This is a genomic window from Methanoculleus chikugoensis (assembly GCF_019669965.1).
Lineage (GTDB): Archaea > Halobacteriota > Methanomicrobia > Methanomicrobiales > Methanoculleaceae > Methanoculleus > Methanoculleus chikugoensis.
This window is the reverse complement of sequence record NZ_AP019781.1, coordinates 57,672-165,062: the sequence shown is the minus strand read 5'-3', so window position 1 is coordinate 165,062 and position 107,391 is coordinate 57,672. Positions and strand designations below refer to the sequence as shown.

The following is a 107,391-nucleotide window of genomic DNA, read 5'->3' as shown; positions in this document are numbered from 1 at the left end:
CTGATGCTGACCGCGGCGGTCTGTGCATCGATGGCGTTCATGTTCCCGGTCGCCACGCCGCCGAACGCCGTCGCCTACGGGAGCGGTTACATCACTGCAAAAGACCTCCTCCGGTCCGGCTGGGGGCTTACTTTCATCGGGGTCGTGCTCTGGACGTTCTTCCTCTTCACCGTTGTCCTCTGGGCGATCGGGATCCCCCTGGATCTCCCGGCCTGGGCGCTCTGATCCCCCGGCACCTATTTTACCTCGTGCGTCTATCCCGGCCGGATGACAGGCAACCGGTATCACGACCCGGTGGTGGAGACGCTTGCGCGATCGGATCTCGATACGCTGATCGACGAGCGGATCCGCCTGACCGTCAGGTACGCGAAGGAGCATTCGCCTTTCTACCGCCGGTGGTTCGAGCGGCATAACATCCGCCCGGAGGCTATCCGGGATCATGAAGACCTCCGGGACCTCCCTATCATCTCCGGGGCGACGATCCGGCGGTACCAGCCCCCGCACGAGCAGGAGTTCTGTTTCAAGAGCGTCCCCTGGGAGGCGGTCTTCACGGTCAACGAGACCTCCGGGACGAGCGGTATCCCGAAGAGTTTCTTCCTCACCTGGGAGGACTGGGAGCGGTATGCGGAGAAGTACGCCCGGCTTTTTGTCTCGCAGGGGTTCGAGGCCGGCGACCGGGTGGTGGTCTGCGCTTCCTACGGGATGAACGTCGGTGCGAACACCATGACCCTCGCCGCCCGGGATATCGGGATGGCGATCGTCCCGGAGGGGAAGTGCACCTTCCCGGTCAGGGTGATGGAACAGTACCGCCCGACGGCGTTGATCGGGAGCATCTTCAAGCTCCTGCGGCTCGCCCGCAGGATGGAGGCGGAAGGGCACCCGCCCGAGGACTCGGGCGTGAAGCGCCTCGTCGTCGGGGGCGAGAGTTTCGCCCCGGAATCGAGGCGTTACCTGGAGGAGGTCTGGGGATGCCCGGTCTACAACTCCTACGGGAGCACCGAGGGGACGATGTGCGGCGAGTGCACCCGCCAGGCGGGGCTCCATGTCCCCGAGGATCTGGTTCACTTCGACCTCTACGATCCCGGGATGAACCGGTTCGTCCATGACGGCGAGACGGGGAGGCTGGTCTATACGACGCTCCTTGCGCCGGGCAAGAGGGCGGGGACGCTTCTCATCAACTACGATACCGAGGATACCTGCTCGGTCGTCTCCCGGGAGCGGTGCGACTGCGGGCGGACGCATATGCGGATCGCCTCCCCCCGGCGGGAGGCGGAGACGATCCGGATCGGGGATATCGCGCTCAACCGGGTGGACGTGGAGGCGGCGGTCTTTGCGCCAGAGAACATGGCCCACCTGAACGGGGAGTACGAGGCGTTCATCTACGGCGGCGACGAGGCGGGGGAGACCATACTCCGGGTGAGCATGGAGTGCTTCGATCCCGCCCGCGTCGATGCGGACGAGATCAAAGAGACGTTCCTCGCCGCCCTTTTACGCTCGGTTCCGGCTCTTTCGGGGGCATACGAGGACGGGTCGCTCCAGATTCTCTGCAGCGTCGCGCCACCGGGCGGGCTCGAACTCCACCGGGCGCCCGGCCGGCCGAAGCGGATCGTCGACCGGCGGTAGGGTGCGAAGGTGGGGGCAGCCCACTACCGCCGCCGCACCAGGTAGCCGACCAGCCCTGCCGCAAGGGCCGCCGCCGGGAGAACGGGTCCTGCCGCGGTCGGCGTGGGGGTCGCCGTCGTCGTCGGCGGCGTGGTGGCGGCCGGGGTTGCCGTCGGAGTCGGGGTCACCGGCGCCGCCTCGACGACGGTGAAGGTGGTGCTTGCGGTGGCGTCGCCCTCGACCCACTCCACGGTCACGCTGTACTCCCCGGGCTCGAACCCGGTCGTGTCCACGTCGAACGACCATGTGTTCGCGGTATCGTTCCCCTCCTTTACGACGGCCGTTCCCGACGTCCCTCCCGCCCCGGAAGGCGCGGACTTGTTCGTCGGCGCAAAGCCGACCGGCGTCACCGTGATGAGCAGGCGGTTGCCGGGGGCGAGGTTCGTCGTCCCGCCGATGGTGACCGTCTCTCCGGCGGTGACCGTCCCGATCTCGTCGATGCCCGTCTGCTGTGCGGCGGCAGTGCCGCAGACCCATGCCGCAATCACGAGCGCGGCCGCGATTCCGGCAAATCTCCTGATATTCATGCCTTTTCTCACCTCATCTCTCCTTCCTGCACGGCAGGATAAGAAGTTATCCGGGCGCGGAGAAACCAGCCTGTTTTTCTCTCCTGCAGTGCAACACTCCTCTGTTATCCTTGCAGGTACGGATATGCTCGAAGACCAGCAATGGCAACCGGTGCCGGGGACCGCCGGTGCCGGGATCTACCCCTTCCTCCGGAAACCGGATGTCACCTGCTCGAACGCTTACCTCATCCGGACGCCCGGCGAGATCCTGCTCGTCGATACGGGTGCGGATCCTGCCCAGATGGAGCGAATCCTCGAACTGGTGGACGACCTCCTCCGGGAGGCGCCGCGTCCGGTCCTCCTCTTCCTCACCCACTGCCACATCGACCACTGCTTCCAGGCCGTCCGGAACCGGCGATTCCGGTCTCTCCCGGATCTCTCTGTCGCCGCAGAGGAGACGGGCGCCCGGGCGCTCGAGGCCGGCGACGCCGTCCGGACGGTTGCGGAACTGATGGGGAGGGAGATCGAGCCGCTCCCGGTCGCCCTCTCGCTTCTTGCCGCCCGCGACTGCGAGACCCTGGAGACGGACGGCGGCATCATTCTTCACCGCCAGCAGATCCTGCTCCGCTCCGGAGATACCCTTACGGTCTACCACACTCCCGGGCACACGCCCGACAGCATCTGCATCCGGCTCGGCGGCTGCCTCTTCATCGGCGACCTCCTCTTCTCCGCGAGCCCCGGGATCGCCGGGATTGCCGGCTGGGACCAGCCGGCGCTGCTCGAGACCGTAGGACGGGCCCGGTGGATCCTCGCCCACGAACCCGTGACCCTCTGCTGTCCGGGCCACGGCAGGAGTATCCCGGTTGAGGCGATGCCGGGGCTCCTCGACCGGCTCGAGACCGATGCCGCGAGACTCTCGGCCGTCGGCGCATTCGATCGCGCACGGCTTGCCGACTCCCTGGAGCACGCCGCCGACCTGCTCCAGGAGGCCAACCGGATCTTTTCGGCGATCGCGGGACGGCTCTACGCCCTCGCCTACCGCCTCGACGATCTCGGCGAAGCCGAGGAGGCCCGGCGCTACCTGGATCTCCTGGAGACCGACCGGATCGACGGGTTCCTGGCCGATTTCTCGCAGTTTGCCGACGATTTTCATGCCGGGGAGAAACTCGAGGTCCAGTTCGTCCTCAAGGCCGTCCAGGTTATCCAGCGGATCGAGGCGCATTTCGCGGGCGACCGGCTCAACCACATCGTCGACGCCTCGCTCCTTCGCCGCGCCGACCGTCTCCTCACCGATTTTATGAACACGGTCTTCGGCTACCGGGAGACCGGCTTCCTCTCCCCCGCCGACCTCTCAGTGGTGCTCCGCGAGTTCGTCGCCGCGGTCTCGACACCCCCGTTCTCGGACGAGGCGTTCGTCGAAGCGGCGGACAACCCGGTGGCATACCGGGCGGAACTCGCCTCCCGTCTTGCCTATCTCCCGCTCCTGGAGGACATCGATCTCGTTCTCGATGCTGAAGGCTCTTTCCCGCCGGTACTGGTCGACCGGGAACGGTTCTGTGACGAGGTTGCCGGCGTCCTCGAGGATATGGCGGCCGCCGGTGCCCGGGAGATCCGGCTCGCCCTCCGGCGGGAGAGGAATGCGGTCGGTCTCCTGATCCGGGGCTCCAGCCCCCTCTCCCCCCGGAGAATCCGGTTCTACCGGCGGAAGTTCGGGCTCTCGGGAGCATCGCTTGCGATATCCGGGGACGGTGCCGGCCTCTTCCTCATCCTCGCCCCCTCCTCCTGACCTTCCCGCTCCCGGGGCAAGATACTTACCTTCGACCCCCGTAGCAGGGAGAGATGGAGGGAGTTTTCTGGTAGAGATGCAGCACGTCCCCGGCGAGAACCGCGGCAGGGTGATGCTCTACGCCCTGAGCACCTGCGGCTGGTGTGCCCGGACGAAGGAACTTCTCACCGACCTCGGCGTCGGGTTCTCGTATGTCTACGTGGATCTGCTCGCAGGGGAGGAGCGCGACCGCGTGGTCCGGGAGGTCGAACGCTGGAACCCACGGCTCTCGTTTCCGACGGTCGTCATCGATGACGCAACAGTGATCGTGGGGTTCCGGGAGGAAGAGATCCGGGAGGCGGTCGGTGCCTGATGCGGTGAACGACGGGGAGGTGGATCGGCTCATGCGCGATCTCGAAGCCGAGGCGGAGGGCGGCGGATACCACCTGAATCCCGACCGGGAGTTCACCTGTGATCTCGTCAGGGGCCTGCTTGCCAACCGGGAGCGGTACGGCTACATCTCCTGCCCCTGCAGGCTTGCCTCGGGAGACCGGGAGGACGACCTCGACATCATCTGCCCCTGCGACTATCGGGACCCTGATCTCGCCGATTACGGGGCCTGCTACTGCGCGCTCTACGTCACCGCCGACGTGGAGACCGGGAAGCGTGCCGCCGCCCCCGTCCCGGAACGGCGGCCGCCCCCGGCGGAGCGCAACCGGCAGAAGGAGGAGCGCGCCGCGGCAGGCCGCGCACCGGGAACCCTGAACTACCCGGTCTGGCGATGCCGGGTCTGCGGCTACCTCTGCGCCCGGAACGAGCCGCCCGAGACCTGCCCCATCTGCCGGGTCTCCCGCGACCGGTTCGAGCGGTTTATGTGAGCCGGAAGCCGGGCGAGGCAGGCGTAGGCGAGGAACGCGGCGACGATCCCGTTCACCGGGGGGATGCCGGGGACGGCGAGCGCAGCGAGGGAGCCTGCGGCGTAGGCCGCGAGCCCCGGCAGGTTGAACCGGGGGAGGGCTGCCTCCTCGAGCGCGGGGTAGCGTCCCCGGTAGCGGACGAAGAAGTCGGCCATGATCACCCCGCCGAGCGGGGGGATGAAGACCCCCATCATGACCATGTAGGGGATCAGCCAGTCGTACATCCCGAGCAGGGCGAGGCCCGTCCCTGCAGCGGCGCCGGCGAAGGTGACCAGCCTTCGGCGTTCCGTCCTGAAGAAGTGGCACCCGGCGACCGAGAAGTTGTAGATGGTATTGTCCTGGGTCGTCCAGATGTTTAAGAAGAGCATCAGGACGCCGGCGGAGAGAAGGCCCTGAACCGCCAGCACCTCGACGATGTCGGAGAGGCCGTAGACGGCGGCACCGACGGCCCCTGCGGCGACCATCAGCCCGTTCCCGAAGAAGAAGGCGAGGAGCGTAGAGCCGACGGCGGTCCGGGCCGATCCGGCAAACCGCGTCCAGTTGGCGACCTGGGTCCCGCCGGCGACAAAGGTGCCGACGACGATGGTGAGGGCTTCGGCGACCGTGAGCGTGCCCGCCGACCCTGTCATGAGGAGGCCGTCGATGCCGTCGGCGCTCCTGAGGGCAACCGCACCGCTTATCGCGATGAGGAGGAGCATCGCCGGGACCGCGACCTTCGAGAGCGCTGCAAGCCCCCGGCAGCCGATGTACGCCGTCAGGCAGAACCCAAGGCCGAAGACGAAGATCAGGGGTATCTCCCACCCCGCACCGAGGTTCAGGAGGCGGACAAGGATGATCGCGATCGTCGCGGTCCCCCAGGCGTACCACCCGATCTGGGTGAGCCCGAGGAGGGCGTCGGACCATCGGCTGCCCGCATCGCCGAACGCAAACCGGGCAGAGAGGGCGGTGGAGAGGCCGCTCCTGTATCCGACGTAGCCGAGACCGGTGACGTAGGCCGCGAGGATAGTACTCCCGCAGAGTATGATCAGGGCAAGGTCCGGCCAGAACCGGAACGCAACCCCGATCTCCGCGCCGCCCCACATCGTGGCGGAGAAGAAGGTGAATCCGAGCAGCACCAGGCTGATCGGCCAGAACCCCTGTCGGACGCTGCCCGGGACGGCGGAGAGCGGGTAGTCCTCCGTTTCACTGCGATCCGGCGTCTCGCCGTCTCGATATCCCCCGGTTACTGCTGTTCTCGCGATGGTTGAGTATCTCTCCCGGCAGGGAAAATTCTTTCCGGATGTGTTTGCCGTTCAATCTCCGCGCGGCGGCGCGCCATGCGATGAAAACCGATCTTATGCAATCTTCCCTCTCCCTCCCGGTATCCTCACCCGGCCGGAGGCGGAGATGAGGCGCGTTATACCGAAAAAACCACACATAGCCGCCGGCCGATCCAGAGGAGTCATATATCGGACAGGGTGATTATCCTGTATGCCGAGGGTGCGGATCAACGACGGAGACCTCCCCACCGGAACCGGCGTGGAGGGAGGACGGAAGAAGAAGCCCGACGAGGCCCCGGCCCCCGACCGCCGGGAGCCCGAACGGGAGACTGCGAAGAAGGAGGAGAGCCGCGGGAAGTCCCGGCGGGGAGAGCCCCTCTTCGGGGACGCCGACGACGCCGATATCTTCTACACGAAGAAGAAGTAGTTCATCTCAGAACCCGGATGTCCCCGGATGAGGACACCACCACCTCCCGTTTTCCGCGATAGGTCTGAACGACCCCGTACAACGTTATGTTCTCGTTTTCGTGCAGTTCGAGCCCGGCGGCCACGTTCTCCGGCAGGAAGACCGCGGTGCCGTTGACGGTGAGGATCAGGTGTCCGCCGGTCGAAGTCTTCGCGATCCCTTCGATGCTTCCCTCGAGGAGAACCAGCGCCCCGTCCGGAACCTCCGGCGAGTACGGCTCCGCCACCAGCGGCCGGCCGACGGCGTCGAAGAGAAGGTGCGCCGCGAGCACGATCCCGACGACGCATACGAGGGTGATGAGTGCTGCTTTCTCCTGCCGTTCCAGCATAGTAATCCCTATCGACTCCCGGGCTAATAACTTCCGTCAGTTTGATATGTTAACAGCGTTAACTATCCTCTATGGATGATGTGAACCTCCCCCCTTCCTCCAGGAAGATCCTCCTCCTGCTCGAGGACGGGGGTGCCCTGACCCACAAGGAGCTCGTCCGCCTCAGCAGCCTTGCTCCCCGCACCGTCCGGTATGCTTTAAAACGACTCAAAGACAACGATATGATCGTGGAGAAGTTCAACTTCAGAGATGCACGGCAGATCCTCTACGAGTACAAGGATTCCCAGATGGTGTCTGCGCAATGACCGAGCCTTCCCCCTGCGACATCATGCGGTGCGACACCCTCGTCCGGAGACTGCTTCCGCAGATGCGTGCCGAGATGGTCTATCGCCTGGTGAACGAGCGGGGGATCAGCCAGAGCGAGGCCTCGAAGCGCCTCGGGATCAGCAGGGCCGCGATATCCCAGTACATGAGCCGGAAACGCGGATTCAACCGGGAAGTTCTCCCCGACAACCTTGAATCGGTCATCGAGCGGTGGGTCTCCGCCGTCGCCTCGGGCGAGGGGACGATTACCATCTGCGACGTCTGCCGCTCCGCCGAGTTTTCCGGCAACCGGTGACGTATCAGGCGCGCCTCCGCCGGTAGAGGTAGAGTCCCGTCAGCGCGATGAGGATGCATGCCGCCGCCGCTATTTTGATCCGATCCGGCTCCCGAGCGCCGTTCGCTCCGCTCCCGTCCGAAGCGTCCCAGTCGTCTTCAAAGACGGCGGCGTAGTACGCGGCGACATCGGGGTGCTCGACGATCACGCCTGCTTCCCGGTTGAACGCCGGTGAGTTGGCGTTCCAGTTGATGCTGCTGACGAGCACCGCCCGGTCGTCGACGATGACGCCCTTGTTGTGGATCTTGTCGAGATTGTTCGCTTCGAGGTCGGCGATCCGGGCCTCGAGCGGCAGCCCCTCGGCCGCGGCGATCCGGTTGATGATCCCGACCATCTCGTCGTTGTCCGCGTCGCCCTCGGTGTTGAACCAGGCGGAATCGAGGAGCACCCGCACCGCGACGCCCCGCCGGGAGGCGTCGATAGCGGCCGCGAGGTAGGGGTTGAACTCGCAGGCCGTCTCGTTCGTGATGTAGGCCTGCTCGATCGCGATGCTCTCCTCTGCGCCCTCGATCAGGTCGAGGATGAGGACGCTGGTGTCCGGGGAGAGGACCGGGGTCACCCGCGCCCCTTCCGCGCGGCAGGGGGCGAACTCGACCGTGTAGTCGGGCGCCCAGGGCGTGTAGAGTTCGGCTGCCGTGCCCTCAAGCGGGACGATGTCGCCGCCTGCCGAGTCGAATAAGAAGACCTCCCGGAAGTAGGCTGCGAGTGCCGGATCCTCGAGGAGGATGCCCCACCCGCGGTTGCCCTGCAGCCCCGCCGACGGGTAGCCGCCGGGCTTGAAGTTCTCGCTCCCGAGGAGAACGGTGCTTCCGTCGATGACGAGATACTTGGCGTGGTCGTAGCGGTACTTCGCGTGGGCGGCATCGGTCGTCGCCATCGAGAGAACCGGGATGCCGCTCCGGTTGAGGGCGCCGGCGACCGCGCGCCCCTCCGGCGAGACCCCGCCCACCGGCCCGCCCTCGAGGAGGATGGTCACGGCAGCCCCCCGTTTGCGGGCAGAGATGAGGTCTTCTGTCATCTTCTCGTCGGTGAACTCGTAGACGTTTACGAGGATCTCGCGCTCCGCCGCCGCGACGGCCGCCGAGAAGACCTCGTACGAGCAGTCCGGGGCGGCAAACGCGGTCACCGTAACGCCCTCGAACGATTGGGGCTTAAGGCGGGACTGGCCGATAAAGAGCGGGCGCGGGTCCCAGACGCCGTCATCGAGGTAGTGGACCTGGCCTTCCCGGGCGCAGACGTCGCCGGGCCAGGCAATCTGCTGGACGAGGGTTGTTTTGTGGTAGAAGAGGAGTTCGTCCGCCCGGTTCGCCATCAGGAGGTTTCCGTTCGGGATCACGTCCGGCACGGCCGGCGTCCGTTCCTCGATCTCAAAGTCGGGGAGGTAACCGTGCGACTGCTCGAACGCGGGCCCGCTCCTCGCGACCACCAGTCGCCCGTCGATCCGCGTTCCGGGCGGGAACCGGTAGCCGCCCTCGCCGTCCGAGAGGACGTAGCCGTCAAGGATCCCCGTCCCCTCGAGCACCAGGTACTCGTCGGGGTCGCCGGGCTGGTAGGGGTCCGGGCAGAACTCGACGATCTGAATACCGCCGGCCGTGCCGGCAAGGAGGCAGAGGAGCAGGACGGCGGCGGCGATCCGGCGCATACGTAAGATTATGTCATCTCCGGTTTAATAGCGAAACGATATGAATTCGCCCGCATCCCCGCTGGTCGTCAAGGTCGGAGGGAGCCTCTTCGACCGGGTCGTCCCGCTGCTCGACCTCTTCAGGGAGGCCGGCCGCCCGGTGCTGATCGTGCCCGGGGGCGGGAAGTTCGCCGACCTCGTCCGGCGGCTCGACGTCTCCGAGGACGCCGCCCACTGGATGGCGATCGCCGGCATGGAGCAGTTTGCATGGTACATCGCCTCGCACGGCATCCCGGCAACCTCCGCCCTCGCGCTTCCCGCGGAGGCGACGGTTCTCCTCCCCTACTGCGCTCTCCGTGAAGCCGATCCCCTCTCCCACTCCTGGGACGTCACCTCCGACACCATCGCCGCCTGGGTCGCTCGCGAACTCTCGGCCGACCTCCTCCTCCTGAAATCGGTCGACGGCATCCATCACCACCGCAAGCTCATCGCCCGCGTCGGGGATCCCGATCTCGTCTCCGACGAGGTCGATCCCGCGTTCATCCGGTTCGTCTTCGATCACGATCTCCGGGCCCGGGTGGTCAACGGCAGGCACGACGAGCGTGTCCGCAGTGCCCTCCGTGGCGAGCCGGTTGTCGGGACTCTCGTCGATCCGAGATTTTAACTGCTGCGGCAGCGATATGATAGGTTAACATTCGAGGAAGTAACGATGACAGCGAGAGACCGATGTACCTCCTGCAACGCCACACTGGCCGAAGAAGGCTCCACCTGGTTCCCATGCCCGGTGTGCGCGCACGAGATCAACCGGTGCTACCGGTGCAGGGAGCAGAGTATAGGGTATACGTGCCCGAAGTGCGGGTTCCAGGGGCCATAACCATGGGAAACGTAGCCATAATCGTGAAGATCATGCCCGAGTCGCCGGATGTCGACCGTGAAGCGCTCAAAGCGGCGATCAGGGCGGCCGTCCCGGTCGACGATATTCGGGAAGAGCCGATCGGCTTCGGCCTTGTGGCGTTGAAAGCCGCCGTCGTCGTCCCCGACAGTGCCGGGGCTCCCGATAAGGTCGAAGCAGCGCTCCAGAAGATAGAAGGCGTCGCAAGCGCCGAGATCGTCGAATCCACTCTTGTATGAGTGGGACTTCGATATCCACTTTTGTTAACGGGCCTCTTCGAGCCGTTCCATCACGTCGGCAGTGACCGTGCGGATCTTCTTGACCGACTCGCGGAATCCGACGACTTCGTCCTCTTCGAGGCTGAGCGGAACCGGAAAGACGCCGTCGCGATTGATGCGGGCGGGTACCCCGATGCAGACATCGCCGATCCCGTGGATCTCGCTCTTGATGTAACTCGAGACGGTGAGAATACGGTTCTCGTCCCTGAGGATCGTCCTTACAAGCGTCGCAATCGCTTCTCCCGGTCCGTAGACGGTGGCTCCCTTGTCCCTGATGATCGCCTCGCCGCTCGTTCTGACGGTCTCGATCATCTCCTGCGCGGGCAGTCCCGAGAAGGTGGGCAGGTTACGTATCCGGATGCCGCCGATCGTCGTCGCCGACCAGAGCGGAACCATGCTGTCGCCGTGCTCGCCGATGATACGGGTATGCACCTCGCTGACGTGGACGCGGAAGTATCGCGCAATCAGGGACTTCAGGCGCATCGAGTCGAGATGCGTTCCGAGGCCGAAGATCTGTCTCGGCTGGAGCCCCGAGTATTTCAGGGCGACGGCGGTCATGACGTCGACGGGATTTGTGACGAGAAAGAGGATGGCGTCGGGCGATATCCGGCCGATCGTCTCGGCAGTTCCGGCAACGATCTTTGCGTTCTCGAAGGCGAGGTCGTTCCTGTCCTGTCCCGGCCGGCGGGGCACCCCTGCGGTGCAGATGATGATGTCCGAGTCTTTCGCATCAAGAAGACTGGTGCTGTAGGAGAGGCGGACGTCGGTGCCGCGTGCGGCAAACGAGTCGGATAGGTCACGGCAGCAGCCCGCGAGGAAATCTTCGCGCCCGGGCCTCCCGACGAGCAGCATGTCGCTGACGTAGGGGATCTCGGATACGGTGTGGGCCGCAAATACGCCGACGTTCCCTGTAGCTCCAAGAATCGTTACTTTTGCCATGAAGATCGCCGTTGGGGACACGTCTTCGGTCGACCGTGCGCGCAAGCATTCACCGCAGCATCCCTCCTCCACCCCGCAACCCCATGGGCGCCGAACGTCCACGGTAAGTCTGCTCCCTTCCGGGCCTGAACCGGTACCCGCGGCAAAAGGTCGCCGCCCCCTCCGGGACTTTGATCCCTTTCCGCCGACCTCATGGGACGAGGCTTCTCCGTCGGGACGCAGAGGTTCCTGCAGGCCGCTGCGGCCTTCCTCAGACTTCGCCCCCCGCTGACGGCGGTTTCGGGTAACAAGTGACGCCGAGCCACCCGGGCTAGTCCCCGTATATACTGGAATCTATGGGATAAAAATAGCTCCGCCCACCCGGGCATGCCAGGCTCGGGTGATCTCCTCGACCTTGCGCCCGTCGTTCTTCTCGAAGAGGTCGAGGGCGGCAAGATCGATCCCGGCTGGGAGGACGGCCGAAAGCAGCCGCAGGTCGCCCTGGTAGACCTCGATCTCCTGCGCCCCGGCGGCGCTGGCGACCCTGACGGGATCCCGCGCGACCGGCCGGCGGCGGAGGTCGTCGTAGGACCGGTGCATCGCCACCTCCCCGAGACCGAGGAACTCCCGGTTCACCGCGATGTTGCAGGCGGTCCAGAAGGCCGCGGCAAACCAGGCGTCGTTTGCGATCACGCGGGGAACTCCCGCCCGGGCGGCGGCGATGCCGAGGGTTCCGGCGCCCGAGCAGGCGTCGACGAACGTCCGGGGGCGGTGCCGGTCGATCTCGCGTTCGAGCGAGAGGATCTTCTCGTCGCGCTCACGCGGGAACTCGACGTGCAGGGCTGACTGCTGTTTGTAAATGGCGATCGGCCCCGCACGGGTTGGGAAGATGTCGGCACGGACGTCGCATCCGGCAAGGAGGGTATGCCCGGCGGGCTCGGCATCGGTATCGCTGATCCCCGGTGTTCCGGCACCCGTCCTGACGACCCCCCGGACCTCGGGAACCTCGGCAACCAGGCGGGCGGCGGCACGCTTCCCGGCCGACCGCGAGAGGAGGACGAGGGATCCGGGCGGGAGGTAAGGAGCCGAGCGCATGGCAAACCCGGGATGGACGAGCGGCGTTCCGGCCGCGGCGAGGGGTTCGGTCCCGGTGAGATCCCCTTCGGCGGCCATCACCCGGTAGATGTGGGCGAAGACCTCGTCGATGAACCGCTTCCCGCAGGAGGGGCAGGGCTCGGCCGTATCGATATCGGGCGGGGGGCTCCTCTTGTCGTAGACGAGCCCCATGCAGTCGGGGCACGGGGCGAACCGCCCGGGAAGTTCCGCGAAGATCGATCGGGCGTCCGTGACGCAGTCGTGCCCGCAGACCGGACAATGCATATCGATGCGTTGGAGCCCGCGGTATATAGGCGTTTCACGCCGCCCGCGGCGTCGCGACCACGAGCCCTTCGCGGAGCCAGCCCCATGCGTCCCGGAGACGGCTCTCCGGGAAGTAACGCACGTCGACCCCGTTAAATCCGACAAAGAGCCCCGGCAGGCGGTTCATCCATTCCCGCCACCGCTCTCCGCCGACGACGGCGATCCGGTCGACCTCCTTCAACCCGGGCCACTGCTTGAAGGCTTCCCAGCCCTCCCCCGGTCTCCAGCTGCGGAACCCCTCGATCTTCAAAAGAAGCCTGACGTTCCGGTTTTCCTCCATTGCTCGTTCGAGCTCAGGGATCAGGATGGTGGCGTAATCGCTCTCGCTCAGCTTTCCGTCGAACCTGAACCCGAGAACACTTCCTGAACTTTCCTTCATCCGGTCAAGCATGGGTGCCCCTATAACCCTCTGAAGAAAAAAAGGTATGGCTGACCGGTGGTGATCGTCCGGCAGGCACGTATATACCCCTGCGGGGAGATAGACGGGAACGCCCTGCTCCGGCTGGGGGTCTCTCGAGTGGAACTGCTGCTCTTGATAGGGGTCGTCCTGGCGCTCAACGTCGTGTTTGCCGTCACGATCGTCTTCTTCGAGCGGAGAAACCCGACGGCGACGACGGCCTGGCTGGTCGTTCTCTTCCTGCTCCCTCCTGTCGGGTTCGCCCTCTACCTGTTCTTCGGGCAGAACTATACCCGGCAGAGGATGTTCGTCGTCAAGGAGCACGAAGACCGCTGTTTTCTCCAGGAGACTTTCGAGGAGCAGCATCGGGCGCTCGCCGGCAACCATCACCGGTTCGCCACCCCGGCGGCGGAAGAGTTCCGCGACGCAATCTTCCTCCTCCTCCGGAACAACCGGGCCTACCTGACCGAGGGGAACCGGGTCGACGTCTACACCCGGGGCGAGGATATCTTCGACGCGCTCTTTGCTGCGATCCGCATGGCACGCCATAACATCCACCTGGAGTACTTCGTCATCAATAACGATGAACTCGGGCGGGCGGTCGTCCGCGCCCTTACCGAGAAGGCCCGGGAGGGCGTCGAGGTCCGGCTCCTCTTCGATGCGATGGGCTCCCGGGCCGGGGGCGGATCGCGGAAGGCGTTCTCCGAACTGGAGGATGCGGGCGGGCAGATCGCTGTCTTCTTCCCCTCGGTCTACCGGATAAACTACCGCAACCACCGCAAAATCGCCGTCATCGACGGGGAGGTCGGGTTCATCGGCGGGTACAACATCGGAAACGAGTATCTCGGGAAGGGACCGCTCGGCCGCTGGCGCGATACCACCGTTCGGATCACGGGAGAAGCCGTCCGGATGCTCCAGCTCCGGTTCTTCCTCGACTGGCACTACGTGACCGGCGAGTACCCGGGCCTTGAGACCTGCTCCTTCACCGAGGAGGACGCTCCCGGCACAACCCCCATCCAGATCGTCTCCGGCGGCCCGGATACCCGGTGGAGCCCGATAAAGGAGGGGTACCTCAAACTGATCAACTCCGCCCGGGAGTCGATCTCCATCCAGACGCCCTACTTCATACCGGATGAGAGCGTCACCGACGCCCTGCGGCTCGCGGTGCTCTCCGGGGTCGACGTCCGGATCATGATCCCCTGCAAGCCCGACCACCCGTTCGTCTACTGGGCGACGCTCTCGTTCATCGGCGACCTGCTGGATGCGGGGGTGCGGGCCTACACTTACGACGACGGGTTCCTCCACGCAAAGACGATCGTCGTCGACGGTAAGGCGGGTTCGGTCGGGAGCGCGAACTGGGACGTCCGGAGTTTCCGGCTGAACTTCGAGGCGAACGCGTTCTTCTACGACGCGGCCGTCGGTGCCGAACTCGTGCGGGCGTTTGAGGAGGATCTCGCGGTCTCGACCGAGATCACGCCGGAGGATTACCGAACACGGTCTCGGGGGATCCGGGTGAAGGAGTCGATCTCCCGCCTCTTCTCGCCGCTCGGGTGAGGCCATATCACTATCACTTCATGATATTCTCACGCGAAGAACGACTTCCCCCTGGGGAAGGAGTTTGAGAAGCCGTAGACTTCGAGCCGCGAAGAACGCGAAATTCGGTCGATTATTGATGCCAGTCTCCTGCGCACCTTGACGGTGCTCGAACTCCGACCCAAAGGGCCGTCGTCTTTCGCGCCTTCGCGCTCTCGCACCTGCAGTGCTCATGCTCCGGATGCCCCATCCGTCGCACTTCGAAGACTTTCGGTCTTCTCATGCTCCTGCCATTTTGGCAGTCGCACTTCGCGTGAGGCATTCTCCACCGTACCCCGGTAACTCACACGAAGCCTGAAGCCTCTCGCGCTCCGGCGCCCTCAAAAAACCTCCGCGAAGTACCGGCCTTCTCACCGGTTCAGCCGGCCCGCAACAAACTTCCTGATCCGGGGGAGGTCCTGCTCCCAGCGGGCCTGGAGGATGGGGACGGTGTAGGGGAGGTGGTGCGGGAGGACCGCGGTCCCCATCACCGCCTTCTCGAAGAGCGGCCGCTCGCGCCCGATGACGGCGGTCTTTTTCGCCCGGATGGCGTCCAGGAACTCTTCGACGGTATCGGCCTCGGCGCAGGTGACGACCCCCCCGAGCTCGTAGAGGAGGTGGCCGTCGGTTCCGCCGGTCCGCCCGAGACCGTGGGCGACGGCGAGCCCGGCCGCCTTCAGGTTATGGCTCCGGGCCATCCCGCCGCAGATCACTTCGAGCCCGTCCAGGCGGGAGAAGATCTCTTCGCCGATGCACCTGCTGGCGACGCAGCGCTGGACGCCCCGGTTCAGGAAGGCGTAGCCGCAGGGATGCGCCTCGGCGGCGATGCAGGCGTAGCCTTCCCGGCGGTCGAGGATCTCGGAGGTATCGAGATGTATCGCGGTGTACGGGCCGTTTCTCCGGTTCTTCTCAACGTGGCACCGGTAGAAGTCCAGGAGGTCGGATACCGAGTAGAAGTAGAGCAGGATGTGCGGGCCGTCGTTGGCGCTGACCTCGATTCCGGGGATGAGGGGGACCCGGATCCCCTGCCGCTCCGCCTCGGCCACGCCGCTGACCTGGTTGTGGTCGGTGATCGCAAGCCCGATCCCCCGCCGTGCCGCGAGTTTCAATGCATCGCGCACGCGGGTGGGGGAGTCGGAGTGCCGGGTATGGAAGTGAAGGTCCGCCGGGAGCAGCCCGAGACGCCGGATCTCTTCAGGCAGGGGTTTCAGGAAAACGATGTCTTTATAGTACAGCATGGGATGTCTGTCTGATCACCGGTAGGTCGCCCGGGATGAAAAAGGGTTGCCCGTTCTCCGGAAACAGGCGTGATCGGCACCTATATCCTCTCCGGAACAACCGGTATCGGCTCCCGCAGCCAGCCGATAGCGGTGTCCAGGTGGCCTTCGGTGAAATAACGCACGTCGATACCCGTAAAGCCCGTGAAGAGACCCGGCAGGTAGTTCATCCACTCTTCCCACTTTTCCCCGCCGACGATCGCGATCCGGTCGACCTTCTCCATCCCCGGCCGGTCCTTGAGCCTCTCCCAGTAGCCGTGCGGTTTCCAGCCGTGGAAGTTCACGATATGAAAGAGTATCCGGAGAACCGGGTGGCTCCTCTCCGCCGCCTCAAGCGCCGGGATCAGCGTCCCGGTGTAATCGTTTGCCGCCATCTCGCCGTCGAACCGGAATCCGACGACGTTTCCCGCACCGGTTGCCATCCCCTCGAGCATGGCGCCCCCTCTCCGGGGCGGATTAAAAAAAGGTTCCGGCCGTCATTCGGCCGGGGGCTCTTTCGGGATCACGAGCCTTTCGGCGATCTCCTCTTTTGAGAACCGGGAGAGGTAACGGTTCCCGGCAAGCGCGACGATGACCGACCCGATGAGGACGAAGATCATATCGAGCATGGTGTCGTCGAGCCCGTGCTGGAGGTTTGTTCCGAGGAAGGTGTCGAAGGTCCACTCGTAGATCTCCCAGAACCCCTCCATCGCCATCGCTGTGATGATGATGAACCCGACGATCATCCACCGGGTGAGGTTGAGCCTGCTGAACCGGTCGAGCAGCAGGACGATGGCGAAGGCGAGCACCGAGACGGTTATCCCGGCGATGAGGTGGGCGATCTTGTCGTAGTAGGGGTAGTAGAGCAGGTAGTATCCCTGGATCTCGCCGGCGACATGGAGGTAGAGCAAGAAGGCGATGAGAAGATTGACCTGCCAGGGGAGCGTGATGCTCCACCTGCGGGTGGCGATGGCGGGAACCAGAGTCAGGAAAAGCCCGATGACGCCGGTGAAGACCTGCGAGTATTCGCCGAGCGAGAGCGCGATGAGGATGTTTGCGGCGATGAGGAACTGGAAGAGGTAGGCGAGGTAGAGGCCGGCTGGTCTCTTCATGGAATTGTATAGGACGGCGATTCGTATACATCTTCTGCCGCATCATCACGTTTCGACCCGGATATCGATGCCCGCGAGTTTTTCGTAGATCCGGCGCTTCCGCACCTCGCGCCGGTAGTCGTAGACGAAGTATTCGTAGGTATCCCAGATCGTCACCCAGTTTAAGATGGTGACGAGGCCGGTGAGCAGAACCACGGCGGGGTCGTCGAGACGCCCGACGAAGACCAGGAGGAACAGGATCGCGATGCAAGCGTTGATGCCGGCGAGGATGACGCTGATCTTCCCTTCCCGCCGGGAGACCCTTCTGTCGTCGTCGAGGTCGGCTATGCGGAACGAGAAGTGCCGCCGTATCGTCTCCGGAAGGAGCGCGGCCTCCCCCGGGGAGAGCGACGCCCGCGGAAGGCCGACGGTGATGGCGGCGACCTTCTTGAGGTTGCACCCGTCGAGATAACCGGCGATGTACTCCTCACCAAACTCCGTGAGCTCCCGGGCGGGGAGGGGGGACGGGTCGTTCGGGTTAAGGAGTTGATCCGCCGATTTGAACCGGAACTCAATCTCTACCGCTCCGTCCCGCTCGGTTCTGGTAACCCTGACTTCCCGCATCTTCCACCCCGAGTACCACGATTACCCCCTCTGCATCCGCCTGGCCCCTGACCTCAAGTGGATCAGGCCTGCACTCCGGATATCCTGGGAATTGTGGCGGTTATCGTTCCGAACCGAGGTGCACTCCAACGATGACCGGGCCGCAAACGTCCAAAAAGTGAGGCGTTGCCGCCTTCCCGCTTATGGGGAGGGCGGCGGGACTTCCGCCCTTGCCGGCATGCCGGTGCCGAAGGCGTCGCGGAGGTTTGCCTCCTCCTTCTCCGAGAGCGACGTCCGGATGACGCGTCCGCCATACTCCTTGATGGCGTCGACCACCTTGTCCGGCGTCATCTTCTTGACGAGCACGAAGACCGCGGAGTTGCCCGGCCCGACGCTCTCGGCGACCTCTTTGATGAACCTGTCGTCGATGCCGTAGTCGGAGAAGCGTCCGGCGAGTGCGCCGGCGATCGCGCCTATGGCAAGCCCGAAGATCGGGGCGAAGAAGATCAGACCGATGAGCAGCCCCCAGAAAGCCCCCGAGAGTGCTCCCATACCGGCAAGGTTCGTAGCCTGCTTGATCTCGGTCTTGCCGTCCTGGTGGTGGACGACAACCACCAGGTCCTCCAGTTCGATGATGTGCTCCTTTGTCAGGTTGACAAGCCGGTCTCTGACACGGAACGCGGTTTCCTCGCCGTCGTAGGCGATGGCTATCAGGTCACTCATACCATCCTCCCCTGCATGAGGTACAGCCGGAATATGGTGGAATGTATATAAGGCCTGCGGTACCCGGCCCCTACTCCTGCCGCTCTCCGCTGCCCATCATCTCCCCGATCCACCGGGTCTCTTTCCAGCTCTCGAGGAAGAGTTTCACCGCGATCGTCAGCGGTATGGCGAGGAATATCCCGACCGCACCGAGGATGAATCCCCAGAAGACGACGGAGAAGAGGACGACGAACGGCGAGAGGTTGAGATCCCGCCCGGCCATCCGGGGGAGGAAGAGGTTCTCTGCGGCGGCGTCGATGAGGGCGACGGCGGCGATGACGGCAACGGCACCCGCCGGCCCGAACTCGATGAGCGCGAGGAGGGTGGGCGGGATCGCGGCCACGACGAGGCCGATGTAGGGGACGTAACTCAGGACGAAGGCGATGAACCCCCAGAGCACCGCGAAGTCGACCCCGAGGACGGCGAGGAAGAGCCCGGTTCCGGCGCCGGTGATCAGGTTCACCTTTGTCCTGACCACCACGTAGTCGATGAGGATCTTACCCGACTGCGACAGGTGCCGGTAGGGGGCGCTCTCCGCTCCCAGGTAGCGCGCGAGAACGGCCGCAAGGCGGGGCCCTTCCAGGAGAAGGAATCCGATCCCGACGAAGACGAGGAAGGCGTCGACGGCGATGCTCCCGATCTCGCGGGCAATCCCGGTCGCCTGCTGGAGGACGAACCCCTGGTCGATGTAGTCCCATATCGTGAACCTGCCGATATCGATGCCATAGTCGGCGAGGACGGCTGCCCGGGCCTCCAGACTCGCCTGGTACTGCGGAAGGGTTCGGATGAACCCGGTAAAGGCCGCACCGAGGAAGGCGATCATTCCGGCGAAGATCCCGATGAGCCCCACGACCACCGTTGCGGCGGCGAGGAGCGGGGGCACTCCCCGCCGGGTCAGCCACACCATGGCGGGGGCGGTGATCATGGCGAAGAAGACGGCGACGAGGAGCGGGCCGAGGATGGGGGTCGCCTCCCGTATCCCCGCGAGCACGATGACGACCGCGGCCCCGACGATCGCGATACGGGCGGGCGGAGGGAGGTTCCCGGCTATGTTCACAGGAACGGTATGGGTGTTCCAGAGGGAAGAGTTTTCCGGGCGGGTTCTCACGCTCCGGCCTCCGCCGCCCGGATCGCCTCCATGAGCGACTCCCAGACGACCGGTGTTGCGAAGAATATATTGTCGCGGCCGATCTCCGCCGCCGCTCCGGTCTCTACAAGCCCTGCAAGGAACCGTGGATCGACCTCGGCGAGGATGAGCCGGTTCCCCCCGGCCGTGACTCGCCGGGCGTAGCGCTCCAGCATCCGGAAAAGCCCGGTTCCGGCCTCGACCCTTCCCCGGAGAGCGAGGATCACGACGGCGCCCTCTGCTCCCTCGGGGGACGGGAGCGACCGCTCGATCGCCCTGAGGGTTGCGAAGTAGACGCTCCCGGAGATCGAGAGCACGGTGAGGGTGTCGTCCACAAGCCGTCCGGGCGCCGGTTCTTCCCGGAACATGCCTCCTCCGACCGGGACGAGGCGGACGACGGAGGCCTCCCGGGTGGAGGTGACGAGGTAGATCGCAAGCGAGAGGAGGACGCCGACGTAGATGCTGTACTGGAGCGGGAGAACCTGGGTGGAGATGAAAGTGGCGAGCATCGCCCAGCGCCCGGGACGGGAATACTTCCAGATGCAGACGATCTCGTGGGGCTGGTAGATGAGCTCTATCCCGATGAGGATCAGGATGCCGGCGAGGGCCGGGAGCGGGATCTGTTCGGCAAGCGGTCCCGCGAGGACGACGACCACCCCGACGAGGGCGCCCGAGATGAGGTTTGCCGCCCGCGTCTCTGCCCCTGCGGCGACGTTGAGCGCCGTCGCCGAGAGCGACCCGCTTGCCGGTGCGCACTGGAGGAAGCTCGCGAGGATGTTCGTCACCCCCTGCCCGGTGAAGTCCCGGTTCACGTCGGCGATGGTGCCGTCGGGCTCGGGGATCGCCTCGGTGACCCCGACGGCCATCACGAGCCCGATGATGGCGAGGGCGAGCGCCGGGACGAGGAGGCCGGGAATGAGGGCGAGATCGGGGATGACCGGGGCCGGGAGCCCGGCAGGGATGGTGCTGATGTCGCCGACGAGCGCGACGCCCGGGAATACGGCCGGAACGAGGAGGGTTGCGATGACGATCGGGAGGAGGAGGGCGACGGAACGGAGGTGCGGTACCCGCCGGAAGCCGAGGACGAGGGCGATGGTGAGGAGCCCGACGGCGAGTGCCTCGGGCTGGATATCGCCTGCGTGGCGGATGAGGTCGAGCATGGCGAGGATCTGGATTGCGTCCCTTGGGAGTTCGTAGCCGGTGAGGTTGCCGAGCTGGCCGAGGACGATAAGGAGCGCCGCTCCCGTGACGAATCCGGTGAGAACGGCGTTGGAGATGAACCGGGTCAGGCTGCCTGCCCGGAGAAGCCCGAACCCGAGCTGGAAGGCCCCGACGAGGATGGTCAGCACAAAGAGGGTGGCCGGGACGTCGGTCTCGGGGACCGGGGCGAGGACCGAGAAGATCGAGACCGCGAGGACGTTTGAGAGCATCACCTTGAGGTAGGTGGAGCCGGTGAGGAGCGACCCGATCGCCGTCGAGAACGCGGCGGTGTAGAGGCCGTAGATCGGGCTGATCCCGGCGACGAGGGCGAACCCCATCGCCTGCGGGATGCCGACGAGGGCGGTGGTCGTCCCGGCGATGATGTCGGCGCGGAGGCTCTTCCCCCAGTCCTTCTCACCCGCGGGCATACTTAAGGAGGGAACGAACCGCGGGATATAGGTTGTCCTGCCGGCCAACTATCCGGGATATCCGGATAGTTGATGGAGGGGCGGGTGAACGTCCCGGGGCTCGTGGTCTAGCTGGTTATGGCGTCGCCTTGGTAAGGTGGGGATAGGCGAGCCGGACTGCTGGACCAGGAGCCCGGCAAGATCGGCCCGGAACGGCTATTGGGCCCTGGACGTGGCTATCCTGGTGTGCGAGCGCAGTGGTCTAGTTGGTTATGACGTCGCCTAACAAGGCGGAGTTATACCACTAGACCATGGGCAGCCCTTTTCATCCGGCCGCGGCAGGTGAGTGACATTCCCTCACCGTTTTACCGCCGGTCATAACCGCCGGCCCGGAGCGAAGGCACTATCTGCACGGGAGACCGATCTCTACTCCAGGAGATCGATGGCATGAACGAGAGAGAGCCCGGCCGCCGCGGGCGGGGGCGCCCCCGGGTCCGCCGGAGGATCGGAAACCAGGAGGCGTTCCGGTGTTTCGGCCCGCTCTGCGGGGGGCCCGAAGAGTTCGTCGTCGTCCTCCCCGAGGAGGTGGAGGCGCTGCGGCTCGTCGACCTCCAGGGGCTTGAGCAGGAAGAGGCCGCCGCCGCTCTCGGCGTCTCCCGAAAGACCCTCTGGCGCGACCTCCACGAGGCGCGGGCGAAGGTCGCCGATGCCCTGGTGCACGGGAAGACGATCCGGATCGTCGGGTGCGACCGCGAGCGGGAGGAGGGGTGCCCGGAGGACGAGGACGCCCACGCCGGCCCCTCATCCAGATGATCTGTAAGGGCATTCACTTTACACAATTTTCAAAGAATGGGAGTTGACCCGGAGGGGTTCGAACCCGCGGCCGCCGTATCATGGAGACGGTTCAAACCCGATACGGCCGTGTGCGGCTAGTTCATCCCCATATCGCGCAACCGGTTAGCGTCTTCGTCAAACGACTGGTGGATGGTGGAATACTGCACCCGCCCGGCTTTGATGCACTCCCTGACGGCACGCTCCCGTTTACTCAGGTTGGCGGCTTTACCCGTCTTTATCTCGACGAACACCACCTTCTCCACCTCATCGGCGTCGGACAATCCGTCGAAGACGATGAGATCGACCGGGGTTCCTAAGAACCGTGCATCCTTCGGATTGTAGGGGAAGTCCGGGAAGTACGGGATGAGGCACTCCGTGACCTTCCCCCGGGTCACTGACTGGCTGCGCCTGACCGCATCGGTGCGGATATTCCCCTCTTCGTCAAGTCTCCACTTCTCAAAGAGGATCTTTGCCTTCTCATCCGAGAGCCGCCTGAGTTCCTGCTCTTTCCAGGTCTCGATATCCTCCCGTTCCCCCCGGCGCCAGGATTCGAATAACTCCCGTGCTTTCCGCTCGACCTGACCCTGAATCCTGGAGTACTTATAAAATAGAACTAAGAGCGCAAGAAACAGTAAAAGGATGACGGCCCATTCGATCATAGTCTCTCAGGAGAATCTCGCGTCCCGACAGATAGGCCTTTCTAACGGGTTTCCCTGCGATGTATTGGACGGACGCTCATTTGTGGAACCACCTTGCGGAGCCGGCCCTTCACGTACCGCATTTTCTCACGGATTACTCGAAGTCGTCCTAAAACAACTCGTGGTTGAAGATCCGCATGGTTTGAGCGTTCTTACGTGCGCTCTAGAAGAATTAAGCGAAATTCTGCGCAATTTTTCTGACGCGGCTTCCCACCGGGAGTTCCAGCTCCGTTCCTGCCGGAGCGTCGCAAGTCGCACCTGGCGGTGCTCGAACTCCGTTCCATAGGAACGTCGTTCCTAACGGTGCTCATGCTCCGGCCGCACCCTTCGGGACACGCATCGGCTATCACCACGCGGGGAACGACTGTCGGAACGTGCGACGGTCCGCTAGAACCGGAGCATGAGGGATTTAACCGGCGTGCGGGCGACCGTTCTCTTCGAAACGTTCGGCAAGGAGTCGTCGTCCCGGGTGCAGAGAAAAAAGAATGCGGTCAGGGAAACCGGACAACAGCCCAGTTCTCCGTGAGGTTGTTCTGCTGGGGCACCGGCTGCACGGAGAACGTGACGTAATCCCCGAATTCCGACCATAACCGGGTTACCGGGTAATCGGGCCCGGATGTTCTCTCTTCTGCAAGGGCCTGGTCGACCCCGCCGATCACGTCGAACGACCGGTACACGTGGGGATAGCCCTCGGCCCCGAGGAAGGAGGGGGTACCCGTCACGACCTGAAAGTGGAGATGCGGGAGATCGGAGTTCCCGCTGTTGCCCATCAGGCCGAGGACCTGCCCTTCCGTGATGCTGTCGCCAATCCCGACCCGGATCGAGCCGGGGACCATGTGGGCGTAGCAGGCGAATTTTTGGTTCCCGATATCGACGATGACGTAGTTGCCGGCTGCGGTTGCAACAGTCGCCGGCGGGGCGGAATAGATGCTCTCATGGTCCGGAAGGCCGTCCATGACGCCCACCACCGTCCCGTTGGCGACCGAGTAGATCTCCCTGCCGTATCCGAGGAAGTTCTTTGCCAGGGTCACGTTCCCGGCGGCCGCCTGCCCGGTGGCCGGGTCCAGGTATATCCAGTCCTGTGCGTAGCGCTGGGGAACGCGGGTCACCCCGTTCATCGTGATCTGAGTAAGGAAGTGATGGGTCACGGGAGCCGTGGTCTCGATCGCCGTCCAGCCCGGGCCGCGCACCGGCGAACCGATAACCACCGGCGCAAGATCCTTACCCACCGTGACGTTGCCGCCGGTGAGCGTAACCGGCGCGAGCCCGCTCCCGGTCAGGTTCAGGGTGAGCCGGTGGACGAGCCGGTCGGGTACGGCGTCCGGAGCAACCTTGAACCAGAGGGAAATTCGCGGGAAAGGCAGTTTACCGGTGCCGTTCTCGAGTTCCGCCGCGGTCGGCGGCGGGCTTGCGGCCGGGTGATAGAGTTTGGCCAGCAGCTCCCCATCAAGCGACCAGAGTACGTCTCCTGTGGCAGGATCGATGACTTCGACCTTTTCCGGTACGGGCGTCTCGTTTCCCGCCGGGGAGAGCTCAAGTTCGTAGGCAAGGTTGACGCCGTCCTGGCTGGAGACCGGGATGGGCGCAAACGGAACGGTCATATTCACCGGCGGAGCCGCGGGCGCCGGTTGCGGTTCCGTTATGGATTGCGTACATCCGGCGGCGAGGATCCCTGCCGTTACGACGACGAGGATGAGGATCTGGCGAATGGCCGACATGATAATGACGTTCGAGCGGTTGGCGTGCCGGATAATAAATCAGATAGATCTCGATCCTGTATTCCCTGATCTATGAGCCCGCAGGGATTCGAATCCCCGGTGGATAGCAGTTACTGCGAAAGACGGACGAAAGAACATCCTGCTGGCTTTTTGGCTCTCGCTCCTTGCGATCTTAAGTCCGGGTTCGACGGCCGCCTTCACCGGGCGCCTGCCTCTTCACGGAGCAGCGCTGCTGCATGGATCGCTCGTATCTCCGGTTTGACCATAGGAACCTCGTTCTGCACCATATCCCGGACAAGTTCCCACCGGACGCTGAACTACCCGTGGATCAATTGGTCACGCATCCTTGCCATGCCACTCCAGGGAACGCCGGGATGCCGCTCCCTGACACGGATGAGATGTTCTTCGAGGCCTCTCCGATGACCTCGAGGCTCCGGATAAGTGATCGCTGCATCATATCGTCCCCAACGATCTCCTCGAAGGCCCGGTTGGAGAAATTGGTCTCGATGAACTCCATCTCCTGCAGGATTTAGGCGAGATAGACGGAATCACGCTTCACACCAGACCACCTCATTCTCGACGTCCTGCTGGATGAGTGGATCCAGTCCTCCGACGGTGACGAGATCGACCTTCCGCCCGTACAACTCCTCCAGGAAGTCGGCGAGTGCCGTGAAGTTCCGGAATGTGAGGCGGTCCGGCGAGAGTTCGACCAGGATATCCACATCGCTGTCAAGCCGCTCCTCGCCGCGGGCAGTAGACCCGAAGGCCCCGATCTTTACCACACCGAACCGCTCCCGGAGTACCGGCAGCATCTCCTCAAGCCTGGCGACGGACGGCGTCTTCTTCATCGGTTTCGGTGCGGTGGCCACAGTGTCACCTCATTCATCTATAGTCTGCTTTCGCCCTGTGTCTTTGATAGTTACGTCCTTCTCCATCGTCGAATATCTTCTGCCGGCGATCCTGCGGTGCACAACCTCCTGGAGGCTCCGTTGTCTGGTGCGAGACCACTCAGTCTTGCTGCCCTCGAAGGCCGGAGCAGGTATCGGGGACCCGTATCCTGCAGGTGTATGGGCAGATCCGTAACTGTCATGGCGGCAGACAGGATACGAGAGAACGACGGCACGCAGTCAAAACGCAACGCTACAGGCGATGGTATCCTGGAAAACATGGGCCCGGAGGGATTCGAACCCACGACCGCCCGGTTATGAGCCGGGCGCTCTGACCGGACTAAGCTACGGGCCCGAGAATTGTTATGCAGCCGGCCTGAATTCGGAGATGATGCACGTATCTCAGACATCCGGGAGATCCCGGAATCCCACTGCATATAAATATTGTTCTTTGATCATAAAAACATTATGCGCGCTCTTGCGGGCACCCGCATCCCGGCAGGCGCAGCGCCCGGAAGTCCGCCGTGCAGACCTGCCGACGGACGTCCGGCGCCTGGTATGAAAGACCGCCTGCGGGAAGGTTTGAGACGTTCTTACCGTGAACTCTGGTGCTGCTCTTTCCATTGCATCCAGTTGTTGTAGGCGTTCATATCCTTCTGCCTGAGGGTCTCCTGGACGCTGCTGTCGATCTCGGAGGTCGTCATCCCGCTGTGCGTGCTCCCCTGGATCTGCCGGGTGATCTCGTCCGCCAGTTGCTGGCTTGCTCCGGCGTTCTGCACCGACCTCCTGATCTTGTCGGGGTTGAACTGCTCCTCCTGGTTGTTCGACTTCCGGACCATCGTCTCCTGCCAGGACAGGGACTCCATCTGCTGTGCCGCCATTCTCATCACCACATCAATTACCGGTTCTCTCTTCCCGGCTCGAGGCCCGGGTGCCCGTTGCATCCCGGCTTCTTTCCGGGGGCTCAACCCGGCCCCGCTTCGGTTGCAAGCTGCAGCCTGCCGGCCAACAGTGGGGTATCTGATACTTATAAGTTGCGGCTGCCGGCCATCGTCTTCTTCCCGCGGAAGCAATGGATTAACGGCGCCTTCTCGGGCGGCGCCGGTGCGGAGGGGAGAACGTCCGGTGAAGGGTAGGTGGATCAGCGGGGGCGACGCGATCCCGATCCGCGGCCACCCGGGGACAAACGTCCCGATCCACGGTATCCGTGAATGACAGCGCTGGTGAACCACCCCACCCCGAAGGGGGGTTTCCTGCCTATTCAGATTTCGCGCCTTCGCGCCTTCGCGTGAGTAGGCAGTTCGCACCGCCCCCCGAATCCGTGCAGATCCGGCCCTTACGCACCCTCGGCCTCCCGGATCGCCGCGAGCACCTCCCGCTCCTTCTCATCAAGGAGGCTCCGCGTATCCGCCTCGATGTTCAGCCGCACCACCGGCTCGGTGTGGGAGCGGCGGATGTTGAACCACCAGTCGGGATAGGTCGCCGTCAGCCCGTCGAGCCTGTCAAGCTCCGCGTCGCGGTAGCGTGCCGCAAGCACCGCGAACACCGCCGCGGGATCGCTCACCGACAGGTTGATCTCCCCCGTCGAGGGGTAACGGTCAAGGGGTTTGACGAGCTCAGAGAGCGTCCGGCCGCTTGCGGCAAGGATGTTTGCAACCATGACCAGCGTGAGAAGGCCGTTGTCGGTGAACCCCATATCCCGGTAGTAGTAGTGCCCGGAGAGTTCCCCGGCAAAGAGAGCGTCCTCCTCGCGCATCGCGGCCTTGATGAAGGCGTGGCCGACCCTTGAGCGCACGCCCCGGCCCCCGGCCCGCTCGATCGCCTCGCGGACCGCCCGGCTCGACCGCAGGTCGTAGAGAATCGTCGCCCCCGGGTTCTCTTCGAGCAGGTACTCCGCGATAAGCCCGGTCACCAGATCTTCCCGGACGCGCTCGCCCCGCTCGTCGATGAACCCGCACCGGTCGCCGTCGCCGTCGAATGCCACCCCCATATCCGCGCCCTCGGTCACGACCCGTTCCTGCAGTTCCCGGGTGGTCTCCGGATCGAGCGGGTTTGCGTGGTGGTGGGGGAACCGGCCGTCGGGCTCGGTATACATCGGGACAAGCCGCCATGCCGGGACCCGCTCAAAGAGCCGGGGAATCTCCGGCCCCACCATGCCGTTGCCTGCATCCACGACGACCGTGAGGCGTTTCGGCGCCCGGACGAACCCGGCCACCTTCCCGATATAGTCGCCGAGCATATCGATCCGGCGGCAGGACCCGCCGGCGCGGGCGACTGACTCCTCCCCGACCCGTGTCTCCAGGAGAGGGAGGTCCCGGTCCCCGGAGAGTGGGATGGCGTTCTCCCGGTCCAGTTTGAGCCCGTTCATATCCCCGGGGAGATGGGAGGCCGTCACCATCGCCCCGCCGTCGAACCCCCCGGCTGCAACGGCGTAGTTGAGGAGCGGCGTGCTCACCTCGCCGGCATCGGCGACCTCCGCCCCGGCCGCGACCGCCCCACGAGTGAACGCCCGGGAGAGCGATGCCGACGAAAGGCGCATGTCCCGCCCGACGACGATCCGCTCCGCCGCAAGAAGCGCGACGAAGGCGTTCCCGATCCGCTGTGCCGTCGCCTCGTCGAGTTCGTCCGGGTAGCGCCCCCGGATATCGTAGGCCCGGAAGATCCCGGCCATTCACGCCTCCCCCCGGAGCGGCGAGATCGCCCGCAGCCGCTCGATGATCCCGGGTAGCACTTCAAGGATGTAGTCGATGTCTTCCCCGGTGTTCGCGTACCCGAGGGTGAGCCGGAGCGAGCCGTGGGCGTGCTCCGGCGGGAGGCCGCACGAGGTCAGGACATGCGAGGGCTCGAGCGACGCCGAGGTGCAGGCGCTCCCCGTCGAGGCGGCTATCCCGAGCGCGTCGAGCATGAGAAGGATCGACTCCCCCTCGACGTAGCGGAACGCGACGTTGACGTTGTTTGCCAGCCGTTCGGTCGGGTGGCCGTTTAAGCGGGTGTCCGGGATCGCATCCAGGATCCCGCGGATCAACCGATCCCGCATCGTGGCAAGCCGGGGAGCGTTCCGGGGCATACCGGCGGTCGCGAGTTCGATCGCCCGCCCGATCCCCACGATCCCGGGAACATTCTCGGTTCCGGCCCGCCTGCCCCGTTCCTGCGCTCCGCCGTCCATGAACGTCCCGATCCGGGTTCCTTTCCTGACGTAGAGGGCTCCCGTCCCCTTCGGGCCGCCGAACTTGTGGGCGGAGAGGGCGAGGAGGTCGGCCCCCATCTCGTCCACGTCCACCGAGAATGCCCCGATCGCCTGGACGGCGTCGGTGTGGAACGGAACTGTGTGGTCGTGCGCGACCTCCGCGATCGCCCGGACCGGCTGGATCGTCCCGATCTCGTTGTTCGCGGCCATCACCGAGACGAGGATCGTCGCGTCCGTGATCGCCTCCTCGACCGACGCCGGGTCGACCCGGCCAAACTCGTCGACCGGGAGGTAGGTGACCCGGTAGCCCTGCTTCTCCAGGCTCCGGCAGGTATGGAGGACGGCGTGGTGCTCGATTGCGGAGGTGATGATATGGTCGCCCTTCTTTCGTCTCGCCGCCGCCGTTCCCTTGATCGCCCAGTTGTCGGCCTCCGTCCCGCCCGAGGTGAAGTAGATCTCCGCAGGTGTAGCGCCGATCGCCGCCGCCACCCGCTCCCGCGCCTCCTCGACCGCCTCCTTCGCCTCCCGGGCGAGGGAGTAGAGCGAGGAGGGGTTCCCGAATCGCTCCGAGAAGTAAGGGAGCATCGCCTCGACGACCTCCGGCCGCACCGGTGTCGTCGCCGCATGGTCCATGTAGACCGACCGTTTCCGCTCCATCGGTGTCACTTCACCGTCGTCGGCTGGAACCCGCGCATCGTCTCGGCCATCTCCCGGAGGCGCCGGTCCACCAGGTAGTTCACGGTTCCCTCCTCATAGGTGCCGTCATCCCGGCGCACGCCTGCCGGGACACCCGTGAGGATCTCGATGCCTTCGTCGATCGTCCGCACCGGGTAGATCCGGAACTTCCCCGCCTTCGCGGCCTCGACGATCTCCTCTTTCAGCATCAGGTTCTGGACGTTGCTTGCCGGGATCAGCGCCCCCTGGTTCCCGTTGAGCCTTTTCGCCTTGCAGACCTCGAAGAACCCCTCCAGTTTTTCGTTCACGCCGCCGATCGCCTGGACCTCGCCCTTCTGGTTCACCGAACCCGTGACGGCGAGGTACTGTTTCAGGGGGAGCCCCGAGAGCGCCGAGAGGAGGGCGTAGAGTTCGGTGCTCGACGCCGAGTCGCCCTCGATCCCCTCGTAGCTCTGCTCGAAGACCAGCCGGGCGGAGAGGGAGAGGGGCTTATCACGCGCGTAGTTGTTGTTGAGGTAGCCGCTGATGATCAGGACGCCTTTCGTGTGGATCGGCCCGCCGAGCGCAGCCTCCCGCTCGATGTCCACGATCCCCTCGCGGCCGACCCCGATGCTCGCGGTCACCTTCGACGGCCGGCCGAAGGCGAAGTCCCCGAGCCCGATGACCGAGAGCCCGTTCACCTGGCCGACCTTCTCGCCCTCGGTATCGATGAGGAAGATCCCCCGCCGGATGTACTCCTCGATCTTCTGCTGGATCAGGTTCGAGCGGTAGATCTTCTCCTCGATCGCCTTCGTGACGTGTTTTCTCTCGATCCGGTCAGACCCGTCGCTCACGGCGTAGAAGTTCGCCTCCCGGATGAGGTCGGCGACCGCAGAGAACTGGGTCGAGAGTTTCTCCTTGTCCGCGGCGAGTCTCGACCCGTACTCGATCACCCGGGCGATCGCCTCCCGCTCGAGGTGCCGGAGGTTCTCCTCCCGGACGAGGTTGCAGATGAAGTCGGCGTATTTGTTGGCGTTTTCGTCGTTCCGCTCCATCACGGTGTCGAAATCTGCCTTGACCTTGAAGAGCTCCTTGAAGTCGGGGTCATACTGGTAGAGGAGGTGGTAGAGCATCGGCGTCCCGATGAGGGACACCTTGATATCGAGAGGGATAGCCTCAGGCTTGATCGTCTTTGCCGTGATGAACCCCATCCGCTCTCCCGGTTCCTCGATGACGGCCTCCCCGGTCTTTAATGCCGTCTTAAGCCCATCCCAGGAGAGCGGAGCGCGCAGGATGTCTTCGATGTCGAGGACGAGGTAGCCGCCGTTGGCCTTATGCAGCGAGCCCGGCCGGATCATCGTGAAGTCGGTCGTGAAGATGCCGAACTGCACCTCCTTCTCGATCTTGCCGAGAAGGTTCTGGTAGGTGGGGTTCTGCTCGAAGACCACCGGCGCGCCTTTTACCGTAGCGTTGTCGACGACGACGTTCACCTCGTACTTCCGGAAGGGAATCTCGCGCATGAAGGCCTGGAACTGGGGCGGGACACCCTGCTCCTGCTCGGGGACGCCGAGAAATACCTGGATGTTCTCGAGGATGTCGTTCTGGACGGCGTCGATATACTCGGGGACTTCCGGGGCACCGGCATACTTCTCCTTGAGTTCGGCGACGAGGTTGCCGATCGCGTAGAGGGCGATCTCGCGGTTTAAGTTCGTGACCGCCTCGGCTCCCTGCCGCTCGATATCCTGCACCTGCCGGAGCGTGCTCCGCAGTTCGGTGTTGAGTTCCTCGCGTCGCCGCTGAACCTCCGCCCGGACCTCGTCGGGAAGGTTGATGAACTCCTCCTCGGGGACCGGCCTCCCGTTGATGACCGGGATGGTCAACAGACCGATGGGGCTCATCTGGATGACGAACCCCGCCTCCTGGGCGCGCTGGTTGATCCGGGCGATGAGATCCGTCCTGTTCCCCTGGAGCGACTGGAGCGTCTCGTCCCGCCGTTTGGCATACTCTTCGCTCTGGAACGCCCGGGGAAGCGCCTGCCGCGCCCCCTCGATGAACCGTTTCACGTCCTCCCGAAACTCTGTTCCTCTCCCGGCGGGGAGGGCGACGGCGTTGGGCTCGTACTGGTTCTCAAAGTTGTGGACGTAGACCCAGTCGCTCGCCCGGGGCTTGGCCTTCGCGAGTTCGTCGAGGAAACTCCGGACGGCTCTCACCCGCCCGGTCCCTTGAGCGCCCGCGGCGTAGACGTTGAACCCGGCCTCCCGGATCTCAAGGCCGAACCGCAGCGCCCGGAGCGCCCGTTCCTGGCCGATGATCTCCTCGAGCGGCCGCATCTCCTCGGTGCTGGCGCACTCCACCTTTCCCGCCTCGTAGACGTTCCGGTACTCTTTGATATCCAAGGGCTGAATCATCAGTCTCACCAGGTTTCTGCAACTTACACCGCAGGGTGTCCTTCGTCTTAAAAAAGGTTCCCCGGGCCGGCACCGGATGGTACGATGGGTGGTTTTACTTTCTTTCGCGCATATGTGTAGTACGGTTGTATGCGGCCGATATCGTCTACGGGGCCGCGTAAATTCGGTGATATCATGAGGATAGCAATCGCACAGGACGGAAACAGGGTATCCGAACACTTCGGGCACTGTGAGGGTTACGCAATATTCGACGTCGAAGACTCGATCATCTACAGGAGAGACGATCTCCCGAACCCCGGCCACGAACCCGGCCGCCTCCCGGTCTTTCTCGCGGGGCACGGGGTCAACCTGATCATCGCGGGCGGAATGGGGCCGCGGGCCGTTCAACTCTTTAACGGGAGCGGCATCCAGGTTCTCCTCGGCATCAGCGGGAACACCGATTACGTCGCACAGGACTATATCGCCGGCCGTCTCTCTCCGGGGAAGAGTTCCTGCAACCACGAGGAAGGCGACGAGTGCCGCGGACACCACTGAGGCGGGTGCACTATCCATAATATTATGCTCATATGAGTAAAAATACTCGGAGTGTATGATAATAGTCGGTATCACGGCACGTGCAGCAGGCACGGACGCACCGGTCGAGCAGCGGTTCGGCCGGGCACCTTACTTCGTCTTCGTCGACACGGAGACGGGGAACGCGGAATCGGTTGAAAATCCCCTCGTCGACGCTGCGGGCGGGGTCGGCCCCCGGGCGGTCCAGATCTTCTCGGAGCACGGCGCGACGGCGATCATCACCGGCCAGGTCGGCGGGAACGCTGCAAAAGCGCTCGAAGCGGGCGGGATCAAGGCCTACGCCTACCGCGGAAGCGGCAGCGTGGCCGATGCCCTCGCGGAGTATACCGCCGGGAACCTGCAGCCGCTCCCCCTTGCGTGAAGCGGGATCCGGCATGAAGATCGCGATTGCAAGCGGGAAAGGCGGCACCGGGAAGAGCACGGTGGCGGCGAATCTCGCCTGCATGCTCTCCCGCACCCGCGAGGTGGCGCTCGTCGACTGCGACGTCGAGGAGCCGAACCTCCACCTCTTCTTCCCGGGCTCTGCCGTGGACGTGCCGGTGACGACCCCGGTTCCGGAGATCGACCCGGCCCGCTGCACCCTCTGCGGGGAGTGCGGGAAGTTCTGCCGGTTCGGGGCGCTCTCGGTCTTAAAAGATCGCGTCCTCGTCTTCCCGCACCTCTGCCGCTCGTGCGGGGGCTGCTCTCTCGTTTGCCCGCAGGGAGCCGTCCGTGAGGTTTCGCGCACCATCGGCCGGGTCGCGTGCTCCTGCCCGGTCCCCCGTCTCACCCTGGTGAGCGGGATCCTGAACGAGGGGGAGGTGCAGGCACCGGCGGTCATCCGGGCGGCAAAGATGCTCGCACAAGGGCATCTCCTCATCCTCTACGACGCCTCTCCGGGGATCGCCTGCCCGGTGATCGAGACGCTGGAGGGGAGCGATGCCTGCATCCTGGTGACGGAATCGACCCCGTTCGGGCTGCACGACCTCCGCCTCGCGGCCGAGGTGGTGGACCGGATCGGCATCCCTGCCGGCGTCGTGATCAACCGCAGCGACGGCCGGGATGAGGAGACTCTCGACTTCTGCCGGGAGCGCGGGCTCCCCGTCATCATGACCATCCCGTTCTCGCGGGAGATCGCCGCCGTCCAGAACCGGGGCGGGCTCATCGCCGCGCTTCTTCCCGGGTGGGAGGAGCGGTTCGCCGGCCTCTTTGAAGCGATGGCGAAGATTGCGGGGGTGAGCCCGTGATCCGGCTTGCGGTCGTGAGCGGCAAGGGCGGCACCGGGAAGACGATGGTGGCGGCGGCGCTCGCGGATATCAGCGGAATGCCGCAGGTTCTTGCCGACTGCGACGTGGATGCCGCAAACCTGGAGTTCCTCTTCCATCCCCGGCGGCTTACGACGGAGGAGTTCCGGGGGCTCGCGGCGGCCCGGATCGACCCGGAGCGGTGCCGCGACTGCGGCATCTGCGCCGACCACTGCCGGTTCGGGGCCATCGTGCGCAACGACGCCTGGGAGGTGGACGCGCTGCACTGCGAAGGCTGCGCCGTCTGCACGTACGTCTGCCCCGTGGGAGCGGTCTCGATGAAACCCCGCCTCTGCGGTGAGATCTACACCTCGGCGACCGACCGGGGCAACCTCGCCCATGCCCGGCTCTTCCCGGGCTCCGGGAACTCGGGATTGCTCGTCACCGAGGTGAAGAAGCGGGCGATGCGTCTTGCGGACGGCGCCGACCTGCTGCTCGCCGACGGCCCGCCGGGGATAGGCTGCCCGCTGATCGCGTCGATCAGCGGTATGGACGCGGTTCTCATCGTCACGGAGCCGGGGGTCTCGGCGCTCCACGACCTCGAACGGCTCGTGACCGTCTGCCGCCGGTTCGGCGTCCGGATCTTCGCCGCGATCAACCGGTTCGACCTCGCCGGGGATATCTGCGCCCGGATCGAGGGTTACTGCGAGAGGGAAGAGATCGTGGTGGCGGGAAAGATCCCGTTCGATACGTCGGTGGTCGACGCCGTCCGGAACGGCCGCCCCGTGACCCAGGGCGACTCGGCGGCGGGGGATGCACTCCGGGCACTCAAAAATACTCTCTTCGCCGAACTCGGGCTCTCCTGAGCCCGCCGCCTTTTTCCCATGAACCGCTCTGCTCTGGATGAGTGAGATATCACCTGACGTGCGCGAAAAAAAGAGGGTTTATTGGTTTAGAACCGGGGTTTTCTGTGCTTCGGGAGGCAGTCCTGGCAATACACGGGTCTGCCTTCGGTCGGCTTGAAGGGGACTTCGCACTCTTTGCCGCAGTCCGAACAGATGGTCTTTGTCATTTCACGGGGGCCGCCGAAGTTTCTGGGACCGCCAAAATTTCTGTTTCCTCTATTATAATCCATTGGATTGCTCATGCAGATAGAACACTGCACGTAGAGATAGGGGTGTATACTATATAAGGTAATTCACACGCCGGGAAGGTGTCCCGTGCCGCGGGCTGAATCATAAAACACAGTAGTTATCCGATAGTCCGGCGGCCCGCAGAGTGCGCCCGTTTCGTCCACGCTTTATATATCTCGAACCACAGGACACTGAAAACTCCCGCCCCGAACGAAAGCCCGATATCGGCAGGATCAAGGGGGCTGAAGTGGAAGAGGTCCAACAGCGCCGGTACGGTGAGCACCAGGGTTAAGAAGAGGAGCGCTCCACCCAGGACCAGCCAGAAAGCCCGATTTGGTCTCCTTATTGTGGTGAGGAAGGTTTCGGACCAGGAACGGTTCGTCAGGATCAGGCTGAGGTTTGCGATCACGATAGAGGAGAACGCCAGAGTCCGGGCCCCCGATTCACCGATGTTTCGCATGAGGGCGCCGAAGTAAACCAGAACAACGATGGCCAACACCACGGCCCCCTGGAGAGCGCTCACCGTCACCATCTTCCGGGTGAGCAGTCCTTCTTTCGCGTTCCGTGGCGCCTTTTTCATGACGTCGGCCTCTTCGGGCTCCGATTCGAAGACCACCGAGCATGCGGGGTCGATGATAAGTTCCAGAAACACGATATGAACGGGCAGAAGAACGAGCGGCCATCCGAAGAGCACCGGGAGAAGCGACATGCCCGCGATGGGGATGTGAATGGAGAAGATGTAGGCAATGGCTTTTTTCAGGTTGTCGAAGATCCGCCGGCCCATGCGGATTGCCGCAACAATGGACGTAAAGTTGTCGTCGAGCAGGACGAGGGATGATGCCTCTCGCGCCACATCAGTGCCCCGCTCGCCCATCGCAATCCCGATATCTGCTGCCTTCAATGCGGGGGCGTCGTTCACACCGTCCCCCGTCATCGCGACGGTCTCGCCGCGGGCTTTGAGGGCCTTGACGATTCTCAGTTTCTGTTCCGGCACAACGCGTGCAAAGATATTGACGCTGGCAATGCGCCGGCTGAGTTCTTCGTCGCTCATCGCCTCAAGTTCGGGGCCGGTGATATACTCCTCCACCCCGGTCAGACCGATCTGGTCGGCAATCTTCTGCGCGGTAAGCGGGTAGTCGCCGGTGATCATGATCACGCGGACCCCGGCCAGGTAACACTCCCGGAGCGCTTCCGGGACCTTTTGCCTGACCGGATCGGCAAACCCCACGAGACCCAGAAATGTGAAGGAAAACGCATGCTGGATCTCGGGAAGGGTGGCCGGGGGCAGCGTTGCACGGGCAACGCCGAGCACGCGGAGTCCGCCCGCTGCCATCGTATTGACGTTCTCCTGCAGTTCCTCCTTTTCCCGGTCATTGAGGTGGCAGAGGTCGGCGATCGCTTCCGGCGCCCCTTTTGCGGCGACGACGTACCCGCCCCCCTCCCGCGACCGCCAGACGTTCGACATCGCCAGCAGTTCCTGCGAGAGGGGGTACTCCTGCAGGAGGTCCCAGTCTTCGTGGATGTGCTCGGTCCGGGCGAGGTCTTCGGTGAGCTGCCTGAGCGCTTTTTCCATCGGGTCAAAGGGGTCCCGTTTGCAGGCAAGGATGCCGAACTCGACCAATTCGTGGCAAAATTCGGGCATGACCGACTTCCCGGCCCGGTCATACTCACATTCCCGGCCATGGGCGAAGAGTCTCCTGACGGTCATCCTGTTCTGCGTCAGGGTCCCGGTCTTGTCGACGCAGAGCACCGTCGCCGAGCCCAGGGTCTCAATAGCCGGGGCCTGCCGGGTGAGCACATTGCGGCCCGCGATCCTCCAGGCCCCCAGGGCAAGAAAGATGGTCAGGACGACGGGCAGTTCCTCGGGAAGGATCGCCATCGCGAGCGTGATGCCGGCGAGGAATCCCCCGGTCCAGTTAAACCGCGTCAGTCCGTAGACGACAACGATGACCGCGACGAGGCCGAGGCCGAGGAGGGCGATATCCCGAACAAGGCGGTCGATCTCACCTTTTAGTCTCGTCTTGCTCCGCTCGACCGAGGTTAAAACCGTCCCGATCTTCCCCATCTCGGTCCTGGGACCGGTCGACCTGACCTCGGCCAGCCCCTGGCCCTGCACCACGAGCGTGCCCGAATAGACCATCGGCTGGTCTTCGCCGCCGGGCCGCCCTATCGTCACCCCATCGTGCCACGGTACCTTGCGGGCAGGCACCGATTCGCCGGTGAGCAGGGATTCATCGACCAGGAGGTTGTTCGCGCTGATGAGCACGGCGTCTGCCGGGACACGGTCACCCTCGGATACTACCAGTATGTCGCGTGATACGACCTCCCGACCGGGGATGCGTTTTTGCTCCCCCTCTCTGATGACGAGGGCACGTGGACTCGAAAGGTCTCTGAGTGCCTCGAGCGCCCGTTCGGTCTTCTGCTCCTGATACACGGTGATGCCGATGACCACGAAGACGAAACTCAGGAGCATCAGGGCTTCCCGGATATCTCCCAGGGCAACATAGATCAGGCCGCCCGCGACGAGGAGGATGAACATGGGTTCGCGTATGACTCCCAGTAGTATCTCCGGGAGACCCCGTTTGTCTGAGGGAGGGAGCTCATTGTAGCCTTCTTCCCTGAGCTTTGAAACCACCTGTTCGTTCGAGAGGCCTGACAATGAACCGGGGTCAACATCCGACGTAGCCTCCGCGGGTGACGGCATTCCAGTGTGCGGGTAACTTCCTGATATAATATTCTTTTTGATCGGCCGGAAATACCAGAATCAGAGATTGTTTCCGATTTGAGGTTCTATACGTGAGATATTGGGGCCGGGATCGAAGCGGCCCCGGAGGGGGCCATCACCCCTTGCCGCTCTGTATCGTAATGACTCCCCAAGGTTTATGGGCCTGCAGGCGATTCTCCGGAATGGTGAATGATGATGGACACCCTCAGACTGAAATACCGGGTCGAGGTCCCCGGCGACGACGGCAGCATCGAGCGTTACGGCCCTTTTAACGAGCAGAAGGCACGGGAATTCTTCGAGGTCGAGGAGAGTTTGGGCGGGACTGCCCGGATCGTGCGGCTGGAGGGAGGTATCCATCAAAAGTGGGAGGTTATCACCGAGTGCGGGGACTGGGACGACTACGAACGAGGCCTTCGTGAAAGAAAGAAAGTGGAGTTACAACCGCAATGACGGTTATTCACCCGGATACCGAACTGCCTCAACTTCGCGGCCTCATCCCGGCGGCCGCAAAGACTTCCTCTATCCCCACCCGCTCCATCATCTCGCCGAGCCGCTCGCCCGGCAGTGCGTTCTCCCGGAAGTAATCGAGCAACTTCGTGATGGTATCAAGGATCTCTTCTTCGGCGACCAGCCCCTCCGCCTCGGTGCCGACCCGTATGACCCGGCCCGATCTCCCGCCGAGGTAGAGGCGCAGTCCCTCCGAAGCGACACCGACCGCATCTTTTGGACAGATTGCGATACAGTCGCCGCAGCCGATGCAGGCCTCCCCTGAGAAGCGGACCTCGTCGTCGACGACCCGGACCGCTCCCTCCCGGCAGACCTTCTCGCACGCCCCGCAGCCTTCGCATTCATCGGCATAAAACCGGGGGAATCTCCTCCCCATGATCCCGATATCGTTGAGCTGGACCCTTGCGCAGTTGTTCGGGCACCCCGCAATGGAGATCTTCAGTTTCCTCGGCAGTTCGCACCCGCCGTACTGCTCCTCGATCGCCCGTGCGAGCCCCTGCGTGTCGCAGCACCCGTGCCTGCAGACCGTACCTTTGCAGGCGACGACGGACCGGAGGGTGGCCCCGGTGCTGCCGGTCTCTATCCCCGCTTCCCGGAGCCTCTCCGCGACCGCACCTGCGTCCCGCCGGTCGATGCCGGGGATCTCCACATTGAGCCGGGTCGTCATGGCGACCTCTCCTCTCCCGAACTCCTCTGCAACCCGGACAATCGCCGCCATCTGCGATGTGGTCATCACGCCGGCCGGAATCTTCCCCCGCACGGCGACTTTCCCCCTCTCCCGGAGGGGAATGACTCCTTGCCTCCTGCTCTTCTTCCTATCGGTCATGTGGTTCTGGCCTTAGGATATGGTCGGAGTTTGTGTTAAACTATCTGCACCCGGCCACGGGTGGAAGAGCAAAAACCGCATATACCCATTCCTTCACTACTGGGTGTGGACTGCCTCCTGCAGGCATCGCATGTCCTGCTCTGGGCCGGGCTCCTGAAGGGCCTCCAACTGGCGCTCTGGCCTCGCCTCCGTCCGGCACTCGGGGATTACGCCTACCCGGCGGCCTACCCGGCTTCCCTCCTCCTCTTTGCTCTCGTGACCTGGTACTGCGGCCTGCTCCGCATCCCTGTCGCCCTCGCCCTCCTCCTCTTTGTCGGCCTTGCAGCCTACAGCGTCCGGCGGGGCGAGTACCGGAACCGAGAACTCCGGGCTTTTCTGGTCTGGGACGCGGTCTTCCTCGTCGGGTTCCTCTTCGCGCTTTCCGTCAGGTTCACGAATCCGGTCATCGGCTACTTCAGCGAACAGTACATGAACCACGCCTTCATCGCGAGCATCATCCGGGAGCCCGTGGTTCCGCCGCTCGACCCCTGGTTTGCGGGCGGCCGCCTCACCGTCTACTACTACCTCGGCCACTGGCTGATGGGCTCTCTCGCCATCGTCACCGGCACACCGTCGGAGGTGGCCTTCAACCTCGTCCCGGCCACGGTCTACGGGACGGCGTTTGTCATCCTCTACGCCCTCGGCCGTCTTCTTCTCTCACGGTGGCGGTGGCTCCCCCTCGCGGTCCTCCTCCTCGTCCCGCCGTCGATCCCCTGGTTCCTTGCCACGGGCGGAGACCTGTATCAGGCATTCCAGGATACCAACTGGATCATCCCCGGGGCCCGGGTCGAGTTCCCGGTCTTCTCCCTCTTCCTCGGGAACGTCCACGCCTTCGAGATGGCCGTCTTCAACCAGGTCTTCCTCATCTTCCTCCTCGGTTTTATCTGGTGCCGGTGGCGGGGGCTCGACGCGCAGGGGCGGTTCGGCCTCACCCTCCTCCTTGCCCTCTCCGTCGGCTCGATGCCGCTCCTCTCCTCCTGGGACGCTCTCGTCTACGCCCCCGCCGTCGCGCTCTTCCTCTTCGTGCTCTTCCTCTCCAGGCGCGACCGCTCCACGCTTGTCGCCGCCGTGGCGGTCCCCATCGTCGCCTTCTCCGTCTACCTCCCCTACTACCTCGACCTCGAGCCCGCGGGTATCGGCGGGATCGGGTGTGGCCTCCCTCCCACCGACCCGCTTGCCTTCCTCGCGGTCTGGGGCGGGTTCCTCGCGCTCGTCTACGTCGCCGTCGCCCCCGATATCCGGCGGGTTCCGGTGGCGCTCGCCGTAGCCGTCCCTCCCCTCGCCGCCGGCTACACCGTACTCGCTGTCCTCCTGGTGCCGCTCGCCTACCTCCTTCTCCGCCGGGAGCGCTCGTTTGCCGACCTCCTCTGCATCGCCGGCCTTGCGGTCCTCGCCTTCTGCGAGATCTTCTACTTCGAGGAGATGCTCGGGGGCGACTACAGCCGGTTCAACACCGTCTTCAAGTTCTACTTCGACGCCTGGATCCTGCTTGGGACCGGCACACTCCTCCTCGCCGGAGGATGGCTTGCCGGGCGCCGATCGATCCTCCCGGAAACGGCACGGAAGGGCGTTGCCGTCGCCGCGGCCGTCGCTCTCGTCGCCGCCCCGGTCGCCCTCAACATCGATATCGGCCGGGGGCTCCTCGGGATCGACTACCCCCCTGCGGGCTACCACACCCTGGACGGCTTTGCCTACCTCGAGGCCACGCGGCCGGGGGAGGCTGCGGCGATCGATTACCTCCGGACGCTCGACGGCGATCACCTGATCGTCGAGGCGGAGAACGGCGATTACGGCTACTACTCGAGGGTCTCGTCCTTTACCGGCATCCCGACTATCCTCGGGCAGATCGGCCACGAACTGACCTGGCGGGGGAACGGCCCCTGGTATACCGGGCGCCCGGCGGATATCCGGGCGATCTACGAGGATCCCGAACGGACTCTTGCGTTGATGGAGAAGTACAACGCGACCCTCCTCTACGTCGGCGAGCCCGAACACGAGCGCTACAACGTCCGGCTGCCCGACCGGGGGCTCCGGCTCATCTACGCTGAGGGTGGGGTCCGGGTTTACGAGCGGATCGGGTAACATTTATGCCTCCTGCCCGACAGGGTGGGCCCATGATGCGAGCAGACACAGTCATGGAGGTGCGGGCGTGACCCCGGCGGTGGCCCGCGCCGCGGAGAGGGTGACCGTGGCGGTCATGGCCGAGGGCTTCTCCTTCAGCACGGAGACGATCACGGTCCCGGCGGGTGCGGAGGTGACGATCGAGTTCGATAACCGGGACGACGGCGTCCCGCACAACGTCGCGGTCTACACGGACAGTTCGGCAAGCGAGGCGATCTTCGTCGGCGATATCATCGCCGGCCCGCGCCGGGCGACCTACACCTTCACGGCGCCCGAGACCCCGGGGAACTACTTCTTCCGGTGCGACATCCACCCCTCGATGCACGGGGCGTTCATCGTGACGTAAGTAAACCTTCAGGTGGCCGGGGCCCCAACCTTTTTCCATACATGCCTGACGACAGAGCCGATCCTGCTACAGAGATCCTCGACCGCCTCACCCGGATCCTGAACAAAGCGGCGGCGATCGAGCGCCGGCCGGTCGATATCGGGCACGGGGTCCTGCTCTACCCCTCTGAGGTGCACCTTATCGACGCCGCCGGCCGCCACCCGGAGGAGGGTGTCTCGGACCTTGCAGCCCGGCTCGGCGTCACGAAGGGCGCCGTCTCCCAGACGGCGAAGAAGCTCGAGGGGAAGGGCTACCTTGAGCGGGTGCGGCGTGAGGGGGACGGCAAGGCCGTCCTGCTCCGGCTGACAGAACGGGGACGCGAGGCCTTCGCGTGGCACCGGGCCTACCACGCTGCGGTGAACCGCGGGATCGCGGGGGAGATAGGCCGCGACGATGCCGATCGCCTCATGGCACTCCTCGCCCGGATGGAGGAGATGCTGGACGACTGCCCCGCCGTGCAGGCGGAGACGATCCGGCGGTTCCGGATGGACTGATATAGTTTAGGTGCTAAACAATCCCCTGTGCGAGGCACCTCCCGACCAGGAGGGCACCGCAGTCGGAGGTCTATCATGCCGGAATACACCTTATCCCCGGTCGGCGAGTCCGACCGGACGGGCATCGTCGATATCTTCAACCACTACGTCGAGCACACCTTCGCCGCCTATCCGGAGGAGAAGGTGCCCTATGCTTTCTTCGACATGATCCTCGGGATCGCCCGGACCTACCCGGTCGTCACGGTGCGGGACGCCGCGGGCGAAGTCGCCGGGTTCGGGATGCTCCGCCCGCACAACCCGATGCCGGCGTTCGCCCGGACCGCCGAGATCACCTGCTTCCTGCGGCCCGACCTGTCCGGGCGGGGGATCGGGTCGGAGGTGCTCGGCTACCTGGAGACCGGGGGGAAAAAGCGCGGGATCGCCTGCATCCTTGCGAGCATCTCCTCGCGAAACGAGGGGAGCATCCGGTTCCACCGGCGGCACGGGTTCGTCGAGTGCGGAAGGTTCCGCAACGTCGGGTCCAAACACGGGGTTCTCTTCGACGTCGTCTGGATGCAGAAGTTCCTCTAAAGAGCGGCTCCTGCGATGACCGCCGTGGCGTAGACGAGCAGCGATGCGTGCATGAGCGGGAGCGCCCGCATCGCCGCCTCCGGGCTCTTCCCCCGGAGGATGAGGTGGTTTGCAGCGCCGAGGAGGACGAGTCCCACGGCGAACCCGGCGAGCGTTACCGGCCCGAGCGCGAGGCCGAAGACGAGCGCCATACCCGCGTGGACGGCCGAGAAGCCGAGAACCCAGGCGATCGCGCCCTTCATGCCGTAGAGGGCGGGGATCGTCGCCATCCCCCGGGCGCGGTCGTTTACGATATCGGCGATGTCGTTTGCCCCGAGGTGCGCGAGCGTCCAGGGGTAAAAGAAGAGGAAGAAGAGGAGAGCGGTCGCGTCCGGATTCCCGTACACCAGGTAGCCGGCGACGGGGAAGAGGGCGAAGTCCGTCCGCCCGATGACCTGGGCCAGCGGGATCTTCTGGTTGCGCTTCTTTGTCTGGTAGAAGTACTCGACCGCGTAGGAGTAGCCCATGATCCCGAGGACGTAGAGATTGTGCGGCGCGGGGAGTGTTGCGGCGAGGGCGGCCGCGAAACCGGCGAGGAGGAGAAAGACGGCGAACGCCGCGCGGGGGGAGAGTTTTCCTGTCGGGATCGGCCGCTCGCCGAACGGCCGCCAGTAACGGGTGAGCGAGCCGTCGACGTCTCTTCTGTCGTACTCCCGGTCGATGTAGTCGTTCAGGACGAGCCCGGCCGTAAAGCCGGAGAGCCCGATCAGCGCCGCCCGGCCGACGAGTTCCCACGAGAACCCCCCGTAGTTCACAAACGCGAGCGCCAGCCCCGAGCAGAAGAGCAGGGGCCAGACGAAGAAGAAGTGGGCCCGGGTCAGGTCCGCGAGTGCCACAAGGGTCTCTCTCATGATCTCTGTCATGAACTCCACGTTTTGGTTTAAAAAGCGTTGCAGATCCTGCAGCCGGTGCATCCCGCGTTCACGACGACCTGCCGTTTACACCGGTGATTGGCTACTTCCTCTTCAACGGGAAGTCCGATGGGGCGCCAAGAGGAGGGTTTCGTCCCGCTGTTTGCCGCCCATCTGTCCGGCGCCGGTACGGCATATCTCCCGGCTGCCCCGTCCGTTCGGAAGGCAGGTGGCGATGAGAAGATACCTTTCACGCTCCGGCGGTATGCACCGAGGAGAGGTTGCGGTTTCACCAAATTGGTGAAATGCTGATATGGGTTCACCCCAAAGAGATCATATACTCTTGCCGTATGAACCATAGGTGCCGTATGAGACGTCGTGGATGTGCAGGAAACCTCAGCAGGAGGGCCGAGGATTATCTTGAAGCCATCCTCAACGTCACGCTGGAGAAAGGGTACGCCCGCACCAAGGACGTGGCGTGCGAGCTGGAGATCAGCCCGTCGACAGTCGTGGAGATGTTCCAGAAACTTGACGGTATGGGCCTTGTCGAGTACCGGCGCTACGAAGGAGTGGTGCTCTCGCCTTCGGGGCGCGAGGTTGCCGAGGCCGTCAAATTCCGTCACGATACCTTGAAGGAGTTCCTGATGGCCATCAACGTCCCGGAGAAGATTGCCAACTCCGATGCCTGTTATATGGAGCACGAACTCCACCCCTCGACGATCCAGCAGATCCGGTTGTTGCTGGAAGCACTTCAATCGAATCCCGGGATCTCTGAACGTATACGGCGGAACACGCCCAGACAGGAGGAACAGTCCGCGTGACTCCTGCTCTCGCCGCAATCGCGGTCTACCTCCTTGTAAACGCCGTTGCATTCTTTGCATACTACCGCGACAAACGGTCGGCGAAACGCTCGGCGTGGAGGACGCCGGAGAAGGCGCTCCTTGTCATCGCGCTCTTCGGGCCGTTCGGCGCCTTTGCCGCGATGCGTGCCTTCCGGCACAAGACGCAGAAGCCGCTCTTCCGGCTCGTGCCCTTCTTCCTCTGCCTGCATCTCGTGCTCGCCGCCGTGCTCATCACGGGTCTCGTGTGACCCCCTGTCAATGGATGAGGATTTACCTGATGACAAAGGTATAATCAATCCATTGTCTCACCATATCGTATGGCATACGAGTACGGGCCGCTCTCCCGCCCGCTCAAGGAGACTCTTGCGGCGTTGCAGGAAGGGCTCATGCGCGAGTACCGCCTGGAGTACCTGCCTACGCACCGGCGTTCGGCCCGGCGATCGCGGCGGCTCCGGCGGATACGGGGATGGTGCAGGGCGACCGGCCGCCTGGCGGAGCAGGCCGCTCGTGTGACGGAGCGCACCCTTCCCCGCATCGAGCGGGAGACCGGGCACGCCTTCCGGAGCCCGGACGGGCTTGCCCGGGTTCTGATGGCCCCCTCCACAAAACGGCTTTTTTCGGAGATACTCGCCGGATTCCCCGAAGACGCGCTCCCGATCCGTGCAAACGACCTCTCAATGCTCGGAAACTTCGCCGACGACGCCCACGCCCTTGCACTCATCGGCGACGTCACCCTGCGGCTGAAGGTTCTCTCCGGCGAAGGCGTGGCAGGCCTCGCGGCTCTCTCCGACCGATGGGATCTTCACGAGAGCCGGATCGGTTCCGGGCTCCGTTGCCCTCCGGACGGCGAGAACCTCGAGCAGGAGAAGGAGACCCTTGCCCGGGCGGTTCTCGGCCTCATCTATGTCGAAGGGGGTACCGATGCGTTGCGGGCGGTGGTGCCGCTCCTCGCCCACGATCGGGTCGGATAGGATCGGACAAAGGCTATATACCCGGCTTCCCCATCCCGGGGCGGGAGACTCTTCCATGGATATCCGCGCCTTCCGAGATTTCATCCGGCTTGGCCGGTTCCCCCTCCTCCTCTCGGGCTTTGTCCCGTTCGCCGCCGGGGCGCTCCTCGCGTCTCTCCTCGGGGCGCGGTTCACCCCGGCCCAGTTTCTGGTCGGCTACGCGGCGATGGCCGCGGCGCACCTCTCCGTCCACTACAGCAACGACTACTTCGATGCCGACGCCGACCGGTTCGTCGAGACGACGCCGATATCCGGGGGGAGCGGCGTCCTCGCCGCCAATCCCGGCCTGAAGCCCGCGGCGTTCCGGGCAGCGGTCGCCCTGATGGCGGTCTCGATCCTGATCGGGTATCTCTTCGTGACCGTCTATGACTACCCGGTCGTCTTCCTCGTCTTCGGTGTAGCGGGGAACCTGCTCGGCTGGTTCTACACGGCGCCGCCGATTGCGCTTGCCTACCGTAACCTCGGCGAGGTCACGAACATGATCACCTTCGGCCTCCTGATGCCGGGGGCGGGCTACTTCGTCGCGATGGGAACGCTGGATGCCTCCTTCTTCGCGTTCGCCGTCCCGCTCTCCCTCTACGGGCTCATCTTCATCACGAGCGTCGAGATCCCGGACCGGGAAGGCGACATCGCCGGGGGGAAGCGGACGCTTATCGTCCGAAGAGGCCGGATCTTCGGTTTTTCGCTCATCGCCCTCGCGGCGTCCCTCGCGACCGCGGCGCTCACCTTCCTCGCCCTCGCCGGCTTCTTCGCGCCCGTGGATTTCCGGCCGGTGGTGTTCTTCTCTCTTATCCCGCTCGGGATTGCTCTCTGGGGGTTCTCGAACCGGTGCGCGGAACGAGCACCCGCCCTCCGGTATGCCACCGCGAATATCGTGGGCTACTTTCTCTTCCAGGGGCTTGTTGTCCTCTACTTCATCCTCGCGGCCCCTCGGGCCTGACCCGGCCGAACCTCCACCGTCCGGTCGAAGGGGACCTCGAAGGTTGTAATGCCGAAGTCGAGGACCCCCGACCCCGTCACCCGGAGCGTGACCTCCCCATCCGCGAGACCGCGGAGGAGCCCCTGCACCAGCCGCAGGTTATCGACGGTCACCGGGATGGAGACTGCCGTCTCGGCGTTGGGCTGGATCGCAAACCCTCCCCGCTCCCCGTGTGCGAGGAAGACCCATTGTCCGCCGTCGATAAAGTAGACATCGAACGAGACCCGGGTTAGGGTGGCACCGATGGGGTTGGGGTTGTCGATGATGAAGTGGAGCAAGAGATCGGTGCTCCCCGGGGTGATGTTCTCTATCCCGACCCCGCTGAGGGTGATGGTCGGCTCCTGGAGCGCGGGAGCCATACAGCCGGCGCTGCAGAGCAGGACGGCGATGAGGAGGGTGACGGCGGTGCGCCGTATCCCCCCTACCGGGATAGAGGTCTGCCGCGACATCCCGTTCCCCCTCTATGAACCGTCCCCGTAGGAGAGCACCGGCTCGACGGGAACGTACTTCCTGACGACGACGTTGTCGACATAGAAGTGGTGCGGGTTGCCGGAGTACCACGCGGAAGACCCGATCAGGGCGAACTCGTCAAAGATCGCATCCTCCGGCACCGGCGACCCGTCGGCAAACCGCAGGGGCGCGCTCCCCAGGTACTCGCCGTCCATCCATGCGTGCTCGGTGGCGTTCGGCGTATCCAGGACGACCCTGATGCGGTACCAGATATTGTTCTCCACCCGCTTGTCGGCGGAGAAGTTCCGGTGGTCACCGTCGTAGTGCTGCACCGACCCGTTCCTGAGGTGGAGGGCGTAGAGCCGGTTGGTCCCGTTCCAGGCCTGGATGTAGCCCGAGCCGCACCATCTCCCGAACTCGCTGACCCGGAAGTCCCCCTCGATGACGATCGGGCCCGCGGAGATATTCGCGGTACAGACCCTTCTGTCGTTGAACTCCGGGAGATCCGGTCTGGTGACGTTGATATCCCCGGCATATGCGCCGCTGCGGACGTCGTCGGACTGAACGAGGGCGCTCGAACCGCAGGACGACCACCGCGAGAGGTCGCCGCGCTCGTAGTCCTCGAAGAAGAGGAAGACCGCGTCGGGGTCGCCGGCGTCCCGGGCCTCCGGATTGCCGTAGAGCATCGTGACCGCCGTCGCGTTCGCCGGGAGGGCGAGCCGGACGCGGGCGTGGGAGCCGGCGGTCACGTTCTCGATCCAGTAGGGGAGGGCTGTTCCGTTCGCGGCGATAAAGCGGATGTCGGCGAAGTCCGGCCGCATCCCGGGGAGGTATGTGGCGTTGAACGAGACCGCAAGCCCGTCGATGGTGGAGGGGTTCTCGACCGAGACCGTCTGGCGGTGGGTGAAGACCCCGGCGGTATCGCCGCCCAACCAGTAGTGTGGGGTCACGTCGGCGTGCGGGCTCTCCGCAGCCGCCCCGGTGATGAGCAGTGCGACAATCCCTCCGAGAACGATCCAGGCAGCATGCATGGTGATCCGCCCCCGTGGGAACCCCCTCCTATATCCATCTAGCGGCCGCCGCACCCCAATACTGATGCTTCGTGGAGGCGACCGATCAGTACCGTGAACGAGACCGTCGCGATCATCGGGGGAGGGCCCGCCGGGCTCTTCTGCGCCCTGCAGGTGGCAGGCAGCGGGAGGGACGTCGTCGTCTTCGAGAAGAAGCCCGCGCCGGGCAAAAAGCTCCTCATTGCCGGGTCGGGGCAGTGCAACATCACCCACGACGGCGGGATCGCCGACTTCCTCTCCCGTTACGGCAACCACGGGGCGTTCCTCCGGCCCGCGCTCATGAACTTCACGAACCGGGACCTCGTCGCGTTCTTCGCTGACCGGGGCCTTCGCATGGAGACCGAGCCCGGGGGGAAGGTCTTCCCGGAGACCCGGAAGTCCGCCGACGTCCTCGCCGTCCTCCTCGCGGAGTGCGCCGCCCGTGGGGTGGAGATCCGGTCTAGCGACCCCGTCCTTGCGGTCGAGCGTGGTAACGGCGGATTCCTGGTCACGACGAAGACGGGTACCGTCCGGGCCGCCACCCTCGTCATCGCCACCGGCGGAGCCTCCTACCCCGCCACCGGCTCGACCGGTGACGGCTACGCCTTCGCCCGGGCCCTCGGGCAGCCGGTAACCGAGGTTGCCCCGGCGCTTGCCCCGGTCTACGTCGAGGACTACCCGTTCGCCGACCTCGCCGGGATCTCCTTTCAGAACCTCACCCTCTCCGTCTACCGCGACGGAAAGCGCGCCCGCCAGCGTACCGGCGACCTCCTCTTCACGCACGCCGGGCTCTCGGGCCCGGGCATCCTCGATCTCTCCCGCGCCGTCCTCCCCGGCGACGTGCTCCGGGTCACGTTCCTCACCGGGGCGGGCGCGGAGGAGGTGCGAAAGCGCCTCACCGATGCGGTCGCGGCGGGCGGGGCCCGGCAGGTGAAGACCGTCCTCTCCGGTCTTGCCCTCCCGGAACGGTTCGTCCGGCGGCTCCTCGACCTCGCCGGGGTTCCGGCGGATGAGACCTGCGCCCACCTCGGAAAGAAGGCCCGGAACGCGCTCGCTGCATCGCTCGCGGAGTTCCCGTTCCGGGTGGCGAGGCTCGGCGGGTTCAACGAAGCGATGGCGACGCGGGGCGGGGTCGCTCTCGAGGGAATCAACCCAAAAACGATGGCATCAAAGATCGTCCCGGACCTCTACTGCATCGGCGAGGTGCTCGATATCGACGGCGACACCGGCGGCTACAACCTCCAGGCCGCGTTCTCCACTGCAGCCCTCGCCGCACGGCACATTGCCGGCGGTAACGCCTCCCGGTGACCGCAACGACCCTGGTTCTCCCGATCCTGCACCCTGAGATCCATCTCTCGCGTGGTGCGCGCCCGGACCCCTTCTCCTGGCCGTAACCCGGCAAATCGTATATCCACCATATATATGCCCGCAAGAAAAATAGAAGTTCTGATATATCGGAGACTCTATTAAAATATATTGGGAAAATAACGTGGTTTGGGGTATTCTTAACGCGATTTTCCTTCTCTCCCTCCTCATCCCTCAGGGACACCTGATCTATGACGGCGGAGGAGGGGATAGCGGGTTTGGCACAGTCGGAGGAGCGGGGGCGAATGGGATCGCCCTCCTCTCCGAACCCCCTCCGGGAGATACCGGGGACGTGCTCATCGACCAGGTGAGCCGAACGACGTTCGCCTGCGTCGACGGTGCCCCTCGCCTCTTCCCGGCGGGTCTCAACGCGACCCTTGCCCACGGGGTGGGCGACTGCACCGATCTCGCGCTCCTCCGGGTGGAAGTCCTCCGGCGAAACGGCGTCTCCGCCCGTCCGGTTCACGGCATCATGATCTGGGATGCGGAGGCGTTCCGGACAAACGCCCTCCACGTCGAGATCCTCGGGAAGGGCATCGCCGTCCACGACTGGGTCGAACTCGGGGACGGCCGGACGATGGGCGCTTACGAAGGGGATCCTGCGGTGCGGTGCGTAAAGATCGGCGAGGGCGTCTGTTTCCAGCCCGTCTTCGAGTCGCTTGGTTACCTCTAGGAACGTTCAATACCGGGCGCGTCATATGCACGGTATGAGCTTACTCACGGGACTCCTGGCTCTGATCCTGGTGATCATCCTTGCGTTCGTCCTCTACAAGGTCGTGAAAAGCGTCACCACCCTCATCATCAACGCCGTCGTGGGCGTGATCCTGCTCTGGCTCATCAACCTCCTAGGCCTGATGAACCTCGTCGGCCGGCCGGATATCCCGATCAACATCATCACCGTCCTGATCTGCGCAATCGGCGGGGTATTCGGCGTCCTCATCACGGTGGTGCTGCACCTCCTCGGGATACCGCTGACGCTGTAAGAAGCACCTATACGGCCGGGAGGGCAATCGGTGCGATCGTCCGGGCGAACTCCTCGATCGTCGGGCCGAACCGCCCGGCATCGACCTCGCTCTCAATTGTCACGGCCGAGGAGACGAACCGCATCCCCTTCGCCTCAAGGCTTCTTCTCACGATCTCGACGGCGCTCTCCGCCCCGGAACCGCCCATCTCCACGAGCACCGAGAAGGGTTTTCCCGCGGCGCCCGTGACCTTCGAGAGATACTCGTTGACGTAGGGCGGAACCTTCCGCGACCAGACCGGGGTTGCGACGACCAGGAAATCGACGTCGGCAAGATCCGTCTTCACCGGGCGGACCTCCGCCCGCATCCCGAACATCGCCATCATGCCTTTCCGAAACATCCCCGCTTCCGTAACCGGCTCTATCCTCGCAAGCCGGCCCCCGACCTTTTCTGCAAGCGCCGTCGCCACCTTCTCCGTATGCCCCTCGCCGGAGTAGTACACGATGAGGATCATCACCATCCCTCTTGGGGGGATAGTGCGCTCATCGCATATAGAGCAGCAGGACGCGGAACCATCATAACCCTCCGGCAGTAAGATCTGGGCATGCAGGAATACGGCCTCGGCATCGTCGGCGAAGTCCGGTTTTCTCGCCGGGACGGCGGCTACTACGTAGAACTCTACGACCGGGAAGGGAACCCTGTCGGGAAGACCGGGCTCTGGGTGACGGAAGCGAAAGCAAAAGAGGCGGCCCGGAGGCTCGCCACGAACCTCGGCGGAAAGTGAGGGTCACCGGCCGTCCGGGTGCGCCTCGGCGTAGCGGACGAGGCCGGCGATGCACCGGTTGTGGGGCGTCGGGATGCCGTGGCGTTCCCCGAGGCGTGCCACGTAACCGTTGAGGAGATCGATCTCCGTCCGCCGGCCCTGCCGGAGGTCGTGGTACATCGAGGGGTAGACGGCGGCGAAGTCGGGCACCTGCACACGGAAGAGGTACGCGAGATAGTCGTCGGCGGTCATCCAGGGGAGCCGCACCCCTTCGGCACCGGCGACGGCGAAGGTCTCGCGGACGAGGCCGTCGACGATCCCGCGGATCTCTTCGTCGGCGGCCACCCCGACCGGGGCGCGGAGGAGGGCGCAGATCGGGTTCACCGCGATGTTGAGGAGGGCTTTCGCCCACTTGCCGGCGCGGATGTCGGGTTCGGGTTCGACCGCGATCCCGGCGGCCCGAACGATCCCGATCAGCCCCTCAAGAGCCCCGCCGTCGCCGCCGGACCAGATCCCGAGCCGCATCGGGGCGCTCTCGCTCAAGACCCGGACGTGGCCGGGTCCGAGGATCGAGAAGTTCGTCGTCACGGTTCCGCCGATGACGGTATCGGTGTACTCCGCGATGATCTCCTCGTTCCCGATCCCGTTCTGGAGGCTTGCCGTCGGCCTGCCCCGGATCACCCCGGCGTACTCCCGGGAGATCGTCCGGGTGCCGGTGCCCTTCGCGGTGACGATGACGAAGTCGACTGCCGGCGGGAGATCGGCCGGCCCCGTGACCGGTATAACTCCCCTGACGGTACCGTCTCCCCAGACCCCCTCCATCGTGAGGCCCCGCTCCCGGATCGCGTCGGCGTGCACCGGCCGGCAGGCCGCGTAGACCGTTGCGACCGCGGCAAGTCTTCCGGCGAGCGAGAGGCCGACCGCCCCCGCGCCGAGGATCAGGATAACCGGGCGTTGCAGTGACTCCATCGTTCTCGTAGCTGCTGTTGGATCTAAAAGACGATAACGGTGTACGTTGCAGCCCGGGGAACCGGATAGCGAACGCTTTTCATCCCGGGCGCCGAGCTACCGTACCGGATGAAGCACGTCACGAAGGCCGACGGCGGCCGGCAGCCGTTCGACCCAGAGAAGGTGCAGCGGACGCTCCGGAAGATGGGCGTCGGCGCGGAGGACGCCGAACGGATCGCCGGCGAGATAGCGGAGTCGGTGCCGGACGGGGTGAGGACCGCCGCGGTTCTCCGGATGATCCGCGCCCGGGCAAAGGCCGTCCACCCCGCCGTCAGCCACCGGACGAACCTCCGGAGAGCGCTCGGCCTTCTGCGCTCGAAACCGGACTTCGAGGAGTTCGTGCGGGTTCTCCTCCGTGAGCACGGCTACCAGGTGGAGACCGGATGTGTGCTCGCCGGCCGGTGCGGAGAGCACGAGGTGGACGCCGTCGCAGAGAAGGACGGCACGACCGTCTTCGTCGAGGTGAAGCACCACGTGAGCCACCACCGGGTGACCGGCCTCGACGAAGGCCGGATCGCCCGGGCTATCATCGAGGACCTCCAGGAGGGGTTCCGGTCGGGACGGTGCGTCGTTGCGATCGACGGCGCCCTGATCGTCTGCAACACCAAACTCTCGGAGCACGCGAAGCGTTACGCCACCTGCCGGGGGATCGGGCATATCGGGTGGGACTACCCGGAGGAGCGGAACCTCCGGACGATGATCGAGGAGACGCAGTCCTACCCGATCACGATCGTCGCCGGGGTGAGCCGGTCGGTCTCCACCAGGCTGGCCGCCGCCGGGGTCGTCACGGCAAAGCAGATCGCCTACGGCGACGCTACGACCATCGCCCACGACGCGGATATCCCTCTCAAGGAGGTGCTGCTGATCGCCGGGCGGGCTCGTGCCATCCTTGAGGCGTGAATCAGGCTATCGCCCGGAGTTGCTCCTCGGTCGGGTTTATGAGGACGATCTCGGGCTGGCAGTTGAACCGGAGTTCCACTCCCGCAAGAGTCGAGGTGCAGACCCCGCGGGAGACGTAGGTGGGCGTCCTCCCGTCGCCGCCGAAAAGACCGGCGAGTTCGACAACACCGAGATCGTTGAGCTGTTTGACAACCGGGAAGAGGAACTGGCCGCCGTGGGTGTGGCCGGAGAGGATGAGGTCGGCGTCCCAGTCCGCCCGGCACGAGGGTTCGTGGACGAGGTAGAGGGTGAACGCGTCCGTCGCCGGCACCCCGGGCGGGTCCGCCATCCCTGCCCACCCGTCGTCGATCCCGACGATGACGATCTCCTCGCCCCCGACGGCGACGCGGACATAGTCGTTTCTGAGGACGTGCACCCCGTTCTCTTCAAGCGTCGCGGCAAGTTCGTCGGCAAACGCGGTGTCGGCGGAACCGTCGTTCAGGGCCGAGACGTCGTAGGCGTCGGCGGCGACCACGGCCGACGTCGAGGTGGCGAGCAGCCTCTCGATGCCTGTCGGGCCGTCGATCCCCACCCGGTAGTCGTGGTTCCCGAGCACGGCGTAGGCCGGGGCGTCGAGCGACCTCCATACCTCCTGGGCTGTGAAGTCTTCCTCCTCGCCGGTGGCGAAGTCGCCGCCGATCAGGACGAGCGAGGGGTTCAGGCGGTTGACCTCATCGATCACCTCCCGGACGTGGTCGATGTTGGACACCCTGACGTGAGGATCGGTGATATAGACAATGCCTTCGGGTGCGCCGTCGATCTCAAGAACGGTCACCTCGACGGCCCGTGCTTCCCAGGCCATGTAGCCTGTCATGGAAGGGAGCAGAATGAGCATGAATATCGCCATATGCCGTGCGCTGGGTGTCTTCAAATTCACTGCATTTTATTCGATTTTACAAATATAAATACGATCCGCAGGATTGGATCCGGACGGGTCAGCGGGTGCGGGCCGGATCGATCGGATCGCCCATGACCTCGGTGGGCTCCGCACCGGAGGGCGGTTCGGCGAAGAACCGGTCAAATCGATCTTCTTCGCCCCTTGCGAGGACGATAGCGGCGAAGACGGCGACGATCGCTCCCCCGACCAGATCAACGACGAGATCCCACATGGTATCGGTGTTGTCGAACTGGAGGTTCGTGCCGAAGACCTGGTCGACCGCAAACTCGTAGATCTCCCAGACGGTCCCTGCCGCGAGCGTCGATGTCAGGATGAAGATGGCGATCGCCGGACCCGTCAACCGGATCTCCTCCCGGCGTTCGGCGAGGAGCGCGAGAAAGAAGACAATAAGCCCGACGGTGACCGAGGCGACGAGGTGAGCCAATTTGTCGTAGTAGGGCGCGAAGGTGACGTAGTATTCCCCGACGTGCCCCATGACATGGATATACAAGGAGACGGCGACGAGGAGGTTGATCTCCCAGGGAAGGCAGAGGCCCAGGTTTCGCGTCGCGAGGTAGGGTGCCAGCGTCAGGAGAAACGCGACGGTTGCCGAGAGCCCGAGGAAGTACTCTCCCGCCAGGATGCTCGAGGCTGCGGCGAGGAGGATGAGTCCCTGGATGGTATAGGCGAGGTAGATCCCGCGCGGGGGGTTCGGGCATGCCATGCGGACGCTGGATGGAACTCCGGGCAGATATACATAACCGTCCCGGCGGCAATCTCCTGGGGTTCCGCCCGGGCGCCGCCGCAGCCAGCCGGAGCGGGGCCGCCGCCCGTTGCGCGTGCGGGAGAATATTTGATTACCTAGCAGTTGTATAAATTGGACACACAAAGACCGGACACTCAGGAAGATGGGGTTGATGAACTGACAGATCCTACGAAGCGCAAACCCGGATCCGATGGAGGAGAGTCGGGAGATGAGGTCATCCGCGTGCGCCTGCCGAACAAGAGGAACCGGGAGATGTTCGGGAGCGCCGAACTGATGCTGGGCGCAAATCATATCAAGATCCGCTGCTTCGACGGGGTGACGCGCACCGGGCGGATCAAGGGCAAGATCAAGAAGAAGGTCTGGATCCGGGAAGGAGACGTTCTGGTGGTCGTCCCCTGGAGTTTCCAGGACGAGAAGTGCGATATCATCTACCGCTACACGAGACCCCAGGTGGAATGGCTCAGGAAGAACCGGTACCTCTGATATTTTTACATCCTGCCTCCCTGCCCGGCGAGCAGCCGGGCAGCGGCCGAAGATCGGCGGTATCGGGCTCAAAAAAGTTTAGATGTCGTGGATCCTGATCCTGTACTCTTTGATGACGAGGTTAGCGACACCGCTCCGTTCGTAGTAGTTGCTGGGCGCGGTCTTCTGCATCCCGACCGAACTGCCGGTCAGGTAGTTCTCCCACGCGACTGAGTAGTCACCCGACGAACCGCTCGTATACTCCACCGTCACATTATCTCCGGGTGCAACCGGTATCGATTGCGTATCCGAACCCTCCAGGCTCATCCTCACCGTCGTCATCCCGGACTTCGCCATCGGCGCCTCGGTGGTGATGTTCATGATGTAAATGACGAACGTATCCGTGGAGTCGTCATAGAACCACCGCGGCTCGGCAAGCATCGCCGACCCCGTCGCCCCCTCCTGGCGTATCATCACCGCACCGTTCTCCAGGGTGGTCACCCCGGTGCCCCGGTCGGACCGGTAGGTCAGTGCGCCTATGGTGTAGTTCTTCTGGAACGCAGGAGTGCCGTTCGTGACGTTGATGAAGCCGCCGTACTGGGTGGCGTTGATCACCTCGAACGTCCCGCCGCTTACCTGGAGCGACGTCTCCTTGTAGGGCACGTTCTTGAAGCAGAGGCTCTTCATGTCGTTCTGGATGACGATCATCGCCCGCTCCATGTTCTTCACGTCGGTGTTGCTCTGCTCCTTGACGAGCACCGGGTAGCCGTAGAGCGTGACGAGCCCGATGCCGCTGATGACGATCCCGAGGATCAGGACGAACCCGACCGCCTCCGATACCGCCTTCTCATTCATCTTCACGGTTATCTTCTCCTAAACCCCGCTTGAGTCATAGTGGATCATGTTCCATCCCGCGCCGGTGGTGTTGCCGGTCACACCTCTCGTCGCTCCGATGCCGGCGATAGCGATCTTGCTCTGGATGCCGCCGCCCTGCACCTGGATCACCTGGCTTGCGCCCGTCGTGCCCGTGTCCGTCACATCTGCACTCACGAAATAGCCCGCCCCGGCCACTTCGTCGGGGATGTCGAACTTCGTCGCTATAGTCCCGTTGCCGGGTGCAATCACGTAGAGGTCGACGATCCGGGTGCTGACCCCGTTCCCGATATCCACGAAGGCGTGGTAGCGGAGATTGTTCGCCGGCCCCTCCATGAAGACGGCATTGACGGTGAAGATCATGATGACCATCAGGAGGAGGAGCACGCCGCTGACGATGACGTACTCCATCAGCCTCGTGACGCCCTCTTCGTTCGGCGGCTCAGTAATACACGTTCTCATTGTACTCCGTCACCCCGTTGTAGTAGTGGATGGTTACCGGGTGCAGGTAGTGACCGGAGACCTCCACCTGCGGCTCAACCGAGAAGTCGACCACGGCGTTCTTTCGTTCGAGCGATATCGCGACGATATCCTCTTTTACTCCGGCATCTCCAGCATCGCCAAACTTATCCACATAGTCGAACACCGCCTCCCGCAGGTCCCGGATGTCGTTCTTCGGGAACTCGAGCACCCCTTCCGCGGTCGTCTGCCCGACGAGCACCGACTGGTTGATGATCAGCGCGAGGAAGAAGAGCCCCACGGCGACGAGAAGCCCCATCAGGACGATCCACTGGCCGTCTTCGTTCATGCACGCCATAACAGCACCTCCACGAGGACGGCCTGCGGTCGGGGATCAACGCCTCCTGGCGAACCCAATGGCTTTCCTGGAACCTGAACCCATCGGGTAACCCGGACAGCGTTTTCGCGCCCCGTCGTCATGTCCTCCTCATCGAGAGCGTACGATCTGACGGTATCGCTGTCCTGATCCCGATAATACACATAAGCGTTCATCTTGAGATCATCGTCTGAACCTGCCCGCATATTGCAGTAGTCGCAGAATGCCGCTCTAAAATCGGACTGGTTGGTAGTATAGACGTATGTTGCGAGATCGCTTCTTGTGGCTCCAGTTGCATCCGGCGTATCCATCATCGCCAGCACGTCGCTCCCGAGTTGTTCGAGTTGCATGTCCGGGATGTGCGTATCGCCGGGAGTGTAGATGCTCGTCGTGCTGATGACGATGTACGCGGTGAGGAGCATGATGAGCCCGGCCGCGACACCTTCCATCGTGTAGAGCTGACCTCCATCGTTCACCATATCGCCACCTCCAGGACAGCGGGCTTCAGGGGGGGGCAGGTGACGTTATCGTAGTCATACAGGTACGTGCCGTTCATGAAGGTTCTCTGTGGATCGTCGTCGAAGGTGAACCGGATATCCAGGATGCTGTTCTGGTCCAGGGTGAAGATTGAGGTGGCTGCCGGTTTCAGCACCAGGGAGATGTTGTCGGAGACGTTGGTCCCCGGCACGAGATCGTTTGGAGTCCCGTCGAGGAAGAGGGTGTAGAGGTCAGGATCCATTGTGTTATAGGAGAATGGAATCTTGGTGAACCGCGGCATCGGCATCGTCGGATCCATCTTCCAGAACGTCACGTCCTTGAGCGTTGCGTTCTCGCCCGGGTTATCCGTCCTGTTCAGGTACGCGCCGAATTCGGTGATGGTGATGTTCACCGGCTCGGTTCTCGGGTCGATCCGGTAGGCCGGACCGACGGATGGGTCCAGCAGCTGGCTGAAGTTGAGCCGGACGGTGAAGACCCGTGGTTTCGAAGCGTCGAGCGTGGTCTCGTTGAAACTGCTGTTGTAACCGATATTCGCCACCCCCGGCTCCTTGATCTTCACCGCCCGGCGGATGTAGCCGTAGCCGGAAGGGGGAGTGTCGCCGACCTGTTTGATCCCGGTATCGCTCTGGAGCGAGAAGTTGTACGAGTAGGGGACATCGCCGAAGATCGCCTTGCTGCGGTAGTCGTCCTCGGTGAAGAAGGTGTAGTTGAAGAAGGCATCGACCTTCGTCGAGAGGAGGATGTTCGGCGTATCCTTCGAAGCCGCGAGCCCCATCCGCTCGATCTCGTCCTTATACGCCTCGGTCTTCATCTCCCACGGCGGGTAGACCGGCCACCCCGGATCCTCGGCGAGGATCACCCCGGTGCGGTAGGCAACCGCGTCGTAGTCGATGCCGCTGCTCTGGAGACCCGCAAGCAGCCCCGGAACCATGCTCACCACCATGATCAGCGCGAGCATGAAGATCGTGAACCCCGCGAGGAAGTCAAGCGACATCACGCCGTCGTCGGTCGTCCTTATACGATCACCTCCCCGGTATCCGCCCGGAACGCGAGGCTCTCCATCCTCGCGTCCGAACGGATGTTGATGGTGTAGACCCCCTCCGCGAGCACGATATCGACCGTGCTCGCGTCGAGGCGCTCCATCGCCGGCCGGATCACGTCTCCCTGCGCCGCGAGGAGGTCCTCCGGGGAGAGGATCCCGGTCATATTCACCTCGTCATCGGGCAGGGGAGCAGGAAGCGAGGTCTCTCTCCAGCCCGTGATGCCGGAGGTCAGCCAGCGCACCTCTTTGCCGTCCTTAAGGCCGATGGCCCAGGCGGCTGCCCGGCCGTCGAGGGTTACGCGGTTCCCGAGCACCTGGTGCATCGAGGTGCCGGTGATGTTCAGGCCACCTTCGACGCTGAGGATATCGAGTTCCGCGAGAGCCTCGGTGAGGGTGTAGCCCTCCGGCTCCGGCAGATCGATGGGTGTGATGCCGCCGCTCGACTGCGGCGGCGAGGATGTGTCGAGACAGCCACACGCGGTGCAGAGGATACAGGCTGCGGCAAGCAGGGCTAGAACTCCCCCGGGAACTCTCATGTAAAGCAGTCATTATACCCGAGGGCATATAAATAACCACCACTCTTATACTTTCAATGATTTGCCCCTGAAATGGGATATTGGAAACGTACAGACGGGCTAATGCAAAATTATTTCATCCTTCACATCGATCCGTCCGACGGGGTGGTTCAACCCGTATATCAGCGGCGATCCGGGCCACGGGCTCCGGCGCGCCATCGTAACATATATCCGGAAGTTCGTAACAACATCTCAGGCAGGGTAAGCATATGTGTAGCACCATTCCCCCCGGCACGCCGGGAGAAGCACATGACCGGTTCGCCGAAGCGGCCGCCTTCCACGGCCACATCTGCCCCGGTCTCGCGACGGGCTACCGGGCGGCGGAAGTCGCCCTCGCACGGCTCCGTTCCGGGCGGTCGGAGGACGAGGAACTCGTCACCATCGCCGAGACCGATGCCTGCGGCGTCGATGCCATCCAGGTTCTCACCGGCTGCACCGCCGGAAAAGGAAACCTCCTCTTCAAGGATCACGGGAAGCATGCATTTACGTTCATCAACCGTAAAACCGGGGCCGCGATCCGCGTGGTCTCGAACCCGTCGTTCAACGTCGACTCGCTCGACCCCGACCTTGCGCCGCTCAGGGCGCGGGTGATGCAGGGGCTGGCGACCGATGCGGAGCACGCCGAGTTTCACGAGCGGACGGAGAAGATCGTTGACGCCATCCTTGAGGCGCCCGCCGAGCACCTCTTCATCATCCACGAGGTCGATGTCGAGATCCCCGAACGGGCCCGGATCTTTCGGTCGGTAGCGTGCGCAAAATGCGGTGAGATGACCGCCGAGTCCCGCGTCAGGGTCGAAGACGGGAAGTTCGTCTGCTACGCCTGCTCGCGGGAGTATTCCCGGCGTGGGTGAGGGCTCACCGCACTATTTTTGTTATCGGGATCTCGAGGATATCTTCGGCGCCCGCGGCCTTGAGCGGCGGGATGAGGCCGTTGACGAGCCCTTTCTGTACCACCGTCTGGATGCTGAAGTAGTCGATGCCGTGCAGCCTGCCGACGGTGGGCTTCTTCATCGCGGGGAGGACTTCGATGACGCGGTCGAGCGCGGCCGCCGGCACGTTCATCGTCAGGAGCACCTGGTGGCGCGCCTCGATCACCCCGAGGAGGAGGGTCGTGATCTCGTCGATCTCCCGGCGCTTCTCCGGGTCGCGGAGTGAGTCGCGGTTCGCGAGGAGCGCGGTGTGCGACTCCATGATCTGCCCGACGATCTTGAGCCCGTTCTTCTTGAGCGTGCTCCCGGTCTCGGTGAGGTCGACGACGACGTCCATCAGGTCGGGGACCTTTGCCTCGGATGCCCCGTAGGAGGGAAAGAGGCTGACCGGCACCCCGAGTTCCGCGAAGAACTGTTCCGTGATCCGCGGGTATTCGGTCGTCACCCGGCTGCCCGGGCGGATGGCGGTGACGTCCTCTATCGGTTCGTCGCGGTGGACCGCGACCACGATCTTGACGTTCCCGTCGCCCGTCTTGCTGTAGGAGAGGTTTGCAACCTCGACGACGTCGGCACCGCTCTCCTGCACCCAGTCGAGCCCCGATATCCCGAGATCGAAGTAGCCCATCTGGACGTAGAGCGGGATCTCCTGCGGGCGAAGGATCTTCACCTTCCCGATCCGGGGATCGTTGATCCGGGGATTGTAGTCGCGGTCGGTCCGCCTGACCTCGAGGTCCGCCTCCTTGAAGAGCTGGAGCGTCTGCGCCTCAAGGCTCCCCTTCGGGAGCGCAATCGTGATCATAAGAGATGATCGGGGCAAAAAAGAGTTAAAGGTGGTGATATGGTTTTCTCAGTCGATGGTGTGGATGACAAGCCCCGAGAGGAGTTTCGGCTCGAACCAGGTGGACTTCGGGGGCATGACACCGTCCGCGTCGGCGATCGCGAGCACCGTCTCGACCGGCACCGGCTGCATCGCTACCGCGAAGGCGTATTTTTTGGTGTCCACGAGCCGTTCGAGTTCACGGAGGGGTTTTGCTCCGCCCATGTAGTGGAGCCGGGGATCGCCCCGGGGGTCGGAGATCCCGAGCATCCCTTCGAGGACGTCTTTCTGGAGGACCGAGACGTCGAGCGACCCGATCAGGTCGCCGGGGTCCGCGACCGGCCGAGAGACCTCGTACCAGGTTCCCTCGAGGTAGAAGTGCATGACGTGCACCGGCGCATCCCGGGCAGCGAGCGGCTGGATCTGGTAGCCCGTAGCGTCGATCATCCCGTAGGGGCGGACAGTCCAGCCCGCTTTCGGGAGTGCTTCGAGGAACCGCCCGGGCGTGTAGTCCCCGAGGTCGGTGACGAGCCTGCTGTAGCCGTGGATGCGGACGCGGTCGTGGGCAAAGAAGACCACCATGAACTTCCCGGCCTCTTCGGTGAACCGCCCCTCGCTCCGACGGCGCTCTGCAACGTTCACCGCCGATTTGGCGCGGTGGTGCCCGTCCGCGATGTAGGTCTCCGGCACCCCCGCAAACAGGCTCTCAAGGCGGGCGAGAGCGGCCTCGTCGGCGATCCGGTAGACCTCGTGGAGCACGCCCGATGCGGTCGTGGTGCTCCCGTCGGGCTGCACGCCGTCGATGAGAGAGCGGACGTGGGAGAAGATCTCCCCCGGGTCGCGATAGAGCAGGAAGACGAGCCCGGTGTTTGCGCCGACCACATCGATGTGCCGGGTCCGGTCTTCCTCCTTGTCGTACCGGGTGAGTTCGTGCCGCCGGATCGTCCGGTTCTCGTAGTCCTCCGTCCCCACGCAACAGACCAGCCCGACGAACTCCTCGCCGTCCTGGACCGCCCGGTAGACGTACATCCCCGCCTCCCGGTCACGCTGCATCAGGCCGTCTGTGAGCATCCCGTCGAAGACCTCCCGCGACCTCTGGTAAACCCGGTCGTCGTTCGGGGGTATGTCGGGGAGCTCGGCATCCGGCCGGCTGACCCGCAGGAAGCTTAAGGGATTCTTCTCGATGCATTCCCGGGCCTCTTCTGCCGTCACCACGTCGTAGGGCACGGAAGGGATCTTTTCGGAGTACCGCCGCCCCGGACGGACCGCCGCGAAACGATAGATCTGAACCATAAATACCGCCACTCGTATGTGCCTACTATTTTGTTTCCTGAGACTATATTAGATAGGGCACTCCAGGAGGGAGAGGCCGAAACTATGATGCCGCTCCAACTCATTATTCGCCGGGCACAGCCCGCAGACATTCCGCAGATAGTCGCCGTCGAGAAGGCAGCCTTCACCGACCCCTGGGACGAGAGGACGCTCCAGGAATCCCTGGCCTACTACCCGGAGACGTTCTTCGTGGCAAAAAACAACGGTGACGTGGCCGGCTTCGTCGCCGGGGGCGTTGAAGACACCGGGGAAGAGGTGTACGGACATATCATGAACCTCGCCGTCGCCCCCGGATACCGGCGCCAGGGGATCGGCCAGCACCTCATCCGCCGCCTGGAGCAGGAGTATGTTGTTTTAGGCGCGAGCGCCGTTCAGCTCGAGGTCCGGGTGACGAACACCGGGGCGCAGGAGTTCTACCGCCGTCTCGGTTACCGGGAGGTCTTCCAGGTCGCCGCATACTACGCGAACGAGGAGGACGCTCTGGTTATGATGAAGTGGTTTCGGTTTTAAATGTGACGGGCCGAAACGGCGGGAACGGGAGAAAACACCAAGCGTTTTCGACTCGCGACGGATCGTAGAACCGGAGCAGCTCACTATCGTTCCAAGTGGCCCCTACTCCCTGACCCAGGGCAGGATCTGGTTTTTCAGTTCCAACAGATCGCGTTCGACCACATTCCAGACTGCATCGCGGTCGATTCCAAAATAGTGGTGTATAAGGACATTCCTCATTCCGATGATGTCCGTCCAGGGGATTCCCGGTTTTTCAGCCTTGAATTCTGATGAAATCCCCCGTACGGCTTCCCCGATGATCTGAAGGTGGTGGATTATCCAGACCTGTGCCATCTCATCATTGTAGAAGTACTCACGGCCCTAGACTGATACTCTTTCAATTCGTTCGATGGCCTCGATAACATCCAGCAGCCGTTCACGATCGTCTCTCATAAAGGCCGGGCTTCCTGTAAGATCCTTGATCGAATACGCTCCCGAAGTCCCGCTTCGGTCACAACATCAACCGAACGACCGAGCAGGAGCGAGAGATCCATCGCAAGACCGCCCACGTCAAGGAGACTCCGGTCGGGATCGAGGTCGATCAGGAGGTCGATATCACTGTCTTCCCGGGCTTCGTTTCGTGCCACGGATCCGAACACCCGCACGTTTCTGGCTCCCCTCCGGTGCGCGAGAGATAGGATCTCATCCCGCTTCTGGATGAGAAGGGTAGAGATATCGGCTCCCGGATTCATGCCCAGAAAGTACTTACGATGATCGCGTATCTTAAATGTTCTCATGTGCCTTTACTTCCGGCACCACAGCGGTGCCGGGAAGTACCGGGGGTAATCCCCGCCTCACCCCCGCCCGTGCTCCCGGTGGGCCCGGGCGAGGTGCTGGGCCGCGAGGGCGCCGAGGAGGGAGAGTTCGCCGGCGAGCACCCCGGCGGCGACGATCTCCGCAAACGCTTTTGCGTGGGTTCCCGGCGGGTCGCCGCCCCCGGCGACGCCGAGCATCGCGAGACACTCGTGCTGGGTATCGATCCCCGTCCCGCCGCCGACCGTTCCGACGGGGAGGGACGGGAGGGTGACCGAGACGTAGACTCCGCCGTCCACCCGGTCGACGGTGGTGATCGCGGTGCTTCCCTCGACGACATGGGCGGGGTCCTGGCCGCAGGCGATGAACGTGGCGGCGACGACGTTTGCCGCGTGGGCGTTGAACCCGAACGAGGCCGCCCGCGCCGAACCCACCAGGTTCTTGCGGTAGTTGACCTCAACGAGCGTCTCTGCGTCGGTCTTCAGGAGGTCGGCGACCATCGCATCGGTGAGTCGTACGCCCGCGACCACGGTCTTCCCCCGGCCCCGGACCAGGTTGATTGCCGCCGGCTTCTTGTCGGTGCACATGTTCCCGGACGTGGCGACGAGGCGGGCCCCGGTCTCCCGCTCGATGAGCTCGCCGACTTTCTGGCCCGCGATCGTCACCATGTTCATGCCCATGGCGTCTTTTGTGTCGAACTCGAGTCGGACGAAGACGCTCGTCCCCGCGACGTAGGTGACGGCTTCACGGAACTCGCCGTGCTTCGTGGTGCTCTCTGCAACCTCGCGGATCTCCGCGACATGGCTCTCGACCCAGGCCGCCACATCGCGGGCGTGACCGACGTCGCGGGCGGCGAAGACCGGCGCCCGGGTCATCCCGTCCCGCATGACCCGCACGTCCGCGCCTCCCGCCCGCGTGACGAGGGAACAGCCGCGGTTCACCGACGCGACGAGCGCCCCTTCGGTCGTCGCGAGCGGGAGGTAGTAGGACCCGTCGGCGTACTCGCCTTTCACCCGGATCGGTCCCGCGACACCGAGCGGCACCTGGACGGCGCCGATCATGTTTTCGATGTTGCGCTTCACGACCCGGTCGATATCGATCGTGAACGACCCGACCTTCGGGAGGGCGGTGCCGGTCTCGCCCTCGATGAACGCCCGGCGCACCCGGACGGCCTCCTCGGGGGGGAGCTCCTTCTCGAGGGCGTAGAGTTTGAGAGACCCGTCTTTCAGCCTCTCGATATACTCATCCATGAATAAGTATGAGAGTTCATATCTAAAGATGGCTGGTGGTCGATGTGGGAGAAGAACAGTGGTGCCTTGCGGTGCCGAGACGAGAGGCTGAGGAGAGACGGCGCCGGCTGCTTGAGGAAGGGCTCCTCGACCGACGGTTCCGCCCGCGCCCGGAGGGCGACGCGATCCTCTTCCCGGTGACGGAGGAAGTCCCGGGCACCGTCCGGTGCGAGTTCGAGGCGGTGTCGGAACGCCTCGACCTCCCCCGTCACGAGCTCGTGGGAGGGATCGCCATCATGCAGGAGAACGACCCGGAGGGCGCCGAGCGGCTGCTCGCCTCCCGGCCGTCGCTTGCGACGGTGCTCTTTCCCGAGACTGCGGTCGAGGGGGAGTACCGCACCCGCCGGTTCTCCGTCCTTGCAGGAGTGCCCGCCACCCGCACCCGGGTGACGGAGTACGGCCACTCCTTCGACGTCGATCTCTCCCTCGCTTACTTCTCCGCCCGGCTCTCAACCGAGCGGCAACGCGTTCTCGGGGCGATGGAGGAGGGGGAGCGGGTCCTCGACATGTTCGCCGGGGTCGGGCCGTTCGCGATCACCCTCGCCGGGAAGGCGGGGATCGTCGTCGCCGCCGACCTCAACCCCGCCGCGGTCCACCTCCTGATCGAGAACATCGCGCTCAACCGCACCGGAAACGTCATCCCGGTGCTCGCCGACGCCGCCCACCTCCCCCGGCTTGGGTTTCCTCCCTTCGACCGGATCGTCATGAACCTCCCCCTCGCCGCGCCGGAGTTCCTCCCGGCGGCGGCCGCCCTCTGCCGGGACGGCGGGACGATCCACCTCTATGCGCTCGAGGAGGAGGAGGGCGAATACCTCCCCCGGATCCGCGAGGTTACCCGGGGAGAGGTCGCCGAGCGGCAGGTCAGAACGTATTCGCCGGGGAAGTGGCACGCGGTGTATGACATCACCGTGGAGAAAGAGGGTAGGTGAGGGATCTAGGTCCAGGATTGGCAGTCCTCTCCCCTCACATAAAGTGCAATGAGGGGTTGTCAGCCCCTTCACCCGTCTTCGCACCTGAGGGTGCTCGAATTCCGGCCCACGCACCTAACGGTGCTCCAGCTCCGTTCCTCTGGAACGTCGCACCTTCGGCCAGTCGCACTTTGCGGTTTCGCGTGAGATAACAGGTGCAGATAACAATACGGTCTCACGCGAAGTGTGACTGCCCTACGGGCAGGAGCATGAGCACCGCAAGGTGTGAAAGCGCGAAGCCGCGAAGTGGAGGTATAGTGACGGCGTCTCGCGCAAAGGCGCAAGAAGGGCCGCCATCCGGGGCCGCTCTCCGGGCAGCCCAAAAAGTGATTACTCCACCGGCACGAACTTCGTGCCGTAGTGGATGGTGCCGCTCTCGCCGTCCGCCGCCACCCGGCGGAAGACACTTTTGACCCGCATCCCGATCTTCGCCTCCTCTGGCGTGCAGGCGACCTGGGTGGTGAGCCTCGGCCCCTCGTCGAGCTCGACGACCGCGAGGACGTAGGGGGTGGTATGCTCGAACTGGTCGCTTGCCGACCGGATCACCGTGTAGGTGACGACCGTTCCCTCACCGGTGAACTTGTGGTCGACGATCTTGCCGCTCCGCCGGCAGTCGGGGCAGAGCGACCGGGGCGGGAAGAAGTACCGTCCGCAGGTCGTGCACTGCGTCCCGACGAGGTTGTAGCGCTGCGGGATCTTTCTCCAGAACCGTGAGACCGACATTGTTAGGCCCCCAGAATGTGCACGACGACCGTCGCGCCGGTGCCGCCGACGTTATGCGCCATACCGATCTCCGCGTCTACCTGTCTCGCACCGGCCTCGCCGCGGAGCTGGCTGACGATCTCGTAGATCTGCTTGATCCCGGTCGCACCGACCGGGTGGCCGCAGGCCTTCAGGCCGCCGCTCGTGTTCACCGGGATATCCCCGTTGAGGGCCGTGACCCCGTCCGCGGTGAGCTTCCCTGCTTCGCCCTTCTTGCAGAATCCGAGGTCCTCGATTGCGCAGATCTCCGCGATCGTGAAGCAGTCGTGGACCTCCACCATGTCGATGTCCTTGTGGGCAAGGCCTGACTGGGCAAACGCCCGTTTGCCTGCGGCGACCGTGGCGTCCATGGTGGAGATGTCCCGCCGGTCGTGGAGCGCGATGGTGTCGCTTGCCTGGGCGCTTGCAAGCACCCGCACCGGCGAATCGGTGAACTCACGGGCGCGGTCGAGCGGCACCACCACGACCGCCGCCGCACCGTCGGTGATCGGCGAGCAGTCGAAGAGCCGCAGCGGGTCGGCCACGAGCGAGGAGTTCAGCACCGTGTCGACCGTGATACGGTTCTGGAACTGTGCAATCGGGTTTCTTGCGCCGTTCTCGTGGTTTTTGACCGCGACCTGTGCAAGCTGCTCCCGGGTGAGGGGGTAGCGGTGCATGTAGTCGTTTGCGATCATCGCGTAGAGCCCGGGGAAGGTCGCCCCGGCGAACCCTTCCCACTCGCGGTCCGCGGCGCTCGCGAGCATGTCCACGCTCGCCCCGGTCCCGACGTCGGTCATCTTCTCGACGCCCGCCGCGACGACGATATCCTCCATGCCGCTCGCGACCGCGATGACCGCCTGCCGGAAGGCAAGCCCGCCGGAGGCGCAGGCCGCCTCCACGCGGGTCGAGGGGACGTGGTTGGTCGCCAACCCGGCGTAATCCGCGATCAGGGCTCCGATGTGCTCCTGCTCGACGAACCGGCCGGCACTCATGTTCCCGACGTAGAGCGCGTCGATCTTCTCGCCGGTGACGCCGGCATCCTCGAGCGCCAGCGCCCCGGCCTTCACGAAGAGGTCGCGGAACGAGGTTCCCCAGTGTTCCCCGAACTCCGTGCACCCGACTCCGATTACTGCTACGTCTCTCATTTCTGCATCACGATCTTTCCCTTGTGTTTGGCATACAGTGCATAGTCGAGGTAGGTCGGATTTGCGAGGAGTTTCTCCACGCTCGGCGCCGCCGCCCGGTCGAACCCTGCGGACTCGATGGCGTCGGTCACCGTGATGTCGAAGGCGTCGCTCCCGGCCCCGGACCCGAACGAGGTGACGAAGATCCGGTCACCCGGCTTTGCCACGTCGAGCGTAGCCGCAAGCCCGATCATCGACGCACCCGAGTAGGTGTTGCCGAGCCGCGGGACGACGAGGCCGGGCCGAATCTGCTCATCCGTGAACCCGAGCATCTTCGCCACCCGCTGCGGGAACTTCGCGTTGGGCTGGTGGAAGACGGCGTAATCGTAGTCTTTCGGGCCTGTCTTCATCGCATCGAGCATCAGCCGCGCCGCACCCTGAACGTGCTTGAAGTAGCCGGGATCGCCGGTGAACCGCCCGCCGTGACGGGGGTAGTTCTGCCCTTCGCGCCGCCAGAAGTCGGGCGTGTCGGTGGTGAACGAACAGGTGTGGTTGATCTCGGCGATGACGTCCTCATTGCCGATGACGAACGCAGCCCCGCCGGCCGCCGCCGTGTACTCGAGCGCATCACCGGGAGCGCCCTGCGCCACGTCCGCACCGATGGCGATCCCGAGCGGGATCATCCCGCTCTTGACCATGCCCATGCAGGTCTGGATGCCTGCCGTTCCCGCCTTGCACGCGAACTCGTAGTCGGCGGCGGTCATGTTCGGGGTCGCCCCGATCGCCTCGCCGACCGTACAGGCCGTGGGCTTGACCGCGTAGGGGTGCGACTCGCTCCCCACGTAGATGGCGCCGACGGCGTCGGTGTCGACGGTTCTCCGCCGGAGGGCGGCGCGTGCCGCCTCAACGGCGATCGTTGCTGTGTCTTCATCGAGATCGGGGACGGATTTCTCAAAGACCCCGAGCCCTCTCATGACGTCGTTTGCATTGCCGCCCCAGACCCGCGCGATCTCCGGGACTTTGATCCGGTATCGCGGGATGTAGACGCCGTACGAATAAATGCCTACCATAACTTTCCTCGCAGTGAACTGATGATCGTCTCGATATCCACCTCGGTGCAGAGTACCGTGATCCGGTCGCGCTCCGCGAGACCCGGGATCAACGGATGCACCTCGTCCGGGCTGATCCCCTGCAGCACCACACAGCGCGGTTTAAAGGGCGTGACCCGGATCGCCACCATGGGTGACTTCCCGGTCGAGACCTCGGTGAAGATGAGGGCACGCTCCGTGCTCCAGCCGTAGATGCGGTTGAACTCGCTCGAAGAGAGTTGAAGGATTGCATTGAGGCTGTTCACCACCGTGTAGCCGTAGACCGTCTGGTCCATCGAACCGCAGAGCGTCGTGGCGCCGATGACTTCGGCGAAGTCGGAGAGGGCCATGGGGGACGCGTACTCGTGGATGTCGTAGATGACGTCTTCGTCGAACTCACTGTACAGAATTTTTGCAAATTTGTTGATGAACCGACCGCCGTTGTCCTCGTCGATCGAGAGGATCGTGTCGACGATCTTGCCGACGATGGCGGTTCCCGGACTCTTTCGCCGTCCGCTTTCGTAGTCACTGATAACTGAGGGAGAGACCTCAAGACGCTCGGCGAGCAATCCCTGGGGGATGTTGAAGCTCTGCCGCCACTTCTTCAAGGCCTGACCCGGTGAGTCCGAGAGTGTGATCTCTCCTGCCATCTTCTCGGCAAGTTGATGCCGCACCCCGGATTTCATAGAGCTAATGTCAGCATCCCCGACTTAAATAATTAGCGTATCCCACTTCGTGAAATGTCGAAGTCGGGGGGTGCGGGATCGTTGCGCAACCCGTATATAGTATGCATCTCAATTCTGATACAATGGTTGAAGCGGAAGATCTGCAGTCCTTGAAGACAATTGCCCTGCTCGGCGGGTGCCGGGGCCCGATATGGCTCTCGTCGCAGTCGCTCGGAAACGAACTGGGTATCAGCCCTCAGACCGCCTCACGGCGGCTGATCGCGCTTGAGCGGCAGCAGTTCGTCGCCCGAACGATGAAGCCCGACGGCCAGTACGTCGCCGTCACCCGCGAGGGCGAGCAGGCGCTGAAGCGGGAGTATGCGGATTACGTCCGGATCTTCAACCCGGATCAGAGGCGGTACACCCTGACCGGAACCGTGATCAGCGGGCTCGGGGAGGGCCGCTACTACATGAGCATTCCACATTACAAGGAGCAGTTCGGCAGTTGTCTCGGGTTCGAACCCTTCCCCGGAACCCTGAACATCCGGCTCGATGCGGCGAGCATCGTGGTTCGTAACCAGCTCGATCACGCCGGATGGATCGAGATCCCCGGGTTTACTGCCGATGAGCGGACGTTCGGCGGTGCCAAGGTGATCCCCTGCCGGATCAGGGGGCAGAGATGCGCGATCGTCGAGCCCTCCCGCACCCACTACCCGGAAGATACCATCGAGGTCATCGCCGGGTGCGAACTCCGCAAATCCCTGAACCTGAACGATAACGATACGATTGAGGTGGAGATTACCCATGATTGATGCAGCCATACAGGCCCTCGCGAGGGGCGAATTTGTCCTGTTATACGACTTTGACGACCGCGAGCGGGAGACGGATTTCGCGATCCGGTCGGACGCCGTCACGCCCGCCCACATCCGGCAGATGCGCAAAGACGGCGGCGGGCTGATCTGCACGGCGGTCCACCCCGTGGCTGCAAAGAGGCTCGGCCTCCCGTTTGCGCACGAAGTCCTGCGGGCCTGCAGCCTCGTTGAGCGGGACGGGGAGGTTCCGTACGACCCGAAGAACCACTCTTCGTTCTCCCTCTGGGTGAACCACCGCGAGACCTATACCGGGGTGACGGACCGCGACCGGGCGCTGACGGTCACCGCCATCGCGGACGAGGTGAAGAAGTCGCTCAACGGCGGCGGGCACGACTTTGCGGCGCACTTCCGGACGCCGGGGCACATGGCGCTTCTCCGGGCCGCCGACCGGCTCCTCGACGAGCGGCGGGGGCAGACCGAGCTCTCGATCGCGCTTGCCGGCATGGCCGATATCACCCCGGCGGTCACGATCTGCGAGATGCTGGACGACGAGACGGGGTTCGCTCTCTCGAAGGAGGGTGCGATGGAGTATGCGAGGAAGCACGGGCTCGTCTTTGTCGAGGGGAAACAGGTTCTCGACCGGTGGGAGTCCCTGAAGCAGCAGGAGTAATATTCACCTTTTTTTCGAGCCTGCAGCATCTACCGCCTGAAAAGTATTCCCCGGGACATTTTAGCACATTGCCCCTAACGTGCCCGGGTTCTCCGGCTGTGCCGCAGATCGGCATGGCGCGTGTGTTTTCAAAAATAATATATACGATTGTACGGCATCATAATCGGATGAAAAGAGATGCTGTGGCATATTTGAATACGAGAAAGAAGGGGGATTTCGCAGCACAAAAGGAGGAAGTAGAGGATTTTTGCAAATACCGGTTTCAGATTGTTGAAATCTTCCACGACCACCGGGCAAACGCAACGCCCCCGGAGAAACGGAAGGGCTTTGCGGCGATGCTGGAGTATTGCAGCGCCAATAATTGTCCTGACATCATCATCTACGACCTTGCGGGCCTCGCGAGGGACCTGGACGCCGGGCTTGCCGCGCTTAAGACCTTAAACGAACAGTACACCGTCTACTGCGTGAACAACGATTTCTTCGGGTCCCGGGACGATCCGGAGCAGAGAAGGGCGGCGATCGGCAACTTCATCGAGTACATGGAGCAGTACCGCGAGAGTGCCCGGAAAGCCGCCCCGGCCGTCTCGAAGAAGACGAAGAAGGATAATGGGCGCCCCATCGGGAGGCCGAGGGCGCTCAACGAGGGGCAGGTCGAGGCTCTCCTCACGGTGCGGCAGGCCGGGACGAGCATCAGCCAGATCTGTCGGATGTTCGACGTCAGCAGGAGCACGGTCAGCAAGATCCTCGCGGACTACCCCGAACTGAAGGGGGAGTGGAAGGGAGCCCGGAAGGAGCCGGAGGAGTGACGTAGTCGAAGGGCACCCGGTCGGCAGAGAGGACGCCGAACCATCTCTCCGGCCAGAGATGGCTGGTGACTGCCGTGAACCCCCGCGCCTTCAGGAGTATCGTTGAACTCGCCGTCCAGAGCTGGATGCTCTCACCGCGATCAGAGAGTCCTGAATCCCACCACACGGGAGCGCGGGGCAGCTGACACCCAAAAAGCCGTTCCGGAGCCGATACCGTGTTGAGAGAACCGCTTACGGATGGAACACTTTTTCCACGATTGGAGTTTTTAGGGCCCGAAAAGCAAAAGATGCGTTTTCCCCCATTCAGATCGTTTCAACAAATCTAAATTGTGCAAAAAGGTTATACCTGAATAATATGTATCCTGAGAGCCAAAAGGTTCACAGATCCGGGAGACCCCGGATCTTCCATAGATGTATGATCCTGGTTCTTGCACTATTCCTGATCGCATGGTCGCCGGCAAGCGCCAGCGATGCCGGACCTTCTCTCGAGAGCGGGACTGAAGATCGCGCGGAAGTGGAAGCATTTTTTGATGAGGCCGTGCCGGCGGGACTGGCGAAGTACAACATCCCGGGTGCCACGGTTTCTTTCGTACAGGACGGGGAGTTGATCTTTTCCAGAGGATACGGGTACTCCGATATTGCAAATAGAACGCCCGTCGATCCCGAAACGACGCTCTTTCACATCGGGTCGATCACCAAGCTCTTCACCTGGACATGTGTCATGCAGCTGGTAGAAGAAGGGAAGATCGACCTGGATGCGGATATTAATACGTATCTGACAGATTTCTCAATCCCGGAGACGTACCCTGGACATCCGGTGACCATGCGACACCTGATGACGCATTCGGCGGGTTTCGAAGAGCAGGAGATCCGTATGACCGTTGCAGACGTAGAGGAACTCTATCCGTTCAGGACATACTGCGAAGAGAATATCCCCGCCAGGGTATACCCTCCCGGGACGGTCACCTCGTATTCAAATTACGGTGCAACACTCGCTGCGGTCATCGTCGAAGACGTTACCGGCGTACCTTTTGAGCAGTACCTCAACGAGCATATCCTCTCCCCGCTCTCCATGACGAGAACAAGCATCTCGTACACGCTTCCCCCGGAGATGGCCCGGAACCTCTCCTCCGGCTACCACTATATGGGAATGACGAACGAGGCCGTACCGGATTTTGTCTGTGTCGTCGGTCCTGCCGGATCCATCAGTTCCACCGCAAACGACATGGCGGCATTCCTTGCCGTCCATATGAAGAACGGTTCCTGGCATGGTGCGGAGATCCTCTCGGAAGAGACCGCCGCCCTCATGCATGCACCGGCATTCTCCAACGACCCGCGTGTGAGCAGCATGTGCCTCGGGTTTTACGAGACACGCCTGAACAACGAGAGAATAATTGGGCATGGCGGCGACACGGATACGTTCCATTCTCTTCTTGCAATCATCCCGGAGAGGGGGACAGGATTCTTCGTCTCCTACAACAGTGTCGGAGGGAGTAAAGCGAGATACGATCTCCAGGCGGAGTTTGTCGATCGGTTCTACCCCGCCTCCGCATCCACCGCGCCCGCAAACGATCCCGGAACGCCCGCCGGCAAATACACCGGGACCTACCAGTCGACACGTCACAACTACAGAACGTTCGAGTTCTATCTCTCGCGGCCCGAGATAAGTATCGAACAGGGAGAGAAGGCGCTGTTGGTTACACAGGGCGGAAGCCCTCCTTCCGAATATGGCGAGGTTGCTCCCGGTGTCTTTGCGCAATCGAGCGGTCAGCCGACATCTTACGGGAATCTGGTCTTTCGCGAGGACGGGCAGGGCACCGTAGACTTCCTCTGTTACGAAAACCTGCCTTTCTTTGCGTACGAGCGGGTACCGTGGTATGCAATCGAACCGTTTACCGACGGCGTGAAGAATACCGGCCTCGCGATTCTCCTGACAGTTCTCGTATGGCCGATCATGGCCGTATTCCGGCGGGTCTACGGTGCTACCGGGGATGAACGCGATACGGCACTCTCCGTGTATGCCCGCCTGGTGGCCGGAGCGGCCTCCCTGCTCTTCGTCGTCTTCGTGCTCGTTCTCCTCCCGGCGGTGACGGGCGATACGGCACTCATCGAGTCGTACGTGCGAGATCTGACGGTTCCTCTTGCCCTGAGCGCAGTCATGACCGTCCCGGTCATTGCCGTGCTCTTATCGGCTGTGGCCGCCGCCTTTGCCATCCCGGTCTGGAAGCGACGCTACTGGTCCGTATGGCACCGGGTGCACTACAGCATCGTCGTTATCGGACTGTTCATGCTGGCGTGGTGGGTCAACTTCTGGAACCTCTTCGTCTTCAGACTGTAAGAGGCCGATACCCACCATTTTTTGTATGTCGGGACTCTCCTCCCGGTCTCCCGCCAGGCATCTTCCTTAAGCCCGGGTGGATCCCTGCGGTAATACAACCGGGGACGATATTGCACCGGTATCGCACCGTGAAGGTTGCTACCGGGAGAAATGCGGCGGTTCCGCAAAAAAAGAGTTTTCGGAGGTAGAGTCTCTACAACTGCACCTGGGAGAGAGCGTCGTAGACGATCTTACGGTAGAGGTCGGGCTGCGTCCCGTACTCCTCCTGGGCCTTCTTCGAGTCGTCGGTGGTCCCGAACGCGTCGAGCCGGTCCAGGGTCTCGCGGGCGGTATCGAGCACCCAGAGGTCGCGGGTCTCGCGGTCCACGACCGCAATCGACTCCACGCGGACCGAGACCAGGCAGTTCCCTTCCGGAGTCGTGTAGAGGTTCGGTTTCCCGACGACGGCAACGAACGCGGGCGGCTCGATCCGGGCAAGCTGTTGCATCGCCTCGGGCTGGTAGGAGCCCGCCATGATGAAGAAGGTGCCCGTCGGGTCGACCACTCTTCCCCGGTAGAAGATGTTCTGGTCGCCCTGCCGCTGCTTCTCCGTGAGCGTCCCGACGATGAAGATCCGGTTGCTCCGGATCCCGCTCGGGAGGATGACGTAGGTCGGGCTCTTCTCGTCGTCGCCGTCCTTGAACTGGTAGCGGGTCTCGCGGAGTTCGGATGCGAAGACCCTCCGTGCAGGTTCGCGCTCGAACGTGCTCTGGGGCTTCATGCAGGCTCACCCCCGGCGCGGTTCAGGAGTGCAGCCAGTTCCGCGGGCTCAAACACGATCGGGGTGCAGGAGTTGACGAGCAGCCTGCCGCCGAACTCGCTCCCGCTGCAGGTATAGTAGCGCCCGAGCACCGTGTTCCTGATCCGGTAGAAGATCTCGTCCATGCCGAGCGGGTTCGTCTCGGCGATAGAAACGGCCTCTTCAAGGGTGATTCCGGTGAGGGCCTCGACGACCTCGCGCTGCATCAGGACATTTTTAGCGCGGATACCGTCGTCCAGGACCGCTTTTAAGCGGAGGTCGTAGCGGAACTCGGGCTGGATCTCGTGCACCGGGCAGTAGTTCTGCCGGGAGAGCGTCCGGTTGCAGCCCTCGACCGGGCAGCGCTTGATCAGGCCCGAGCCCGGGGCGATGTGGACGAGAGCTCCCCGGATCTCGGTCTCGGTTCGCCCGACCTCGATATCGCCCTCGTCGGCGATGTACATCGCGGTGTTCAGGGCGAGGGAGAGCCTGCCGTTGTACTCGTCGACGGTGGCGTAAAAGACGTTGTAGACGGCATCGAGATCGAGTTTATCCTTGTCGTCTCCCTTCCAGATGACGAACTTGATGGTGCCGGTCTCGTCGCCGAGGAGCCCCGTCTGGAGCATCCGGTCGTGCGAGGTGTCCCAGTCCTGGACGACCTTGGCCCGCACGCTCCCGACACCGGGCTTCAGCTCGGCGATCGGCGTGATCGAGGGGAGGAGCGGGGTATCTTCCTCCACCCGGGAGATCGTGGTGCCCGAGTGGATCTTCAGGTTCGGCGCACCCTTGTACTCGTCGACGACCGCGGACTCGAGCCGGTACCAGTGGCCATACTCCATCGCGGGGGCGTTCGCCCGGGCCCAGGTCACAAAACGGATGGCGCCGCTCGAGTCGGCGATGATCCCGGTCTGTGCGATCGAGGGTGAGACGGGCGGGGTCAGGGCAACGATCTTCCCCTCGATCGTGACCCACTCGCCGGGGACGATCTCGTGTATCGGGCGGAGCTCGGTGGAGGAGCTTCCGATACCGGTGACGTTGTACTCGCGGGCGAGATCGCCCGTCACCGTTCGTTCGGCCTCGTCGACGTTGACGCCGAACTCCTCGACGAGACGGCGGAGGCGTGATTCGATCTTCTGCCGATCGGGCTGTGCGCCTTTTGCTTCAAGTTTCCGGGAGATTCTCTCTGTTACCTCTGATAGGTTCATACTTACATCTCCGGTCTGTACTTCACCTCTTGAGGGTATTAAGACTCGGCCCGCGATGTGAAAGTAACCGGGAAACACGCACCAGGACGTCTCCTGGTGCAGCCGTTCCGGGAAAGGGGGCGTTCACAGCAATACCCCTCGTATCCGGATACCGTCCTTCCCCCTTGCCGTTCGGGAAGACGGGGTTTGCGGGCGCTGTGGGGTTGTCGGCACCTGTGGGCAGGTCGCAGGAGACCGAGCCGGACACTTGAACGTATAAATAGGGGCAAGGACAACATCAGCTGCATGGCATTGACTGCGAACAGTACAATCGCGGAACTCCTTCGGGAGAAGCCCGAATCGGCACAGGTACTCTTCCGGTTCGGCATGGGTTGCCTTGGCTGCGCCATCGCAAACAACGAGACGATCCGGGAAGCCGCCCAGGCGCACGGCATCCCCCTCGAAGAGATGCTCTCCGCTCTCGGCGTCGCCGAGGCGTAAACCTATAATTTTTCCCGGAGACGCTTGAGTTCGGCGAGAGCGGCCTCCGGATTTCTTTTCAGGTAATCCGCAATCACGGGGACGTGCAGGAGCGTACAGCCGGCACACCCCCAGACCCTGCCGCCGTTCGAACTATCGACCCATTCGCCGAGTTCCTCGTCCGCACAGGGGTAGCAGGGGCAGTAACAGTAGTCGCACCGCTGTCCCGGAAAGTGGCAGGGGTAGTAGGGGCAGTTCTCCTTCTGCCACTCCACCCAGTGATCCCCGCCGTAACGGCTGTAGATGAAGAACGACGGTTCGCTCCGCCGGACCCTGCCCTGCTGCCGCGCGAGGGCCTCCGGGAGTCCGCGGAGAACCGCCGCGTGAACCCTGCTGCCGACCTCGGTCAGGGTTCCGGCGTAGGTGTTTGCCTGGGGAGCGTCGCGCTCGCAGGCGACGACGACCGCATCCGTCGTGGTTCCGGGGAAGTCGTAGCCGAGATCGTGGAGCGCCTGGGCCTTCGCTCCCGTCGCGGTGACGATCGTCTCGAGGAGCGCCGAATCAACCATCCCCTCCCTGCTGTAGACAATGATGTTGATGGTGTGCGGGGCGGTGGGGGGCGCCGTCGGGTTGGTCACCCCGGCGGTGATGAAGACCGTGACGAAGTCGTACTGGAGCACGCAGAGGTGATGCATCTCTACAGCGGTCAGGAGCCCGAAGTAGTCCCGGAAGACGCCGTGCCGGGCGGTGAGAAGGTCGAGGTGACGCCCCGGTTCGTCCTCGAAGTCGTGCGGCACCGTGTGGTTCAGGACCGTCGTGACGTCGGCGATACCACCGCGAACCCCGGTGCTCACTGCTCTGAATCGGCCGCGAAGAAAAAGAGTGTCTTCCCTGACGAAATATCTCATACGACGGAGTAATGGACCCGGTCTTTCAGTTCCTGCTGCTTGCCCGCGTTCCATCCCGCAACGTCCTGGAGGTAACCGGTGACCCTGCTGATCTGGACGACGTCGTGGCTCCCGCACTCGGGACAGATTGCCTTGCCGCAGAGCGGGCAGTACTCGATGCTCTCGACGATGGAGTGGTGGCAGTCGCAGTGGTCGAGCGGACACATGATCTCAAGCGACGTCTCGCCGCAGTGAGGGCAGGGGTTCTCGTCCACGACGAAGTGGCAGGTGTGGCACTTGTACCGCCGCTCTCCCGCGGGGATTTCATCGAGGCTCTGGTATTTCTCTGCCAGTTTACGTTGTTCGGGACTCCAGTTCATGATACCAGTATCTGCGGGAGAATATATATCCCTTTAGATGCGGGATAGGCCGCATCCGCCTCAGATCACTCATAGGGTTCGTCATCTCCCCTGACGGGGATCAGAACGGAGAACTCATCACCGGCGGATGCGGGAGAAGCGTTCGGCTTCGGCGCCCGGGTTCTCCGCCTCGTAGATGCTCCTTCCCACGATGACCCCGTCGACCAGCCGGGCCACCGTGTCGAGGTCGCCGCCCTGCGCCCCCACGCCCGGCGAGTAGATCGCCTTGCTGCCGACGATCTCCCGGAGCCGGGATATCCGGTCCGGGCGGGTTGCCGGAGCAATGATGCCGTCGGCCCGGCAGGAGACGGCGAGTTCCGCGAGGTGTTCGGCCACGCCGCCGTGGAAGAACTCGGTCGCCCCGGGATGGCTCATCTCGGCGACGATGTAGGCCGCCCCGCTGTGCCGGTGCGCCACCTCGACGCAGGTTCTTGCGGCATCGGCTCCCACGAACCCGTGGGCGATCACGGCGTCGAAGCCGGCGGCAAAGACCGCTTCGCAGATGAGACGGTTGGTGTTCGGGATGTCCGCGACCTTGAAGTCGGCGATGAGCGGGAGGGCGAGGTCGGCGAGATCTTCGACGATGGAGAGGCCGGCCGAGAGGACGAGCGGGTAGCCGACCTTGATCGCGTCGATATAGGGCGCACACGACTCCGCGATGCTCACCGCCCGTTTCCGGTCGAGGACGTCGAGGGAGAGGATGAGTTCGGTCATCGTTCCAGCCTTTCCAGGGTTGCCGCGACGAGGAGCGGCAGGTTGATCGTCGCATCACCGTAGACCGTCGCGGCGGTGGCCTCCCCGGTGAGTTTGCCCCACGACCGGGCCTCGTCGAGCGTCGCCCCCGAGAGGCCGCCGAGGTCCGGCCGGTCGCCGGTGAGCTGCACCGCGTAGTCGAACCCGCTCTCGGTCATCAGTTTGCTCTGCAGGATGTAGTTCTTCGGGACGCCGCCGCCGACGAGGATGGTGCCGGCCCGCTCGGCCTCGAAGCACCGGTCGAGCAGCCCGGGCATATCGGCAAACGCGCTGACCGTGACCTTGTGTGTCTGGGAAAAGAGCCAGTACTGCAGCCCGATCATCGAGTCCTGGATGGCCGGGCAGTAGATCGGCACCCCGGCCTTTGCCGCCTCGGAGAGGATCCCGGTATCGAGCTTCTCCCCGATCCGGCCAAGGAGATCGGAGATCGAGACCGTCGAGCCTTCCGGGATGGAGGAGTAGACGTCCTGCAGGAACTCCTCGAACCGGATGAACGCCTCGTTCGGGAGGAAGATGTCGTAGATCCGGTTGACACCCTCCTCACAGAGTTCGGTATCGGAGACCTGGCAAGTCCCGTGGTAGTGGTGGCACCCGATCGCCTCGATGACGTCGTGGGTGAGGTTCGCCCCCGTCGAGACGAGCACGTCGATGTGTCCTCTCTCGATAAGGTCGGCGACGATGCCTCCCATGCCGCCGGGCACCATGGCGCCCGAGAGGCCGAAGAACTTCAGTGCTTTCTCGTCGCGGAGCATCCGTTCGTAGATGTTGACCGCCTGCCACAGCGATCCCCCGTTGTAGGCTCCGGCTTTCCCGAGTTCGTCGACGAGTTCGCCGACCGTCATCCCGGGGTGCACCCGTGCCTGCTGAACCGCTTCCCCGTACTTGAAGGTCATGATACTGTTACACCAGCTTCTGTACGAGGTTATTGGCATTCATGCATGATAATGGATCGTCTTTTCCCGGGGCCGCCGGGAAGTGCCCGTCGGCTGAAACGTAAGTTCTGCTAAAAATAGCAATGTTGCGGGGGCCCGGTGGCCGGGTCCCCGCTGCCAGACAGGGGATGACTGGTTATTCGACACGGGATGATCCCACTCGTCCCACCGTGTCGGGGTCCGGTATGCCCGGACCATCTCTCGAGAGAGCGGACTTTCGGGCCGGAAACGGAAAGGTGTCCAGAGGGTCGCCTTCGTTTTCGTTCCGTGCATACTCGGCCGCGAACTCGTATGGCCTGCCGCAGAACCCCGCCCGTCAGGGGTGGCACCGATGCGGGCGGACCGGTCCGGGCAGGCATACTTTCGCCGCAGATAGTCGGCACGGGATCACCAGAGATCAAGTTAACTCACAAAGGTTATAAATATTTTTTTGTAAACTTCATTCGATTGACGCGATGGACGATGGATCGCACTCCCGGCCGGATTGAAGCACGTTCTCTTCCCACACCGGGACGCCGCGAACCAGCGGCCGCGCGAGGTGCCGGCGGGCAGTGGGGGGCACCTCGTACCACCCGGGCTCGATCTGCCGCTCGATTCGCTCGGTCTCGGGCTTGCGGCTGCGCTCGCCGCAGACCCTGCACTTGTAGCCCTTGCCGGTTCCGGCGCTCGTCATCCGCTTCCCGCAGGCCGGGCAGATCGGCGGGCGGATCCGGGCCGCGTCGGCGAGGCGGGCGATCCCGAGTTTCTCGAGGTTGAGGCTCCCGCCTTTGTAACTCCCGGCCGCGGCCACTACGTCGCCCGGGACGAGCGCTCTCACGACGTCCCGGAACCCCTTGGTCGGCTCGTAGGCCATACAGCGGAGGTCGACGCCGCAGTCCTCGAGGAGAAACGAGACGTGGCCGCCGGGCCCGGTGGCCGCGGCCTCTGCGACCGTGCCCCGCACCAGATATGACCGCCCCTCCCGGAGCGTTGCGATCGAGCCCGGGATCAGGTGAGCGTCGGTTCCCTGGTTGGTGGCGTAGACCTGCTCACAGGCGGGCTCTTCCGAGCGCACATATGCACGCGCCTCCCTCACCCATGCCGGGCTCTCCCCCCGGATGCCGAAGAGGACGGGGTCGGGGGTATGGGGCACCCCGACCACCACGCCGTTCTCCCGGTCGACCGTGTCCCAGGTATGGGGGTAGGTCTCCTCCTCGGCGCGAAAGAGGCTCGCCGCATCCACCTGCCGGGGCGTTCCCCATGCCGGACGCTTCCGGTAGGCGAGGAGTTCGTAGGTCAGGTCGAGAAAATCGCTTGCTATTGCTGCCGTTGCGCCGATGAGCCCGCGCCGGTTCTTGTAGCCCCGGTATAGCGCCCCTGCCGCTTCGAGCACCGCGACCGCCTCGTCCACGGTGCAGTAGTCCCGGAGCGCCGCGTAGTAGAACTCCGGCGGCGGGCGGATGCTCGCCACCACCACGCCGGGGTTGGTCTTTTCGTCGTCGAACTCCGCGAGTTCTTCGACGCACGCGGTGGCGAGTGCGAAGGCCGTCTCCGGATCGCCGCCCGCCTCGATGGCGATTGCCGCATTCCCCCGGGTCTTGTGGATGACGTTCGGGTTCAGCCTGACCAGGCGGGTGCCGACGATGCGCAGCCCCTTCCGCGCGAGCCGTTGCACCAGCACCGCGCCGAGGTAGGTGGTACACATCCCGGCAGGCGAGTCCGTATCGTCGATCCCGATCCACATAACCCTCTAGTTTATATCTTCTCCGACTATATCGATTCTCACGGGTTATGTCGCAGGATCGCCTCCCCCAGATGGTCATCAGCATCATGCTCCTTGCAAACTTCGATGTCTCGGAGCGGTGCAACATCCGTCCGCGGAGTTTCGACCTTATCGCGAAGAGAGGCGACAACCTCGTCATCATCAAAGTCGCCTCGCACATCGACAGCGTGAGCGCCGACATCGCCTGGGATCTCAACCTGATCGCCCGGCACCTGGAGGCCACCCCTCTCATCGTCGGGGAGCGGGCACGCGATACGGATCTCGAACGCGGCGTCGTCTACATCCGCTACGGGCTCTTCGCCCTCAGCCCCGAGACGCTCTACGACTACTTCGTGGAAGGCCTCTCGCCGATGGTCTACGCCTCCCCCGGCGGCCTCTACGTGAAGATCAAAGGCGACCTTCTCCGTGAGGTGCGGGAGCGCTCCCGGATGTCGCTCGGGGACCTCGCGTCGCATCTCGGGGTCTCCCGCCGGACGATCAGCAAGTACGAGAGCGGAATGGGCACCACGCTCGACGTCGCCATCAGGCTCGAGGAACTCTTCAACGCCCCGCTCGTCGAGACGATCGAGCTCCTTGGTTACCGCACCCCCGAGCCTGAGAAGCCTGCCGGGTCCACGCCCGGCGACGTTCTGGCCGACCTCGAACGCATGGGAATGGAGATCCACGCGATGCGGCAGGCCCCGTTCCAGGCGCTGGCGCTCTTTGACCGGCACACGATCCTGACGGCGTACGGCACGTCCCAGAAGGTCGTGAAGCGCGCTTCCCTGATCGGCAACATCTCGCAGATCACGAAGACGTTTGCAATGTGCGTCGTCACGGATTACAAAAAGCAGAAAAAGATCGGCAAAACGCTTCTTATCGGAGAAGAGCATCTCCACACCCTCGAAGACGGCTCGGAACTCATAGATATGATAAACGAGTGAATAAGTTTATATAGAACCACAAACCTACCTTTCTATCGCTTAACAACGGTGATACCTATGTCAAGTCTTGGAGGACAACCAATCCTGATTCTGAAAGAGGGTAGCCAGCGCACCCGCGGTCGTGACGCACAGTCGGGCAACATCGCAGCCGCAAAGGCCGTGGCAAGCGCCGTACGGACAACGCTCGGACCCAAGGGCATGGACAAGATGCTCGTCGATACCATCGGCGACGTCGTCATCACGAACGACGGTGTGACCATCTTAAAAGAGATGGATATCGAGCACCCCGCCGCGAAGATGATGGTCGAGATCGCCAAGACCCAGGACGACGAGGTCGGCGACGGCACCACGACCGCCGTGGTGATCGCAGGCGAGCTCCTGAAGCGTGCCGAGGACCTCCTCGACCAGGACGTGCATCCCACGGTCATCGCTCACGGATACCGGATGGCTGCCGATAAGGCGCAGGGCATCCTCGACGAGATTGCAATCGACGTCAAGCCCGACGACATGCCGATGCTCAAAAAGATTGCCGACACCGCCATGACCGGCAAGGGCGCCGAGGCCGCAAAGGAGAAACTCACCGAGCTCGTCGTCAAGGCAATCACGATGGTCGCCGATGCCGACGGCACCGTCGACACCGAGTTTGTGAAGGTCGAGAAGAAGGTCGGCGGGTCCATTGAGGACTCCGAGATCGTCGAGGGCATGATCATCGACAAGGAGCGTGTGCACCCCGCCATGCCCCGCGCTGTCAAGGACGCGAAGATCCTGCTCCTGAACGCCGCCGTCGAGTTCAAGAAGACCGAGGTCGACGCCGAGATCAGCATCACGAGCCCCGACCAGCTCCAGATGTTCCTCGATGAAGAGGAGCGGATGATCAAGGGCATCGTCGACAAGGTCGTTGCGAGCGGCGCAAACGTCCTCTTCTGCCAGAAGGGCATCGACGACATCGCCCAGCACTACCTCGCAAAAGCCGGCATCTTCGCCGTCCGCCGTGTCAAGAAGAGCGACATGGAGAAGCTCGCCCGCGCTACCGGTGCGGCTATCGTCAGCTCCATCGACGCCATCGCCCCCGAAGAACTCGGCAAGGCGGGCAGCGTCGAGGAGAAGAAGGTCTCCGGCGAAGAGATGATCTTCGTCACCGGGTGCGAGAACCCGAAGGCCGTCTCGATCATCATCCGCGGCGGCACCGAACACGTCGTCGCTGAACTCGACCGCGCCATCGAGGACGCTCTCCGGGTCGTCAGCGTTGCCGTTGAGGACAGGAAGTTCGTCGCCGGCGGCGGTGCGCCCGAGATCGAGCTCTCGCTCCGGCTCCGCGAATACGCCGCAACCGTCGGCGGACGCGCCCAGCTCGCTATCGAAGCGTTTGCAAACGCCCTCGAGATCATCCCGAGGACCCTTGCCGAGAACGCGGGTCTCGACCCGATCGACATGCTCGTCGCCCTCCGCGCATCCCACGAGAAGGGTGGTGCGAGCGGGAAGTACATGGGACTTGACGTCTTCAACGCCGCCTCCGGCGATATGCTCAAGGGCGGTGTCGTTGAGCCCCTCCGGGTGAAGACCCAGGCCATCGCAAGCGCTGCCGAAGCCGCCGTCATGATCCTCCGGATCGACGACGTCATCGCCTCATCCAAGTCCGCCGGCCCCTCTCCTGAGGAGATGGCTGCCATGGGCGGCGGCATGGGTGGCGGCATGGGCATGCCCCCGATGTAAGATCACCGTACCGTCTCACGATACGATCCGGGGCCGCAATCCGGCTCCGTATTCTCTTTTTTCGCATCGGGTTCCCACCGTCGGGAGTTGTACTCGCGGTCGTTCGGCCGACCGTCACGCGGTATCTCCCGGCAAAGGCTTGCAGGAAGAACATACTATAGTTCCCCTCCGGTGCCGCATGACGAAATGATCTGTTTAAATTTCTCGTTCTGTGTCAAAATCGTTCATGATATATAGTTACAGATATACCCCTCCGTAAGAGAGTGATCCTGCCCCGCAGGTATCGCATGAGGAGCGGAGTGCGTATGTAATGAAGTCGAAGAGTCCCGTCCGGCCGTCACTTCCGCTCATGGCCTACCTTCTGCTTGCTATTCTCCTCGCGACGGTTCCTGTCGTCTGCCTGCTCTCCGTCGTCGACTCGGTGGCGATCCGGCAGGAACTGGAGGCGAATGCCGAAGCGTCCCGGAACCAGACCGAGTCCGCCACCGTCCTCGCGGTGAACCTGGTGAATGCCGGGCTGAAACTCTTTGATAAGACGCTGGACCACGAGATGGAGGAGGCATTTGTCCCGGTTCTGGCCGAGTACGAGCGGGCGGGAAGGGATCCGGGAGAGATGGATCTCGACCGGCTCAGGGAAGTACTCGGGGACGGGATGGACGTCTATATCATCAACGAATCCGGCGTCATCGAGTACACGTCCTATCCCCCGGATCTTGGACTTGATTTCAGGCAAATCCCCGACTTCTACGACCGGGTAACGGAGATCCGTCTCGGGGATCCGTTTGCTGCCGACAGGGCCGTCTACGGGATCGCGTCAGGGGAACTCCGGAAGTACGCCTACATGCCTTCTCCGGATCACCGCTACCTCTTCGAACTCGGTCTTACGGGATCCGAGTTTCAGCAGTACCACACGGCGCTGAAGTATCGGGAGGCCGTCTGGGACCTTGTGGACAAAAACCCGGACGTTGTCGAGATCCGGATCTTCGACTGCCTGGGGAAGGTGGTCGTCGGCGAGGCGCATCCCGACGACGACCGGCGGCTGGAGATGGTCCGCAGGGCTTACCGGGAGAAGGCCGTGATCGAGGCGGAGAACGCCACTGCAGGCGAACTGACACGCTACGTCTTCGTCGATATGGCGGACACCGATTACGCATCGAACATGAGCCTGGTCGTCGAACTGACCTATACCACGCAGAGGGGGGAGGCCGAACTCGCCGGAATCTTCAACCGGCATGCTGACGTCCTGCTCATTGCGCTCTTCTGTATCGGCTCTCTCTCAGCCCTCGCCGCGCACCACCTGACGCGGCCGATACGCAGCCTCGTCGAGGATGTCGATGCCGTCGCCCGCGGCGATCTGGAGCGTCCCATACGGGTGAGCGGGGACGAGGAGTTCATGCATCTCGCAGAGAGCGTACGGCGTGTGGTCGGATCCCTGAAGGGGACCATCCAGATGATCCGGGAATCGGAGGAGGAGGTCGTCCGGCACAGCCGTCTCCTCGAAGAGCAGGTTCGGGAACGGACGGCCGCCCTTGAGGCGTCGAACCGTGCGGCGACCCTCTATCTGGACATCATGGGGCACGACATCAACAACGCGAACAACGTCGCAAACCTCTATGCCGACCTGCTCCAGGCCGAACTCGAGGGAGAGCCCGAGGCCGAGCTGCTCGGGAAGGCGAGGAAGGGGCTTACGAAGAGCATCGAGATCGTCCACAACGTCAACACCATCCAGAAGGTCCAGGGAGGCGTGCCGTCTCTTCGCCCGATCGATCTCGATGCCGTTATCAGAGTCGAGATCGAGCACTCTCCCGCCCCGATAACCTATGCCGGTACCACGGCCGCCGTCCTCGCCGACGACCTCCTCTCCGAGATCTTCGCGAACCTCATCGGCAACGCGGTGAAGCACGGCGGGCCGTCGGTCGAGATCGCCGTCCGGGTCGAGGAGCGCGGGGAGGAGGTTCTGGTCTCGGTCGAGGATACCGGACCGGGCATCCCGGACGCGGTAAAGGCGCGGCTCTTCGAACGGCTGGTCCGGGGAACCCACAGCACGGCGGGGACGGGGCTCGGGCTTTACATCTGCCGGATGCTCACCGAACGCTACGGCGGGAAGATCCGGGCGGCCGACCGGGTGGAGGGCCGCCCGGAAGAGGGGGCGGCCATCCGGTTTACCCTCCGGAAGACCGGAGAGGAGGGCAGTTCATGACGGCGGCCGGGGGGAGGAGCCCGCGCCGGTTCGGCACGCACCTGATGCTCGTCATGATCCTGATCACGCTCCCGGTGATCGGGCTGATCTCGGCCTTGGACTACCGGCAGGTCGCGGAGAGCCTGATCGCCGAGGAGGATCGGCTCCGGGAGCAGACGGAGCGGGGCGTCATCCAGTCGGTATGCCTGGTGGACGCGGGTCTGAACCTCTTCGACTGCACGCTTGATGGGCAGATGGAGGAGGCATTCGTCCCGGTTCTGGCTGAATACAGGCGGGCGGGAGGGGATCCGGGAGAGATGGATCTTGCCCGTGTTAAAGCGCAGCTCGGGGATGAGGTGGACGTCTATATCATCAACGGATCCGGCGTCATCGAGTATACGACCTATCCGCCCGATGCCGGTCTTGATTTCAAGTCCATTCCTTACTTCTACGACCGGATAACCGAGATCCGGCTCGGCGACACGTTCACGGCCGACCGGGTCGTGGCGGAGCCGGCGAGCGGGCGGTTGCGGAAGTACGCCTACATGCCCTCTCCGGATCACCGTTACCTCTTCGAGCTCGGACTCGTCTGCAGTCCCGCCGGGATGAACCGGTTTGAACCGAAATACCAGGCGCTCCAGGACGACCTGATGCGGTTGAACCCCGCGCTCGAAGAGATCCGGATCTTCGACTGTTACGGCAGGCTCGTCAACGCGACCGATTCGGAGATCCCGGTCGATCCCGCCGCCGTCGATATCGTTGCCCGGGAGGTCTATGAGGAGAAACGGGACCGGACAATAGCGGATCCCGGAGCAGGGCGGATCGTCCGGTATCTCTTCGTCGACCTCTCCGCCGCCGGATCCCCCTCGGACACGAGCCGGGTCGTCGAGTTGACCTACACCACCGCCCCTCTCGATGCCCGGCTCGCGGGGATCCGCCTCACCCACGTTTTCCTCGGGCTCTTCGCAGGTCTCGCCGCCTGCTGCATCGCGGTCCCGGTCTCGCGGCAGGTAACCCGCCCGGTACGGGAGCTCGTCGACGACATCAACACCATTGCCCGGGAGGATCTCGATCATCGGATCCGGGTATCCGCGGGAACGGAGTTCACCCGCCTTGAAGAGAGCATCGGTGCCATGGTCGATTCGCTCAAAGAGAACATCCGGCGCCTCCGCGCTTCGGAGGAGACGGCACGGGATTACAGCACCCGGCTTGAGGAGCGGGTCCGGGAGCGGACGGCCGCCCTCGATGCGTCGAACCGTGCGGCAACCCTCTTCCTGGATATCATGATCCACGATATCAACAACGCGAACACCATCGCCATCGGGTATACCCGGTTCCTCGCCGACGTGCTCGAGGGAGAACGGCGGGAGATGGCCGAGAAGATGCTCTCCCGGCTCGAACGGAGTTCCGCGATCATCGGGTCCGTCGCCACCCACCGGGAGGCCCTGGAGAGCGGGAGCGCGCTGAAGCGGGTGGATCTCGACCGGGTGATCCGCACGGAGATAGCGAACCACCCTGCGGCCCGGATCCGGTATGAGGGGCGCCCGATTGCGGTCCTCGCCGACGACCTCCTCTCCGAGGTCTTCGCGAACCTCATCGGCAACGCGGTGAAGTTCGGCGATCCGTCGGTCGGGATCACCGTCATGGTCGAAGACCGCGGGGAGGTGGTGCTGGTCTCGATCGAGGACACCGGGCCGGGCATCCCCGACGAGAAGAAGCAACGTCTCTTCACCCGTTTCGGCGGCGGGGACAGCGCAATGAGCGGCCTGGGTCTCGGCCTCTACATCTGCCGGATGCTCATCGAACACTACGGCGGGAAGATCCGGGCGGCCGACCGGGTGGAGGGGCGGCCGGAGGAGGGAACAACCGTCTGCTTTTCACTCAGAAAGGCGCCGGAAGAGTAGCGATCGCCTGACTTCATTCCGTCTCCCTGTCGTTCCCTTCAATCGAGACGGGATCTCCCCGCCTGCGAAGGTTTAGATGGGGGTGCATCCACTGGTACAGTACTGAGACGAATATCCTGTAGTCGGAGGTGAAGACGATCCGGCGCAGCTGGTTCGGCCGGCCGACACACGTCCCCTCGTCGACCACGCCCCCTCTCGTGCGCCACCGCGACCGATGAAGAGCGATAGCATGCCTGTTCCAGAGGACTGGCCGTTTGCATACACACTTATTGCCGCCATCCTTCTCATCGTCATCCCTGCAATCAGCCTTCTAGCGGTCTACGACTACCTGCAGGCTGAGGAGAGGATGACCTCGGACCTCGCCACCCTCCAGGGCGTCACCGAAAAGAGCATCCGCGAATCGATCACGGATGTGGATACCGGGCTCAAGCTCTTCGACGATTCGCTCAATCTGCGGTTGCAGAGAGGGTTCTCGCTCTTCCTTGAGGAGTACGAGCGGGCGGGACGCGATCCGTCCGGGATGGATCTCGCCGGGCTCAAAGAGGAGCTCGGCGAGGATATGGATTTTTACGTCATCAACGCAAACGGCGTCATCGAGTATACCACCCATCCTCCCGACCGGGGCCTTGACTTCAGAAAGTTCCCGGACTTCTACGAAGAGGTCACGCGGATGCGCCTCGGGCACGAGTTCTCCCCCGACCGCGTTGTCTACGAGCACTCAACCGGGCAGGTCCGGAAGTTCGCCTATATGCCCACCCCGGATCACCGCTACCTGTTCGAGATCGGGCTCGTGCCGGGTGCATCCGTCGAGGAGCGGAACCGGGTGCGCTCGCTGGAGAGCACACGGGAGTTCGTTGCCTTAAACCCTTACCTCGACTCGGTCCGCGTCTTCGATGTCTTTGGGAACCCCGTTGGGGATGCCGGCGGGTCCCCCGGCCCCGGAGTCCGTGAACTCGTCGCCGGGACGATCGTTCCCGGCAGAATGGACTACGAGGTGCGGGACGAGCACGGGAGGCAGGTCCGTTACCTCTTCGTCGACCTGAAAGATCCCGACTACCCGTCCGACCCGAGCGTCGTCGTCGAGTTGACGTACAACACGGCACGTATCCGGAGCCAGCTCGACCGGATGCTCTACTCTCGCGCGGCCGTTGCCTTCCTCGCGATCATACTCTCGAGCGGGATCATCTTCCTCGTGGCTCGCCGCCTCACGCGGCCTATCGAGGAGATCATCGACGACGTCGATATCATCGCGCAGGGGGATCTCGACCACACCGTCCGGGTCTCGGCGACCCGGGAGGTCGTGCGGCTCGAGCGGAGCATCAACACGATGGTCGCGAACCTTAAATCGGGCATACAGAATCTCCGGAAGTCGGAAGAGACGATACGGGAGTACAGCGAGCACCTGGAGGAGCAGGTCGAGGCGCGCACGGCGGAGTTGAAGAGGTCGACGGAGAAGGCAAACCTCTACCTGGATATCATGACGCACGATATCAGGAACGCCACGAATACCGCGAGCCTGTATGCGGATCTCCTCATGGATGAACTCGAGGGGGAGCAGCGGGGTTACACCGGGAAACTGCAGAAGAGTCTCAGAAAGAACATCGAGATCATCCGGAACGTCAACACCATCCGGCAGATCCAGGAGGAGGCCGTCGTCCTCCGGCCGGTCGCTCTCGACCCCGTCATCCGGGCGGAGATCGAGCATTACCCGGACGTCTCGATCACCTATGCCGGCACCACGGCTACCGTCCTCGCCGACGACCTCGTACCAGAGGTGTTTACGAATCTCATCGGCAACGCGGAGAAGTTTGCCGGCCCGGGAGGGCAGATCGTCCTCCGGGTCGAGGAGCGCGGGGAGGAGATTGAGGTCTCGGTCGAGGACGGCGGGCCGGGGATCCCCGATGAGAGGAAGCCATATCTCTTTACCCGTTTCAGCGGCGGAGACGGCGAGAAGAGCGGCCGTGGTCTCGGTCTCTACATCTGCCGGATGCTTATTGAGCGCTACGGCGGGAAGATCTGGGCGGACGACCGGGTCGAGGGCCGCCCGGAGGAGGGCGCAGCCATCCGGTTCACCCTCCGGAAGGCTGCCTGATCCTACCCGACGATCTCCTGCACCCGCCCGACCTGGCCGTCGCGGAGCCGGACCTTGATCCCGTGCGGGTGAAACGACGAGTTCGTCAGGATCTCGGCGACGACGCCCCGGGTGCGCTTGCCGGTCTTCTGGTCGCGCTTGAGCACGATATCCACCGTCATCCCGGGTTTGATGGCGGCCCTGTTCTGTCCGTTCATGACAAAAAGTTGTGGGGGGTCACTCTTCCCCGCCGCTCTCTTCCGCTCCGTCCCCGTTCTGCCCCGGGACGATGGTCTTCATCTGCGGGAAGAGGAGCACTTCCTTGATCGAGTCCTTGCCGGTGAGGAGCATCACCAGCCGGTCGATCCCGATGCCGACGCCGCCCGTCGGGGGCATCCCGTAGCCGAGCGCGTTGATGAAGTCGTAGTCGATCATCTGCGCTTCGAGATCGCCCTTCCGGCGCTTTGCGTCCTGCAGTTCGAGCCGGGCTTTCTGGTCGAGGGGATCGTTCAACTCCGAGAAGCCGTTCGCCATCTCCATCCCGGCGATGAAGAGTTCGAACCGCTCCGTCATCCCTTCCTTCGAGCGGTGCTTCTTTGCAAGCGGCGAGTTCTCGATCGGGAAGTCGTAGACGAACGTCGGCTGGATGAGGTGCTTCTCGCCGAAGTGCTCGAAGAAGAGGACCAGGTACTCGCCCCGGGTCGTGGCGCTCTCGCAGCCCTCGACGCAGTGCTCGAAGCCGAACGCGCGGAGTTCTTCGAGGCTCATGGCCCCGAAATCGATCCCGGCGTACTCCCGCACAGCCTCCTCCATCGTGAGGCGGCGCCAGGGCCGGGAGAAGTCCAGGTCGTGCCCGGCAAACGTGCAGGTGGTCGTCCCGAGCACCTTCTCCGCAAGGAACGAGAAGATCTCCTCGGTGAGGTCCATCATGTCGTTGTAGTCCCGGTAGGCCTCGTAGATCTCCACCATCGAGAACTCCGGGTTGTGGTTGGTGTCGATGTCTTCGTTCCTGAAGTTCTTTGCGAGCTCGAAGACCTTCTCGAACCCGCCGACGACCAGGCGCTTGAGGTAGAGTTCCGGCGCGATCCGGAGGTAGAGTTTCTGGTCGAGGGCGTTGTGGTGGGTCGTGAACGGCCGGGCGTTCGCGCCGCCGTAGATCGGCTGCAGGGTGGGCGTCTCGAACTCTAGGTAGTCCCGCTCGAAGAGGAACTGCCGCATGAGCGATAGGATCCTGCTCCGCGTCCGGAAGGTCTCGCGGCTCTCCTCGTTCATGATCAGGTCGAGGTAGCGCTGCCGGTAGCGGGTCTCGACGTTCTTGAGCCCGTGGAACTTCTCGGGAAGCGGGCAGACCGACTTCGTGAGGAGTTCGAACCGGTCGACCCAGACGGTGATCTCGCCCATCTTCGTCCGGAAGACGTGGCCGACGACGCCGACGATGTCCCCGGCATCGACGTACTGGCGGAAGAGGTCGAACTGCTCCTCGCCGAGGTCGTTCTTCCGCAGGTAGATCTGGATCCTGCCGGTCGAGTCCCCGATGTCGGCGAATATCGTCTTGCCGTGCTGGCGGACGACGTAGACGCGGCCGGCGGTGCTGACCTCCTCTTCGCTCTTGTCGTGCTCGATCGTGGAGAACCGCTCCTTGATCTCCTCGACGGTATCCCTGCGGTCGAAGGTGTAGGGATAGACCGTCACCCCGCGTTCGCGCAGTTCCTGTATCTTGTCGATCTTTGCCGTGTCAAAACAGGTATGATCCATATCGCTCATTGTACAAATCGCTCCATTCGTCCTGCAGCCCGGAACCCGGCCGGAAATCCGGAGTCGGCGCCGCTCCGGCGAGACCGGGCCGCACGCACGCCGGGAAATTCTATATAGTGTTCACCTTCGGGGGTATTAAATTGGCGACGGGCCGTGAGGAACGACTGTCCGTAGGACAGGAGTTGGAGAAGACCGAAGGTCTTCGAGTGGCGACGGGTGGGAGCATAGTGCGACTGGCCGCAGGGCCAGATCCGTGCAGGAGAGACAGCGCGCCCCGGAGTAGCAGTGCAAAGGAGAGAATGAAGATCTGCTTCACTTAACTGCTCTCGCCGGTTGCAGGTACGATTTGCGCCCGCATTCCCGCTTTTCTGTTCATTTTGTTTCCCTTCTATGGTGGTTCCATGCTCGTTCCGGCAACCTGCATTTTCCCGCATCGCCCTCCCCTACGCTTTCACATCACCCTGTTCCATGAGAGAGGGGAGAGGGGCGTCGGTTCCGCTTCGGTCATTCCCATTCAGTCACTTCCCCATATGAGGGGTAGAGGTAGAAGATCGTCGTATCGTCATAGGCCATAATCACCCTCTCGTTGTGATGATCGACGACCACAAACAGGCCCATATACGGGTTTACCGCCTGGTGATAGTCTTCCTCCTCGGGGAAGGGTTCTGACGTCCACGGGTGCCCCCTCCAGATCGTGGCGCTGCAACGTCCTCTGCCGGTCTGCCTCTCCCATTCGTCCACTTCGATGAAGAACGACAGCGACAGTTCATCGTTCCTGAACTCCACGTCGATGTGCTCCCGGTTCGGGTCCTCCCCCTCAAAGCCCGTCCGGATCGAGGTGATCTGCCATCCGCCCTCAAGCAGAATCCCGGCCCGCTGGTCGGCGAGGACGATCTCGATCACCTCTGTTGCGTTGACATCGAACGTTCTCACCGGGATCTCGGAGACGTTGATGGGGATCGAGACATCCCCTCGCTCGTAGTGGAGGACCGGGGCGGGTGTGACGGTTTCCGTGGCGTTCGCCCCCGGGAAGTCGATGCACCCGGCCCCGAGCGCCAGGAGCAGCAGCGTAAGGGAGAGAATGAAGATCCGCTTCATCCTGACGCCTCCACGCTTTCATACCACTCTCTCCCGTACGAGGGGTAGAGGTAGAAGATCGTCGTTTCGTTGTAGACCATCACTACCCGATCGTTGTGGTGATCGAAGACATATATCCAGTCAACGCCCCTTCTGTTCGTCCAGTTCTGGTGATAGTCCTCAGGGTAGGGGCCTGCAAACGGTCCTCCAAGCCAGCGCGGGACGTTGCAGCGCCCCCAGCCGGTGTGCCCCTTCTGTTCGTCCACTTCGATGAAGAACGACGGTGACGGTTCATCGCTCCGGAACTCTACGTCGACATGCGTCCTCAAGTCGTAATCATAACTTGTCTGGACCGAGGCTATCTTCCACCCGCCCTCAAGCAGGGCCCCGGCCCGCTGGTCGGCGAGGAGGGTCTCGATCACCTCCGTGACATTGGCGTCGAATCCCCGCACTGGAATCTTGGATGTGTTGATCGGGATCAAGACGTCCCCCCGCTCGTAGTGGAGGACCGGGGCGGGGGTGACGTTTTCCGTTGCATTTGTCTCCGGGGGGTCGATACACCCGGCCCCGAATGCCAGAAGCAGCAGCATAAAAAGGAGAAAGGAAATTTGTCTCATCATTCATCAGTTGTAGGTATGGAGGCACACACGCGAAGGATTCTGAATGATCTGCACCTGGCAGTATCGCATGATCTCATAAGGAACCTCGGTTGAGTACCATGGCTCCAGGTCGATGCTCATGGGCGCCCCATAACTCTTGTACACCATGTCGTAGAAGAGCGTGTCGCCCGGCACATCAGTGTTGTCGTCAATATTCCAGCCTTCAAGGACGCAGCCGACACGGCATCCGGCCCCCGGCTGCATGCATTGCGTTGACAGCGAACTGTATTGGCCCGTTGTATGGTCGTAGATGGTGATAGACCAGAGATTGAGACTGCTGCTCCAGTAGATACGCCCTCTCATCGTATGTCCGGTGGCGGTGCCGAACAGGGGCCCATAATAACTATCCTGGTAGTTGGGACTGTATGCCGCCCAGGCCTGCCCTTCCCATTGATGGGTGGATCCGTTGTAGGCCAGCACCGGCTGCAGCAGGTACGTCGTTGACCCGACAGTCCTCTCTATGCCGTTGAAGAGATAGATCCTCTCATTAATCGCAAGACCTGAAGGCGGGCTGGATGGGACCGTCCAGTATGCTGTATACTCGGTAATCTCGGAATTTGGTCTATCCTCTGCTGATTCTACCCAACTATTACCGGTCCACATCTTTGGCTCCGCCACATTCCGACCGGAGGACGGAGTCTTATCAATGACGGTCAGGATCAGTTCTCCGGCAGCATCAAGGACGAAGGTCTGATCTCCGCGGTGATACACTCTTGAGTCGTTCGGGAGTTGATGCAGTCGGGTACAGGATTTTTCGACACCAGCAGGTGTGGGTAGTTTTCCGGATTTTTCGTCACTGATCGAGAGCAACTGGTTCCCATTTTTGTCGAACACCTGGGTGATTCCATCGGCTGCGTGGACGACGATCGAACCGAGCGGGATCCCCCCTTCCGTCCTACTGTCTGTGATTCGTCGCTCCGATTGGGGGCTTAATGCCTCGGAGATGGCTATCGTCTCAATCGATGGGTCGACGTTCAGTTGAGGAGGCGAGTACCGATCAAAATCGATTCCGGCGCCTTCGCCCGCGATTGCGCTTGCAATTGGCACAAAACCCGTGCTTACCAGCATTGCCGCCAGGAGCAAGGGGAATGCCTGCATGCCTATTTTTTTGTTCATCTCGTTTTCCTCCGTTTTTTTACCCGGAGGCGGATAAAGCAACACCTTCAAGTACGCAGAGCGCGTAGATCCTGTTGCCTCCGGGCATGCGGGGCTCTTCATCCGGGGCGTCAACCGGGGATGGGGGGGTCCCGCGCATCTCGGGATACCAGTACAGGTATCCACGCTGGAGAGCTCAACGTTTCTCTATATACCTTTTCTGTGACACGCATCTACACGTTGGGCCTGTGCTGGATTACCCCCTCGAAAAACCGGCCTCCATAGGCATGAAACCGGCACCGCGCCGAACGGCGAGATCCGTGGCCGGAGGTGTGAAACCTCCTCTCTCTTCAGAGGTTGTTCCCGGGTGGTTGAGATGGGGTCGGCCCCAAATCACAATGCATAAGAAGGTTATACGAGTTATTGTCAATAGTGTGGGCATGGCAGAGGAGACGGGGAGCGACGTAGCGATAGAGCGGCTTGCCGCCGTCATCGGAGAATGCCGGAAATGCCCCCTCTGGGAGGATACCCACCATGCAGTTCCGGGGGAGGGGAATCCCCGGGCCGAACTCATGCTCATCGGCGAAGCGCCGGGAAGACAGGAGGATCTCACCGGGAGGCCGTTTGTCGGCCGGGCGGGGAAGCTCCTCGACGGCCTCCTCTCGGGTATCGGTTTATCGCGTGACGATGTCTTCATCGCGAACATCGTCAAGCACCGGCCGCCCGGGAACCGCGACCCCGGTGAAGAGGAGATCCGGGCCTGCACCCCGTATCTTGAGGAGCAGATCCGGATCGTCGGGCCGAAGGTGATCGTGATGCTCGGCCGGCACTCGAGCAGGTATATCCTCTCCTTCCTCTCCGTCGAGTTCGACCGGATCACGGAGATCCGGGGGACGGTCTACCCCGGCCTTCTCTTCGGCCACCCGGTCCGACTCATCCCCACCCTCCACCCTGCCGCCGCGCTCTACAACCCGGGATACCGGGAGTCCCTGGAAGAGGACTTCCGGATCATCGGGCGCGAACTCGCGGCGGCCGGAGAGTTCACGAGACAGGATTGAAGAAGATCATGGCAAAAGAGCGTTCATGCGGGGCAGTCGTCGTCCGACAGGATACGGATCTCCAGTACCTCATCCTCCAGTACGGGGCCGGGCACTGGGATCTGGTGAAAGGGCACGGTGAGCGCGGCGAGAGCGAGGAAGAGACGGTGCTTCGCGAACTCGAGGAGGAGACCGGGATCACCCGCGCGGAGTTCGTCCCCGGGTTCCGCGAGGAGGTTCACTACTTCTTCCAGCGCCGGGCGCATACGGTCTACAAGGAGGTCGTCTACTATCTGATCAAGACGCCGGAGGAGGAGGTGACGCTCTCGGACGAACATATCGACTACCGGTGGCTCCCCTACGGCGAGGCGCAACAGACGATCACCTTCGCGAACTCGAGGAGAGTCGTCGAGGGGGCGCACGCGCACTTGAAGGCCACGCGGAACCCGAAGAACGCGTGACCGGAAGATCCCGCCCCGCCTGTCGTTACATTTTTCGTTCCTCGGGGAGTTCCTTCACTTCCTTCCCGAGGAAGTAACCCACGATGGTCCTGATCGTGACGAGCGACCCGAGGATGATCAGATCCTGGAACGTCGGTTCGAGGATTGTCTTGATGACGTCCGCGGCAACGAAGAACTCAAGGCCGATCAGGATGCGCGTGGTGAACGTCCACCGGATGTCGCGGTAACTCTGTTTCCGGATGCGTGTCTCCCGCGCCAGGAGTTCGACCATCGCGATCGCTGCCCCGTAGGCGATGAAGAGCGCCCCGAACGTCCCGAGGACCGTCCCGGTGATTCCGATGAACGTCTCAAGCACTATATGCCCCCCGCCGGGCATATCGGTGACGATGGGCTTATACGTTATCCCGGAGGGCGCCTCCGGGCTCTCAGGCGCTCCCCGGTTCCAGGGGCACGACGAAGCGGAACCCGTTGTAGCGTTCGACCGTCACGGAGACGCCGTAGACCGCCTCGATGGTCCCTGGCGTCACCACGTCGGGGCCCCCTGCGGCATGGATGACCCCGTCCTTTAAGAGAATGAACCGGTCGGCGTAGCGGAGCGCCATGTTCAGGTCGTGCATCGTCATCACCGCGGCGACGTCGTGCTCCGCCGTCACATGCCGGACGATCCCGAGGATCTCGATCTGGTTCTTGAGATCGAGGCTGCTCGTCGGTTCGTCGAGGAGCAGCACCCGGGGCTCCTGCACGAGGGCTCTCGCGATGCTCACCTTCTGGAGTTCTCCGCCGCTCATCTCGTCGATGTAGCGGAGTGAAAGAGTTTCGAGGTGAAGCATCCGGATCGCCGCCTCGACGATCCGGATATCCTTATCCGTCACGTCCCACCCGATATGCGGCCGCCGGCCGAGGAGGACGGCGTCAAAGACGGTCATCCGGCCGGCCTCGCACCGTTGCGGGACATAGCCGACCTTCCGGGCGATCTCCATCCTGTCCGCGGCGAGGAGATCCGCCCCCTCGATGAGGACGGATCCGGCCTTCGGCCGCAGGATGGTGTTCATGCACTTCAGGAGCGTCGTCTTCCCGACACCGTTCGGCCCCAGGATCGCGAGGATCTGGTGGGGCGAGAGTTCGAACGTGATATCCCGGATGACCGGGGCGCTCCGGTAGTTGAACGCCACGCCGTCGACGTCGAGGATCATCGCCGGTACCCCCGCAGGAGCAGGTAGATGAAGACCGGTGCGCCCAAAAACGCCGTGAGCACGGCTACCGGGAGGATGTAGGGAGCCACGATGATCCGGGCGACCGTGTCCGAAGCGAGGAGGAGGAGCCCGCCCATCACGCAGGAGCCCGGGATCAGGTAGCGCTGGTCGTCGCCGATGAGCCTCCTCATCATATGCGGGCAGACGAGCCCCACAAATCCGATGACCCCGAGGAACGAGACGATCACGGCGGATACGAGCGCCGCGACGACCATCCCGACGTCGCGAACCCGCTCAACGCTGACACCGAGGCCTTTCGCGGTCTCATCGCCCGCGTCGATCGCGTTGTAGTTCCAGCGGTTCGCGATGAAGTAGAGCGAGGCCGCTGTCGTGACAAAGGCCATGATCCCGAGTTCCTGCCAGCTGGCCCGGCCGACGTCGCCGAACGTCCAGAAGACGACGGCGGCGAGCTGGGTGTCGTCGGCGAAGTACTGCAGAAACATCGTCCCCGCCGTGAAGAGCGAGGAGAGGGCGACGCCGGCGAGGACCATCACCTCAGGAGACGCCCCGCGTATCCGGGATATGAGCAGGATCACGGCCGTCGCAAGGAGACAGAAGATGAACGCAACCAGCGTCGTCACGTAGGGGTTGTTCAGGGTGACGGCGTCGGCGACCGTGGAATGCATCTGTCCGGTGCCGAGGACGATGACCGAGACGGCAGCCCCGAATGCCCCGGCGTTCGAGATGCCGAGCGTGAACGGCGAGCCGAGCGGGTTACGGAGGATCGACTGCATGGCGACCCCCGCCACCGAGAGCCCCACCCCGGCGACGATCGCGGCAAGCGCCTGCGGGAGGCGGATGTTCCAGACGATCCGGTCGGTGCTGGTGGGGTTGAGAACGGTGCCGGGGTTGAGGAGCAGGTGTATCCGGTCGACGATACCGTTCACGATGGAGAGGAAGACCTCGTACGGGGGGATGCTGACCGCACCGACCGATATGGATACGATCAGGAGGATAAAGAGGAGGACCACCCCCCCGAGTATCCAGAGGTGCTTTCGGCGGACGTAGCCCACGTAGTCCGTGGGGATGGCCCCGTCTGCAAAGTGCATCTCGTCATATCCTCCTGTTTAGACCCGGGTCTACAGCGTGATCTCCGCGAACCCGAGGTTCCGATACTGATTTTTGTGTTCATCAAAGACTGGTTTCCCGATGAAGAAGGTGTAGATCTCGTCCGCTTTTTCCTCGGGGTCAACATCCTCGAACCGGTCGGGGTAGAGGGTCTTGCCGATGAAGTAGGCGTTGGCAAGCACGGTCTCGTAGTTCGTGCTGTAGAAGTTATATGGGAGAACACCGTAGACCCGGCCTTCCTTTGTGGCAGTAAGTCCCTTGAGCGCGGGATCGGTCTTCAGTTCCCCGATCGCCCCGTCGCTCTCCATCTGGATCGTGCCGACGTCAATGAAGAGATAGTCGGGATCCCAATCGACGAGCGCCTCTTTCGCGACGTCCGCGTGAGCCGTGCCGAGTCCGGCCGCGACGTTCTTTGTATTCACCCAAGAAAACGGCGGGTAGGCCGGTTCGGTGGAGATGATGCCGTGGGCGCCTGCCGAGGAGACACCGCCGATGTAGACCGTCTTCTGGTCGGCTTCGGGGATATCGGCGGTCCGGGCTTCAAGGTCGGCGATCGTCGCCTCGATGTAGGCAATCACCTCTTCGGCGCGGCCCTGTTTCCCGAGAACCTCGCCCATCGTGCGGAGCCCGGTGTACATCTCGGCCTTTTCGGCGTCGTTCCGCAGCGAGCCGTAGGGGAACGCCACGACCGGGATCCCGGTCTTCTCCTGGAGTTTGTCGGCTTCGGCTGCACTGGTACCGTATGCCGTTCCGGTGGACCCTGTCTTGAAGACGACCGCGGGACCGATCCCGAGGATCTTCTCCGGGTCGTCCTTGCCCCGGAACTCACCGATCAGGGGGAGGTTCTTGAACTGTGACCCGTAGGCGAGGGCGTAGGGCCGGCCTTCTATCGTCTGATCTTTCTTTTCGATGTCGTCGACGCCGACGGTGAGGTCCTGGCTCTGCAGGTAGACGAGGTAACGGAGACACCCGGAACCCGAACTGACGACGCTCTCCGGCGGCGAAGGAACGGTGACCGTCCGGCCGAACCCGTCGGTGATCGTGACGGTTTCGCCGGTGCCGCCCTGGACGGTCCCGGTGCCGGTGCACCCGGCGGCAAGCATGACAAGAACGAGGGCCGCAAGCACTGCGGCTGTGAGGCCCCCTCTATATCGGAACGGTGGCATACTAATATCTGTAGTAGTAACACTGTTTATTATAGTTATCGAAATACTCTCTATCGAGTATGATTCAATTCCAATTCGTAATACCCACTGTGGTGATCAGCCGAATCGACATGGCGTCCCCGGGTTTTGGACGTCGGATCCGAATGTCCGGCGCTCTTCCACGGCATTTGGCCGGTTAAACTCCTTTTTACTGTTTTCTCTGGCGGAAATCTGCCCCGTTCCCCCGGGGCGGATATTTATTATGGAAGACCCGACCAACCGATGCACCAGGACGCCGGTCATGCATCCCGGCAGGATCGGCATATCGTGAGGAATCCAGATGCCGGAGAGGATGTTAACCGAATCTGAGGGCTACCGCTTGCTCGAATCGTGCGGGATACCGGTGCCCCCCCATCACCTCGCCACCAGCGCCTCCGATGCGCGGGCGGCCGCCGGGCGGATAGGCTACCCCGTCGTCATGAAGGTCATCTCGCCGGAGATCGTCCACAAAAGCGATGTCGGCGGGGTCGTAACCGGGATCGAGAGCCCTGAAGGGGCAGAAGAGGCGTTCCGGACAATCATGCAGAACGCCGCCGTCCGTGCCCCGGAGGCGACGGTCACCGGCATCATCGTCGAGAAACAGATGCCCGCGGGGCTCGAGGTGCTGATCGGCGGAAAGACCGATCCTTCGTTCGGGAAGGTGATCACGTTCGGTCTCGGGGGGAAACTGGTGGAACTTCTCGCAGACGCCTCCATCCGGGTGCTGCCCGCAACCGAAGGCGAGATCCGCGCCATGATCCGCGAGATCGAGGGCTACCGGCTCGTCCGGGGATACCGGGGCGAGGCCCCGAAGGACGAGGAGGCGCTCGTCCGCGTCATCGCCGCCATGGCACAGACCTTCATCGAAGATCCGCGTATCAGGGAGTTCGACCTGAACCCCGTCATCGTGTATGAGAAAGGTGTCAGCGTCGTCGATGCAAGGATCATCGTCGGGGAGACCGCCGGGGGGGCGGCTTCCCGGCTCAGCGTCCGGGCGCCCCCGGATATCTTCTACCCGGAATCCATCGCCGTGATCGGCGCCTCCGCAAGCCCGAACAAGGTGGGCTACTCGGTTCTGCGGAACCTGCTCTCGTTTTCCGGCAACCTCTACCCGGTCAACCCCTCGAGGAGCGAGCTCTTCGGGCGAACAACCTACCCCTCCGTTCTGGACATCCCGGGCCCGGTCGACTGGGCGGTCATCGCCGTGCCCGCCCGGATCGTCCCGGAGGTGATGGAGGAGTGCGGGAAGAAAGGCGTCCGTCTCGCGGTCATCGTCACCGCCGGGTTCCGCGAGATCGGCGGTGAAGGCACGGCTCTCGAAGAGAAGGTCACGGCGATTGCAAGGCGGCACTCCATCCGGATCATCGGCCCGAACTGTCTCGGGATCATGATGCCTCACATGAGGATCAACGCCACGTTCGACCCCGTCTCGCCGAGAGCGGGAGACGTTGCCTTCATCTCCCAGAGCGGCGCGATCATCACCACCGTCATCGACTGGAGCCTCCCCGAGGAGTTCGGGTTCTCGACCGTCATCAGCGTCGGCAACCAGGCGGATCTCGGGTTCGAGCATTTTCTTCGGTTCGCCGAGCAGGACACCATGACCCGGTCGGTCACCCTGTACATCGAGGAGATCCAGGACGGACGCGGGTTCATGCAGATCGTCGGCGAGGTCGCCGGAAGAAAGCCGGTGGTGGCGGTGAAGTCCGGGTCGTCCCGGAAGGGGAAGGCCGCGGCGTCGTCCCACACCGGGTCGCTCGCCGGGAGTTACGAGGTCTACATCGCGGCGTTCCGGCAGGCGGGGGTGATCCCGGCCAGGAGCCTGCGGGACGCCTTCAACCTCGCGGAACTCCTGGCCTCCGAGGGTTACCCTCGCGGCAAGCGGGCGATCGCCGTCACCAGTGCGGGGGGGTTCGCCGTCCTCGCCTCCGACTACGCCGAGGCCTACGGGGTCGATATGGTCGACCTCCCCGACGACGTGCTTCGCGAGCTCAATGCCTTCCTCCCGCCGTTCTGGAACCACGCAAACCCCATGGACATCCTCGGGGACGCCGACGCCACCCGGTTCGCCGCCCTCTTCGACGTGCTGATCCGCCACCAGGAGTTCTGGGACATCGCGTTCGTGATCGCCGTGCCGACCACGCTCGTCGATCCGGCGCACGTCGCAAACGAGATCGTCCGGTTCTCTCGCAACACGGAGAAGATGGTGGTGGGCTGCATGCTCGGCGGCGACAGCATCAGGAGCGGGCTGCGCATTCTGCGGGGCTCCCGGATCCCGAACTTCGAGGAGCTCGAGGATGCGTTCAAGGCGGTGGGCAGCATCCTTGAGGTCAGGGCCGTCCGGCAGGAGTGAAAGGATTCTGCTCCCCGGACGCCGGCAGGAAGCGCCTGCTCTCTCCCCGTATCCCCCGGAACCCTTTTATATATCCGTCCCGTATCCCGGCTCATCGGAACGGGTTCCACCACCCGGGAGATGAATTCGGATGCTGTTTGAGAAGATTAAGTCCGATATCCTTGCTCACAACTCATACATCGTCGGGGCGGACGGGGAGGCGGCGGTCATCGATCCGAGGCGCGACTGCCTGGTCTACGCGGCCGTCGCCGGGCGCGAGGGTATGAAGATCACGAAGATTTTTGAGACGCATAGAAACGAGGATTACGTCACCGGCTCCCGGGACCTCGCCCGTCCGACCGGGGCGGAGATCCTGCACGGTGCCCGGGAGGAGTTCGGGTTCGGCACCGCTGTCCGGGAGGGGGAGACGTTCTCGTTCGGTCCGCTCGAACTCGAGATCCTGGAGACGCCCGGCCATACCGTAGAGAGCATATCGCTCCTGCTCCGCGATCGATCGGTCTCCGACGATCCCCTGATGGTCTTTACCGGCGACGCGCTCTTCGCCGGGGATGTGGGGAGGACCGATCTCGCGGGCGAGGATAAGCGGCGGGAGGCCTCAGAGTTGCTGTATGAGAGCCTGCACCAGAAGATCCTCCCGCTCCCCGACGGCACGATCGTCTGCCCCGCCCACGGCGCGGGTTCCGTCTGCGGCGGGAAGATCAGCGACCGGGAGTACACGACCATCGGGTTTGAGAAGGCGACGAACAGGCTGCTCTCCCTCCCGGAGGAGACGTTCGTCGAGCGCAAAGTGAACGAACGGCTCTACGAGCCGCAGTATTTCAGGATGATGCGCAAGCTCAACCGGGAAGGGCCGCCCCTGATCTACAACCTGCCGCACCTGCGGGCGTATTCGGCCCGGGAGATCCGCTCGCTCATGGATCGGGGCGTACAGATCGTCGATATCCGGTCCCCGACGAGTTTCGCCGGCGGGCACATCCCCGGAACCATCAGTATCTGGCGGCAGGGTCTTCCCCTCTACATGGGTTACTACCTGAACTACGAGAACCCGATCGTCCTCGTGGACGACTTCAACCTGGACCTGGATCACGTGGTGCGCCACTTTGTCCGGCTCGGCTACGACAACATCGCGGGATACCTCGCGGGCGGGTTTGCAGCCTGGTTCAAGCAGGGCGAGACCGTCGAGCGCTCCGGCACCTGGTCCCCCCCCGACCTCGCCGAGAATCTGGACGACCCGTCGATCTGGGTGCTCGACGTCAGGAACGTTAATCACCGGGAGGAGGACGGCTACATCCAGGGATCGCACCACATCTACGTCGGGCATCTCGAGGAGCATATCGACGAGATCCCGGAGGATAAGCGGATCGTCGTCCACTGCGACGCCGGGTTCAAGGGGAGCCTTGCGGCGAGCATCCTGGAGAAGCACGGGTTTAGAAACGTCACGAACCTGCTCGGCGGCACGATCGGGTGGAAGGCGGCGAACTACCCGCTCGTCAAGGACGAGGAGAAACCCCTCTCCGTCCCTCCGGCGATGTAGAGGCGGGGCCGGGATGGCGTGCAGGTTGTCCGGGCCTGCGTATGCCCACCTCCACCGGATCCCGGGACGACTTATCGCCCCGAACTGCCCGCCCCCGGAACAGCGGGAGTTAAAGGACCGAAGGTGCGGGCTTCGTCCGGACTATTTCCTGATCCCGCTACTACTATCGCCGTCTCCCTCCTGCCTTGCTCCGGCTGAACCTCTCCCTGTAGCCGGCACGCCGCTCCCGACCATCCGGGTATTACGCTGCAAATCTTTATCTGGGTGGTATGCCTCAGGGTGACCGTGGAGGAATGAACATGGCAACAACGGGTGGGCCTTCCGTGGCCAAAGTCATCGAGTTGATCGGCAGCTCCCCGACCGGATGGGAGGATGCGGCGGCCAATGCAGTGAAAGAAGCCGCGAAAACGGTTAAAAACATACGACATGTCTACCTGAGTGAATGCACCGCGAAGGTGGACGGCGGTCGGATCGTGGAGTATCGTGCCAACGTGAAAGTTGAGCCTTTCCCGTCATTCTTTTTCGAGGTGTCTCTCCGGGTCGGCGAATTATTGATGAAAACTCCCCTTCGACTTGCACCAGAGATACCTCGCAGTCGTCGCGGCTGCACTGGACCGATCCCGGATCTCGCGGTAGGGTTTGCCTGCGTGTGGAGCGCCGCTTCGTTGTGGGTTATCTTTGCACCCTGCCCGCCCCGGTCTCCTCCCACCCGATGCAGACCCTGACCGGCACCCTGCCCTCGAGCGAGGCCGCGACCGGCGAGCGCCGGTAACCGTGGTCCACGAGTTCCTCGATCTTCTCCCGCGGCGCGTCGGCATCCACCCGGACGGTCAGGCGAATCTCCTCTAGTCCTGGTCGGGCCTCACCAATTTCAAGGAATCCGCCGAGATCGAGGTCGCCCGCAACATCGATCTCGATTGAATCGACCTCGATCCCGTCTTCCGCCGCGCTGTAGGCGATACCGATCGCGATGCAGGCGGAAAGCCCCGTGAGCACCAGTTCCGTCGGGCTTGCCCCCCGTTCGGTTCCGCCGAGGGCGACCGGTTCGTCGGCCGGGATGGCGAAGTTCCGGACGATCGTGGTGGAGTGGGCGCCGCCGTTCCAGCTCGTGATGGCGGAGAGGGTCTTTCTGCCCGCCGCCGGTTCCTCCTGCATCGCCGCTTTGAGGGCGTTCACCCGCTCCATATCGACCCCGTTTCGCGCGTTCATCGTGTATCCCTCCCTGAAGTCAGATGATCGGTTCCGGCGGCCGTCCCGTCGATCGCACGAGCCGCACCATCTCGCCGGGATCGGTCGTCGGGATGTCGCAGGCGTAGTTGGTGCAGACGTATGCCGTCGCCTTCTCCTCGATCGTCACGATATCGCGGGTAAACCCGGCTACCCTCACGATATCCGGCTCCTCTTCATCGGAAGGGCGGAAGATGACGACGGCGTCGGGGGCGTAGTGCGACCGGATGGCGCCGATCATCGCTTTCGTATCCTCCGCGCCCGGAACGCCGGATATGATCACCTCGAAGTTCGGCCCCAGCATGAACTCGAGGCCGGTGAGAAAGTGGGAGCAGGCGGTGGGAGACTCGCTGACGGTTCCGACAAAGACGCGCCGTATGCGCTCCGCCGTCTCCTCGAGTTCGAGGTTCGCCGTCATCCGTCCGAGGACGAAGAGAGCGTACATGGCCACGCTGTTGCCGGAAGGAATCGCCCCGTCGTAGACGGGTTTCTGGCGGACAGGAACGTCCGCATCGTCCGGCACGAAGAAGAACCCTCCCTGGTTGCAGTCCCAGTAGTGCGCGATGAGGTCCCGGGAGAGGTCGACGGCGGTCTTGAGGTAGCCAGGGGTAAACGACGCCTCGTAGACCTCGATGAGCGCCCAGATCATGAACGCGTAGTCGTCGAGGGTTGCCGCGAGGCCGGCATCGCCGCCCCGGTAGCGGTGGAGGAGCCGCCCGTCCTGCCGGCGGAGATTGGTGAGGATGAACGCGGCCGCTCGCTCCGCCGCCGCCAGGTAGTCCGGTTCGTCGAAGACCCGGGCCGCTTTCGCGAGTGCGGCGATCATGAGGCCGTTCCAGTCGGTGAGGATCTTATCGTCCTTGTCCGGGCGGAGACGCCGCTCGCGGGCCGCGAGAAGTTTCTGCCGCCCCTCTTCGACGAACCACGCCAGATCCTCCTCCGGGACTGCGAACTCGTGCGCCCAGGATGCGAGGGGCCGGCGGAGGCGGAGGATGTTTTTGCCTGTCCTCCTCCCACCGGGCTGCTCCCGGTAGTTCCCGGGATCCATGACGTTGAATATCCGGGAGAACCGTTCTCCGTTCTCTTCCCCGAGGACCGCGAGGATCTCGTCCTTCGTCCAGAGGTAGAACTTCCCCTCCTCCCCCTCGCTGTCGGCGTCCTCCGCCGAGTAAAAGCCGCCGTCCGGATCGGTCATGTCGCGCAGGACGTAGGCGATCGTCTCCCGGGCGGTTCTCGCGAACTCCTCCCTCCCCGTCGCGAGGTAGGCCTCCGTATACGCCATGACGAGGAGCGCCTGGTCGTAGAGCATCTTCTCGAAGTGCGGGACGAACCACTCCGCGTCCGTCGAGTAACGGTGGAACCCGTAACCGACCTGGTCGAAGATCCCGCCCCGGCGCATGGCGTGCAGCGTCTTCTCGACCATCGTGTATGCCGGCTCCTTCCCGGTCCGGTTCCCGTACCGGAGCAGGAATATGAGGTTGTGCGGGGTGGGGAACCGGGGCGCATCCCCGAACCCGCCGTTCTCTCCGTCGAAGACCCGGAAGAAGGTGTTATAGGCCTCGTCGAGGACCGCCTCGTCGAGTTCGCCCTCCTCCGGCGGGGTCTTCGCCGCGCTCTGCAGCGCCTGCAACACCTGGTCGCCGGCGCTCTCGAGTTCCTGCCGCTGGGTCTGCCAGATCTTGCTGATCCGGGGGATGAGGTCCAGCAGGCCGGTCATCCCATAGCGGCTATCCTTCGGGATGTAACTCGCCGCAAAGAAGGGTTTTTTATCGGCGGTCATCAGAATGGTGAGCGGCCAGCCTCCGGTCCCGGTCAGTGCGTGGGCGGCCGCCATGTAGACCTGGTCGATATCCGGCCGCTCCTCGCGATCCACCTTGACGCAGACGAAGACGTCGTTTAGGAGTTTCGCGACCTGCGGGTCGGCAAACGACTCTTCTTCCATGACGTGGCACCAGTGGCAGGCCGAGTAGCCGATGGAGAGGAATATCGGTCTTCCCTCCTCCCGCGCCCGTGAAAACGCCTCCTCGCCCCAGGGGTACCAGTCGACGGGGTTATGGGCGTGCTGGAGTAAGTAAGGGCTCTGTTCGTTGATCAGCCGGTTCGGTGGTGATCTCTCCCGCACCGATGCTTCCGGTGCTTCCGGGTCGTATCCGCGTGCCGGGTTCATATCCCTGACGTGCGGATGCAGGCTAATAAAGGTGACTCCTCCCGGCGGACGGAGCGGCCCCGGGGTGCGGACGCCCCTTCCCGCTACCGGGGCGAAGGGCGCCCGGGGGTTAAAAATGAAGTGCGCCCCTCATTCCGCAATGGGAATCTGCTTTGTCTCCTCCGCGGCCGGCTGGATGTAGGGGACATCCACGGCCAAGAGGCCGTTCCGGAACGTCGCCTTCGCCTTGCCGGTGTCGACCGGGCATCCGATCGCATAGGTGCCGACGTAGCGCACGTCGCCGCGGGCTGCATCGATGGAGAAACTGGTCTCCTGCATCTTGAACGTGATGTCCTTCTTGTCGACCCCGGGTAGCTCGATCTCGATATGCAGGTTCTCTTCATTCTCGTCCGAGTACGCGCAGACATAGGGTGCAACTCTCAACGCTGCCATCGCATAACCTCCTATTCGGCAACAGAGGTGCGGGGGTGCTATTTAACGTTTCCCTCTTCCCGTGACCCGGCCCGGGCGCGGCACCGGTCCGCCGTCCCGGGGTGCGGGCGGCAGTACCCCCGAACGGAGGTTTTATCTTACGCTCCTCAAGTATCATGCATGAGCGAGCGGTTCATCTTCACCCGGCACCGTACCCGCTGCTACCACTGCGGCGAGGATGCCGACCAGATCATACAAGCGGTCTCCGCGCAGGCGCAGGTGATCTGCTCAGCCTGCGGGGCAACCCGGATATTCATCCCGCGGTTCGAGAACACCGGGGCGGTCGGAACCTGCACGCCGATCGGGCGCTACGATCTCTGGACGCTCGATGCCGGCGGGCGATGCAAAAATTGTGGGGTCACGGGCCCGCACGATCTTGCGATCGGGTCCAACCATCTCACGACCCGGTGCCGCAACTGCGGCTACACGCACTTCTACCGGTTCAACCTGGAGTATATGGCGAAGCGCCCCGTCGACGACGGGGTCAGCGCTCCTCCCGCACCATAGCGATCGCCCCTTTCGGGCACTCGTTCGCGCAGATGCCGCACCCCTTGCAGTAGTCGAGGTCGATGTTCAGTTCCTCGTCGATGACCCCGTCCGGGCAGTACTGGGCGCAGAGCCCGCAGGCGTTGCACGTCTCCTTATCCACGACGGGCCGGAACGTCCGCCACGTCCCGGTCTTCCCCGACGCGGCCTCCTTCGGCCTGCTGAGCGCAAGTCTCTCTCTCATATCTTCAGCTCCTCGTATGCCGCTCTGGCAGCCTTTACGTTCCGTTCGTCGCTAAACATCTCGCGGATCGCCTGCTCCGCCGACGGGAGGGTGACGATCCCCATCTTCGCGAGCGCCCCGAGCACCGGGGTGTTCAGGATCGGGCTTCCCGCGACCACCAGGTTCTCTGCGAGCGCGATCCCGGTCA

120 protein-coding genes, 1 tRNA gene and 1 other RNA gene (2 of these 122 running past the window's edge) are annotated in these 107,391 nt (G+C 63.5%); 51 read left to right on the top strand and 71 right to left on the bottom strand.

Annotation, left to right across the window (positions count from 1 at the left end; translation table 11 throughout):
* Nucleotides 1-225, top strand: partial view of an SLC13 family permease gene (locus tag MchiMG62_RS00870; protein WP_221057481.1) — the final stretch only. The gene continues 1,284 nt to the left of window position 1, outside the view; only the last 225 of its 1,509 coding nucleotides appear in the window; its start codon lies off the left edge, out of view; its stop codon occupies nt 223-225.
* 42 nt (nt 226-267) lie between these two features.
* On the top strand, nt 268-1,623 hold the full coding sequence (ftsA, locus tag MchiMG62_RS00865) for a coenzyme F390 synthetase (protein WP_221057480.1): 1,356 nt from the start codon (nt 268-270) through the stop codon (nt 1,621-1,623).
* Between the two features lie 23 nt (nt 1,624-1,646).
* On the opposite strand, the gene MchiMG62_RS00860 is transcribed toward ftsA, so the two are convergent.
* Complete coding sequence (locus MchiMG62_RS00860) at nt 1,647-2,189, bottom strand: hypothetical protein (protein ID WP_221057479.1); 543 nt, start codon at nt 2,187-2,189, stop codon at nt 1,647-1,649.
* Between the two features lie 124 nt (nt 2,190-2,313).
* On the opposite strand from MchiMG62_RS00860, the gene MchiMG62_RS00855 reads away from it, so the two are divergent.
* The 3 genes from MchiMG62_RS00855 to MchiMG62_RS00845 all read left to right on the top strand — a co-directional run bounded on the left by MchiMG62_RS00855 (nt 2,314) and on the right by MchiMG62_RS00845 (nt 4,811).
* Nucleotides 2,314-3,954: an MBL fold metallo-hydrolase gene (locus tag MchiMG62_RS00855; RefSeq protein ID WP_221057478.1), complete on the top strand. Its 1,641-nt coding sequence runs from the start codon at nt 2,314-2,316 to the stop codon at nt 3,952-3,954.
* 76 nt (nt 3,955-4,030) lie between these two features.
* Entirely contained in the window at nt 4,031-4,306 is a 276-nt protein-coding gene (locus MchiMG62_RS00850) for a glutaredoxin family protein (protein WP_221057477.1), read from the top strand.
* Entirely contained in the window at nt 4,299-4,811 is a 513-nt protein-coding gene (locus tag MchiMG62_RS00845; protein WP_342367221.1) for a ferredoxin-thioredoxin reductase catalytic domain-containing protein, read from the top strand. The genes MchiMG62_RS00850 and MchiMG62_RS00845 overlap by 8 nt, the downstream gene beginning before the upstream one ends.
* On the opposite strand, the gene codB is transcribed toward MchiMG62_RS00845, so the two are convergent.
* A complete protein-coding gene (gene codB / locus MchiMG62_RS00840; protein WP_221058565.1) occupies nt 4,730-6,091 on the bottom strand; it encodes a cytosine permease in 1,362 nt (453 codons plus the stop codon). The genes MchiMG62_RS00845 and codB overlap by 82 nt on opposite strands.
* Before the next feature lie 229 nt (nt 6,092-6,320).
* Between codB and MchiMG62_RS00835 the strand changes: the two genes are divergently transcribed.
* Nucleotides 6,321-6,536: a hypothetical protein gene (locus MchiMG62_RS00835; RefSeq protein WP_221057476.1), complete on the top strand. Its 216-nt coding sequence runs from the start codon at nt 6,321-6,323 to the stop codon at nt 6,534-6,536.
* A 1-nt stretch (nt 6,537) separates the two neighbouring features.
* On the opposite strand, the gene MchiMG62_RS00830 is transcribed toward MchiMG62_RS00835, so the two are convergent.
* On the bottom strand, nt 6,538-6,903 hold the full coding sequence (locus MchiMG62_RS00830) for a hypothetical protein (protein ID WP_221057475.1): 366 nt from the start codon (nt 6,901-6,903) through the stop codon (nt 6,538-6,540).
* A gap of 71 nt (nt 6,904-6,974) precedes the next feature.
* On the opposite strand from MchiMG62_RS00830, the gene MchiMG62_RS00825 reads away from it, so the two are divergent.
* Nucleotides 6,975-7,208, top strand: coding sequence for a winged helix-turn-helix domain-containing protein (locus tag MchiMG62_RS00825; RefSeq protein ID WP_048112957.1), 234 nt, complete (start codon nt 6,975-6,977; stop codon nt 7,206-7,208).
* Complete coding sequence (locus tag MchiMG62_RS00820) at nt 7,205-7,522, top strand: transcriptional regulator (RefSeq protein ID WP_221057474.1); 318 nt, start codon at nt 7,205-7,207, stop codon at nt 7,520-7,522. The genes MchiMG62_RS00825 and MchiMG62_RS00820 overlap by 4 nt, the downstream gene beginning before the upstream one ends.
* 4 nt (nt 7,523-7,526) lie before the next feature.
* Here MchiMG62_RS00820 and MchiMG62_RS00815 read toward each other — a convergent pair whose 3' ends face one another.
* A complete protein-coding gene (locus tag MchiMG62_RS00815; RefSeq protein WP_221057473.1) occupies nt 7,527-9,203 on the bottom strand; it encodes a phospholipase D-like domain-containing protein in 1,677 nt (558 codons plus the stop codon).
* Nucleotides 9,204-9,243: 40 nt separating this feature from the next.
* Between MchiMG62_RS00815 and MchiMG62_RS00810 the strand changes: the two genes are divergently transcribed.
* From MchiMG62_RS00810 to MchiMG62_RS00800, 3 genes are read left to right on the top strand one after another with little or no spacing between them, the layout of a single operon-like run.
* Nucleotides 9,244-9,846 carry an amino acid kinase family protein gene (locus tag MchiMG62_RS00810; RefSeq protein WP_221057472.1) on the top strand — a complete coding sequence of 201 codons (603 nt, stop codon included), beginning with the start codon at nt 9,244-9,246 and terminating at the stop codon, nt 9,844-9,846.
* A gap of 45 nt (nt 9,847-9,891) precedes the next feature.
* Nucleotides 9,892-10,056 (top strand): zinc finger domain-containing protein, encoded by a 165-nt coding sequence (locus tag MchiMG62_RS00805; RefSeq protein ID WP_074369191.1) that lies wholly within the window; start codon nt 9,892-9,894, stop codon nt 10,054-10,056.
* 2 nt (nt 10,057-10,058) lie between these two features.
* A complete protein-coding gene (locus MchiMG62_RS00800) occupies nt 10,059-10,313 on the top strand; it encodes an elongation factor 1-beta (protein ID WP_221057471.1) in 255 nt (84 codons plus the stop codon).
* A gap of 24 nt (nt 10,314-10,337) precedes the next feature.
* On the opposite strand, the gene MchiMG62_RS00795 is transcribed toward MchiMG62_RS00800, so the two are convergent.
* The 4 genes from MchiMG62_RS00795 to MchiMG62_RS00780 form a co-directional block, all read right to left on the bottom strand.
* Nucleotides 10,338-11,291, bottom strand: a complete 954-nt coding sequence (locus tag MchiMG62_RS00795; RefSeq protein ID WP_221057470.1) for a malate dehydrogenase — start codon at nt 11,289-11,291, stop codon at nt 10,338-10,340.
* A gap of 11 nt (nt 11,292-11,302) precedes the next feature.
* An RNA gene (gene ffs / locus MchiMG62_RS00790) (signal recognition particle sRNA) lies at nt 11,303-11,612 on the bottom strand.
* A 12-nt stretch (nt 11,613-11,624) separates the two neighbouring features.
* Nucleotides 11,625-12,650 (bottom strand): hypothetical protein, encoded by a 1,026-nt coding sequence (locus tag MchiMG62_RS00785; RefSeq protein ID WP_221057469.1) that lies wholly within the window; start codon nt 12,648-12,650, stop codon nt 11,625-11,627.
* Nucleotides 12,651-12,684: 34 nt separating this feature from the next.
* Entirely contained in the window at nt 12,685-13,080 is a 396-nt protein-coding gene (locus MchiMG62_RS00780) for a SpoIIAA family protein (RefSeq protein ID WP_221057468.1), read from the bottom strand.
* Between the two features lie 45 nt (nt 13,081-13,125).
* Between MchiMG62_RS00780 and cls the strand changes: the two genes are divergently transcribed.
* Nucleotides 13,126-14,640 (top strand): cardiolipin synthase, encoded by a 1,515-nt coding sequence (gene cls / locus MchiMG62_RS00775; protein ID WP_244987745.1) that lies wholly within the window; start codon nt 13,126-13,128, stop codon nt 14,638-14,640.
* A gap of 389 nt (nt 14,641-15,029) precedes the next feature.
* Here cls and MchiMG62_RS00770 read toward each other — a convergent pair whose 3' ends face one another.
* The 7 genes from MchiMG62_RS00770 to MchiMG62_RS00740 all read right to left on the bottom strand — a co-directional run bounded on the left by MchiMG62_RS00770 (nt 15,030) and on the right by MchiMG62_RS00740 (nt 21,124).
* The gene (locus MchiMG62_RS00770; protein ID WP_221057467.1) at nt 15,030-15,896 is read right to left on the bottom strand and encodes a PHP-associated domain-containing protein; all 867 of its coding nucleotides are present in this window, start codon (nt 15,894-15,896) and stop codon (nt 15,030-15,032) included.
* Nucleotides 15,897-15,976: 80 nt separating this feature from the next.
* Entirely contained in the window at nt 15,977-16,369 is a 393-nt protein-coding gene (locus MchiMG62_RS00765) for a SpoIIAA family protein (protein WP_221057466.1), read from the bottom strand.
* Nucleotides 16,370-16,411: 42 nt separating this feature from the next.
* Nucleotides 16,412-17,026: a DUF2238 domain-containing protein gene (locus tag MchiMG62_RS00760; RefSeq protein ID WP_221057465.1), complete on the bottom strand. Its 615-nt coding sequence runs from the start codon at nt 17,024-17,026 to the stop codon at nt 16,412-16,414.
* A 45-nt stretch (nt 17,027-17,071) separates the two neighbouring features.
* Nucleotides 17,072-17,629, bottom strand: a complete 558-nt coding sequence (locus MchiMG62_RS00755) for a hypothetical protein (protein ID WP_221057464.1) — start codon at nt 17,627-17,629, stop codon at nt 17,072-17,074.
* A 180-nt stretch (nt 17,630-17,809) separates the two neighbouring features.
* Complete coding sequence (locus MchiMG62_RS00750) at nt 17,810-18,331, bottom strand: DUF1269 domain-containing protein (RefSeq protein ID WP_221057463.1); 522 nt, start codon at nt 18,329-18,331, stop codon at nt 17,810-17,812.
* A 70-nt stretch (nt 18,332-18,401) separates the two neighbouring features.
* The gene (locus MchiMG62_RS00745) at nt 18,402-19,427 is read right to left on the bottom strand and encodes an AI-2E family transporter (protein ID WP_221057462.1); all 1,026 of its coding nucleotides are present in this window, start codon (nt 19,425-19,427) and stop codon (nt 18,402-18,404) included.
* A gap of 47 nt (nt 19,428-19,474) precedes the next feature.
* Nucleotides 19,475-21,124 carry a SulP family inorganic anion transporter gene (locus tag MchiMG62_RS00740; protein WP_221057461.1) on the bottom strand — a complete coding sequence of 550 codons (1,650 nt, stop codon included), beginning with the start codon at nt 21,122-21,124 and terminating at the stop codon, nt 19,475-19,477.
* A gap of 426 nt (nt 21,125-21,550) precedes the next feature.
* Here MchiMG62_RS00740 and MchiMG62_RS00735 point away from each other — a divergent pair, with 426 nt between their 5' ends.
* Complete coding sequence (locus MchiMG62_RS00735) at nt 21,551-21,916, top strand: DUF134 domain-containing protein (protein ID WP_221057460.1); 366 nt, start codon at nt 21,551-21,553, stop codon at nt 21,914-21,916.
* A gap of 116 nt (nt 21,917-22,032) precedes the next feature.
* Here the strand turns inward: MchiMG62_RS00735 and MchiMG62_RS00730 are convergent, their stop codons facing one another.
* From MchiMG62_RS00730 to MchiMG62_RS00690, 9 genes are all read right to left on the bottom strand, one after another.
* A complete protein-coding gene (locus tag MchiMG62_RS00730) occupies nt 22,033-22,596 on the bottom strand; it encodes a Holliday junction resolvase-like protein (protein ID WP_221057459.1) in 564 nt (187 codons plus the stop codon).
* 530 nt (nt 22,597-23,126) lie between these two features.
* The gene (locus MchiMG62_RS00725) at nt 23,127-24,353 is read right to left on the bottom strand and encodes a M23 family metallopeptidase (protein ID WP_221057458.1); all 1,227 of its coding nucleotides are present in this window, start codon (nt 24,351-24,353) and stop codon (nt 23,127-23,129) included.
* 328 nt (nt 24,354-24,681) lie between these two features.
* A complete protein-coding gene (locus tag MchiMG62_RS00720; protein ID WP_221057457.1) occupies nt 24,682-24,870 on the bottom strand; it encodes a HepT-like ribonuclease domain-containing protein in 189 nt (62 codons plus the stop codon).
* A 31-nt stretch (nt 24,871-24,901) separates the two neighbouring features.
* Nucleotides 24,902-25,222 carry a nucleotidyltransferase family protein gene (locus MchiMG62_RS00715; RefSeq protein ID WP_342367220.1) on the bottom strand — a complete coding sequence of 107 codons (321 nt, stop codon included), beginning with the start codon at nt 25,220-25,222 and terminating at the stop codon, nt 24,902-24,904.
* 298 nt (nt 25,223-25,520) lie between these two features.
* Nucleotides 25,521-25,595, bottom strand: a tRNA-Ile gene (locus MchiMG62_RS00710).
* A gap of 238 nt (nt 25,596-25,833) precedes the next feature.
* Nucleotides 25,834-26,121 (bottom strand): ATP cone domain-containing protein, encoded by a 288-nt coding sequence (locus tag MchiMG62_RS00705; protein WP_221057456.1) that lies wholly within the window; start codon nt 26,119-26,121, stop codon nt 25,834-25,836.
* Between the two features lie 455 nt (nt 26,122-26,576).
* A complete protein-coding gene (locus MchiMG62_RS00700) occupies nt 26,577-27,911 on the bottom strand; it encodes a phosphomannomutase/phosphoglucomutase (protein ID WP_221057455.1) in 1,335 nt (444 codons plus the stop codon).
* Nucleotides 27,912-29,084, bottom strand: a complete 1,173-nt coding sequence (gene nifS, locus MchiMG62_RS00695; RefSeq protein WP_221057454.1) for a cysteine desulfurase NifS — start codon at nt 29,082-29,084, stop codon at nt 27,912-27,914. It lies immediately after the preceding gene.
* Nucleotides 29,085-29,089: 5 nt separating this feature from the next.
* On the bottom strand, nt 29,090-31,489 hold the full coding sequence (locus MchiMG62_RS00690; RefSeq protein WP_221057453.1) for a Lon protease family protein: 2,400 nt from the start codon (nt 31,487-31,489) through the stop codon (nt 29,090-29,092).
* A 174-nt stretch (nt 31,490-31,663) separates the two neighbouring features.
* On the opposite strand from MchiMG62_RS00690, the gene MchiMG62_RS00685 reads away from it, so the two are divergent.
* From MchiMG62_RS00685 to MchiMG62_RS00670, 4 genes are read left to right on the top strand one after another with little or no spacing between them, the layout of a single operon-like run.
* Nucleotides 31,664-32,023 carry a NifB/NifX family molybdenum-iron cluster-binding protein gene (locus MchiMG62_RS00685; RefSeq protein ID WP_221057452.1) on the top strand — a complete coding sequence of 120 codons (360 nt, stop codon included), beginning with the start codon at nt 31,664-31,666 and terminating at the stop codon, nt 32,021-32,023.
* A gap of 55 nt (nt 32,024-32,078) precedes the next feature.
* Nucleotides 32,079-32,423 (top strand): NifB/NifX family molybdenum-iron cluster-binding protein, encoded by a 345-nt coding sequence (locus MchiMG62_RS00680; protein ID WP_244987744.1) that lies wholly within the window; start codon nt 32,079-32,081, stop codon nt 32,421-32,423.
* A gap of 13 nt (nt 32,424-32,436) precedes the next feature.
* Nucleotides 32,437-33,288 (top strand): nucleotide-binding protein, encoded by an 852-nt coding sequence (locus tag MchiMG62_RS00675; protein ID WP_221057451.1) that lies wholly within the window; start codon nt 32,437-32,439, stop codon nt 33,286-33,288.
* Entirely contained in the window at nt 33,285-34,151 is an 867-nt protein-coding gene (locus MchiMG62_RS00670; protein ID WP_221057450.1) for an ATP-binding protein, read from the top strand. The genes MchiMG62_RS00675 and MchiMG62_RS00670 overlap by 4 nt, the downstream gene beginning before the upstream one ends.
* 86 nt (nt 34,152-34,237) lie before the next feature.
* On the opposite strand, the gene MchiMG62_RS00665 is transcribed toward MchiMG62_RS00670, so the two are convergent.
* Complete coding sequence (locus MchiMG62_RS00665) at nt 34,238-34,432, bottom strand: CxxC-x17-CxxC domain-containing protein (protein WP_054847721.1); 195 nt, start codon at nt 34,430-34,432, stop codon at nt 34,238-34,240.
* A gap of 104 nt (nt 34,433-34,536) precedes the next feature.
* The gene (locus tag MchiMG62_RS00660; protein ID WP_221057449.1) at nt 34,537-37,122 is read right to left on the bottom strand and encodes a cation-translocating P-type ATPase; all 2,586 of its coding nucleotides are present in this window, start codon (nt 37,120-37,122) and stop codon (nt 34,537-34,539) included.
* 210 nt (nt 37,123-37,332) lie between these two features.
* On the opposite strand from MchiMG62_RS00660, the gene MchiMG62_RS00655 reads away from it, so the two are divergent.
* The gene (locus MchiMG62_RS00655; RefSeq protein ID WP_244987743.1) at nt 37,333-37,593 is read left to right on the top strand and encodes a hypothetical protein; all 261 of its coding nucleotides are present in this window, start codon (nt 37,333-37,335) and stop codon (nt 37,591-37,593) included.
* 28 nt (nt 37,594-37,621) lie between these two features.
* On the opposite strand, the gene MchiMG62_RS00650 is transcribed toward MchiMG62_RS00655, so the two are convergent.
* Entirely contained in the window at nt 37,622-38,476 is an 855-nt protein-coding gene (locus tag MchiMG62_RS00650; RefSeq protein WP_221057448.1) for a ferredoxin-like domain-containing protein, read from the bottom strand.
* 105 nt (nt 38,477-38,581) lie between these two features.
* Here MchiMG62_RS00650 and MchiMG62_RS00645 point away from each other — a divergent pair, with 105 nt between their 5' ends.
* From MchiMG62_RS00645 to MchiMG62_RS00630, 4 genes are all read left to right on the top strand, one after another.
* The gene (locus MchiMG62_RS00645) at nt 38,582-40,597 is read left to right on the top strand and encodes a Chlor_Arch_YYY domain putative glycosylation protein (RefSeq protein WP_221057447.1); all 2,016 of its coding nucleotides are present in this window, start codon (nt 38,582-38,584) and stop codon (nt 40,595-40,597) included.
* A gap of 67 nt (nt 40,598-40,664) precedes the next feature.
* Nucleotides 40,665-40,982 carry a cupredoxin domain-containing protein gene (locus MchiMG62_RS00640; RefSeq protein WP_244987742.1) on the top strand — a complete coding sequence of 106 codons (318 nt, stop codon included), beginning with the start codon at nt 40,665-40,667 and terminating at the stop codon, nt 40,980-40,982.
* Nucleotides 40,983-41,023: 41 nt separating this feature from the next.
* A complete protein-coding gene (locus tag MchiMG62_RS00635; RefSeq protein ID WP_221057446.1) occupies nt 41,024-41,515 on the top strand; it encodes a MarR family winged helix-turn-helix transcriptional regulator in 492 nt (163 codons plus the stop codon).
* 75 nt (nt 41,516-41,590) lie between these two features.
* The gene (locus tag MchiMG62_RS00630; protein WP_221057445.1) at nt 41,591-42,085 is read left to right on the top strand and encodes a GNAT family N-acetyltransferase; all 495 of its coding nucleotides are present in this window, start codon (nt 41,591-41,593) and stop codon (nt 42,083-42,085) included.
* Here the strand turns inward: MchiMG62_RS00630 and MchiMG62_RS00625 are convergent.
* Nucleotides 42,082-42,987: a UbiA family prenyltransferase gene (locus tag MchiMG62_RS00625; RefSeq protein ID WP_244987741.1), complete on the bottom strand. Its 906-nt coding sequence runs from the start codon at nt 42,985-42,987 to the stop codon at nt 42,082-42,084. The genes MchiMG62_RS00630 and MchiMG62_RS00625 overlap by 4 nt on opposite strands.
* 356 nt (nt 42,988-43,343) lie before the next feature.
* Between MchiMG62_RS00625 and MchiMG62_RS00620 the strand changes: the two genes are divergently transcribed.
* The 4 genes from MchiMG62_RS00620 to MchiMG62_RS00605 all read left to right on the top strand — a co-directional run bounded on the left by MchiMG62_RS00620 (nt 43,344) and on the right by MchiMG62_RS00605 (nt 45,767).
* Nucleotides 43,344-43,796: a metal-dependent transcriptional regulator gene (locus tag MchiMG62_RS00620; RefSeq protein WP_244987740.1), complete on the top strand. Its 453-nt coding sequence runs from the start codon at nt 43,344-43,346 to the stop codon at nt 43,794-43,796.
* Nucleotides 43,793-44,065: a DUF1294 domain-containing protein gene (locus MchiMG62_RS00615; RefSeq protein ID WP_054847713.1), complete on the top strand. Its 273-nt coding sequence runs from the start codon at nt 43,793-43,795 to the stop codon at nt 44,063-44,065. Before MchiMG62_RS00620 ends, MchiMG62_RS00615 begins: the two co-directional genes overlap by 4 nt.
* A gap of 69 nt (nt 44,066-44,134) precedes the next feature.
* Entirely contained in the window at nt 44,135-44,788 is a 654-nt protein-coding gene (locus MchiMG62_RS00610; protein ID WP_221057443.1) for a hypothetical protein, read from the top strand.
* 55 nt (nt 44,789-44,843) lie between these two features.
* Complete coding sequence (locus tag MchiMG62_RS00605) at nt 44,844-45,767, top strand: prenyltransferase (RefSeq protein WP_221057442.1); 924 nt, start codon at nt 44,844-44,846, stop codon at nt 45,765-45,767.
* Here MchiMG62_RS00605 and MchiMG62_RS00600 read toward each other — a convergent pair.
* Nucleotides 45,737-46,255: an LEA/WHy family protein gene (locus tag MchiMG62_RS00600; protein WP_221057441.1), complete on the bottom strand. Its 519-nt coding sequence runs from the start codon at nt 46,253-46,255 to the stop codon at nt 45,737-45,739. The two genes, MchiMG62_RS00605 and MchiMG62_RS00600, sit on opposite strands and share 31 nt — an antisense overlap.
* A 12-nt stretch (nt 46,256-46,267) precedes the next feature.
* Entirely contained in the window at nt 46,268-47,287 is a 1,020-nt protein-coding gene (locus tag MchiMG62_RS00595) for a DUF2341 domain-containing protein (protein WP_221057440.1), read from the bottom strand.
* Between the two features lie 93 nt (nt 47,288-47,380).
* On the opposite strand from MchiMG62_RS00595, the gene MchiMG62_RS00590 reads away from it, so the two are divergent.
* The 3 genes from MchiMG62_RS00590 to MchiMG62_RS00580 all read left to right on the top strand — a co-directional run bounded on the left by MchiMG62_RS00590 (nt 47,381) and on the right by MchiMG62_RS00580 (nt 49,653).
* Nucleotides 47,381-48,613 (top strand): BaiN/RdsA family NAD(P)/FAD-dependent oxidoreductase, encoded by a 1,233-nt coding sequence (locus MchiMG62_RS00590; RefSeq protein ID WP_221057439.1) that lies wholly within the window; start codon nt 47,381-47,383, stop codon nt 48,611-48,613.
* A 349-nt stretch (nt 48,614-48,962) separates the two neighbouring features.
* Nucleotides 48,963-49,343, top strand: coding sequence for a transglutaminase domain-containing protein (locus MchiMG62_RS00585; RefSeq protein WP_244987739.1), 381 nt, complete (start codon nt 48,963-48,965; stop codon nt 49,341-49,343).
* A gap of 34 nt (nt 49,344-49,377) precedes the next feature.
* A complete protein-coding gene (locus tag MchiMG62_RS00580; RefSeq protein WP_054848422.1) occupies nt 49,378-49,653 on the top strand; it encodes a pro-sigmaK processing inhibitor BofA family protein in 276 nt (91 codons plus the stop codon).
* 7 nt (nt 49,654-49,660) lie between these two features.
* Here MchiMG62_RS00580 and MchiMG62_RS00575 read toward each other — a convergent pair whose 3' ends face one another.
* Nucleotides 49,661-50,146, bottom strand: coding sequence for a flavodoxin family protein (locus tag MchiMG62_RS00575; RefSeq protein WP_221057437.1), 486 nt, complete (start codon nt 50,144-50,146; stop codon nt 49,661-49,663).
* A gap of 90 nt (nt 50,147-50,236) precedes the next feature.
* On the opposite strand from MchiMG62_RS00575, the gene MchiMG62_RS00570 reads away from it, so the two are divergent.
* Nucleotides 50,237-50,416: a hypothetical protein gene (locus tag MchiMG62_RS00570; RefSeq protein ID WP_054848421.1), complete on the top strand. Its 180-nt coding sequence runs from the start codon at nt 50,237-50,239 to the stop codon at nt 50,414-50,416.
* Between the two features lie 3 nt (nt 50,417-50,419).
* On the opposite strand, the gene MchiMG62_RS00565 is transcribed toward MchiMG62_RS00570, so the two are convergent.
* Nucleotides 50,420-51,364: a ketopantoate reductase family protein gene (locus MchiMG62_RS00565; RefSeq protein ID WP_221057436.1), complete on the bottom strand. Its 945-nt coding sequence runs from the start codon at nt 51,362-51,364 to the stop codon at nt 50,420-50,422.
* 108 nt (nt 51,365-51,472) lie between these two features.
* Between MchiMG62_RS00565 and MchiMG62_RS00560 the strand changes: the two genes are divergently transcribed.
* Nucleotides 51,473-52,303 carry a restriction endonuclease gene (locus tag MchiMG62_RS00560; RefSeq protein WP_221057435.1) on the top strand — a complete coding sequence of 277 codons (831 nt, stop codon included), beginning with the start codon at nt 51,473-51,475 and terminating at the stop codon, nt 52,301-52,303.
* A 1-nt stretch (nt 52,304) separates the two neighbouring features.
* Here the strand turns inward: MchiMG62_RS00560 and MchiMG62_RS00555 are convergent, their stop codons facing one another.
* On the bottom strand, nt 52,305-53,219 hold the full coding sequence (locus MchiMG62_RS00555) for a metallophosphoesterase (protein WP_244987738.1): 915 nt from the start codon (nt 53,217-53,219) through the stop codon (nt 52,305-52,307).
* 58 nt (nt 53,220-53,277) lie between these two features.
* Nucleotides 53,278-53,943: a DUF2238 domain-containing protein gene (locus MchiMG62_RS00550; protein WP_221057434.1), complete on the bottom strand. Its 666-nt coding sequence runs from the start codon at nt 53,941-53,943 to the stop codon at nt 53,278-53,280.
* Between the two features lie 264 nt (nt 53,944-54,207).
* Here MchiMG62_RS00550 and eif1A point away from each other — a divergent pair, with 264 nt between their 5' ends.
* Nucleotides 54,208-54,468: a translation initiation factor eIF-1A gene (eif1A, locus tag MchiMG62_RS00545; protein ID WP_425331895.1), complete on the top strand. Its 261-nt coding sequence runs from the start codon at nt 54,208-54,210 to the stop codon at nt 54,466-54,468.
* A gap of 78 nt (nt 54,469-54,546) precedes the next feature.
* Here eif1A and MchiMG62_RS00540 read toward each other — a convergent pair whose 3' ends face one another.
* From MchiMG62_RS00540 to MchiMG62_RS00515, 6 genes are read right to left on the bottom strand one after another with little or no spacing between them, the layout of a single operon-like run.
* A complete protein-coding gene (locus MchiMG62_RS00540) occupies nt 54,547-55,302 on the bottom strand; it encodes a DUF7289 family protein (RefSeq protein ID WP_244987850.1) in 756 nt (251 codons plus the stop codon).
* A gap of 18 nt (nt 55,303-55,320) precedes the next feature.
* Nucleotides 55,321-55,782: a hypothetical protein gene (locus MchiMG62_RS00535; RefSeq protein ID WP_244987737.1), complete on the bottom strand. Its 462-nt coding sequence runs from the start codon at nt 55,780-55,782 to the stop codon at nt 55,321-55,323.
* Entirely contained in the window at nt 55,763-56,128 is a 366-nt protein-coding gene (locus tag MchiMG62_RS00530; RefSeq protein ID WP_244987736.1) for a hypothetical protein, read from the bottom strand. The genes MchiMG62_RS00535 and MchiMG62_RS00530 overlap by 20 nt, the downstream gene beginning before the upstream one ends.
* Entirely contained in the window at nt 56,125-56,634 is a 510-nt protein-coding gene (locus MchiMG62_RS00525) for a DUF7288 family protein (RefSeq protein ID WP_054848283.1), read from the bottom strand. Before MchiMG62_RS00525 ends, MchiMG62_RS00530 begins: the two co-directional genes overlap by 4 nt.
* A complete protein-coding gene (locus MchiMG62_RS00520) occupies nt 56,628-57,647 on the bottom strand; it encodes a hypothetical protein (RefSeq protein WP_221057431.1) in 1,020 nt (339 codons plus the stop codon). The genes MchiMG62_RS00525 and MchiMG62_RS00520 overlap by 7 nt, the downstream gene beginning before the upstream one ends.
* A 20-nt stretch (nt 57,648-57,667) precedes the next feature.
* The gene (locus MchiMG62_RS00515; protein ID WP_221057430.1) at nt 57,668-58,231 is read right to left on the bottom strand and encodes a hypothetical protein; all 564 of its coding nucleotides are present in this window, start codon (nt 58,229-58,231) and stop codon (nt 57,668-57,670) included.
* Between the two features lie 248 nt (nt 58,232-58,479).
* On the opposite strand from MchiMG62_RS00515, the gene MchiMG62_RS00510 reads away from it, so the two are divergent.
* Nucleotides 58,480-59,121 (top strand): FmdE family protein, encoded by a 642-nt coding sequence (locus MchiMG62_RS00510; protein ID WP_221057429.1) that lies wholly within the window; start codon nt 58,480-58,482, stop codon nt 59,119-59,121.
* A gap of 4 nt (nt 59,122-59,125) precedes the next feature.
* Here MchiMG62_RS00510 and hisG read toward each other — a convergent pair whose 3' ends face one another.
* Together hisG and MchiMG62_RS00500 are read right to left on the bottom strand one after the other, a co-directional pair.
* A complete protein-coding gene (hisG, locus tag MchiMG62_RS00505) occupies nt 59,126-59,998 on the bottom strand; it encodes an ATP phosphoribosyltransferase (RefSeq protein WP_221057428.1) in 873 nt (290 codons plus the stop codon).
* Nucleotides 59,999-60,046: 48 nt separating this feature from the next.
* Nucleotides 60,047-61,309, bottom strand: a complete 1,263-nt coding sequence (locus MchiMG62_RS00500) for a DUF1015 domain-containing protein (protein WP_221057427.1) — start codon at nt 61,307-61,309, stop codon at nt 60,047-60,049.
* Nucleotides 61,310-61,393: 84 nt separating this feature from the next.
* Between MchiMG62_RS00500 and rimI the strand changes: the two genes are divergently transcribed.
* Nucleotides 61,394-61,858, top strand: coding sequence for a ribosomal protein S18-alanine N-acetyltransferase (gene rimI, locus MchiMG62_RS00495; RefSeq protein WP_342367219.1), 465 nt, complete (start codon nt 61,394-61,396; stop codon nt 61,856-61,858).
* A 102-nt stretch (nt 61,859-61,960) separates the two neighbouring features.
* On the opposite strand, the gene MchiMG62_RS00490 is transcribed toward rimI, so the two are convergent.
* The 3 genes from MchiMG62_RS00490 to hmgA form a co-directional block, all read right to left on the bottom strand.
* Nucleotides 61,961-62,191 (bottom strand): HepT-like ribonuclease domain-containing protein, encoded by a 231-nt coding sequence (locus MchiMG62_RS00490; RefSeq protein WP_244987735.1) that lies wholly within the window; start codon nt 62,189-62,191, stop codon nt 61,961-61,963.
* 95 nt (nt 62,192-62,286) lie between these two features.
* Nucleotides 62,287-62,589 (bottom strand): nucleotidyltransferase family protein, encoded by a 303-nt coding sequence (locus MchiMG62_RS00485; protein WP_221057426.1) that lies wholly within the window; start codon nt 62,587-62,589, stop codon nt 62,287-62,289.
* A gap of 102 nt (nt 62,590-62,691) precedes the next feature.
* Nucleotides 62,692-63,900 carry a hydroxymethylglutaryl-CoA reductase (NADPH) gene (gene hmgA, locus MchiMG62_RS00480; RefSeq protein ID WP_221057425.1) on the bottom strand — a complete coding sequence of 403 codons (1,209 nt, stop codon included), beginning with the start codon at nt 63,898-63,900 and terminating at the stop codon, nt 62,692-62,694.
* A gap of 44 nt (nt 63,901-63,944) precedes the next feature.
* On the opposite strand from hmgA, the gene MchiMG62_RS00475 reads away from it, so the two are divergent.
* The gene (locus MchiMG62_RS00475; RefSeq protein WP_221057424.1) at nt 63,945-64,868 is read left to right on the top strand and encodes a class I SAM-dependent methyltransferase; all 924 of its coding nucleotides are present in this window, start codon (nt 63,945-63,947) and stop codon (nt 64,866-64,868) included.
* A gap of 369 nt (nt 64,869-65,237) precedes the next feature.
* Here MchiMG62_RS00475 and MchiMG62_RS00470 read toward each other — a convergent pair whose 3' ends face one another.
* Genes MchiMG62_RS00470 through MchiMG62_RS00455 form a run of 4 tightly spaced genes read right to left on the bottom strand, consistent with a single transcriptional unit; the run spans nt 65,238 to nt 68,546 of the window.
* Entirely contained in the window at nt 65,238-65,630 is a 393-nt protein-coding gene (locus MchiMG62_RS00470; protein WP_221057423.1) for a Zn-ribbon domain-containing OB-fold protein, read from the bottom strand.
* Between the two features lie 2 nt (nt 65,631-65,632).
* Nucleotides 65,633-66,793 (bottom strand): acetyl-CoA acetyltransferase, encoded by a 1,161-nt coding sequence (locus tag MchiMG62_RS00465; protein WP_221057422.1) that lies wholly within the window; start codon nt 66,791-66,793, stop codon nt 65,633-65,635.
* On the bottom strand, nt 66,790-67,842 hold the full coding sequence (locus tag MchiMG62_RS00460; protein ID WP_221057421.1) for a hydroxymethylglutaryl-CoA synthase: 1,053 nt from the start codon (nt 67,840-67,842) through the stop codon (nt 66,790-66,792). Before MchiMG62_RS00460 ends, MchiMG62_RS00465 begins: the two co-directional genes overlap by 4 nt.
* Nucleotides 67,836-68,546, bottom strand: a complete 711-nt coding sequence (locus tag MchiMG62_RS00455; RefSeq protein ID WP_221057420.1) for a helix-turn-helix domain-containing protein — start codon at nt 68,544-68,546, stop codon at nt 67,836-67,838. The genes MchiMG62_RS00460 and MchiMG62_RS00455 overlap by 7 nt, the downstream gene beginning before the upstream one ends.
* A gap of 122 nt (nt 68,547-68,668) precedes the next feature.
* Between MchiMG62_RS00455 and MchiMG62_RS00450 the strand changes: the two genes are divergently transcribed.
* From MchiMG62_RS00450 to MchiMG62_RS00435, 4 genes are all read left to right on the top strand, one after another.
* Complete coding sequence (locus MchiMG62_RS00450) at nt 68,669-69,337, top strand: DUF120 domain-containing protein (protein WP_221057419.1); 669 nt, start codon at nt 68,669-68,671, stop codon at nt 69,335-69,337.
* Entirely contained in the window at nt 69,330-70,007 is a 678-nt protein-coding gene (ribB, locus tag MchiMG62_RS00445) for a 3,4-dihydroxy-2-butanone-4-phosphate synthase (RefSeq protein ID WP_221057418.1), read from the top strand. The genes MchiMG62_RS00450 and ribB overlap by 8 nt, the downstream gene beginning before the upstream one ends.
* A 167-nt stretch (nt 70,008-70,174) precedes the next feature.
* The gene (locus MchiMG62_RS00440) at nt 70,175-70,813 is read left to right on the top strand and encodes a recombinase family protein (RefSeq protein WP_221057417.1); all 639 of its coding nucleotides are present in this window, start codon (nt 70,175-70,177) and stop codon (nt 70,811-70,813) included.
* 415 nt (nt 70,814-71,228) lie between these two features.
* Entirely contained in the window at nt 71,229-73,151 is a 1,923-nt protein-coding gene (locus tag MchiMG62_RS00435; RefSeq protein WP_221057416.1) for a serine hydrolase domain-containing protein, read from the top strand.
* Nucleotides 73,152-73,344: 193 nt separating this feature from the next.
* Here the strand turns inward: MchiMG62_RS00435 and MchiMG62_RS00430 are convergent, their stop codons facing one another.
* Together MchiMG62_RS00430 and MchiMG62_RS00425 are read right to left on the bottom strand one after the other, a co-directional pair.
* Nucleotides 73,345-73,911 (bottom strand): RPA family protein, encoded by a 567-nt coding sequence (locus MchiMG62_RS00430; protein ID WP_221057415.1) that lies wholly within the window; start codon nt 73,909-73,911, stop codon nt 73,345-73,347.
* The gene (locus MchiMG62_RS00425; RefSeq protein ID WP_221057414.1) at nt 73,908-75,134 is read right to left on the bottom strand and encodes a nucleotide-binding protein; all 1,227 of its coding nucleotides are present in this window, start codon (nt 75,132-75,134) and stop codon (nt 73,908-73,910) included. Before MchiMG62_RS00425 ends, MchiMG62_RS00430 begins: the two co-directional genes overlap by 4 nt.
* A 285-nt stretch (nt 75,135-75,419) precedes the next feature.
* Between MchiMG62_RS00425 and MchiMG62_RS00420 the strand changes: the two genes are divergently transcribed.
* A complete protein-coding gene (locus tag MchiMG62_RS00420) occupies nt 75,420-75,614 on the top strand; it encodes a DUF1858 domain-containing protein (RefSeq protein ID WP_074369239.1) in 195 nt (64 codons plus the stop codon).
* A 2-nt stretch (nt 75,615-75,616) separates the two neighbouring features.
* Here MchiMG62_RS00420 and MchiMG62_RS00415 read toward each other — a convergent pair whose 3' ends face one another.
* The 5 genes from MchiMG62_RS00415 to MchiMG62_RS00395 all read right to left on the bottom strand — a co-directional run bounded on the left by MchiMG62_RS00415 (nt 75,617) and on the right by MchiMG62_RS00395 (nt 80,307).
* Complete coding sequence (locus MchiMG62_RS00415; RefSeq protein WP_221057413.1) at nt 75,617-76,501, bottom strand: adenosylcobinamide amidohydrolase; 885 nt, start codon at nt 76,499-76,501, stop codon at nt 75,617-75,619.
* Nucleotides 76,498-76,860 carry an anaerobic ribonucleoside-triphosphate reductase gene (nrdD, locus tag MchiMG62_RS00410; protein WP_054847883.1) on the bottom strand — a complete coding sequence of 121 codons (363 nt, stop codon included), beginning with the start codon at nt 76,858-76,860 and terminating at the stop codon, nt 76,498-76,500. Before nrdD ends, MchiMG62_RS00415 begins: the two co-directional genes overlap by 4 nt.
* Nucleotides 76,861-76,977: 117 nt before the next feature.
* Nucleotides 76,978-77,613, bottom strand: coding sequence for an orotidine-5'-phosphate decarboxylase (pyrF, locus tag MchiMG62_RS00405; RefSeq protein ID WP_221057412.1), 636 nt, complete (start codon nt 77,611-77,613; stop codon nt 76,978-76,980).
* On the bottom strand, nt 77,610-78,545 hold the full coding sequence (locus MchiMG62_RS00400) for a deoxyhypusine synthase (RefSeq protein ID WP_221057411.1): 936 nt from the start codon (nt 78,543-78,545) through the stop codon (nt 77,610-77,612). Before MchiMG62_RS00400 ends, pyrF begins: the two co-directional genes overlap by 4 nt.
* 478 nt (nt 78,546-79,023) lie before the next feature.
* Nucleotides 79,024-80,307: a tRNA(Ile)(2)-agmatinylcytidine synthase gene (locus MchiMG62_RS00395; RefSeq protein ID WP_221057410.1), complete on the bottom strand. Its 1,284-nt coding sequence runs from the start codon at nt 80,305-80,307 to the stop codon at nt 79,024-79,026.
* 47 nt (nt 80,308-80,354) lie between these two features.
* Here MchiMG62_RS00395 and MchiMG62_RS00390 point away from each other — a divergent pair, with 47 nt between their 5' ends.
* The 4 genes from MchiMG62_RS00390 to MchiMG62_RS00375 all read left to right on the top strand — a co-directional run bounded on the left by MchiMG62_RS00390 (nt 80,355) and on the right by MchiMG62_RS00375 (nt 87,065).
* Nucleotides 80,355-81,269, top strand: a complete 915-nt coding sequence (locus MchiMG62_RS00390) for a transcriptional regulator (RefSeq protein WP_221057409.1) — start codon at nt 80,355-80,357, stop codon at nt 81,267-81,269.
* A gap of 57 nt (nt 81,270-81,326) precedes the next feature.
* Nucleotides 81,327-82,982, top strand: coding sequence for a thermosome subunit alpha (thsA, locus tag MchiMG62_RS00385; RefSeq protein ID WP_221057408.1), 1,656 nt, complete (start codon nt 81,327-81,329; stop codon nt 82,980-82,982).
* A gap of 310 nt (nt 82,983-83,292) precedes the next feature.
* Entirely contained in the window at nt 83,293-85,182 is a 1,890-nt protein-coding gene (locus MchiMG62_RS00380; RefSeq protein WP_221057407.1) for a sensor histidine kinase, read from the top strand.
* A complete protein-coding gene (locus tag MchiMG62_RS00375) occupies nt 85,179-87,065 on the top strand; it encodes a sensor histidine kinase (RefSeq protein ID WP_221057406.1) in 1,887 nt (628 codons plus the stop codon). The genes MchiMG62_RS00380 and MchiMG62_RS00375 overlap by 4 nt, the downstream gene beginning before the upstream one ends.
* A 13-nt stretch (nt 87,066-87,078) precedes the next feature.
* Here MchiMG62_RS00375 and MchiMG62_RS00370 read toward each other — a convergent pair whose 3' ends face one another.
* Nucleotides 87,079-87,252 carry a hypothetical protein gene (locus MchiMG62_RS00370; RefSeq protein ID WP_221057405.1) on the bottom strand — a complete coding sequence of 58 codons (174 nt, stop codon included), beginning with the start codon at nt 87,250-87,252 and terminating at the stop codon, nt 87,079-87,081.
* A gap of 42 nt (nt 87,253-87,294) precedes the next feature.
* Between MchiMG62_RS00370 and MchiMG62_RS00365 the strand changes: the two genes are divergently transcribed.
* On the top strand, nt 87,295-89,157 hold the full coding sequence (locus MchiMG62_RS00365; RefSeq protein ID WP_221057404.1) for a HAMP domain-containing sensor histidine kinase: 1,863 nt from the start codon (nt 87,295-87,297) through the stop codon (nt 89,155-89,157).
* A 2-nt stretch (nt 89,158-89,159) separates the two neighbouring features.
* Here MchiMG62_RS00365 and MchiMG62_RS00360 read toward each other — a convergent pair whose 3' ends face one another.
* The 5 genes from MchiMG62_RS00360 to MchiMG62_RS00340 all read right to left on the bottom strand — a co-directional run bounded on the left by MchiMG62_RS00360 (nt 89,160) and on the right by MchiMG62_RS00340 (nt 93,845).
* Complete coding sequence (locus MchiMG62_RS00360; RefSeq protein WP_209729938.1) at nt 89,160-89,354, bottom strand: YwbE family protein; 195 nt, start codon at nt 89,352-89,354, stop codon at nt 89,160-89,162.
* Nucleotides 89,355-89,373: 19 nt separating this feature from the next.
* Nucleotides 89,374-90,900 (bottom strand): lysine--tRNA ligase, encoded by a 1,527-nt coding sequence (gene lysS / locus MchiMG62_RS00355; RefSeq protein ID WP_221057403.1) that lies wholly within the window; start codon nt 90,898-90,900, stop codon nt 89,374-89,376.
* A gap of 495 nt (nt 90,901-91,395) precedes the next feature.
* A complete protein-coding gene (locus tag MchiMG62_RS00350; protein WP_221057402.1) occupies nt 91,396-91,989 on the bottom strand; it encodes a hypothetical protein in 594 nt (197 codons plus the stop codon).
* Nucleotides 91,986-92,558 carry a hypothetical protein gene (locus tag MchiMG62_RS00345; protein ID WP_244987734.1) on the bottom strand — a complete coding sequence of 191 codons (573 nt, stop codon included), beginning with the start codon at nt 92,556-92,558 and terminating at the stop codon, nt 91,986-91,988. Before MchiMG62_RS00345 ends, MchiMG62_RS00350 begins: the two co-directional genes overlap by 4 nt.
* Before the next feature lie 33 nt (nt 92,559-92,591).
* Entirely contained in the window at nt 92,592-93,845 is a 1,254-nt protein-coding gene (locus MchiMG62_RS00340) for a hypothetical protein (protein ID WP_221057401.1), read from the bottom strand.
* Between the two features lie 317 nt (nt 93,846-94,162).
* On the opposite strand from MchiMG62_RS00340, the gene udg reads away from it, so the two are divergent.
* Nucleotides 94,163-94,780, top strand: coding sequence for a type-4 uracil-DNA glycosylase (gene udg, locus MchiMG62_RS00335; RefSeq protein WP_244987733.1), 618 nt, complete (start codon nt 94,163-94,165; stop codon nt 94,778-94,780).
* 8 nt (nt 94,781-94,788) lie between these two features.
* Nucleotides 94,789-95,220, top strand: a complete 432-nt coding sequence (locus MchiMG62_RS00330) for a bis(5'-nucleosyl)-tetraphosphatase (protein WP_221057399.1) — start codon at nt 94,789-94,791, stop codon at nt 95,218-95,220.
* A 25-nt stretch (nt 95,221-95,245) separates the two neighbouring features.
* Here MchiMG62_RS00330 and MchiMG62_RS00325 read toward each other — a convergent pair whose 3' ends face one another.
* From MchiMG62_RS00325 to MchiMG62_RS00310, 4 genes are all read right to left on the bottom strand, one after another.
* On the bottom strand, nt 95,246-95,575 hold the full coding sequence (locus tag MchiMG62_RS00325) for a DUF1622 domain-containing protein (RefSeq protein ID WP_244987732.1): 330 nt from the start codon (nt 95,573-95,575) through the stop codon (nt 95,246-95,248).
* A gap of 70 nt (nt 95,576-95,645) precedes the next feature.
* On the bottom strand, nt 95,646-96,413 hold the full coding sequence (locus tag MchiMG62_RS00320; RefSeq protein ID WP_221057398.1) for an ABC transporter ATP-binding protein: 768 nt from the start codon (nt 96,411-96,413) through the stop codon (nt 95,646-95,648).
* A complete protein-coding gene (locus tag MchiMG62_RS00315; RefSeq protein ID WP_221057397.1) occupies nt 96,410-97,522 on the bottom strand; it encodes a FecCD family ABC transporter permease in 1,113 nt (370 codons plus the stop codon). Before MchiMG62_RS00315 ends, MchiMG62_RS00320 begins: the two co-directional genes overlap by 4 nt.
* A gap of 30 nt (nt 97,523-97,552) precedes the next feature.
* Entirely contained in the window at nt 97,553-98,707 is a 1,155-nt protein-coding gene (locus MchiMG62_RS00310; protein ID WP_221057396.1) for an iron ABC transporter substrate-binding protein, read from the bottom strand.
* Between the two features lie 319 nt (nt 98,708-99,026).
* Here MchiMG62_RS00310 and MchiMG62_RS00305 point away from each other — a divergent pair, with 319 nt between their 5' ends.
* From MchiMG62_RS00305 to MchiMG62_RS13375, 3 genes are all read left to right on the top strand, one after another.
* Nucleotides 99,027-101,075 (top strand): acetate--CoA ligase family protein, encoded by a 2,049-nt coding sequence (locus MchiMG62_RS00305; protein WP_221057395.1) that lies wholly within the window; start codon nt 99,027-99,029, stop codon nt 101,073-101,075.
* 130 nt (nt 101,076-101,205) lie between these two features.
* Nucleotides 101,206-102,609, top strand: a complete 1,404-nt coding sequence (locus MchiMG62_RS00300) for an MBL fold metallo-hydrolase (protein WP_221057394.1) — start codon at nt 101,206-101,208, stop codon at nt 102,607-102,609.
* Nucleotides 102,610-102,878: 269 nt separating this feature from the next.
* Nucleotides 102,879-103,334 (top strand): dodecin family protein, encoded by a 456-nt coding sequence (locus tag MchiMG62_RS13375; protein ID WP_425331894.1) that lies wholly within the window; start codon nt 102,879-102,881, stop codon nt 103,332-103,334.
* Here the strand turns inward: MchiMG62_RS13375 and MchiMG62_RS00290 are convergent.
* From MchiMG62_RS00290 to MchiMG62_RS00280, 3 genes are all read right to left on the bottom strand, one after another.
* Complete coding sequence (locus MchiMG62_RS00290; protein WP_221057392.1) at nt 103,282-103,818, bottom strand: OsmC family protein; 537 nt, start codon at nt 103,816-103,818, stop codon at nt 103,282-103,284. The genes MchiMG62_RS13375 and MchiMG62_RS00290 overlap by 53 nt on opposite strands.
* A gap of 19 nt (nt 103,819-103,837) precedes the next feature.
* Complete coding sequence (locus MchiMG62_RS00285; RefSeq protein ID WP_221057391.1) at nt 103,838-106,003, bottom strand: thioredoxin domain-containing protein; 2,166 nt, start codon at nt 106,001-106,003, stop codon at nt 103,838-103,840.
* Nucleotides 106,004-106,132: 129 nt separating this feature from the next.
* On the bottom strand, nt 106,133-106,435 hold the full coding sequence (locus MchiMG62_RS00280; RefSeq protein ID WP_221057390.1) for an Hsp20/alpha crystallin family protein: 303 nt from the start codon (nt 106,433-106,435) through the stop codon (nt 106,133-106,135).
* A gap of 159 nt (nt 106,436-106,594) precedes the next feature.
* Here MchiMG62_RS00280 and MchiMG62_RS00275 point away from each other — a divergent pair, with 159 nt between their 5' ends.
* A complete protein-coding gene (locus MchiMG62_RS00275) occupies nt 106,595-106,981 on the top strand; it encodes a hypothetical protein (protein ID WP_221057389.1) in 387 nt (128 codons plus the stop codon).
* Here the strand turns inward: MchiMG62_RS00275 and MchiMG62_RS00270 are convergent.
* Nucleotides 106,959-107,204 carry a 4Fe-4S binding protein gene (locus MchiMG62_RS00270; protein ID WP_048114432.1) on the bottom strand — a complete coding sequence of 82 codons (246 nt, stop codon included), beginning with the start codon at nt 107,202-107,204 and terminating at the stop codon, nt 106,959-106,961. The genes MchiMG62_RS00275 and MchiMG62_RS00270 overlap by 23 nt on opposite strands.
* Nucleotides 107,201-107,391, bottom strand: the 3' end of a protein-coding gene (locus tag MchiMG62_RS00265) for a 2-oxoacid:acceptor oxidoreductase family protein (protein ID WP_221057388.1). Its footprint extends 337 nt past the window's final position; 191 of the gene's 528 nt are visible here — the last part of the coding sequence; the start codon falls outside the window, past its right edge; the stop codon is at nt 107,201-107,203. Before MchiMG62_RS00265 ends, MchiMG62_RS00270 begins: the two co-directional genes overlap by 4 nt.

What these genes read in the sequence shown, in the direction of transcription:
- MchiMG62_RS00390 (WP_221057409.1), top strand. Translation starts at nt 80,355, where the DNA reads ATGTCGCAGGATCGCCTCCCCCAGATGGTCATCAGCATCATGCTCCTT.
- MchiMG62_RS00460 (WP_221057421.1), bottom strand. Translation starts at nt 67,842, where the DNA reads ATGGTAGGCATTTATTCGTACGGCGTCTACATCCCGCGATACCGGATC.
- MchiMG62_RS00450 (WP_221057419.1), top strand. Translation starts at nt 68,669, where the DNA reads ATGGTTGAAGCGGAAGATCTGCAGTCCTTGAAGACAATTGCCCTGCTC.
- MchiMG62_RS00350 (WP_221057402.1), bottom strand. Translation starts at nt 91,989, where the DNA reads ATGAAGCGGATCTTCATTCTCTCCCTTACGCTGCTGCTCCTGGCGCTC.
- MchiMG62_RS00530 (WP_244987736.1), bottom strand. Translation starts at nt 56,128, where the DNA reads ATGAACGAAGACGGCCAGTGGATCGTCCTGATGGGGCTTCTCGTCGCC.
- MchiMG62_RS00365 (WP_221057404.1), top strand. Translation starts at nt 87,295, where the DNA reads ATGCCTGTTCCAGAGGACTGGCCGTTTGCATACACACTTATTGCCGCC.
- MchiMG62_RS00415 (WP_221057413.1), bottom strand. Translation starts at nt 76,501, where the DNA reads ATGAGATATTTCGTCAGGGAAGACACTCTTTTTCTTCGCGGCCGATTC.
- MchiMG62_RS00285 (WP_221057391.1), bottom strand. Translation starts at nt 106,003, where the DNA reads ATGAACCCGGCACGCGGATACGACCCGGAAGCACCGGAAGCATCGGTG.
- MchiMG62_RS00320 (WP_221057398.1), bottom strand. Translation starts at nt 96,413, where the DNA reads ATGATCCTCGACGTCGACGGCGTGGCGTTCAACTACCGGAGCGCCCCG.
- hisG (WP_221057428.1), bottom strand. Translation starts at nt 59,998, where the DNA reads ATGATCACGATTGCGCTCCCGAAGGGGAGCCTTGAGGCGCAGACGCTC.
- MchiMG62_RS00455 (WP_221057420.1), bottom strand. Translation starts at nt 68,546, where the DNA reads ATGAAATCCGGGGTGCGGCATCAACTTGCCGAGAAGATGGCAGGAGAG.
- MchiMG62_RS00800 (WP_221057471.1), top strand. Translation starts at nt 10,059, where the DNA reads ATGGGAAACGTAGCCATAATCGTGAAGATCATGCCCGAGTCGCCGGAT.
- udg (WP_244987733.1), top strand. Translation starts at nt 94,163, where the DNA reads ATGGCAGAGGAGACGGGGAGCGACGTAGCGATAGAGCGGCTTGCCGCC.
- MchiMG62_RS00625 (WP_244987741.1), bottom strand. Translation starts at nt 42,987, where the DNA reads ATGACAGAGATCATGAGAGAGACCCTTGTGGCACTCGCGGACCTGACC.
- MchiMG62_RS00755 (WP_221057464.1), bottom strand. Translation starts at nt 17,629, where the DNA reads ATGCGGGAAGTCAGGGTTACCAGAACCGAGCGGGACGGAGCGGTAGAG.
- MchiMG62_RS00465 (WP_221057422.1), bottom strand. Translation starts at nt 66,793, where the DNA reads ATGAGAGACGTAGCAGTAATCGGAGTCGGGTGCACGGAGTTCGGGGAA.
- nifS (WP_221057454.1), bottom strand. Translation starts at nt 29,084, where the DNA reads ATGGAGCGGAAACGGTCGGTCTACATGGACCATGCGGCGACGACACCG.
- MchiMG62_RS00395 (WP_221057410.1), bottom strand. Translation starts at nt 80,307, where the DNA reads ATGTGGATCGGGATCGACGATACGGACTCGCCTGCCGGGATGTGTACC.
- MchiMG62_RS00485 (WP_221057426.1), bottom strand. Translation starts at nt 62,589, where the DNA reads ATGAATCCGGGAGCCGATATCTCTACCCTTCTCATCCAGAAGCGGGAT.
- MchiMG62_RS00635 (WP_221057446.1), top strand. Translation starts at nt 41,024, where the DNA reads ATGCCTGACGACAGAGCCGATCCTGCTACAGAGATCCTCGACCGCCTC.
- MchiMG62_RS00515 (WP_221057430.1), bottom strand. Translation starts at nt 58,231, where the DNA reads ATGAGAGTTCCCGGGGGAGTTCTAGCCCTGCTTGCCGCAGCCTGTATC.
- MchiMG62_RS00470 (WP_221057423.1), bottom strand. Translation starts at nt 65,630, where the DNA reads ATGTCGGTCTCACGGTTCTGGAGAAAGATCCCGCAGCGCTACAACCTC.
- MchiMG62_RS00510 (WP_221057429.1), top strand. Translation starts at nt 58,480, where the DNA reads ATGTGTAGCACCATTCCCCCCGGCACGCCGGGAGAAGCACATGACCGG.
- MchiMG62_RS00595 (WP_221057440.1), bottom strand. Translation starts at nt 47,287, where the DNA reads ATGCATGCTGCCTGGATCGTTCTCGGAGGGATTGTCGCACTGCTCATC.
- MchiMG62_RS00305 (WP_221057395.1), top strand. Translation starts at nt 99,027, where the DNA reads ATGCCGGAGAGGATGTTAACCGAATCTGAGGGCTACCGCTTGCTCGAA.
- MchiMG62_RS00535 (WP_244987737.1), bottom strand. Translation starts at nt 55,782, where the DNA reads ATGAGAACGTGTATTACTGAGCCGCCGAACGAAGAGGGCGTCACGAGG.
- MchiMG62_RS00835 (WP_221057476.1), top strand. Translation starts at nt 6,321, where the DNA reads ATGCCGAGGGTGCGGATCAACGACGGAGACCTCCCCACCGGAACCGGC.
- MchiMG62_RS00655 (WP_244987743.1), top strand. Translation starts at nt 37,333, where the DNA reads ATGATGATGGACACCCTCAGACTGAAATACCGGGTCGAGGTCCCCGGC.
- MchiMG62_RS00315 (WP_221057397.1), bottom strand. Translation starts at nt 97,522, where the DNA reads ATGCACTTTGCAGACGGGGCCATCCCCACGGACTACGTGGGCTACGTC.
- MchiMG62_RS00760 (WP_221057465.1), bottom strand. Translation starts at nt 17,026, where the DNA reads ATGAAGAGACCAGCCGGCCTCTACCTCGCCTACCTCTTCCAGTTCCTC.
- MchiMG62_RS00560 (WP_221057435.1), top strand. Translation starts at nt 51,473, where the DNA reads ATGAAGCACGTCACGAAGGCCGACGGCGGCCGGCAGCCGTTCGACCCA.
- MchiMG62_RS00435 (WP_221057416.1), top strand. Translation starts at nt 71,229, where the DNA reads ATGATCCTGGTTCTTGCACTATTCCTGATCGCATGGTCGCCGGCAAGC.
- MchiMG62_RS00400 (WP_221057411.1), bottom strand. Translation starts at nt 78,545, where the DNA reads ATGACCTTCAAGTACGGGGAAGCGGTTCAGCAGGCACGGGTGCACCCC.
- hmgA (WP_221057425.1), bottom strand. Translation starts at nt 63,900, where the DNA reads ATGGATGAGTATATCGAGAGGCTGAAAGACGGGTCTCTCAAACTCTAC.
- MchiMG62_RS00375 (WP_221057406.1), top strand. Translation starts at nt 85,179, where the DNA reads ATGACGGCGGCCGGGGGGAGGAGCCCGCGCCGGTTCGGCACGCACCTG.
- MchiMG62_RS00420 (WP_074369239.1), top strand. Translation starts at nt 75,420, where the DNA reads ATGGCATTGACTGCGAACAGTACAATCGCGGAACTCCTTCGGGAGAAG.
- MchiMG62_RS00860 (WP_221057479.1), bottom strand. Translation starts at nt 2,189, where the DNA reads ATGAATATCAGGAGATTTGCCGGAATCGCGGCCGCGCTCGTGATTGCG.
- MchiMG62_RS00520 (WP_221057431.1), bottom strand. Translation starts at nt 57,647, where the DNA reads ATGTCGCTTGACTTCCTCGCGGGGTTCACGATCTTCATGCTCGCGCTG.
- MchiMG62_RS00785 (WP_221057469.1), bottom strand. Translation starts at nt 12,650, where the DNA reads ATGCATTGTCCGGTCTGCGGGCACGACTGCGTCACGGACGCCCGATCG.
- MchiMG62_RS00820 (WP_221057474.1), top strand. Translation starts at nt 7,205, where the DNA reads ATGACCGAGCCTTCCCCCTGCGACATCATGCGGTGCGACACCCTCGTC.
- thsA (WP_221057408.1), top strand. Translation starts at nt 81,327, where the DNA reads ATGTCAAGTCTTGGAGGACAACCAATCCTGATTCTGAAAGAGGGTAGC.
- MchiMG62_RS00275 (WP_221057389.1), top strand. Translation starts at nt 106,595, where the DNA reads ATGAGCGAGCGGTTCATCTTCACCCGGCACCGTACCCGCTGCTACCAC.
- MchiMG62_RS00700 (WP_221057455.1), bottom strand. Translation starts at nt 27,911, where the DNA reads ATGGCCGGGATCTTCCGGGCCTACGATATCCGGGGGCGCTACCCGGAC.
- MchiMG62_RS00430 (WP_221057415.1), bottom strand. Translation starts at nt 73,911, where the DNA reads ATGAAGCCCCAGAGCACGTTCGAGCGCGAACCTGCACGGAGGGTCTTC.
- MchiMG62_RS00565 (WP_221057436.1), bottom strand. Translation starts at nt 51,364, where the DNA reads ATGGAGTCACTGCAACGCCCGGTTATCCTGATCCTCGGCGCGGGGGCG.
- MchiMG62_RS00780 (WP_221057468.1), bottom strand. Translation starts at nt 13,080, where the DNA reads ATGCTTGACCGGATGAAGGAAAGTTCAGGAAGTGTTCTCGGGTTCAGG.
- MchiMG62_RS00815 (WP_221057473.1), bottom strand. Translation starts at nt 9,203, where the DNA reads ATGCGCCGGATCGCCGCCGCCGTCCTGCTCCTCTGCCTCCTTGCCGGC.
- MchiMG62_RS00425 (WP_221057414.1), bottom strand. Translation starts at nt 75,134, where the DNA reads ATGAACCTATCAGAGGTAACAGAGAGAATCTCCCGGAAACTTGAAGCA.
- MchiMG62_RS00650 (WP_221057448.1), bottom strand. Translation starts at nt 38,476, where the DNA reads ATGACCGATAGGAAGAAGAGCAGGAGGCAAGGAGTCATTCCCCTCCGG.
- MchiMG62_RS00855 (WP_221057478.1), top strand. Translation starts at nt 2,314, where the DNA reads ATGCTCGAAGACCAGCAATGGCAACCGGTGCCGGGGACCGCCGGTGCC.
- MchiMG62_RS00735 (WP_221057460.1), top strand. Translation starts at nt 21,551, where the DNA reads ATGAACGAGAGAGAGCCCGGCCGCCGCGGGCGGGGGCGCCCCCGGGTC.
- pyrF (WP_221057412.1), bottom strand. Translation starts at nt 77,613, where the DNA reads ATGACCGAACTCATCCTCTCCCTCGACGTCCTCGACCGGAAACGGGCG.
- MchiMG62_RS00850 (WP_221057477.1), top strand. Translation starts at nt 4,031, where the DNA reads ATGCAGCACGTCCCCGGCGAGAACCGCGGCAGGGTGATGCTCTACGCC.
- MchiMG62_RS00630 (WP_221057445.1), top strand. Translation starts at nt 41,591, where the DNA reads ATGCCGGAATACACCTTATCCCCGGTCGGCGAGTCCGACCGGACGGGC.
- MchiMG62_RS00500 (WP_221057427.1), bottom strand. Translation starts at nt 61,309, where the DNA reads ATGGTTCAGATCTATCGTTTCGCGGCGGTCCGTCCGGGGCGGCGGTAC.
- MchiMG62_RS00600 (WP_221057441.1), bottom strand. Translation starts at nt 46,255, where the DNA reads ATGTCGCGGCAGACCTCTATCCCGGTAGGGGGGATACGGCGCACCGCC.
- MchiMG62_RS00360 (WP_209729938.1), bottom strand. Translation starts at nt 89,354, where the DNA reads ATGAACGGACAGAACAGGGCCGCCATCAAACCCGGGATGACGGTGGAT.
- MchiMG62_RS00730 (WP_221057459.1), bottom strand. Translation starts at nt 22,596, where the DNA reads ATGATCGAATGGGCCGTCATCCTTTTACTGTTTCTTGCGCTCTTAGTT.
- MchiMG62_RS00690 (WP_221057453.1), bottom strand. Translation starts at nt 31,489, where the DNA reads ATGATTCAGCCCTTGGATATCAAAGAGTACCGGAACGTCTACGAGGCG.
- MchiMG62_RS00665 (WP_054847721.1), bottom strand. Translation starts at nt 34,432, where the DNA reads ATGAGCAATCCAATGGATTATAATAGAGGAAACAGAAATTTTGGCGGT.
- rimI (WP_342367219.1), top strand. Translation starts at nt 61,394, where the DNA reads ATGATGCCGCTCCAACTCATTATTCGCCGGGCACAGCCCGCAGACATT.
- ribB (WP_221057418.1), top strand. Translation starts at nt 69,330, where the DNA reads ATGATTGATGCAGCCATACAGGCCCTCGCGAGGGGCGAATTTGTCCTG.
- lysS (WP_221057403.1), bottom strand. Translation starts at nt 90,900, where the DNA reads ATGAGCGATATGGATCATACCTGTTTTGACACGGCAAAGATCGACAAG.
- MchiMG62_RS00680 (WP_244987744.1), top strand. Translation starts at nt 32,079, where the DNA reads ATGATAATAGTCGGTATCACGGCACGTGCAGCAGGCACGGACGCACCG.
- MchiMG62_RS00685 (WP_221057452.1), top strand. Translation starts at nt 31,664, where the DNA reads ATGAGGATAGCAATCGCACAGGACGGAAACAGGGTATCCGAACACTTC.
- MchiMG62_RS00765 (WP_221057466.1), bottom strand. Translation starts at nt 16,369, where the DNA reads ATGCTCGAGGGGATGGCAACCGGTGCGGGAAACGTCGTCGGATTCCGG.
- MchiMG62_RS00330 (WP_221057399.1), top strand. Translation starts at nt 94,789, where the DNA reads ATGGCAAAAGAGCGTTCATGCGGGGCAGTCGTCGTCCGACAGGATACG.
- MchiMG62_RS00525 (WP_054848283.1), bottom strand. Translation starts at nt 56,634, where the DNA reads ATGGTGAACGATGGAGGTCAGCTCTACACGATGGAAGGTGTCGCGGCC.
- MchiMG62_RS00810 (WP_221057472.1), top strand. Translation starts at nt 9,244, where the DNA reads ATGAATTCGCCCGCATCCCCGCTGGTCGTCAAGGTCGGAGGGAGCCTC.
- MchiMG62_RS00570 (WP_054848421.1), top strand. Translation starts at nt 50,237, where the DNA reads ATGCAGGAATACGGCCTCGGCATCGTCGGCGAAGTCCGGTTTTCTCGC.
- MchiMG62_RS00605 (WP_221057442.1), top strand. Translation starts at nt 44,844, where the DNA reads ATGGATATCCGCGCCTTCCGAGATTTCATCCGGCTTGGCCGGTTCCCC.
- MchiMG62_RS00550 (WP_221057434.1), bottom strand. Translation starts at nt 53,943, where the DNA reads ATGGCATGCCCGAACCCCCCGCGCGGGATCTACCTCGCCTATACCATC.
- MchiMG62_RS00705 (WP_221057456.1), bottom strand. Translation starts at nt 26,121, where the DNA reads ATGGCGGCACAGCAGATGGAGTCCCTGTCCTGGCAGGAGACGATGGTC.
- MchiMG62_RS00440 (WP_221057417.1), top strand. Translation starts at nt 70,175, where the DNA reads ATGAAAAGAGATGCTGTGGCATATTTGAATACGAGAAAGAAGGGGGAT.
- MchiMG62_RS00660 (WP_221057449.1), bottom strand. Translation starts at nt 37,122, where the DNA reads ATGCCGTCACCCGCGGAGGCTACGTCGGATGTTGACCCCGGTTCATTG.
- nrdD (WP_054847883.1), bottom strand. Translation starts at nt 76,860, where the DNA reads ATGAACTGGAGTCCCGAACAACGTAAACTGGCAGAGAAATACCAGAGC.
- MchiMG62_RS00610 (WP_221057443.1), top strand. Translation starts at nt 44,135, where the DNA reads ATGGCATACGAGTACGGGCCGCTCTCCCGCCCGCTCAAGGAGACTCTT.
- MchiMG62_RS00380 (WP_221057407.1), top strand. Translation starts at nt 83,293, where the DNA reads ATGAAGTCGAAGAGTCCCGTCCGGCCGTCACTTCCGCTCATGGCCTAC.
- MchiMG62_RS00290 (WP_221057392.1), bottom strand. Translation starts at nt 103,818, where the DNA reads ATGAACGCGCGAAACGGGGTCGATATGGAGCGGGTGAACGCCCTCAAA.
- MchiMG62_RS00770 (WP_221057467.1), bottom strand. Translation starts at nt 15,896, where the DNA reads ATGCTGTACTATAAAGACATCGTTTTCCTGAAACCCCTGCCTGAAGAG.
- MchiMG62_RS00340 (WP_221057401.1), bottom strand. Translation starts at nt 93,845, where the DNA reads ATGAAGAGCCCCGCATGCCCGGAGGCAACAGGATCTACGCGCTCTGCG.
- MchiMG62_RS00830 (WP_221057475.1), bottom strand. Translation starts at nt 6,903, where the DNA reads ATGCTGGAACGGCAGGAGAAAGCAGCACTCATCACCCTCGTATGCGTC.
- MchiMG62_RS00805 (WP_074369191.1), top strand. Translation starts at nt 9,892, where the DNA reads ATGACAGCGAGAGACCGATGTACCTCCTGCAACGCCACACTGGCCGAA.
- MchiMG62_RS00310 (WP_221057396.1), bottom strand. Translation starts at nt 98,707, where the DNA reads ATGCCACCGTTCCGATATAGAGGGGGCCTCACAGCCGCAGTGCTTGCG.
- ftsA (WP_221057480.1), top strand. Translation starts at nt 268, where the DNA reads ATGACAGGCAACCGGTATCACGACCCGGTGGTGGAGACGCTTGCGCGA.
- MchiMG62_RS00580 (WP_054848422.1), top strand. Translation starts at nt 49,378, where the DNA reads ATGAGCTTACTCACGGGACTCCTGGCTCTGATCCTGGTGATCATCCTT.
- MchiMG62_RS00620 (WP_244987740.1), top strand. Translation starts at nt 43,344, where the DNA reads ATGAGACGTCGTGGATGTGCAGGAAACCTCAGCAGGAGGGCCGAGGAT.
- MchiMG62_RS00750 (WP_221057463.1), bottom strand. Translation starts at nt 18,331, where the DNA reads ATGAGTGACCTGATAGCCATCGCCTACGACGGCGAGGAAACCGCGTTC.
- MchiMG62_RS00540 (WP_244987850.1), bottom strand. Translation starts at nt 55,302, where the DNA reads ATGAATGAGAAGGCGGTATCGGAGGCGGTCGGGTTCGTCCTGATCCTC.
- MchiMG62_RS00795 (WP_221057470.1), bottom strand. Translation starts at nt 11,291, where the DNA reads ATGGCAAAAGTAACGATTCTTGGAGCTACAGGGAACGTCGGCGTATTT.
- MchiMG62_RS00345 (WP_244987734.1), bottom strand. Translation starts at nt 92,558, where the DNA reads ATGCTGCTGCTTCTGGCATTCGGGGCCGGGTGTATCGACCCCCCGGAG.
- MchiMG62_RS00490 (WP_244987735.1), bottom strand. Translation starts at nt 62,191, where the DNA reads ATGGCACAGGTCTGGATAATCCACCACCTTCAGATCATCGGGGAAGCC.
- MchiMG62_RS00725 (WP_221057458.1), bottom strand. Translation starts at nt 24,353, where the DNA reads ATGTCGGCCATTCGCCAGATCCTCATCCTCGTCGTCGTAACGGCAGGG.
- MchiMG62_RS00575 (WP_221057437.1), bottom strand. Translation starts at nt 50,146, where the DNA reads ATGATCCTCATCGTGTACTACTCCGGCGAGGGGCATACGGAGAAGGTG.
- MchiMG62_RS00280 (WP_221057390.1), bottom strand. Translation starts at nt 106,435, where the DNA reads ATGGCAGCGTTGAGAGTTGCACCCTATGTCTGCGCGTACTCGGACGAG.
- MchiMG62_RS13375 (WP_425331894.1), top strand. Translation starts at nt 102,879, where the DNA reads ATGCCTCAGGGTGACCGTGGAGGAATGAACATGGCAACAACGGGTGGG.
- MchiMG62_RS00720 (WP_221057457.1), bottom strand. Translation starts at nt 24,870, where the DNA reads ATGGAGTTCATCGAGACCAATTTCTCCAACCGGGCCTTCGAGGAGATC.
- MchiMG62_RS00740 (WP_221057461.1), bottom strand. Translation starts at nt 21,124, where the DNA reads ATGCCCGCGGGTGAGAAGGACTGGGGGAAGAGCCTCCGCGCCGACATC.
- MchiMG62_RS00825 (WP_048112957.1), top strand. Translation starts at nt 6,975, where the DNA reads ATGGATGATGTGAACCTCCCCCCTTCCTCCAGGAAGATCCTCCTCCTG.
- MchiMG62_RS00675 (WP_221057451.1), top strand. Translation starts at nt 32,437, where the DNA reads ATGAAGATCGCGATTGCAAGCGGGAAAGGCGGCACCGGGAAGAGCACG.
- MchiMG62_RS00270 (WP_048114432.1), bottom strand. Translation starts at nt 107,204, where the DNA reads ATGAGAGAGAGACTTGCGCTCAGCAGGCCGAAGGAGGCCGCGTCGGGG.
- MchiMG62_RS00300 (WP_221057394.1), top strand. Translation starts at nt 101,206, where the DNA reads ATGCTGTTTGAGAAGATTAAGTCCGATATCCTTGCTCACAACTCATAC.